The following is a 113911-nucleotide window of genomic DNA, read 5'->3' on the forward strand; positions in this document are numbered from 1 at the left end:
CTCGGCTCCCGAGGGCCTGCACGGTGCCGAGATCACCCTCCCGTACCCCAGTGTGGGCGCGACGGAGCAGGTGCTGCTGACGGCGGTGCGCGCCGACGGCGTCACCGAACTCCACAACGCGGCGATCGAGCCGGAGATCATGGATCTCATCGCGGTGCTGCAGAAGATGGGCGCGATCATCTCCTACGAGCCCAATCGCGTCATCTTCATCGAGGGCGTGCCGCATCTGCGCGGGTACGACCATCGCAGCATCTTCGACCGCAACGAGGCCGCATCCTGGGCGAGCGCGGCTCTCGCGACCGACGGCGAGATCTTCGTCGAAGGCGCACGCCAGCAGGAGATGCTGACGTTCCTGAACGTCTACCGCAAGGCCGGCGGCTGGTTCGACATCCACGAGGACGGGATCCTCTTCCGCCGGGGCGGGCCGCTCAAGCCCGTCGTCGTCGAGACCGACGTGCACCCCGGCTTCATGACCGACTGGCAGCAGCCGCTCACCGTGGCGCTCACCCAGGCGGAGGGCGAGTCGATCGTTCACGAGACCGTGTACGAGAACCGCATGGGCTTCACCGACGCGCTCGTGAAGATGGGCGCCGACATCGTCGTGCACCCGCACGGTCTCGACGGAGGATACCGACGTGTCGCGCGTCGCGAGCTCGAGCAGGCCGCGGTGATCAACGGTCCGACTCCGCTGCACGGCGCCGACATCGTCGTCCCCGACCTGCGCGGCGGATACAGCCACGTCATCGCCGCTCTGACGGCCTCGGGGGAGTCGATCGTCTCCGGCGTCGAGATTCTCAGCCGTGGCTACGAGAAGTTCCTGGACAAGCTCGAGGCGCTCGGCGCCGACTTCGACGTCATCGGGTGACCCCTGTGGCTGCCTGGTCCTCGGAGAAGCGCCGCCCGAGCCTGTTCTGGCCGCTCGCGGTGATCGTCATACCCCTCGTCGGTCTCCTGGCGAAGGTCGAGATCCGTGGCAAGACGAAGCTGCCCCGTGAGGGCGCCTTCGTGCTCGCGCCGAACCACTATTCCGAGCTCGATCCCGTTCTCGTCGCCGTCGCCGTCTGGCGGCTGGGCCGTGCGCCGCGGTTCATGGCGAAGGAGAGCCTGTTCCGCGTCCCGGTGGTCGGTTGGATCCTGCGCAAGACCGGCATGGTGCCCGTCGCGCGGGCGACGTCGGCCGCGGCGGCGAAGCAGACGATGGAGCAGTCGCGCGACCTCGTCGAACGCGGCCGTGGCGTGATCGTGTACCCGGAGGGCACGCTCACCCGCGACCCCGAGATGTGGCCGATGCGGGGCAAGTCCGGCGCCGTCCGGCTCGCCCTCGCGGGCGGCATCCCGTTGATTCCCATGGCGCAGTGGGGTACCCAGGAGATCATGGGACGCTACTCGAAGAAGATCTCGTTCTGGCCGCTGCGCAAGCGCGTACAGGTCGCGATCGGCGACCCGGTCGACCTCTCCGATCTCGCCGGACGCGGATCCGAGCCGGCCGTCCTCACCGAGGCCACTGCGCGGGTCATGAACGCCATCACCGCGCTCCTGGAGGACATCCGCCAGGAGAAGGCGCCCGCAGAGCGCTGGAACCCTCGGATCACGGCCAGAAGGAGACGGGTCGCTTCGATGCGTAAGAACGCTGCGCAGACCGGGCCCCGCGTCGCCGTCGTCGGCGCGGGCAGCTGGGGCACCACTTTCGGCAAGCTCCTCGCCGACGGCGGAGCCCAGGTGACGATGTGGGCCCGACGCCCCGAGCTCGCCCAGGAGATCTCCGAGGCCAAGCGCAACTCGCAGTATCTTCCCGGCATCAACCTGCCGCGGGGATGACCGCCACGCACGAGCTCGCGACCGCCCTCGACGGCGCGGAGCACGTCTTCCTGTCGGTTCCGAGCCAGTCGCTGCGCGAGAACCTCAAGGCCGTGAGGCCCCTCCTGCAGCGCACCGACGCGCCGATCGTGAGCCTCATGAAGGGCGTCGAGCGCAGCACCGGCCTGCGCATGAGCCAGGTCATCGAGCAGGAGATGCGCTGCGATCCCGAGCGGATCGCCGTGGCATCGGGCCCCAACCTCGCCCTCGAGATCGCGCGCGAGCAGCCGACCGCCGCCGTGATCTCATCGCGGAGCCAGGAGACGGCGGATGCCGTGGCCCGCATCGCCCGCAATCGTTACTTCCGCAGCTTCGTGAACACCGATGTGATCGGCACCGAGTTCGGCGGCGTCCTGAAGAACCTCATCGCGGTGGCGATCGGCATCGTCGACGGCGTCGGTTACGGCGAGAACACGAAGGCGTCGATCATCACCCGCGGGCTCGTGGAGATGACGGACTTCGCGGTCGCTCAGGGAGCCCAGCCCGAGACGCTGCAAGGGCTCGCCGGCCTCGGCGACCTCATCGCGACGTGCCAGTCACCTCTGAGCCGGAACAACACCGCAGGACGACTGCTCGGCCAGGGCTTCAGCTATCAGGACGTCATAAAACAGATGAACCAGACTGCGGAGGGCCTTGCTTCTGTCGCCCCGATCCTGCAGCTGGCGCACGAGGCGGATGTGCACATGCCCATCGTGGAGCAGGTGAAGATGGTCCTGGACGGAACCATGGACCCGCGTGACATCGCCCCGCACCTGACCACCGACGACGACACCCGCAGGGGAGAGGACGAACAATGGACAAGGCGACGGTGGTGGTGCTCTTCGGCGGGCGTTCCAGCGAGCACTCGATCAGCTCCGCAACGGCGGGCGGAGTGCTGCAGGCGATTGACCGCGAGCGCTACGACGTCGTCCCGGTCGGGATCACGCGGGAAGGGGCCTTCGTCCTCGAAGAGGACTCTCCCGAGAAGTTCGCGCTCGACGCCGCGAACATGCCCGAGGTCGTCGACAACGGCACGCGCATCGTCTGGCCCGAGCCTGCCGGCGATCGCCGTCTGCGCGTGAAGGCGCCGGACGGCGAGATCGCGGTGATCGGCGAGATCGACGCCGTGCTGCCGATCCTGCACGGACCTCATGGTGAGGACGGCACGATCCAGGGCTTCTTCGACACGATCGAGGTCCCCTACGCGGGGGCGGCGTGCTGGACTCGGCGCTCTGCATGGACAAGCACTTCATGAAGGTCGCGCTGCAGGCCGAGGGGATCCAGGTCGCGCCCTGGGTGACGGTGCGGGCCGCGCAGTGGGAGTCGGATGCGGCATCCGTCCGCTCTTCTGCAGAAGCAGTCGGTCTGCCCGTCTTCGTCAAGCCCGCACGCGCGGGCTCGAGCGTGGGCGTGTCGAAGGTGGCGGCCTGGGACGAGCTCGACGAGGCGATGAGGATCGCTCTTGCCGAGGATGACAAGGTCCTCATCGAGGCGCAGGTCACGGGCCGCGAGATCGAGGTGGCGATCCTCGAGGGCGCCGATGGTCCGCGCGCCTCGCTGCCGGGCGAGATCGTGCTCAGCGATCGGGACTTCTACGACTTCGAGGGCAAGTACCTCGGCGGCGACGGCGTGGACGTCGTCTGCCCGGCCGACCTCACCGCGGAGCAGGTCGCCGCGGTGCAGCAGGTCGGCCTCCGTGCCTTCGAGGCGGTCGAGTGCCGCGGCCTCGCCCGCGTGGACATGTTCCTGACGGATGCCGGACTCGTCGTCAACGAGCTCAACACCATGCCCGGGTTCACCCCGATCTCGATGTTCCCGAAGTGCTGGATCGCCTCGGGCCTGAGCTACGGCGACCTCATCACCGAGCTGATCGACGCAGCCTTTCGCCGCTGAGGCCTACTCCGGCAGCTCGTCGGGGGAGATGCAGCGGCTCGTGGCCGGGATGTGGGTGACGATCGGGCCGAGCGCCTTGAGCGCCTCGTTCGAGCTGATGCCCACCTCGGGTGTCGTGTTCACGTAGATCTCCACGGCGGGCTGGCGCCCGTAGCTGGTCATCCGCAGGTAGGGCGTGTCTTCGGCGTCGACAAGCCAGTCGACGCCTTCGAGTGACACGCACTGGAACTCGGCGGTCGGTGCGGGGGCGTCCAGCCCGCACGTCAGGGCCACCGCGACGGGATCGCCCCAGGCGCCGGTGGCCTGTGCATCGGTCCATTGCCGGTCGAGGTGGCCGACCGCGTTCGGCAGGCGTACCGTGACCTCGGCGCACAACGGGTCGTTGGCGTTCTTGGCCGGCTCCATCGACACCGTTCCGGTGCAGGCGCTGAGGGCCAGTGCCCCGTCAGCAGAAGGCACACGAGTCCGAGACGGCGAAGAGCGGGCATGCATCCAGGCTACCGTTGGTCGTATGCCACAGATGCCCGACGACCCCGCGATCGGTGAGCTGCGCGAGTCGCAGATCCTGCGCGCGATCCTCGCCCGCACGCCTGTCGCCTCGCACACGATCCTCGGCCCGGGCGACGATGCGGCCGTGATCGCGGCTCCCTCGGGCACGGTCGTCGCCACGACCGACACGCTCGTCGACGGCCCCGATTTCCGCCTGGCCTGGTCGAGCGGATTCGACCTCGGCTGGAAGGCCGCGGCGGTGAACCTCGCCGACATCGCGGCCATGGGTGCCCGGCCCACGGCGCTGCTGGTCGCACTCGCCGTTCCGCACGCGACGAAGCTGTCGTTCGTGGAGCAGCTCGCCGACGGACTCCGCGAGGCGTGCGCGGCGCTGGCGCCGGGGTGCGCCGTCGTCGGAGGGACCTCACGGCATCCGATGTCCTCACCGTGGCGGTGACGGCCCTGGGCGACCTCGAGGGCCGCGAGGCGGTGACCCGGTCCGGGGCGCGTCCCGGCGATGTCGTGGCGGTGGCCGGCGAGCTCGGACTCGCCGCGCACGGTCTCGCGGTGCTGTTCGGACGGTTCCATCCCGAAGGAGCGGCGGTGCCGATCGAACCCGCGCAGCTGGCGGAGGGTGAACGCGCCGCGCTGCACGCCCAACTGCGCCCGCAACCGCCGATCGGCCTCGGCGTCGTGGCCGCCACCTCAGGAGCCACGGCGATGATGGACGTCTCCGACGGGCTCGCCCTCGACGCCGGGCGCATGGCCGACGCCTCGGAGGTGACGTTCGCCTTCGACGGTGCCGCGCTCGGTGCGGATCGGGAGCGCGCACTGGGCGGCGGGGAGGATCACGCGCTGCTCGCGACTTTCCCCGAGGGCATGCTGCCGCCCGGATTCCGTGCCATCGGGCGCGTACAGGAGCGCGGAGTGGATGCCGTCCTCTGCGACGGTGCGCCGGTGGCTCCCACCGGCTGGGACCCCTACCGCGACTGGGAGGCCTCGTCGCGCTGAGCGGGCTCCGCCCACCACAGCCCGGTGTCGCCGTAGGAGCGCTCGCGCACGAGCGTCAGACCTGCCGCGGCGAAGTCCGGCGGTGTGGCGCGGCGGGCGCGCTCGACGACGATGAGGGCTCCGGGTGCGAGCAGCGGGGCGAGGGCGACGAGATCGGCGGTCATCGCCTCGTCGTCGAGATCATAGGGCGGGTCGCTGAAGACGAGATCGAAGGGACCGGTGGCGCGCGTCAGGAAGGCGTGGACGGCGCGTTCGTGCACGCGGGCGTCCGCGGCTCCGCCGAGGGCCTTGGCGACGCGGGCGATGTTGCGGCGCACGACGGCCGCCGCGGGTCGGGACCGCTCTACGAGGTCCACGCTGTGCGCGCCCCGGCTGAGGGCTTCGAGGCCGAGAGCGCCCGATCCGGCGTACAGATCGAGCACGCGGGCGCCGGTGAGGGCCTCGGCCGACTCCAGGGCTCCGAACAGTGACTCGCGCACGCGGTCGCTCGTGGGCGGGTTCCGGCATCCGGAACCTCGAGGCGAATCCCGCGTGCACTGCCGGCGATGATCCTGGTCACCCGTTCACGATAGCCTCCGGCGGCGCCTGCCGGCGGATGCGAGGTGCTGAGCGGGACGGCGAGTCGAGTGTCGTCCCCAGTGCCTAGACTTCTTGCATGTCGCTCTCTCTCGACTCGCAGCTCGATGACGCCCTTGGGAAGAAGACGGCTGATGCGCTCACGCGTGCGTTCGGAATGGCGACGGTCGGCGATCTGCTGACGCACTACCCTCGTCGCTATGCCTCTCTCGGGGAGCTCACGCCGATCCTCGATCTGCCGATCGGCGAGACGGTCACGATCGTGGCAGAGGTGCTGGGGACCCGGATGCGGCGGATGCGCAATCGGCCCGGCGCGATGCTCGAGGTCGTGATCGGTGACGGCATCGGCCAGATGACGCTGACGTTCTTCGGCAAGCACCAGGGCGCACTCGAGTGGCGCGAGAAAGAGCTCTGGCCCGGACGTCGTGGGGTCTTCTCGGGCAAAGTGAGCGAGTACCGCGACTCGCTGCAGTTCGCCCATCCGCAGTACGAACTGCTCGACGACGAGCTCGAAGCGCGTCAGCGCGCCGACGAACGGGTGCAGAGGCCCATCCCGATCTATCCGGCGACCTCGACGATCGCGAGTTGGCAGGTGCAGAAGATCGTCGGGCAGGTGCTCGACGACCTCGACGCCGTGCCCGATCCTCTGCCGGCGAATCTGCGCCAGGAGGAACGGCTGCTCGATGCGCGCACCGCTCTCGAGCATGTGCATCGTCCGCCGACGCACTCGGCGATCGACCCTGCCGTGCGCACACTGCGCATGCATGAGGCGCTCGTCCTCCAGACCGCGCTGTTGCAGCAGCGGGAATTCGTGCGGGCGATGTCGGCGATTCCGCGACCTGCGGCGCCGGGCGGTCTGCTGCAGCGGTTCGACGCGGCGCTGCCCTATGAGCTGACGCCCGATCAGCGCACGGTCGGCGTGAACATCGCCGCCGATCTCACGGCCGCCTGGCCGATGAACCGTCTCGTCCAGGGCGAGGTGGGCTCGGGCAAGACGCTCGTCGCGTTGCGCGCGATGCTGCAGGTGGCCGAATCCGGCGGACAGGCAGCGCTTATCGCGCCGACCGAGGTGCTCGCCTCGCAGCATCTGCGCTCGATCACCCGCACGCTCGGTCCCGACCTGGCCGCCGAGCTCATGCCGACGCTGCTGACGGGGCAGCTCTCCGCGCCCGTGCGTCGTAAGGCGGCGCTGCGGGTGGCCTCGGGCCAGTCGCTCATCGTGATCGGCACGCACGCCCTGCTCAGCGAGAAGACGACCTTCGCCGATCTCGCCCTCGTCGTCGTCGACGAGCAGCATCGTTTCGGCGTCGAGCAGCGGGAGGCGCTGCGCGCCAAGGGCACGAGCCCGCACGCGCTCGTGCTCACGGCGACGCCCATCCCGCGGACCGTGGCGATGACGGTGTTCGGCGATCTCGACACATCCACGATCCGTACGCTTCCGAGCGGACGCGCGGGCATCCAGACCTTCGTCGCGCCGCTCGCGGAGCACCCCGGGTGGTTCTCCCGCGTGTGGGAACGTGCGGCGGAGGAGATCGCGCAGGGCCGGCAGGTCTTCGCCGTGTGCGCCGCGATCGACACGGAGAAGAAGACCGCGGAACCGGATGCCGCCCCGCTCCCGCCGGCAGCACGCCGAAGTGGGGCGTGATCCAGTTGAAGGAGGCGCTCTCCACGCATCCGCGCATCAAGGACGTGCGCACGGCAGTGCTGCACGGGCAGCTGCCCGCCGACGAGAAGGACGCGATCATGCAGTCTTTCGCGCGCGGCGAGATCGACCTCCTGATCGCCACGACGGTGATCGAGGTCGGCGTCGACGTGCCGAACGCGTCGACGATGATCATCCTCGACGCCGACCGCTTCGGCGTCTCGCAGCTGCATCAGCTCCGGGGGCGTGTGGGGCGAGGGTCCTTTCCCGGTCTGTGCCTGCTCGTGACCGAGGCGCAGGCGGGGACGCCCGCCCGCGAGCGCGTGGAGGCGGTTGCGTCGACGACCGACGGCTTCGCCCTCGCTGAGGTCGACCTCGAGCTGCGCGGTGAAGGCGATGTGCTCGGCGACGCCCAGGCGGGGGCTCGTTCCTCCCTCAAGCTGCTGCGTGTCGCCAAGGACGCCGAACTGATCACCCGGGCGCGCACGCTCGCCGCGCACATCCTGGAGCGCGACCCCGCGTTGAGTGATCATCCACAGTTGCGTGAGGCGTTGGAACGCCAGGTTACGGCCGCCGATCGCGCGGCGCTGGCGAAGAACTAGGCTGAAGGCATGAGCAATCGGATCGCGGTCGTCCCCGGCTCCTTCGACCCGCCCACCCTCGGTCACCTCGACGTCATCCGGCGAGCGGCGTCTCTGTACGACGAGCTGCATGTGCTCGTGGTGCACAATCCCGGCAAAGAGGCGATGCTGCCGATCTCGGACCGGATGAACCTGCTCGAGCAGTCGATCAAGGAAGACGGCATGCCCGGGAACATCATCGTCGGCTCCTGGAGCGTCGGTCTGCTCGTCGACTACGCGCGCGACGTCAACGCGGGTGTCCTCGTCAAGGGCATCCGCTCGCAGGTTGATGTCGCGTACGAGACGCCGATGGCGATCGTGAACCGGCATCTGGCCGAGATCGAGACCGTGTTCCTGCTGCCCGATCCGGCGCACGCGCTCGTGTCGAGCTCGCTCGTGCGTCAGGTCGCCGGTCTCGGCGGCGACGTCTCTCCCTTCGTGCCCCGCTCGGTCGCCGCCTTCCTCGACACCGGCGCCCGCGGCATCTAGTCAGGCGCTCCTCCGTCCGCGAACCCCTCGGGCGAGACGGTTTCCTGCGTGCACCCTCCTCCGGTCGTCGAGCGAACCCGCATGCTCGCAATGACCGGACGAAGAACCTGAATCGCAGGAGGCGACCCGGCGGATCGGTCGGCACAAGGCCGCCTTCGAGGTGAGGGCCGGTACCATAGCGGGGTGAGAACCCGCAGCAACGGCCCGTTCGCCCTCCCCGTCCGCGACATCGTCCGCAAGCCGGGGAGATGCGTGAGCATGATCTCTCCGTCACCCTCACCGAGCGATGGGGGAGGGAATAGTCTCAGTGGAAGCAGACGCGGAGGTCGACATCGCCGTGCGTCTGGAGTCTGTGCACGAGGGCATTCTCGCCTCAGGAACCGCGGATACCCGGTACGACGGAGTATGCGGTCGGTGCCTCGCAGACGTCTCTGAGCCCATCGAAGTCGAGTTTCAGGAGCTTTTCGCCTATCCTGGAGAAGAAGAAACTGACTTCGAGGTTCAAGACGACCACGTGGATCTTGAAACTCTGGTCAGGGATGCGGTTGTGTTATCGCTTCCATTTCAACCGGTGTGTCAGCCGGATTGCCCCGGTCTCGACCCGGAAACAGGCAAGCGGCGGACCATGAGCACCGAAGCGGAGAACCCCGCTCCCATCGATCCTCGATGGAGTGCGCTCCGCGAGATCGCAGACCAAGACCAAGGGGCGCGGCCGAAGGCCGTGCCGCCGAGAACACAGAAGAGAGCTAGTCATGGCAGGTAACCCTCCGAAGCGCAAGGTTTCCCGTTCGAACACCCGCTCGCGCCGCGCGCAGTGGAAGGCGGAGGCCCCCGCACTGGTGAAGACGGTCGAGAACGGCAAGGTCGTCTACAGCCGTCCGCACCAGGCGAAGGTCGTCACCGACTCGCAGGGCACCGAGCTTTTCCTCGAGTACAAGGGCCGCAAGGTCGCCGACGTCTGATCGCGAGATCACGTTGCACACGGGGGCGTGGGCGACGGTACGGCGGCGCTTGTCCGGCGGCTCCAGGTCGACATCGATCCGGAACTGCTTCGGCTTGCTCTGACGCATCGTTCGTTCGCATACGAGCACGGCGGGGTTCCGCACAATGAGCGGCTGGAGTTCTTGGGGGACTCCATACTCGGGCAGGCGGTGACCGTGCTGCTCTATGAGACGTACCCGGAGCTCGATGAGGGCGAACTCGCCAAGCGGCGCGCGAGCGTTGTATCGACAGTGGCGCTGGCAGAGGTCGCGCGCACGATCGAGCTTGGCCAGCACCTGCTGCTGGGGCGCGGCGAGGAGCTCACCGGAGGTCGTGACAAGGATTCGATCCTCGCAGACACGATGGAAGCCGTGATCGGTGCGACCTACATGTCCGCAGGTCCGGATGCGGCGACGTCTCTCGTGCTGCGGCTGACCACACCGCTGCTCGCCGACCCCGAACGCTATGGTGCCGCCATGGACCCGAAGACGAGCCTGCAGGAACTCGCGGCGCGTCGCTCGGTCGCACCGCCGGAGTACTCGGTCGAGGCCAGCGGCCCCGATCACGCGCGCACGTTCACGGCGACGGTCGTCGTCGGCCCCGTCACCTCGACCGGGATGGGAACGAGCAAGAAGGCCGCGGAGATGAGCGCGGCGCTCACCGCCTGGCACGAGCTGGGCGGTCGTGCCTGAACTCCCCGAAGTCGAGGTCGTGCGTGCCGGGCTCGCCCCGGCGGTCACCGGAGCGACGGTGCTGGGCGTCCATGTCCTCGACGGCCGCGCACTCCGGCGTCACCGAGGAGATGTCGCGCAGTTCGAAGCGGCGCTGACGGGCCGTCGCATCGAGACGGCCGTACGTCGCGGCAAGTTCCTCTGGCTCCCGCTCGAGGGCGCCGAGGAGTCGCTCGTCGGTCACCTGGGCATGAGCGGGCAGCTCCTGCTGCGCGCGCCCGAGGCTCCGCCCGAGCGACACGAGCGCGTGCGCATCGGCATCGCGCATCCGCAGCACGGTGAGCTCGCGGTCGTCTTCGCCGACCAGCGGACCTTCGGCTCACTCGCCCTCGACTCTCTCGTCCCGACGCCCGACGGCGCTCCGGCGGTCGGGGGTCGAATGCCGCCTCAACGCCCTCACAGGTCGCACACATCGCGCGCGACCCCCTCGATCCGGCGTTCTCCGAGGCACGCTTCCGCGCGCAGCTCGCGAGGAAGCGCTCCGCGATCAAACGCGTGCTGCTCGACCAGACCGTCGTCAGCGGCATCGGCAACATCTACGCCGACGAAGCGCTGTGGGCGGCTCGCCTGCATCCGGAGACCCCGGCGGACACGCTTTCGACGCGCACGGTGAACCGTGTGCTCGCCGAGGTGCGCGCCGTGCTCGAGAAGGCGCTCGTCGAGGGAGGCACGAGCTTCGACGAGCAGTACGTGAACGTCAACGGCGAAGCCGGCTACTTCGCCCACTCGCTCAACGCCTACGGCCGCACAGGTCAGCCGTGCGCGCGCTGCGGCACGCCGATCGTGCGGGTGAGCTTCATGAACCGCAGCTCGCACTTCTGCCCGCGCTGCCAACGGCCTCTTTGACGGCGCCGGCGCCAAGGAGAGTCGTCGTCGAAGACACCGCCGGAGAGGCGAGTCCTCAGGCGAGCACGCGCTTCCACGCCCCCGCGACGGTCAGCGGCGTGAAGCCTATCCGCTCATTCACATCGAGCATCGGGCGATTCTCCTCCGCGTTGAACGTCGTCACGAAGGGTGAGTCCGGAGCCACCTCCCGCCAGCGCAGCAGGTTCGCGCACTTCACGATCATGCCGAGCCGGTGTCCTCGATGCTCGCGCACGACGAGCGTGCCCCACTGCTCGGAGGGCCGCGTGCGGTCCTGCCCGAGCACGAGCTCGCTGTATGCGACGAGCTGGCCGCTCGGAACATGCTCCACCGCGGCGACCGACACCGTCAGCCCGGCATCCGCGTTCCGGCGATCCCGGGTGACGACGCGCTCCGCGTCCCAGTGCTCCTCGGTCCAGACGACGCCGCCGGTCGGCACATCCGTCGACATCCGCGACCTGACGAAGGCGCTGCCCTCACGCCACCGCTCCGGCGTCGGTGCGGTCCACGCGACAACGCGATAGTCGGGGCCGGCCACGGCCAGGTTCTCATCCAGAAGCGTCTGGACGGCGTCCATCGGCGCGGAGAGGTCGAAGGCGCTGTTGCGCTCGACCTGCTCCAGCGTGAATCCGTGATCGCGGAAGAACACCGTGTGCTCGTCGACCGGTACGGTGCCGAAGCCGCTGGCCGGTGACATCCGATCGTGCGGGGTGTCGAGGCGGTGCAGGGTGTACGTCTGCACGTCGCTGCGCTTGTTCCGGCGTGCCTCGTCGAGGAGGGGCTCCAGCAGCGCCTCCTCGACGCCGCGCCCCCGGAACTCCGGAAGCGCGAGCAGGTCGAACTCCAGCTCGGTCGCGCCCTCCTCCTGCGGGATCATGACCTGCAGGGCGCCCGCGGCACGTCCGTTCACACGGGCGAGATATCCGCGGCGATGCTGATAGGTCGTCTCCTGCCAGACGGGCAGTTCCTCGGCCGGGATCCACTTCAGGTGGTCCAGGCCGAGGTCCTGCTCCATGGCGGTGTTGAACACCTCGGCCATCGCGACGAAGTCCGCGGCCTCCGGCGAGTCCAGGGAGTCCGGCGCGATGACCGGCGAGACGGTGACCTCCGTCACACGAGCACCTTCTTCCACGCACCCTCGTACGTGACGGGCTCGAACCCGATCGCCTCGTTGATGTCGAGCATCGGCCGGTTCTCCTCGGCGTTGTAGGTGATGATCTTCGGCGACTGCGGAGCCACCTCGCGCCAGGATCGGATGCCGGCGCATTTGACGAGCATTCCCAGGCGGTGCCCGCGGTGCTCCTTGAGCACGAGCGTGTCCTCCTGGCTCGACACGGCCGTCGGATCGCTCGGCAGCACGAGCTCATTGAAGGCGACGACCGTGCCGCTCTCCTCGTGCACGGCCGCGGTGACCTGCACCGTCTGTCCGCCGTCGAGATAGCGCTTGTCGTGGAGGGCGACACGCGCGGCATCCCAGGTCTCCTCGTCAAACTCCAGCGCTGCCGCCGGTGCGTCCGTCGACATGCGCGACTTCACCCAGGCGTAGCCCTCGACGTGCTCGGGCGGAGTCGGCAGCATCCACTGCACGACGCGGTACCCGGCCGATGCCGCTTCCGCCTCGGCGAGCAGCGCATCGACATGGTCCGTCGGTGCCGTCAGGTCGAAGGCGCTCTTGCGCTCGATCTGCTCCAGTCTGTAACCGTGGCGTAGGTAGAACCGGGCCGCGTGGTCCTCGGGATCTCGCCGTAACCGGTCGGTGCGGCGAGCCGTCGCCCCGGAGCATCCGGATGCGCGGCCCACGACTGCAGCACGGTGCGGCCGTGCTCGCGAGCGGTTCTCTCGACGAGCTCGTAGGCGGTCGTTCCGATGCCCTGGCCGTGGTGCTCCCGCAGGATCTCCACGAGCCAGTAGGCGATCTTGGAGTCACCCTCCAGCGGCAGATCGAGCCCGGCCCGGCCGATGATCTCACCGTCGCGGCGGATCGCCCAGATGAAGCGGATCTCGTTGGGGTCCTCACCGTAGTGGGGCAGAAGCTCGGCGGGCGTGTACGCGCCGTCGTCGTCGCCGTCGATCTCGCGGTAGACGAGATTGCGAACGCGGACCATCTCCAGGAAATCCCCGGCATCCGCCGAGTCGACGGATGTCGGGATGGTCAGCGGGGTGATCGTGATGTCAGTGGTGCGAGTGCTCATGATGGTTCTCCAGATGTGATTCGAGGGCTCAGCGAAGCTGACGCAGGAGCCCGTAAGAGGTCAAGGTCTGTGCGTTGTCGCGGCTGAGCCGCTGCAAGGGGTCGGATGCCGCGGGCCGCGGCACCCGGCGCCGATGACGCACGGCGGAGCGCTTCGGGCGCTGCGCGCGCAACAGCAGCCAGAGGCCGAGTCGCAGCGACAGCCTGTCGGCTGCCGACAGCGGGGCATCGGATGTGGGAAGCGCCACGGTGAGGACGTCGGGTTGACGTTGCTCGGTGGTCGTGGGGTAGTCATGAGAGTAGTTCCTCTGAGAGTGTCGGGCGGGGCCCGAAGACGAAGCATGGCGGAGAGAGGGCAGGCAGGAGCCTGCGGCGAAGGCGCGTGGATACGGCGGTTTTCGCGGGGCGGCGGACAAGGAGAGAGGCCCTCGACGGGCAGACTCGTCCCCTGCGCGACTTAAGCGCCAGCGTGGAACACGAGACCGGAGGAGGCTGCCCGGAAAGCAACGCGCGCGGCAGTGCCTGCGCCAATAGCGTCATGCTGAATCATCATCGGGAACCTCCTTTCTTCGGTTCGGTGCGACGAACCACGCTACGCCTGTCGGCGTGGGCGCGTCAAGTACTTCTTCGATGTTCGCCCCTTACAGGGCGCGCCAGAGCAGCCGTACCGCAGGATTCCGGTAGCGTATGGGCGTGATGCGAGCGCGAGGATCGGTGTGCGGATGCACCTGAAGAGCCTGACGTTGAAGGGCTTCAAGTCGTTCGCTCAGCCCACGAGCTTCGTCTTCGAGCCCGGTGTCACCTGCATCGTGGGGCCCAACGGCTCCGGCAAGTCGAACGTGGTCGACGCCCTCGCCTGGGTCATGGGGAGCAGGGTGCCAAGACGCTCCGCGGCGGCAAGATGGAGGACGTCATCTTCGCCGGCACCTCCACACGCGGACCGCTCGGGCGCGCCGAAGTGCAGTTGACGATCGACAACAGCGACGGCGCCCTGCCGATCGAGTACTCCGAGGTGACGATCAGCCGCACCCTCTTCCGCAACGGCGCGAGCGAGTACGCCATCAACGGCGAGCAGTGCCGTCTGCTGGACGTGCAGGAGCTCCTGAGCGACTCCGGGCTCGGCCGCGAGATGCACGTCATCGTCGGCCAGGGCAGGCTCGACACCGTCCTGCAGGCCTCGCCCGAGGACCGGCGCGGCTTCATCGAGGAGGCCGCCGGCATCCTCAAGCACCGCCGCCGCAAGGAGAAGACGGTCCGCAAGCTCGAGGCGATGGAGACCAACCTCACCCGCCTGAGCGATCTCGCCGGCGAGATCCGGCGCCAGCTCAAGCCGCTCGGGCGCCAGGCCGAGATCGCCCGGGAGGCGCAGACGATCGCCGCCGTGGTGCGGGATGCCAAGGCACGCCTGTTCGCCGACGACGTCGTCGCGCTGCGCACGGCGCTCGCCGACCACACCCGCACGGAGCAGGAGCGGCACACCGAACGCCTCGTGCTCTCGGACCAGGTCGATCTCGCGCGGGCGAAGATGGCCGAGCTCGAGCAGAACCAGAGTTCGATCGCCGTCGACGAGGCGCGCAGCGTGCTCTTCGGCCTCGAACAGGCCCAGGAACGGATGCGGGGACTCTTCACGCTCGCGAACCAGCGCCTCGCGCTGCTCGGAACCGAAGAGGACGACCAGGCTGTCGCCGCGACGACGGTGAGCCAGGCCCAGATCGACGATGCCCGTGCCGAGATCGATGAGATCTCAGCCGGGCTCGGCGATGCGCAGGACGCCGCCCAGGCCGCCACCCGTGCCGTCACACGCGCGCGGGCCGAACTGGACGCGCTCGACATCGACATCGCCGAGCAGAGCGCGCTCGTCTCCGAGCACGACATGCGGGTCACGACGCTGCGCGGCACGGCGGAGGCCGCCGCATCCGCCCTCGCTGCGGTGCGCGGCGCGGTGCTGCGACAGGAGAACGCGCTGGAGGCCGCCGAGCAGCGACGCCGCGAAGCGCGGGAGGCCCTCGACCAGATCGAGGAGGCCGAGGCGCCCTCGGGCACGGTCGCCGAGCACTCGGCCGCCTACGAGAGGGCGCAACGGGCGGCTTCAGAGGCGGAGTCGACGCTGGAGGAGCTGCGGGAGCGCCTGCACGCGACCGAGCGCGAGGCCGATGCGCTGACGGCCAAGGCGGCGGCTCTCGGCAGCGCGCTGGCACTCAGCGGCGGCGCGGCCGAGATCGTGAAGGCGGGTGGCCCGGGCATCCGAGGGCTCGTCGGCGACGCCGTGCAGGTCAAGCCCGGTTTCGAGGCCGCGATCGCGGCGGTGCTCGGTCCTCTCACCGAAGGCGTGCTGGTCGAGACGCTCGACGACGCGTTCACCGTCGCAGCGGATGCGGCTGAGAGTGCGCGCGGTGCCGTCGACATCGTGATCGCCGATGCGCGCCGTGAAGAGACTGCGCCCGCAGAGGTCGCCGGAGCCACCGCCGCGGCCGCGGTCGTCACCGCGCCTCCCGGCATCCAGGGCATCCTCGCGCACGTGCTCATCGCCGACGACCTCGATTCCGCGCGAAAGGCCCGTGCGGCGGCGGAAGCGACGCGCACGACCCCCGTCACGGTCGTGACGCGCGCCGGCGAACTGCTGACCGCCTTTTCCGTGCGCGCCGGGTCCGGGGGAGAGCGCTCGCGCCTGGAGCTCACCGCCGAACGGGATGCCGCCATCGAGCGGCGCGACGAACTGCAGGCGACGGTCGACGGCCTGCGCGCCGAGCTCGCCGATGCGCGGGAACAGGTCGAGACCCGTCGCCGTGAGGCGAAGGAGGCGCTGCGGGCGCTGCGCGAGCACGACGCGGAGCTCGCCGCCTACGCCGAGGCGGTCAACAGGGTGACGGTGCGGCACGAGTCGGCCGTCGCCGAGTGCGAACGACTGGAGTCCGGACTCGCGCAGGCGCAGTCGGCCGTCTCGGATGCCGAGACCGCTGCTGCTGCGGCGAAAGCCGATCTCGACGCCGCCCTGGCCGAACCCCGGCCCGAGCTCGACGCCTCCGCCCGTGACGGACTGCTGGAGGCGCTGGAGAAGGCGCGCGAGGAGGAGGTGCGGGCGCGGCTGGAGATCGAGACCCTGCGCGAGCGGGTCCGGGCCGGCCAGACCCGTGTCGCCGGACTCGAGCGCCAGCGCGAGCAGGAGAAGGAGGCCGCCGTGGAGGCCGCGCGTCGGGCGGTGATCCGGCGGGCGCAGCGGGAGGCGGCATCCGGTGTCGCGGCGGAGCTTCCCCGTGTGCTCGACTCGCTCGGTCGTTCGGTCGCCGAGGCGCAGCTCGCGCTGAGCACCGCGGAGTCCGCACGAGCGGCGCAGAACCAGGAACTCGTGGCGCTGCGCGCCGAGGAGGCGGCGCTGCGGGAGCGTCTTGCCGGGCTCACCGAGAGCGTGCACGGGCTCGAGCTGCAGATCCATGAGAAGAAGCTGCACCTGTCGAGCCTGCTCGAACGGGTGGCGAGCGAGCTCGCCCTCGACGAGGACATCCTCATCGCGGAGTACGGTCCGGATCAGCCCGTGCCGAGCGATGGCAGCGACGACGGGCCGGAGGAGGAGACCGCGGCGGCATCCGAGGGCGTTCCCTACGACCGCCGGGAGCAGGAGAAGCGCCTGCGCGAGGCGGAGCGCAAGCTCACCCAGCTCGGCCGGGTCAATCCGCTCGCCCTGGAGGAGTTCGCCGCGCTCGAGCAGCGCCATGCTTTCCTCACCGAGCAGCTGGCCGACCTGACCCAGACCCGCCAGGACCTGCTGACGATCATCGGCGACCTCGACGAGCGCATGCAGACGATTTTCGCCGCGGCCTTCGAAGACACCAAGGTCGCCTTCGGCGAGGTCTTCCCGATCCTGTTCCCCGGCGGTTCGGGGAGCATCTCGCTCACGAACCCCGATGACATGTTGACGACCGGGATCGAGGTGGCGGTCAGACCGGTCGGCAAGAAGATCGAACGCCTCTCGCTGCTCTCGGGCGGTGAGCGCTCGCTCGCGGCCGTGGCCCTGCTCGTGGCGATCTTCAAGGCGCGTCCGAGCCCGTTCTACATCCTGGACGAGGTCGAGGCGGCGCTCGACGATGCCAACCTCGGCCGGCTCCTCGGCGTCTTCGAGCAGTTGCGGGAGAGCTCGCAGCTGCTGGTCATCACCCACCAGAAGCGCACGATGGAGATCGCCGACGCCCTCTACGGCGTCTCGATGCGCCAGGACGGCGTCTCGGCCGTCGTCGGTCAGCGCGTGAACGAGCGCGCCGCCATCGCGAGCTGACTCTCGAAGCCGGCCAGCACATCGGCGAACTCCGGCAGGTTCTGTGGCCTATGCCCCGCGCTGGCGCTCGTCGACCTGAGCGAGCAGTGCCGTCGCCTCGCGGAGGAACAGATCGTGCGCCTCGAGCTGCGCCCAGTGGCCGCAGTCGGGCACCATCACGAGTCTCGCGCCGGGGGTCTCCTCCGCAGCGCGCCTCGAGCCTTCCGGGTCGACCAGGGGGTCGTCCTCGCCGTGGAACAGCAGGGTGGGAACGGAGATCTCCCGCACCCGGTCGCTGAGGTCGTTGAGCATGCCCCGGCTTCCGATCGTCGCCTGGTTGTAGCGTCCGTACGCCAGCCCGCCCTTCGGATGCCGCGCCTCGCGGGAGAACTCCGGCACGACTTCCGCGGGCAGCGTCGAAGGGTCCTTCACCATCGATCGCAGCACCCTGTCGACGAAGCGATTGGCGAAGCGCGCCAAGGGGAGCAGCAGCCAGTCGGGCATCTGTGCGGCCAGCCACGCGGAGTACTGGGTGGTCCGATTGCGCAGAAGCGGGATGAGGCCGCCCGGTGCGATCAGCACCAGCCCGGCGACGCGCGCCGGATGATCGAGTGCGACGTTCAGGGCGACGTCTCCGCCCATCGAGACGCCGAACACGACGGCCTGATCGATCCCGAGCGCATCCATCGCCTCTACGACCACGGTCGCGAGCTCTCGCGGGCCGCCGACGGGCGGGACATCGATGCTCCCTCCGAACCCGGGAAGGTCGATCGCCCACACCTCGCGGTCACGGCCCAGGGGATCCAGCGCGCGGAACCACGAGATCGCGGAGTTGTCCGAACCGCCGCCGTGCACGAGTACTGCGGGAACACGGTCGCCGCCGTGTCCGGCGTGGAGGACGCGGAGCGGGCCGGTCGGTGTGTCGACCGTGGTCGCTTGAGTCCCGGCGGGGATGAGTGCTGTCACGAGGTGCTCCCGGTGTCGGTCGGCGCCGGATGCGCGGTGTCCTGGCGCATCATGTCCTCCGCGGCGCGCAGGAGGGAGTCGTCGCTGTACAGGCCGTGCGTGAACAGTTCCAGCGTGGGGAGGGTGATGCGCGCGGCGACGGCGGGGGTGAGCCTCTCCTCGCCGAGCGCGCGGGCGAACTGCCGGCGCAGCAGGAGCGGAGCGAGCCCGAACAGCGTGAGGACGAGTGCCGTGCCGTCGGGGTCTGCCTGCGCTCGGATGACACCCGCCGATTCCTGGGCGCGTGTCACGTTCTGCGTGCCGTGCAGGATCCGGTCGAAGATCCGATCCGCGGTCTCGGAATCCTCGGAGAGCATCCGGACGAGGTAGTCGAGGGCCGGCCCGTAGGCATCGGGAGCCCCCAGCGCCGCACGGAGGGACTCGATCGTGAACGCGGCGTCTTCCGTCTGGCCGTCCTCGTTCGTGAACATCGCCGTGACGTGGGCGTCGCAGGCGGCGCGGAGTCCGTTCTTGTCGCCGAAGTGATGCACGATGAGCGCGGGACTGACTCCCGCAGTCTGCGCGATGGCGCGCAAGCTCGCCGCCTCGAAACCGCGCGTTCCGATGAGCTCGATCGCGGCATCACGGATGCGCGCGCGTGTCGTGAGGTCCTCGGGATCCCTGTGTGAACGCATGTTCAATAGACTAAACGCATGTTCAATAGCCGTCAATCGCGGCGTATCGTCGATGGCGGGGCGAGACCGACGTGCACCGCGCCCACCGTAGGCTGGAGGTATGGCGGAGAAGTCCTGGTCCCTCGGTCGCGCACTGCGCGGCATGTTCGTCAAGCCCGAGATCGATGAGACGACCTGGGACGACCTCGAGACGGCGCTGCTGACGGCGGACTTCGGTCCGGACATCACCGAGCGCATCCTCGACGAACTGCACGAGAAGGTCGACCGCTACGCGACCACCGACCCGGCCGATCTGCAGCGGATGCTCCGGGAGACCCTCGAAGAGCACTTCTCGAAGTTCGACACGACTCTGAAGCTCACCGAGCGTCCCGCCGTCGTGCTGGTGGTCGGCGTCAACGGCGTGGGAAAGACGACCACGATCGGCAAGTTCACCAAGTTTCTCCGCGGCTACGGTCGCTCCGTGGTCGTCGGCGCCGCCGACACGTTCCGGGCGGCGGCCGTCGACCAGCTCGCCACCTGGGCGCAGCGGGGGGAGCGGCGATCGTGCGCCCTCAGCAGGAGGGCCAGGACCCGGCATCCGTCGCCTATCAGACCATCGAGTTCGCCCAGCGCGAGGGCATCGAGATCGTCATCGTCGACACCGCCGGACGCCTGCACACCAAGGGCGGTCTCATGGACGAGTTGTCCAAGATCCGCCGCGTCATCGAGAAGCAGGCGCCGATCAGCGAGGTGCTCCTCGTCCTGGATGCGACCACGGGTCAGAACGGCGTCATGCAGGCCGAGGCCTTCCTCGAGCATGCCGGCGTGACCGGGCTCGTCCTCACGAAGCTCGACGGCTCCGCCAAGGGCGGATTCGTGCTGGCGGTGCAGGAGCGCACCGGCATCCCCGTCAAGCTCCTGGGCCAGGGCGAGGGATCGACGACCTCACCGGGTTCACCCCGCACGTCTTCGTTCAGGCCCTCGTCGGCTGAGACAGGACTACCCACGACATGACAAGACTGGTTTCATAGCGATATGGCGATCGAACACGACTACTTCGGGCTCCTCTCGTCGGGGCCGGACGGATCGATCTTCTGGTCGGAGAACGTCGACCTGGGCGATCAGTCGGTCACGGTCGACCTCACCGCGCCCGATCAGGAGGATGTCTCCTCCGACGCGCTCGATATCGCCGCCTCGCTCATCTCGGGCCTCGAGCAGGTCGATGACAGCGCGCGTCGCTCGATGCTCGCCGAAGTGGACGACCGGACCAGCGAGGTCACCGAGTACATCCTCCGGCTGCAGGAGGCGTACGGCGACGGGCTCACCGAGCTTCTCGTCGACGTCAGCGGAGACGATGCCGTCGACGTCATCCGCTCGCTCCGCCTCATGAGCATGACCATCCTCGCCGACGAGCACGGCGGCGCGGATCCCTTCGCGGTGCTCGAGTACGGGCTCGACACCGGCGACGACGATGACGTGCTGCTCGTGAACCTCGGCTCCGACGGCGCGGTCCTCTCGGTCATCAGCGCCGACTGAGCAACCTTCTCGTCGACTCAGCGCGGAGGCCGCGACAGCGGCACCTCCTGATATCGATCCAGCGCCCGCACGACGATGCCGGCCGGCGCCTCGGCGGCTGCGAGCAACCGCTGGGCGTCGGCGTCGGCGGCATCGGTGAGTGCCGTGGCGAGGTAGCCGTGCACCGCCGCGCTCTGCTCGGGCGTGAGCCGGCCGCGGCGTTCCCCGGCACCGTCGGCGTCGAAGACGGCCAGGAGCATGCCGTGCTCTCGCTCCGCGTCGGGTGAGACCGGCGGCTGGAAGTAGGGAAGATCGAGCGCGAGCGCGCCGAATCGGGCGTAGAAGCGCAGGCGTGCCTCGGGATCGCCGTAGATCGGATGCGAGGACTGCACGTCCGGGCGGTCGAACTCCGCCAGCAGCACCTCGACGCCCGCATCCGACGACCAGCGGTCGAGGACGGCGGAGAGCAGGGCGGAGCCGACGCCTCGACCGCGTGTTCCGGGAGCGGCGACGAGATACTGCAGCAGCACGACCGGGGTTGCGATCTCACTGACGGCGAGGCCCAGAACCGCCCCTGACGCATCGCGCGCGACGAGAGCCTCGGCGTCGTGGCCGAACTGCGAGATGAAGTCATCCTCGGGCAGCAGCTCGTTCGGGCGGAAGGAGGGCGCGAGCAGAGTGCGGTGGAGCCGGCGCAGCGCGTCCAGGTCCGAAAGCGGCTCGACGCTGATCACAGCTCGCTCCGGGCGCGGGACGCCCGCCGGCGTCTGCGGGCAGCGGCCCGTCGCCGTCGCAGTCGCAGCGGCGCGATGATCATGACGCCGCCGAGCGCGACGGCGACGAAGAGGATCGCGGCGACGAACCACCAGGTGATGTCTCCGCGCAGCTCGAGGCCGTCCTGGAGGACCTGGACGAGCCCGGAGAGCCCGACGACGGCGAGGATGACGCCGAGCACCTGCGCGAGCCGTTCCGTTCGCCGCTCCCGCTCGGACTGCCGGCTCTCGTGGAGCAGGGCGATTCGGCGATGGCACACCTCCAGCAGCGGCTGCAGCCGGGTCCCGAGCACGTCGCGGACCGAGCGCTCGAACTCGTCCCGCAGGAGGTCGTATCTGTTCGATCGGAGGATGGCGTCCAGATCCGTCCGCAGCGCGGGCGAGGTGACGATCGCCGGGGACTCGACGAAGAGCATGATCGCCTGCTTGGACTGCACGAACGACTGCAGAGCCAGCTCTTCACGCTCGATCACGCGGATGACTTCGCCGAGATTCGCCAGGGCTTCCTCCTGTGCGCGATCGTCGTGGGCCATGATGGCGATGTCCGTGGCTTGGAGTTCGTCTTCGACGCGCTGGAGCAGCCGAGCGATGAGCTCGGCGTGGGTTCGGACCGTGCTCTGCCAGGCCTGGTACATGCCGTGCATGCTGTGCGTGAACCGCAGGAAGCTCTCGATCTCGCTGAGGGCGTAGTCGGGCGAGCGGAAACTCGCCAGGAGCGTGACGTTGGAGTTCGCGCAGAGCAGCTCGTCGTTGAGGTGGAGGAGATCGAAGCGCTTCACCGACTCGACGTCGTACATCGTCCAGTCGGCCACTCCCGATGCGCCGCCGGGCAGAGGGTGGAGCATCGGCTGGATCCCCCAGAGCTCGATGAGGTGTCGTGCCGATGTCAGGGGTGTGCGTACACCGCCGGAGTCGCGGGATGCTCCCTCGATCGTCACGATGACGCCGAAGGATCCCGCGCGCGCGGAGATCGGGTCGGTGCCGACGGGCGGGGCCTTCTGCTTCGTCTCGTTTCGAGACATGTCGATGCGGACCTGATGGAGGATCTTGCGAAGGTCGTCGAGGACTTCGTCGACGACATCCGCGAGCCGACTGATCCTCGCGTCGTCGTCGGATCGGGGATGCAGGTGCAGGGCCTCCGGGATCTCGGTCAGATCGCCGAAGACGGGAGTGGCGAGGTTGATCGTCTGGGCGACTTCGTACGCGGCGGCATCCTCCAGGTCGATCTCGAACACGATCGCATGGTTGCCGAGCTCCGAGAACTGGATGCTCGTGCGGATGATCTCCTCGGTGGGATCATCGCCGATGCCGGCGAGCGTGAGGTCCTCCAGCTGCACCGTCGAACCCCGGAATCCCCGACCCAGGCTGTCCGAACCCTGCCAGACGTCACTCAGTGCGAGGCTCTGAAGCACCTTGTGGATCTTGAGCGGACCCAGCCGCCCCTGCTGCGCGTGTCGCAGTGCGAGTCGGGCACGCAGGGCCGTCAGTTCTTCTATGCCGTCGTGTCTGCGCGGATGCAGGATGCCGAAGCCGTACACGATCAGCACACGTCCTTCGTCGACATGCACCCAGTCCCCGTGGACCGCCGCGTTGACGGTCTGCAGCGATGCGAGGTGCCCGCGCAGTTCGCTGGCATCCACCGCCCGGAAATCCGCCTCGTCGATCTGCGCCTCGATCCGGGCCAACGCCGCCGAGGCGTCGTCGCTGTCGCGTGAGAGCAGCGCATGGGCGGCTGTTGCGATCTCGTGGATCGCCCCGTAGTACCGATGCTCGCCCTTGGTCTCGGCGATGAGGGCATCGCGGCCGGGGTGCGCGGCGAGCTTCGCGGCCGCCCGCCGGATCTTCTCGATGGACGACGTCGCCCGCGCGCTGACGGTGATCACAGCCCGGAGGCGGCCCGTGAGCAGGGCTGCTTCAACATCGAACTCGCTCTGCATGAAGTCCAGCAACCGCCACGCGACGGCTTCCGCGTCGTCCTTCGCCTGGTCGGCGGCGGCGGAGACCGCGACGCCGACGGCCGAGCGGATCAGAGTGTGGTCCCAGCTCAGCGCCCACGCCTCGTTCACGAGATTGCGCAGGTACAGCGCGAGAACGACGCCGCCGAAGGGGATGGCCGCCGCGGCACGCACCGCCGGGGGAGCAGCTCATCGAGGACCTGTGCGGGATCCTCGTCCACGTCCTCCTCGTCGGTCATCGCCGCCTTCCACCAGTCCATCGTCAGGACGTCGCGGATCCTCTCCTGCTGCTCGGCGGTGAGTGCGACGGGTTCCCCTCGAAGTCGCTGCGCCTCCAGTTCGGCGGAGAGCCACTGGCGGGCGGCGTCCGCATCTTCGTCCGCGTACGCGAACGCATCTGCGGGCGGCGCGGGTCGTTCGACGATCTCCCCCATGGTGCTCCCGTCCGCACGGGTGCCCGTGCTGACTCCGATTGTGCACGAATCGGGATCGCACGGCTACGGCCGGGCGGTCAGACGGCCTGCGCGAAGCCCAGCTCGGCGCTCTCGGCGATGTGCGACAGGTGCTCCGGGATCGGGCGCCCCTTCGAGACCATCGACTGCGCCCAGAGCCGCCCCGCGCGGTAGGACGAGCGCACGAGGGGGCCGGCGAGGACCCCGAGGAAGCCGATCCGCTCGGCCTCCTCCTTGAACCCGACGAACTCGTCGGGCTTGACCCATCGGGCCACGGGCAGATGCCGTGGCGAGGGGCGCAGGTACTGCGTGATCGTGATGATGTCGCATCCGGCGTCGTGGAGGTCCTGGAGCGCCTGAACAACCTCCTCGGGCTCCTCGCCCATCCCGAGGATGAGATTCGACTTGGTGATGAGGCCCGCCGTGCGTGCCTGCGTGAGCACGTCGAGGGAGCGCTCGTAGCGGAAGGCGGGACGGATGCGCTTGAAGATGCGAGGGACGGTCTCCACGTTGTGCGCGAACACCTCCGGACGCGCGTCGAACACCGCGCCGAGCTGCTCGGGGTCGCCGTTGAAGTCCGTCGCGAGCAGCTCCACGCCCGTGTTCGGATTCATCGCATGGATCTGTCGCACGGTCTCCGCGTTCAGCCAGGCGCCGCCGTCGGGCAGGTCGTCGCGGGCGACGCAGGTGACCGTCGCGTAGCGCAGTCGCATGCGCTTCACGCTCTCGGCGACGCGTCGCGGCTCATCCGTGTCGTAGTCGGCGGGCTTCCCGGTGTCGATCTGGCAGAAGTCGCAGCGCCTCGTGCACTGCGAGCCGCCGATGAGGAACGTGGCCTCGCGGTCCTCCCAGCATTCGAAGATGTTGGGGCAGCCGGCTTCCTGGCAGACGGTGTGGAGATCCTCGGTCTTCACGAGCGACTGAAGGGCGGTGTACTCCGGCCCCATCTTGGCCTTGGTCTTGATCCATTCGGGCTTGCGCTCGATCGGGGTCTGGGCGTTGCGGACCTCGAGGCGGAGGAGCTTGCGGCCTTCGGGCGCGGCACTCATGCGACCGCTCCTGCGTAGGCGGCGGAGAAGGCGGCGGCGGTGGCCTCCGAGACGTCGGCGGGGGAGACGTCGCGGCCGACGACCTCGCTGATCGTGGTGACCCCGGCATCCGCGATCCCGCACGGGATGATGTTCCGGAACGCGGCGAGGGAGTTGTCGCAATTCAGGGCGAAGCCGTGCATCGTGACGCCGCGCTGCACGCGAACGCCGATCGCGGCGATCTTGTCCTCGGAGAGCGGCCTGCGCACCCATACCCCGCTGCGCCCCTCCACGCGGTACCCGTCGACGCCCAGCGGGCGGAGCACGTCGATGAGGACGCCCTCGAGCCGCCGGACGTGCTCGACCACGTCGACGGGCTCGGGGAGACGGACGATCGGATAGCCGACGAGCTGTCCGGGACCGTGCCAGGTGATGCGGCCGCCCCGGTCGACATCGACGACGGGGGTGCCGTCCTGCGGGCGCTCGTGTGAGCGGGTGAGCTTGCCCGCCGTGTACACGGGCTCGTGCTCGAGCAGGATCAGTGTGTCGGGGCGGGTGCCGTCCTGCACCTCCTGATGCACGCTGCGCTGCAGTGCCCAGCCGTCCAGGTAGGGGACGAAGTCGGGGGCCAGGCCCGGAGTGACGATGTCGAGCATGTCTTCCTCCACGGATTATTGGATTGCGTCTAACAATACATCCAGCACGGAGGATCGGATGCCGCGCTACGGTGATTCCATGACCACGGAGCATCGCGCAGGCCGTCCGCGCGCCTCCTCGCGCGAGACGCTCGCGGAGGCGGCGAGCGAGCTGTTCCTCGAACAGGGCTATGAGGCGACCTCCGTCGCCGACATCACGCGGCGCGCGGGCGTCAGTCGATCGAGCTTCTTCAACTACTTCTCTTCGAAGAGCGACGTGGTCTGGTCCGGGATCGACGAGCGCATATCCGTCTTCGAGCACGCTCTGGCCGAGGGCGCGGATGTCGACGCGGCCGTTCGCGCGATCGTCGAGGATTTCGCTCCCGACGCCCTTGCCCTCGCGCTGATGAACGCGGGCGCCATGCACCTGGACGGTGAGCTCGACCGCGACAGTGCGCTCCGGTCGGCGAGGATCGCCCGTGCGGTCGCCTCGAGAGAGGAGTCGCGGGGGCAGGACGCCCTCGCCGCGCAGGTGCGCGGTGCGGCGGTCGGGGCGCGGTTCTCGCAGCGATCCGCGTCTGGGCGCAGGCGGGTCCGGGGACCTCCTCGCTGCGCGCCGTGCTGGATCGCGCGCTGACTATTTTGCGCTAGGGGTGGCAACACGAGTTAACTTTCGTCACACTAGTCCATGCGTGCGCAGAAACGGGACAACATCCGGCGACGAGGACAACGACTCACCGCCATGCTGACGGCCGCCTTCGTTGCCGTCGGGCTGCTCGCCCTGACCGGGCCGGCACCCCAGGCGCAGGCATCGGATCTGCCGAGATCGATCGCCGAAGGCGGCTTCATCATCAGCGACAGCGAGTTCTTCAAGGGGAACTCGATGACCGAGGCGCAGATCCAGACCTTCCTGAACCAGCGTGTGCCCACCTGCGCATCCGGGGCCACGTGCCTGAAGAATTACAAGGAGACTTTCCAGTCGCGGGCGGCCGACCAGTACTGCAAGGCGCTGACCGGTGGCACCAACCTCACCGCCGCGCGCATCATCCACCGGGTGGCTAATGCCTGCGGGATCAACCCCAAGGTGCTCCTGGTGATGCTGCAGAAGGAGCAGTCCCTCGTGACGCTCACCAACCCCTCGCAGCTGCGGTTCGACCGCGCGATGGGCTTCGCCTGCCCGGACTCCGGACCCAACAACTCCGCGAACTGCAACGTCGCCCACTACGGCTTCGCGAACCAGGTGTACCGCGGTGCGCGCCAGATGCAGGTGTACACGAAGAACCCGAACTCGTTCAACTACAAGGCCGGCCAGGTCAACACCATCAAGTGGCATCCCTCCAACGCCTGCGGCACCTCGCGGGTGTTCATCCAGAACCAGGCGACCGCCAACCTGTACATCTACACGCCCTACCGCGCCAATGTGGCCGCCCTGGCCGCCGGCTGGGGCACGGGAGATGCCTGCTCGGCCTACGGCAACCGCAACTTCTACAACTACTACGCCCAGTGGTTCGCCCCCGGCGCATCGAGCTCGACCGGTGCGCCGGCGCAGATCGCGGCGTGCACGCAGCCGCTCTCCGCGGACGTCGCCGCGCGGAGCGTGACGGCCACCGTCACGGCGACGACGCTGAACGTCCGCCGTGCGCCCACGACGCTGTGCAGCCAGAACGTGACGTCGCTGAGCAAGGGGCAGCAGGTGACCGTCACGGGGCAGTACGGGGCCTGGTCCCGGGCGACCCTCGGCGGGAACACCGTCTGGCTGTCGACCGAGCATCTGCAGATGTCGTCGAACCCGGCCCCGGCGGGCACGTCGAACGCCTGCGCCGTGCCGTCGTCGGCGAGCGTGACGGCCGCGGGCGGTCTGTACCTCGTCGACACCGGTTCCCTCAACGGGCGCCGGGCGCCCTCGACGGCGTGCACGACGGGCGTGGTGTCGCTGAGCAGCGGAACCGAGCTCATCAGGGTCGCCACCTACGGCATCTGGTGGAAGGTCGAGCGCGGCGGGAGCACGTACTGGGTCGACAGCCGTTACCTCACGCCGGCGCCGACCGATGTGACCAGCGGTGCGGTGAACCTGCGCTCCGGCCCGTCGAGCTCGCACTCCGTGATCACCCTGCTGCCGAAGGGCACCGCGATCTCGGTGGCCGAGGTCAGCGGATCCTGGCGCAAGGTCGTCGCCGGATCCCGTGTCGGCTGGATCCACAAGGACTACATCAGCGGACCCGGACTGCCGCCGTCGCAGGTGTGCGCGGTTCCGTCCGCCTCCGAGCAGACCGCGGCATCCGGGACGTATCTGGTCAACGTGAACACGCTGAACGGACGTGCTGCTCCGACGACGGACTGCGCGACCGACATCGTGAAGCTGCCGTGGAACACGGCGCTCGAGCGCGTCGCGACCTACGGCACCTGGACTCTCGTCACGAACGGAAGCGAGACCTATTGGGTGTCCAGCTCGCTGCTGCGCGCGGCTCCGACGGATGTGACCACTGGAGCGGTGAACCTGCGTTCGAGCGGTTCGATGGACGGCACCGTGATCACCCTGCTGCCCAAGGGCACCACCGTGGCCGTTCTGGCCGCATCCGGGTCCTGGCGCAACGTGACCTCGGGACCCCTCGAAGGCTGGGTGCACCGCGACTACATCACCGGGCGGCCCTTCCCGCGGCGTGCGCCGAGCCGACCGCGTCGATGCAGAGTTCGGCGTCCGGCGCGTTCCACGTGAGTGCGGCGTCGGCCCCCGCCCGTACGGCTCCGTCGACCGGCTGCTCCGAGCCCACGGTCTCGCTGGCCCAGGGCACGGCCGTCGAGCGCGTCGCCACCTGGAAGGAGTGGACGAGGGTGAAGGTCGCCGACGGCACCCGATGGGTCCTCACCTCCCAGCTCAAGACAGCACCGACCGATGTGACCGTCAGCGGGGTCAACCTGCGCGCGGGCGCCTCGACGTCGACCTCGATCATCACCCTGCTGCCCAAGGGCACACGGGTCTCCCTGATGGAGACGCGGGGCTCCTGGCAGAAGGTGATGGCCAGCAGTCGCGTCGGCTGGGTGCACAAGGACTATCTGAGCGCGACGGCGCCGAAGCCGCCGGCGCCGATCACCCAGGTGACCACCGGCGCCGTGAACCTGCGCTCGGGCGCCTCCTCCTCGAGTTCCGTCATCACGCTGCTGGCCAAGGGGGCGTCCGTCACCGTGACCGACTCCCAGGGATCGTGGCGAAAGGTCACGGCGGGCTCTCGTGTCGGCTGGGTGCACAGCGACTACCTGGGCACCTCGTCCTCGGCGCCGAAGCCCCCGCGGGATCGTCCCAGGTGACGACCGGTGCGGTCAACATGCGCTCGAGTGCGTCGACGTCGGGCTCGGTCATCACCCTGCTGGCGAAGGGCACCTCCGTGCGGGTGGGCGAGTCGAGCGGGTCGTGGCGGAAGGTCACCGCCGGATCGCGGACCGGCTGGGTGCACAGCGACTATCTGAGTGGCGCCCTGACCTCTCGGGTGACGACGGGCGCGGTCAACATGCGCTCGGGCCCGTCGACGTCGAACGCCGTCGTCACGCTGATCGCGAAGGGGACGACCGTGTCGGTCGCCGGGTCGCAGGGCTCCTGGCGGAAGGTGTACGTGGGCACGCGCGACGGTTGGGTGCACAACGATTACCTGAAGTAGCCTTTGGTGGGCGCAACCGAAGCCGGAGCGGCCACGTAGAATCGAAGGCACCATGGCGACTTTTGGAACCCTCTCCGACCGGCTGACAGAGACCTTCCGCAACCTCCGCACGAAGGGCAAGCTCACCGCTGCCGACGTCGACGGCACCGTCCGCGAGATCCGACGAGCCCTGCTCGACGCGGATGTCGCGCTGGCGGTCGTCAAGGACTTCACCGCGCGCGTGCGCGAACGCGCCCTCGGCGACGAGGTCAACAAGGCGCTCAACCCCGCCCAGCAGGTCGTGCAGATCGTCAATGACGAACTCGTCGGCATCCTCGGCGGCGAGCAGCGCCGACTCGAGTTCGCGAAGACCCCGCCGACCGTGATCATGCTGGCCGGTCTCCAGGGCTCCGGAAAGACCACCTTCGCGGGCAAGCTCGCCAGGTCGCTGCAGGCCGATGGGCACACCCCGCTCCTGGTCGCCGCCGACCTCCAGCGCCCGAACGCGGTGAACCAGCTGCAGGTCGTCGCCGAGCAGGCGGGGGCCACCATCTTCGCGCCCGAGCCGGGCAACGGCGTCGGCGACCCGGTGCGGGTCTCCCGCGACGGCGTCGAGCACGCTCGCCGGCATCAGCACGACGTGGTCATCATCGACACCGCCGGTCGTCTCGGCGTCGACGAAGAGCTCATGAAGCAGGCCTCCGACATCCGCAAGGCGGTCGACCCCGACGAGGTGCTCTTCGTCATCGACGCGATGATCGGTCAGGACGCGGTCAACACCGCCAAGGCGTTCCAGGAGGGTGTCGACTTCACCGGTGTCGTGCTCTCCAAGCTCGACGGCGACGCCCGAGGCGGTGCCGCGCTGTCGGTGGCCTCTGTCACCGGCCGTCCCATCATCTTCGCCTCCACGGGCGAGCGCCTCGAGGATCTCGAGCCTTTCCATCCCGACCGCATGGCCAGCCGCATCCTCGACCTCGGTGACGTACTCACCCTGATCGAGCAGGCGCAGCAGGCCTTCGACGAGGAAGAGGCGGCCAAGGTCGCCGAGAAGCTCGCGAGCGAGCAGTTCACCCTCGAAGACTTCCTCGAGCAGCTTCAGCAGATGAAGAAGATGGGCTCGATGAAGAAGATGCTCGGGATGCTGCCCGGCGCCGGCCAGATGAAGCAGCAGCTCGAGAACTTCGACGACCGCGAGATCGACCGCACCGAGGCGATCATCCGCTCCATGACGCCTGGAGAGCGCCGCAACCCGAAGATCCTCAACGGCTCCCGCCGCCTGCGCATCGCCCGCGGCTCGGGCATGACCGTCACCGACGTCAACCAGCTCGTGGCGCGCTTCGACCAGGCGGCGAAGATGATGAAGACCGTCGCGCGCGGCGGCACCCCCAACATCCCGGGCATGGGGCCGGTTCCCGGCATGGGTCGCCCCGGCGCCTCCTCCAAGCGCGGTAAGAAGGGCAAGGCCAAGGGCGGATCGCGCTCGGGCAACCCGGCCAAGCGCGCAGCCGAGAACGCCGGGCTCGCGGCCCCTTCGACAGGGACCGGGAGCGGATTCGGGCTCGGCACCGGTGGTCAGCAGACCCCGAGCGCGGAGGAACTCGCCGAGATCCAGAAGCTCTTCGGCAAGGGCTGATCCGTCGGTCTCAGTTGTTGCGGGTCTGCGTCGCAGAGAGTCGCATCTTCTGAGACTCTGGAGGATCGTCGGTCTCAGAAACGGCGGGCTGGTTGTGCAGAAGGCCGCATCTTCTGAGACCTGCCCTTGGTGTTCAGGCGCGGACGGATGCCGCGGACTCCACGCCATGCGCTTCGCGCAGCAGGGTGAGGCAGCCGTCGATCTCCTTCTCGGTCCGCTCGGCGTTCCAGTCGAGCAGCGGTGCGAGTGCCTGGGCGATGAGACGGACGGAGTCGGCATCGGCGGCGCCGGTGAAGGCGAGGCTCGTGCGCCGGAAGACGACATCCGTCACGTGCCGCACGTATTCGTGCGCGACCATCCAGGCCAGCTCGCGCGTGGAGAGCGTGTCGCCCAGGAGCGGGGCGTCCTTCCCCTTGCGGAGGAAGCCGGCCACGTCCGCGGCGCGGGTGCCGTAGCGGGTGAACAGCACGCGACCGCGCTCGTCGTCTCCGACGTTCTGCGCCAGCCACTGGATGCGACGCCGGGGCGTGCGCGGGTAGGCCTTGCCGCCGCCGATGCGCACGCCCTTCGTCTGCACTCGCCGCTGCGTGCCGAGTTCGGTCAGGACCCGGTCGGCGAGCGACTCGCCGAGGGCGCGGAAGGTCGTCCACTTGCCGCCGACGAGGCTCAGCACGGGGGCCTGACCGGGGTCTCGCGGCGCTCGATCCGGTAGTCGCGGGAGATGAACCCCGGCGCGGTGTCGTCGGCGTGCGGGAGAGGACGGAGGCCAGCGTAGCGATAGACGATCTGCTCGCGCTCCACGGCGATGGACGGGAAGACGTGCGCGATGAGATCGAAGAAGTAGTCGACCTCGGCCTCGGTGCAGCGTGCCGGCTCTGCCGGGTCGGCGGGGATGTCGGTCGTGCCGACGAGCACGCGACCCTTGAGTGGATAGATGAGAACGATCCGTCCGTCGGAGTGCTCGAAGAAGATCTCGCGCCCGCCGGTGGCCTCCAGGAGCTCGGGATGGTCGAGCACGATGTGCGAGCCCTTGGTGCCGCCCATGAACGACGTGTCATCGCCGAGCGCCTCGTTCGTCAGATCCGTCCACGGGCCGGAGGCGTTGACGACGACATCCGCGTCGATCGTGAACTCCTCGTCGCTCTCGTGATCGCGCAGGAGCACGCCGGCCGGGCTCAGACCGATCGCCTCGACGTAGTTGAGGGCATGTGCGCCGGGATGGGCCAGGGCCCCGTCACGCAGCACGTCCAGCGCGAGGCGCTCGGGATCGTGGATCGACGCGTCGTAGTAGGTGGCCGTGTACTTCACATGCGGATCGAGCTTCGGCAGCGCCGCCAGCGACTTCTTGCGACCGTCGAAGCTGTGTCGCGGCACGATCCCGCCGTCGCGGGAGAACGTGTCGTAGAGGACGAGTCCGACCTTGATGAGGAAAGCGCCGCGCTCGCGCGGCTTGCCCTTGCCGTGAGTGAGGAAGCGCAGGGGAGCGGTGAAGAGGCCGGAGAAGGTCGAGTAGATCGGTATCGTCGTCTGCAGCGGCTTGACGTAGTGCGGGGCGATCTTCAGCAACCCGTTGCGCTCTTGCACCGACTCCTTCACGAGCCGGAACTCGCCGTTCTCCAGATAGCGGATGCCGCCGTGGATCATGTGGCTCGACGCCGCGCTCGCGCCCGAGGCGAAGTCGCCGCGCTCGACCAGCAGCACGTCCACACCCTGCATCGCGAGATCGCGGAAGGTCGCTATCCCGTTGATGCCGCCGCCGATGATGAGGACCCGGGTGCGGCCCCGTTTCCGGGCGGCGCGAACGCCCTCCCGCGGTGTGGCCGGATCGGCGGTCGCACTCATGAGGTTCCTCCCTGACTTCCAGCGTAATCGCCCGCAGCGGCACCGGTCTCCTAGGCTGGCGGGAGACGTCGAAGTCCCGCCAGGAGAGTGATACATGCACATCGTCGCCATCGATCAGGGCACCACGAGCACGCGAGCCATGGTGTTCGACCCGGCGGGCCGGCCGGTGGCCACCGGCCAGCGCGAGCACGAGCAGATCTTCCCGCAGCCGGGGTGGGTCGAGCACGATGCGAACGAGATCTGGGAGAACACCCGGGAGGTGCTGACCTCCGCGCTCGATCAGGCAGGGCTGGCGGCATCCGACATCGCAGGCTTGGGCATCACCAACCAGCGTGAGACCGCGATCGTGTGGGACAGGGCGACCGGCGAACCCGTGCACAACGCACTCGTCTGGCAGGACACCCGCACCCAGCCGCTCATCGACAGGCTCGCGGCCGACGGCGGTGCCGGGCGATTCGCAGAGAAGACCGGACTCCCGCTGGCGACCTACTTCTCGGCGTCGAAGATCGCCTGGATCCTCGATCACGTCGACGGCGCCCGCGAGCGCGCCGAACGTGGCGAGCTTCTCTTCGGCACGGCCGACACCTGGGTGTTGTGGAACCTCACCGGCGGGCCCGACGGCGGCGTGCACGCCACGGACGTCACCAACGCGAGTCGCACACTGCTGATGGACCTGCGCACGCTCGACTGGGACGACGAGCTGCTGGAGGCCTTCGGCGTGCCGCGCGCGATGCTGCCCGAGATCCGCTCCTCCTCCGAGATCTTCGGGGAGGCGAAGGCGGGAACGGCGGTCGACGGCGTGCCGATCGCGGCGATCCTCGGCGACCAGCAGGCGGCGACCTTCGGCCAGGCGGCCTTCGAGCATGGCGAGTCGAAGAACACCTACGGCACGGGCAACTTCCTCATCGTCAACACGGGGGAGGAGATCGTCCGCTCTGAGAACGGCCTGATCACGACCGTGGCGTACAAGCTCGGATCGGATGCCGCGCGCTACGCGTTGGAGGGCTCGATCGCCGTGACCGGGTCGCTCGTGCAGTGGCTGCGCGACAATCTCGGGATCATCTCGCGCTCACCGGAGGTGGAGGAGCTCGCACTCACCGTCGAGGACAACGGCGGCGTGTACATCGTGCCGGCCTTCTCGGGCCTGTTCGCGCCCTATTGGCGCCCCGATGCACGCGGGGCGATCCTGGGGCTCACCCGCTTCGCGAACAAGGGGCATATCGCCCGCGCTGCTCTCGAGGCCAGTGCGTTCCAGACCAGGGAGGTCATCGACGCGGTGATCGCCGACAGCGGTGCGGCGCTCGGTGAGCTGCGTGTGGACGGCGGCATGGTGGCCAACGCGACGCTTCTGCAGTTCCAGGCCGATGTGCTGGGCGTTCCGGTCGTGCGGCCCGCCGTGATCGAGACGACAGCGCTCGGCGCCGCCTACGCCGCGGGGCTCGCGGTGGGCGTCTGGGCGGATCTCGACGAACTGCGCGCAATGTGGTCTGAGGACGTGCGCTACGAGCCGCGGATCGACGAGGACGAGCGCGAACGCCTCGTGGCGAAGTGGCGCAAGGCCGTCACTCGCACCTTCGACTGGGTCGACGAGGACTGAGTCACCCCACCGACGAGGCCGGCCCCAGCCGGAACTCGCGGATGAGGTGCTGCACGACCGCGCGCAGGTCGCCGCCTGCGGCATCCGCGACGGAGAGCTGGCGCGCGTAGCCGGCGCCGCCCGTGAGGATCGATCGGATGCCGGTGAACTCCCGCTCGCAGCGCAGATCCTCCGCGATCGGGGCGAGCTCCTCCACCAGGTCGGCGATGTGCTCTCTCACCCCGCGTTGCGTTCCGTCGGCATGGGCGATCACTCGGGCGTCGAGTCCGTAGCGCGCCGCCCGCCACTTGTTCTCGCGGTGGAACCAGGGCGGCATGGTCGGGGGTGTGCGCCCCTCGTCGATCATGCGCGAGAAGTGCTCGACGAGGACCTGCACGAGCGCGGCGACCGAGGCGAGCTCCGGGAGCGTGGAGAGACCGTCGCAGGCGCGCACCTCGATCGTGCCCCAGCGCGGCGCGGGGCGGATGTCCCACCGCACCTCGGTGGCGTCGGCCATGACGCCGGTGCGCACCATGTCGTCGAGATAGGCCTCGAACTCGTCCCAGGTGTGCAGGGGCCAGGGGAGCCCGGCGGTGGGCAGCTGCTGGAACACCAGCGCTCGGTTGGAGGCGTATCCGGTGCGCTCACCCGCCCAGAACGGGCTCGACGCGGCCAGGGCCTGAAGATGGGGGAGATAACCGGTCAGCGCCGCGATGATCGGCAGCACCTTGTCGCGGTCCTCGACGCCGACATGCACGTGGATGCCCCAGATCATCATGTTGCGTCCCCACCACTGGGTGCGCTCGACGAGGGTGTGGTAGCGGGTCTTGTCGGTGACCTCCTGATCGAACCACTGGGCGAAGGGTGGCTTCCGGCCGAGAGCAGGGCGATCCCTGCCGGGTCCGTCGCCGCGCGCACCTCGGTGATCGCCTGCGCGATGTCCTCGACGGCGTGTCCCACCGTCTCGCCGACGCCGCTGGTCACCTCGATCGTGTTGGTGAGGAGCTCGCCGGTCACCGTGTGGCGCTCATCGGCGCTGGCCTCCTCCAGCGCGTGGAGCAGTTCCGGGGCACGGCCGACCAGGTCGCCGGTCTTCGGGTCGGCGAGCATGACCTCCCATTCCAGGCCCACGGTCGAGCGGGCGGAGGGCGCGAAATCCAGCGTCACGAGCACAGTCTGACATGCACACCCACCCGGTCGCGACATCCGTGTCCTTGCGTTTCGCGCAGCCGCGGTGAATCTGGCAGAATAGAGGGTCGGACGGATCACTCGACCCTCTATCCAGTGTTCCGCTCCTCCTCAGAGCTTCCGCCGGGTGTGCACCCCACTCTCCAGGCGATCGGTTCATCGTTCCTTTCCACACATTCAGGAGAATCGTGGCTGTCAAGATTCGTCTCAAGCGCCTGGGCAAGATCCGCGCGCCTTACTACCGCATCGTCGTCGCCGACTCGCGCACCAAGCGCGACGGTCGTGTCATCGAAGAGATCGGCAAGTACCACCCCACCGAGGAGCCGTCGTTCATCGAGGTGAACTCCGAGCGCGCGCAGTACTGGCTGAGCGTCGGCGCACAGCCGACCGAGCAGGTCCTCGCGATCCTCAAGCTCACCGGCGACTGGGGCACCTTCAAGGGTGACAAGGACGCCAAGAGCACCGTCAAGGTCGCCGAGCCCAAGGCGCCGTTCGAGATCGACTCGAGCAAGAAGTCTGTCGTCAAGCCCAAGGCGGAGAAGCCCGCCGAGCCGGTTGCTGAGCCTGTCGAAGCACCCGTCGCCGAGGCCGCTCCGACGGAGGCCGCTGAGGCCCCGCCGCCGACGCCGAATAATCGCTGTGCTTGCCGCTGCGCTCGAGCACATCGTCAAGGGGATCGTCGATCATCCCGACGAGGTGCGCATCGATGAGTCCACGTCGCCGCGAGGCGACCTTCTGGAGGTGCATGTGCACCCCGACGACCGTGGACGAGTGATCGGGCGCGGCGGCCGCACCGCGAAGGCACTGCGCACGCTCATCTCGGCGCTGGCCGATGGGCGTCGCGTCCGCGTCGACGTCGCGGACGACTGAGGTGGTCGGACCCGAACGCGGCCGCAGCAAGAATCAGCTGCGCGTCGGCCGCCTCGTCAAGGCGCACGGGCTCAAGGGCGCCCTCAAGCTCGAGCTGTACACCGACAACCCCGCCGGCAGGTTCGTCCCCGGTGCGGAGTTCACCCTGCAGGTGCCGGAGGCCTCTCCGTGGCACGGCAAGACCGTCACGGTCCGCGAGTATCGCGTGATGAACGGCAACCCCGTGGTCTTCTTCGACGACATCGATGACCGGACCGCCGCAGAGAGCCTCGTCCGGGCGATCCTCTGGATCGACCAGAACGACGATGAGACCGAGGACAACGCCTGGTTCGATCACCAGCTGGTCGGGCTCGACGTCGTGCGCGACGACGCCGTGATCGGCAAGGTCGTGCGCGTGGATCACCTGCCGGCTCAGGACCTCCTCATCGTGAAGGTCGCCGGCGACGAGATCATGGTCCCCTTCGTCGAGGCGATCGTACCGACCGTCGACGTGGCTGCGGGTCGCGTCATCATCACGCCCCCTCCGGGTCTCTTCGAAGAGTCGTCGGATGCGGAGGAGCCCACAGCCTCCGAGTGAGGCTGTTACGGTGTCCCCGTGCGCATAGACGTCGTCTCGATCTTCCCGTCGTACTTCGACGGCCTGACGCTGTCGCTGCTCGGCAAGGCGCAGAGCGCCGGCATCCTCGACCTGCGTGTCCGCGATCTGCGCGACTGGACCTTCGATCGTCACCGGACCGTCGACGACACCCCGTACGGCGGCGGCGCAGGCATGGTCATGAAGCCGGAGCCGTGGGGGCTCGCCCTGGACGAACTGGCGGCCGGTTCCCCGCGTCCGACGATCATCTTCCCCTCGCCCGCGGGTGAGCCGTTCACGCAGGCCGCGGCGCGTGACCTCGCCACTCGCAAGCACCTCGTGTTCGGCTGCGGTCGCTACGAGGGCATCGACGAGCGCGTCTTCGAGTACGCGCAGACCTTGGGCGAGGTGCGCCTGGTGAGTCTCGGCGACTACGTGCTCAACGGAGGAGAGGTCGCCGCGATGGCGATGATCGAGGCGATCGGTCGCCTCATCCCCGGGGTCGTCGGCAACCCCGAGAGTCTCGTCGAGGAGTCCCACGAGGACGGGCTGCTCGAGTATCCCTCGTACACCAAGCCCGCGCTCTGGCGCGAGCGCTCCGTCCCCGACATCCTGCTCAGCGGCAATCACGGTGCGATCGCGACGTGGCGTCGGGAGCAGCAGATCGAGCGCACGCGCGCACGTCGTCCCGACCTGCTGCACGGCGACTAGAGACGCCCTCGCAGGGGTGTCCTGACGCTACGCGGATTCCAGGATCCGTTGCGTGGAGGTGACCTCCGCGAAGCCGCCGGACTGCAGGTTGATCGCCGTCGCGCGCATCAGGTCCTCGGCCGCGAGCGTGACCTCCGTTCCGTCGGGCAGGACGGACGTCAGATCGAACGTGCGGGTCGCATCCAGAGCCACGGTGACGTCGTAGCCCAAGTTGCCGCCCATGCGCGCGGTCGTCTCCACGCACATATTGGTCTGGATGCCGCACAGCACGATCTCGCGGATGCCGCGCTCGGAGAGCCACGCGTGCAGATCCGGGTGCCCGTAGAACGCCGAGTTCACCGACTTCGTGACGAGGAGGTCCGCGTCCTCCGGGTCGAGGAACGACTTGAGTCGGTTGCCGTCCGAACCGGCCCGCAGCGGAGAACCGGGTGAGATCGAGTCATGCCGCACCAGCACGATCGGGCCCTCTTCCCCGTGGCGCCAGTGATCGACCAGCGTGGCGATCCGCTCCTCGGCCTCGAGGTTGGTCGTGCGTCCCCACGCGGGGTCGTCGAATCCCTGTTGCACGTCGATGACGATGAGTGCCTGCATCCGTCCATTCCATCGCTCGGAGGAGGGGATGTCGAGAGGCGCGGGTGCCACGAAGGCGCGGATTCGTGCCAGAGGCTCAGCCGAGACCGGTCGTCGCGATCCAGAACCAGCCCACCCAGGTCACCACGGCGATCGCCGGGGGCAGCACCGTCAGCAGCAGGCGACCGCGACGCAGCCGTGCTCCGGCGGCGTCGATGAATCCGGGTTCCTCGCTGCGGTCGTCACGGTAGCCGGTGCTCTGATGCTCCGTGCGCCGGCCCAGGGTGCCCGCGAGCCGTTCGGCGAAGTCGAGCACCGCGGGGTCCGCCATGTCGAACGGCGCCCGCGCGATCACGAACAGCCAGTCGTCGACGATCTCGATGTCGAAGCCGGCGGCCTCGTCGATCATGAGGGCCATCACGTCGGGAGTGATCACGTAGAGCGCGTCGGTCTCGTACTCCTTGGGGCAGTACAGACGGAACCAGCGATCGAAATCACCCTCGAGGGAGAGCCGCTGATCCGGGCGGAAGGGGATCGGGTAGGCGCGGGCCCTCTTCTGGCGTGCGGCGGACTCGAGATACATGTGCGGCAGTCGGCGGTCGATGCCGATCCCGATGAAGCCGTACTCCTCGCGCCCCGAGGCGCGCTGGGTCGTCTGACCGACGTAGTTCGCGACCTCGATGTACATCGGCTCGTGCACGTGCAGCGAGTTCTCGACCCAGTTGCGGCCGGACCGGGCGAACAGCGTCGCCGGGAAGGAGCGCGGATCGATCTCGAGGTTGTAGTGCCAGCCGCGGGCCAGAGCAAGTTCGGCGGCGGCCCGACGCTGGCGCCACCGTCGGCCATGGCTCCAGAAGGCGGCGATCGCTCCGCCGAGGAAGAACGCGCCGAGAACGCTCGCTGCGACGGCGACCAGCATCCCGCGGGTGCGTTCTGCGGCATCCGATTCGCCCATTGCCGTCGTCGCCGCGAACCACGCGATCATCGCGGAGAGCGCGATCATGATCGTCATGAGGGTGACGAAGGGCACCGCTTTCAGATCGGTCTTGCGGATCGTCGGGGCGTTGCGCAGGGTGGTGCGCCGGAAGTCCTTGAGGTCGTCGAGGCCGCTCATGGTCCTCTAGGCTAACGACTCCCGCGCGAGAGAACGGTCAATCGACGCCGAGGAAGGAGCGATCGGTCAGAACGATCGGTCCGTCGTCGGTGATCGCGATCGTGTGCTCCGAATGCGAGCCGCGCGATCCGTCCGCGCTGCGCAGGGTCCACCCGTCGGGATCGGTGATCAGCTCGTCGGTCGTGGCGAGAAGCCAGGGCTCGAGGGCGACGACGAGCCCCGATCGCAGCGGGAAGCCCCGGCCGGCGCGCCCGTCGTTGGGATGTGGGGATCGCCGTGCATGATGCGCCCGACACCGTGGCCGCCGAAGTCGGTGTTGATGGTGTAACCCTCGCCGTGCGAGACCGCGGCGATGGATGCCGAGATGTCGCCGATGCGGTTTCCGACCGTCGCCGCATCGATGGCCGCGGCAAGGGCTCGCTGCGTGGTGTCGATGAGGCGCAGATCCTCGTCTCGCGGCGTGCCGACGACGAAGGAGAGCGCCGAGTCGGCGACCCACCCGTCGATCGACACCGCGAAGTCCAAGGAGACCAGATCGCCGTCGCGGAGCGTGTAGTCGTGGGGAGCCCGTGCAGCACCGCGTCATTGACCGAGGTGCAGATGACCTTGCCGAAAGGGCTCGCGCCGAAGGAGGGGTGATAGTCGATGTAGCAGGACTCCGCCCCGGCCTTGCGGATCAGCTCGTGGGCGCGCTTGTCGATCGTGAGCAGGTTCGTGCCCACCTTGGTCTCGTCGCGCAGCGTCGCCAGCGTCTCGGCCACGAAGCGTCCGGCCGGGCGCATGGCCTCGATCTCGGCGGGCGTGCGCAGTTCGATCATTCGAAGGGTTCCTCTCGTCGCCTCCATTCTCGCAGAGCACGGACGAGGTTCCGCCCGATGGTGCCGGATCACAGCCGCGCGGCGTACGATCGCAGTATGTGGCTTCGACGCGCGTTCTACACCTGGTTGCTTCCTGCGGCGCTCGTGCTGCCGCTGTGGCTGCTGGTCGGCTGGGGCGTGTTCCGTGCGGGCGGCTGGGCGTTCCTCTGGGTGCTCTTCATCGCCCTGCCCTCCGTACTGATCGGTCAGATCGTCTTCGCCCTGCTCGTGCGCGCGCGTCCCTCGGCGCGCTATCAGCGCGCCGTCTCCTGGTGGGACGTCGCCGGCTTCGGCGCCTGGCACGGCCTCACAATCGCCCTCGGCTTCTATCCGCAGGGTTGGTTCGCGCTGCTGCTGACGGCGGCGATCATCGTCGGCATCGGCATGGTCTGGCTGCTGCTCTGGCAGCTGTGGGCGGAGGCGCGCGGCAGCCTCACCGTGGCGACCGTCGGCGGCACCTATCTCTCCGAGGACGTGGGCGCGGCATCCGGCGATGCCTCGGACGCCGACTTCATCGTGATCGAGGAAGCACCGCCGGCGGATCCGCCGCGCGCTGCGCACTGATCGACGCGTTTTGGCGGGTACCGGCATCCGTGGCAGAATAGATGTTTGTGCTGTGACCGGCTCTGCCTCAGGGGAGTCCACGAACGCGCCGCGTCTCGTGCAGCACACACTCCAACGTATTCCTTACACATGCATCCGACCTGCGGCGGGTGCAGAGAGAGACGATCATGCAGATCCTCGACGCCGTCGATGCGGCATCACTCCGTACCGACATCCCCGAGTTCTACCCCGGCGACACCGTCAAGGTGCACGTGAACATCACCGAGGGAAACCGCTCCCGCATCCAGGTCTTCCAGGGCGTCGTGCTCGGTCGCTCCGGTGACGGCGTGCGCGAGACCTTCACCGTGCGCAAGATCAGCTTCCAGGTGGGCGTGGAGCGCACCTTCCCCGTGCACAGCCCGACGATCGACCACATCGAGGTCGTCACCCGCGGTGACGTGCGCCGTGCGAAGCTCTACTACCTGCGCGAGCTCCGCGGCAAGAAGGCCAAGATCAAGGAGAAGCGCGACAACTGACCCGCGCTTTCCCGAGCACCCCAGGACACGAGCGTCCTGGGGTGCTTTTCCATCCGCGGGGTGTGCGACCCTGGTAGTTGCCGCCCTGCGGCCGAACACGCGCAAAGGAAAACGATGAGTGACACCGCCACGCCCGTCGCCCCGGAACCGGCGACGGCCGCGAGCAGCGTCGTCGCGGCCCGTTGCTGTTCCTGCGCGATCTGCTGATCATCCTGGTGATCGCCGGCCTGGTCTCCTTCCTCATGAAGACCTTCGTGGTGCGCTCGTTCTACATCCCCTCAGGGTCGATGGAGAACACACTGCTCATCAACGACCGGATCCTCGTCGACGAGCTCACGCCGCGCTGGAACGACTACTCGCACGGCGAGATCGTCGTGTTCAAGGACCCTGGCGGCTGGCTGCCCGTGCAGCCGCAGCGCCCGGGCGCCCTGCGCTCATCGAGGGCGTCGACTGGTTCTTGACGCTGATCGGACTGTCGACCTCCGACTCGGAGGATCATCTCGTCAAGCGCGTCATCGGACTGCCCGGGGATCACGTCGTGTGCTGCAACGCTCTCGGCCAGATCACGATCAACGGCGCGCCGGTGAACGAGCTGTCGTACCTCAAGCTCCCTGAGGGCGATACGCAGGCTTCGAACATCGCCTTCGACGTGACCGTGCCGAACGACGCGCTGTGGGTGCTCGGAGACAACCGCAACCGCTCGCAGGACTCGCGTTCGCACCAGGAACAGCCCGGTGGCGGGTTCGTGCCCCTGGAGAACGTCGTCGGTCGGGCCTTCCTCATCACGTGGCCCCTCAACCGGATCGGCACGCTCGACAGCCACGACGAGCTGTTCAACGGCGTCCCGGCGGCGGAATGAGCGCAACGCCCACGCTGACGCTCGAGCACACGGTGCTCGCACAGCACCCGATGGTCCTCTCGCTGGACGAGGTCGGCCGGGGCGCGCTCGCGGGACCGGTCGCGGTGGGCGCGGCGCTCATGGATGCCGCGACGGCGAAGAAGGCGATCCCGGAGGGTCTGCGCGACTCGAAGCTCGTGCCCGAGGGCAGGCGCGCCGATCTCGCCGAGCGTGCCGCGGCCTGGGTGCCGGCCTCCGCCGTCGGCTGGGCGACGGCCGCCGAGGTCGACGAGGTCGGCATCATGCGCGCGTTGGGCCTGGCCGCCTCCCGTGCGATCGAAGGGGTGTGCGCGCAGGTATCGGATGCCGCATCCGCCGTCGTCCTGCTCGACGGGAACCACGACTACGTCTCGGCCGTCCACGCCTCGCCGCTTCAGGTGCGGGCCGTCGTCAAGGGCGACCGGGACTGCGCCTCCATCTCCGCGGCGTCGGTGATCGCCAAGGTCGCCCGTGACGAGCACATGCGGGAACTCCACGAGGAGTTCGCCGTCTACGAGTGGCACCGCAACAAGGGGTATGCGAGTGCCGCGCATCGCGAGGCGATCCGCGCGCTCGGGCTGAGCCCGTACCACCGCGCGTCGTGGGCGATCGCGGATGCACCGGCCCTGTTCTGACGGTCGGCACTCGGGGCTCTAGGATAGGGAGCATCATGGACGAGGAAGCTTTCGAGGATTACGACCGCGAGCTCGAGCTCGCGCTCTACCGCGAGTATCGCGACGTCGTTTCGCAGTTCCAGTACGTCGTCGAGACCGAGCGGCGCTTCTACCTCGCGAACGAGGTGAACGTCGTCCGTCACGACACCGAGCACGACTTCTACTTCGAGATCTCGATGAGCGATGTGTGGGTCTGGGACATCTACCGCGCCGATCGTTTCGTGAAGGCGGTTCGGGTGCTGACGTTCAAGGACGTCAACGTGGAGGAACTGCAGCGCCGGGAGTTCGAGCTGCCGCAGGAGCTCTCGCTCGACGGCGAGTGACTCTCCCTCCACAATCGGCGATTCTCCGCTCTTTGTCACGCTGACCGTTGTTGACGGCAGGGGCCCGCCGGATTCATCCGGGAGTCTCGCAAGGCTGTCGTCATGGCAGCGAAAGACGAACTCGGGCGCGCAGGAGAACAACGCGCAGCCGAGCACCTGACGACCCTCGGATATGAGATCCTCGGCCGCAACTGGCGGTGCCCGCAGGGAGAGATCGACATCATCGCCCGTCGCGGACGGGAGCTCGCCGTCGTCGAGGTGAAGACCCGGCGCGCGCTCGGCTTCGGGCATCCCTTCGAGGCGATCGACGCCCGCAAGCGTGAGCGGCTGTGGCGCCTGGCCTACGCCTGGGCGGCCGAGCACCCTGATCTCGCGCGCGGCGGCGAAATACGGCTGCACGCGATCGCGATCGTCGGCGTGCACCCGGAGAAGGGCGCGCTCGAGCATCTGGCGGATCTGCGATGAACACCGCCCGCACCTGGTCGATCGCGCTGTCCGGGCTCGTCGGAGAACGTGTCGAGGTCGAAGCGGACCTCTCCCAGCAGACCCCCGGATTCCAGATCATCGGCCTGCCTGACAAGGCGCTCGGCGAGGCGGTCCAACGCGTGCACAACGCCTGTGCCAACAGCGGCCTGCCGATGCCGCGGCGCCGCATCACGGTCAATCTCTCGCCGGCGAGCCTGCCCAAGAACGGTTCGGGCTTCGACCTCGCGATCGCCGTCGCCGCGCTCGCGACCGACGGGCTGCTGAGTCGCGATTCGATCGCGCGCACGGTGCACCTGGGGGAGTTGGGTCTAGACGGGCGGCTCCGACCGGTTCCGGGCATCCTGCCCGCCGTGTTCGCCGCTGCCCGGGCGGGTGCCGAGCGGGTGATCGTGCCGGCGGCGAATGAGGCCGAGGCGAGGCTCGTCGCCTCGATCGACGTGCGCGCTGCCGTGTGCCTGGCCGAGGTCGCGCAGTGGCACGGCGCCGAGATCGAGGTTCCCGATGTCGAGCCGGTGGGCGCGGAGGGGCGGATGCCGCACGAGCAGGAGACGCGCGAGCTCGCCGACGTCGTCGGCCAGCCCGATGCTGTCGACGCCCTCGTCCTCGCCGCCGCGGGCAACCATCACCTGCTGCTGAGCGGACCACCCGGCGCCGGAAAGACCATGCTCGCCCGGCGCCTGCCGGGAATCCTGCCTCCGCTGGATGACGAGGCCGCACTGGAAGTGGCCTCGGTGCGATCGCTGTCGGGAGAGAGCGTGGTGGCTCTCGATCGCGTGCCACCCCTGGAGGCGCCGCACCACAGCGCCTCGGCGGCGGCGATCGTCGGGGAGGGTCGCGCAGCATCCGCCCCGGCGCGATCGTGCGTGCCCATCGCGGAGTGCTCTTCCTCGACGAGGCGGGTGAGTTCTCCGGCACGGTGCTGGACGCTCTGCGTCAGCCGATCGAGAACGGTGTGATCGAGATCCACCGGGCAGGTGTCAGCGCGCGCTTCCCCGCGCGATTCCAGCTTCTCCTCGCGACGAATCCCTGCCCCTGCGGAAACCACGGCGTCCGCGGCGGCGAATGCCTGTGTCCGCCTTCGCAGATCCGGCGCTATCAGCAGCGCCTCTCCGGCCCCCTCCGCGACCGCGTCGACATCGACTTCCCCGTCACCCGCGTCTCGGCCGCGAGCCTGTCGGCGGGCAGCGGGTCGCTCTCGACCGCCGTCGCGCGAGAGCGGGTGCTCGCCGCGCGTGCGGCGGCGGCCGAACGCCTCGCCGGCACCGGGTGGCGCACCAACTCCGAGGTGGACGGCCAATGGTTGCGACAGGGACCACGGCGTCTCCCGCCGAGCGTGGTCACACCTCTGGAGCGCGCCCTGCAGCGCGGGGCTCTGACCGTGCGCGGCTACGACCGCGTCCTGCGACTGACATGGACGATCGCCGATCTCGAAGGCGCCTCGACGCCGACCGCCGACCATCTCGGTCGGGCCCTCTTCCTCAGACAAGGAGCCGTCGCATGACCGAAGACCTTCTCTCCGACACCCCCTCGCTCGCGCTTGCCGGCCGCCTGCATGCCGATCGTGACCCGCGCGAGGTGCTCGCCCACATCGCGTGGAGCGTGCTGACCGAGCCCGGCGACGTCGTGGGCGGCACTCTGCGTGCGCATCTCGGCGCGGCGGAGGCGATCGAGGTCGCGCTGTCGGATGCCGGCGTCGGCGGGGTCTCCGGACGCGCGCTGCACGAAGCCCGCAAGCGGTGGCGTCCGCGTGCGGATGCGGGACTCCTACGGGAGGCCGCGCGATCGGCGCTTCACGCGCAGGTGGGCGTGCTCCTGCCCGGCGACGCTTCCTGGCCCGATGCTCTCGATGACCTGGGAGAGCATGGGCCGGCGATGCTGTGGGTGCGCGGCGATGCGCGATCTCTGGCGGGGGCAGGGAGTGCCGTGGCTCTCGTGGGTGCCCGTGCTGCGACACCCTACGGCGAGAACATGGCCCGCGAGCTCTCGGGTGATCTCGCCCTCACCGGTCACACGATCGTCTCCGGAGGCGCCTATGGGATCGACGGCGCCGCCCATCGGGCCGCGCTCGGGTCGACGGGGACACCGTGGCCTTCCTCGCCGGCGGTGTCGATCGCGTCTACCCGGCCGGGCACACTCAGCTGCTCTCCGACATCGTCGGGCAGGGCGCGGCCGTGAGCGAGGTGCCGTGCGGTTCGACGCCGACGAAGTGGCGTTTCCTCGCCCGCAACAGGCTCATCGGCGCGCTGGGCGCGGCGACGGTCGTCGTCGAGGCGGGATGGCGCAGCGGCTCGTTGAACACGGCTGGGCACGCGGCGGCGCTGGGGCGCCCTCTGGGCGCCGTCCCCGGGCCCGTGACGTCGGCGGCATCCGCCGGCTGCCACCGGCTGCTGCGCGAGTACGACGCGCGTTGCATCACCGGCGCGGACGATGTGCGCGAGATGCTCGGCGAATCCGATACGACCGTTCCTGAGAGCCCTGCCTTCGATCACGAGCGCACGCGCCTGTGCGATGCGCTGAGCACCCGGACGCCGCGGTCCCCGCACGAGGTCGCCCGTCGATCAGGACTCTCGGTGGAGCGGGTTGAGTCGCTTCTGGGCATGCTCGCGCTGGAGGGGGTCGCCCGGCGTCACGAGGACGGCTGGTGCCATGCGGGGTGAGGCCGTCGAAGGGTCAGCCGATTCGGCGGACCGCGGGCAGGCGATAGCTGCCGTCGATGAAGGGCGGCCGGGGCAGATAGGCGCGGGTGTTGAGGTAGAAGCGGCCGGCGGGGGCGGGAAGCCAGTTCGATGTATCGGCCGGCGGGTCGTGCTGGATGTGGATAGTCAGCGACCCGTCGTCGCCGTAGTCGCCCATCGGAGGGATGTCCAGCCACCCGTCGACCGTCTCGCCGAGGCTGTTGCCCGGGCTTCGATCTCCGTGTGCGCAGCAGCGACGCCCCCTTCGATCGCCGCGGCGACGTCGGGCGGGAATCGTGTGAGATCGAAGTCCCGGTGGGGGCCGACGCCGATCGCGGCCAGATCTCGGAGAATGCCGTCCTCGTGGAGAGCGGGCGTATGGAACGCAAGGAGGACGTTGAGCAGACCCAGCAGATCCGGGGAGCCGTACAGCGCGGGGGTGAAAGGCGGGAAGTCCACAACGGGCGCCGGTGCCGGCGCCTCGGTGCCGAGGTGGGCGCTCAGTGGTGCGAGGACCAGCGCCTCCTGGACCGCGACGACGCCGTCGAGATCCTCAGCGCCGCTGATGGCCGTGCGCGTCGCCAGCGCGACGAAGTCGCTGCGCGACACGATGATCCGGGCGAAGTCACCATCCGGCAGGGGCCCGCAAAAACGCGGGCCCACCAGCAACGCCCGGCATCCCTCCGTCCCCGTCGTCCGAGTCCCCAGGTACGCGAAGTTGTCGGTGCTCATGTCGACGAGCTGCATCGTGAAGTACCTGGAGCCCGTGGGAGGGATGTCGATCACGAGCGGCTCAGTGCGCAGGTCGGCGAAGGCCGTGGAGTAGAGCGTGTCGTTGTTCGCGTTGACGATGAGGTCGTAGTCGGCGTCGAAGAGCTCGCGGCCGTGAAGGAAGCGGTTGAACCCCGAGAACTGCGGCGACTGCGTCGCAATGCTCATGCCGAAGAGCGCCCGGTAGTTCTGGACGATCGCGAAGCCGTAGGTGTACGCGCGACGGGCGAGCGCGCGCCGCGTCCGGTGTCAGCTGATGCCGCGTCATCGTCTCTCCGCTCTGAGGCTCTCGATGCCGTTTGGCGCCATCCTCCCACCGCGAGGGCCGCCGCAGGAAGGGCCGATCGGCTCAGACGAGGCGGTAGCCGACGCCGCGGACGGTCTCGATGCGGTCGGAGCCGATCTTCTGCCGCAGGTAGCCGATGTAGACGTCGGCGACGTTGGATCCGGGGTCGAAGTCGTAGCCCCACACCCGGCTCAGCAGCTGTTCTCGGCTGAGCACCTGACCGGCGTGCCTGATGAGCTCCTCCGCGAGGGCGAACTCCCTGGCCGACAGCTCCACCGCGTGATCGCCCACGCGGGCCTTGCGGCTGCGGATGTCCAGATGCAGATCGCCGTGCGAGAGCTCCGGCGCGGCCGCGGGTTCGTCACGCCGCATCCGGATTCGGATGCGGGCGAGCAGCTCGTCGAAGCGGAAGGGCTTGCCGAGATAGTCGTCGGCGCCGCCCTCGAGCCCGGTGATCGTGTCATGCAGCTCGACGCGCGCCGTCAGCATGATGACCGGCAGTCGGGAACCGGAGCCGCGCAGCTGCTCGAGCACATGGAAACCGTCGAAACCGGGGAGGTTGACGTCGAGGATCATGAGATCGAACTCATCCGTCTGGGCAAGAGCGAGTGCATCCGGACCGGTCGCGGCGACACGCGTGGCGAACCCGGCGGCGCGCAGCCCTTTCTCGATGAATCCGGAGATGCGCGGCTCGTCATCGGCGATGAGGATCGACGGCATGACTCACTCCTCCTTGCTTTCCGCGGGCGTCGGCATCGGGGCAGCGGTGGTCGAGGAGGGATCACGACATCCGCCGGCAGGGCGGTCACCCCTCGCGGCACGCGGATGACGAAGCGTGCGCCACCGCCGGGAGCATCCTCGACGGAGATCCGACCGCCGTGGGCGCGCGCGATCACCTGGGCGATGTTCAGACCGAGACCGCTGCCCGTAGGACCGTCCGCCGTCGTGCCGCGATGGAAGCGCTCGAAGACCAGGGCTTTGTCGGCATCCGGCACTCCGGGTCCGAAGTCACGTACCCAGAGCAGCAGCGACTCGCCGTCGACATCGCTTCCGATCTCCAGCCGGCCACCCCCGTGGGTCACCGCGTTCTGCGCCAGCTGCAGCATCGCCTGCGTGATCCGGGAAGCGTCGAGCGAGGCGACGACATGCGCGGTCGCGCCGCGGACGACCTCGCTGCCGACGATCCCCTCCGCCTTGCGAGTGATCTGCTCGAGGAGGTCGGCGGCATCGATAGGCAGCCGCTGCACCGGCGTCGGTCCGTGCAGCGCGGCGGCCGCGGCGAGGTCCTGTACGAGTCGGTCCATCCGATCCAGCTCGTCGATGGCGAGGAGCTGCGTCTCGCGGGCGTCGTCGGCGTCGGCCGGGTCCATCACCTCCAGGTGCCCGCGCACGATCGTGATCGGCGTCTTGAGTTCGTGCCCGACGTCGCTGAGCAGCGTTCGCTGAGAGTCCAGGGCATCGTCGAGGCGATCGAGCATGTCGTTCATGGTCTCGGAGAGGTCGGCCACGTCGTCATTGCCGACGACCGGCAGTCTTTCGCCGAGCGACTGGCCCGTGATGCGTTCCGCGGTCTCCCGTATCTGACGCAGCGGCCGCAGGAGCCGGGTGGCGACGATCGTCCCGGTCGCGGCGATCACGAGCAGGGTGAGCGCGGAGGCGATGAGGAAGGCGCGCCCGGCCGCGTTGATCTCCGCAAGCTCCGCCCGCACGTCGTAGACCATCACGAAGGTCACCTCGGCGGGGTCGGGGAGCCCTCGATCTGAATGGGGGCGGCCAGATATCGCCAGACGGCGTCGTCGGTGGCGTACGTTCCGATGATGGGCGCGACGGGGGTGCGCTGGTCGAGCTGGCTCTGGACGGCCTGGGCGAACACGCCCTCCCTCTCGAGATCGACGTCCAGCCGCACGCCGGGGCCCGGATGATGCTTCCTTCGGCCATGCCCATGGCTCCGGTGTTGTCGTCGGGGCTCATCCGCTGCACGACGGCGGAGAGCGCGTCAGTGCTGCTGGGCCAGGCGCCCCCGTCGGGATTGCCCTCGACCACCAGGAAGCGCGCGGAATCCAGGTTCGCGCGAAGCCGCACGTCGATCTGCTCGAGGATCCGCTGGCGTTCGACGAGGTAGACCGAGACGCCCACCGCCACCAGTCCGAGGGCGGCGACGAGCGTGATCACCGCGACGATGCGAGTGCGCACCGAGATGGTCAGGCGACGCCGACGCGCGGTATCCGGAGAGCTGGTCACGTCTCCAGTATCGTCGTGCCGTCGCGCGCGGCGCCTCAACCTAAGAGACATCTCATGCCGTGGGGCGGCGCGGCGTGATGCAATCGAGGGATGGAAGGCTCCGAACTGCCCGCAGAGGCGACGCTGCTCGCCGAAGCTCTGGACGTCTCGCCCGCGCAACTCGCGATGCACTCGCGCGAGCCCCTCGGCGACGGCTCGGTCGTCGGCATCGACGTCCGCGCTCCGGGGAGGAGGCGGACCTTCTCTATTTCGTCGACACCTCGGGACTGCGCGTGCGCGTGGAGACGGGGATGCTGCGGGGCACCCCGGAGAGCCCGGAGGCGCGCATCTGGCTGCATCCGGCCGACCCGCATCTTCCGGCGCTGGCGCCGGTGGCCTTCGATCACGCGGCGGAGTCGCTCCTGGCGCGACTCGGCCTGACCGCGCAGGAGGCTCCGGCCTTCGTCGCGTACCGGCCCGGTCGACGGGGCGTTCTGCGGGTGCGGACGGATGCCGGAACGGTCTGGCTGAAGGTCGTGCGTCCCTCCCGCATCGAACGCACGGTCGAGGCGCATGCGGCGCTGGCGGCCGCCGGTGTGCCCGGCCCCGCAGTCCTCGGGTGGTCGGCAGAGGGTCTCATCGTGCTCGAGACGGCCAGCGGAACGCCGGCCACCGACGTCGAGTGGCGGGCGGGGGCGCTGCTCGACGAGGTCGACCGTCTCCGTGCCCGGATCCGTGGGGCATCGCTTCCGCGCCCGGTGCGCGGGGTCGCGGTGCGGCAGGACTGGTACGAGCGGCTCGCGTCCGGACTCCCCGGTGCCGTCGGGTTGAGCGATCGCATCCGCGCGGTCATGCCGGCACCCGATGCCGAGGTCGTCGCGGTGCACGGGGACCTGCATTTCGGTCAGCTCTTTCTCGCGGAGGACGGCACGATCAGCGCGGTCATCGACGCGGACACGGCCGGCACCGGGCTGCCCGCCGAAGACGCCGCGGCGTTCATCGCCCACGCGATCGCCAGCGCGCTGCTCACCTCCCAGCCGAACGACGCGCGCGTCTGGGCCCTCGCCGACGCCGCGCAGACGCGGTGGGACGAGGAGCCGGGGGTGCGGGCGCTGACGGCGACGCACCTCGTCGGTCACGCGATCGGAGCCTCGGACGCCGGCGATCCGGTTCGCGCGCAGACGCTGCTCGGTGTCGCCCGCACCGTGCTGGACGGCGGGCTCCCTCGCAGGGGCGCGTCGTCACGGATTCCTAAGAATGCTCTCATGAACTCTTTGGATTGCTCTTAGCAGCGGCGGAGAGGATGAGAGCATCCCGAACGATCACCAGCACCAGGAGGACGCCATGGACAGGAAGAAGTGGGTCGCGTACGGCATCACCGGTGTCGTGGGTCTCGGTGTGATCGCCGGCGGCGCGACCGCAGCGGCGAGCAGCATGAGCCTGCACACGCAGGACGGCACGGTCGTCCCCGGAGGGGCGATCACGGATCGGAAGTCGGTGATCGACGGCACGAACGTGCAGCTGCGCGACACGGGCTCCTCCATCAGCGTCGTGACCGCGCCGACCACGCAGTCGGCAGTCTCGAAGCAGTCGGCGGTGACAAAGGTCTCGGCGCCGAGCGCCAAGTCGGTCGCCAGCGCCGCCTCCGCTCCCGCGGTCTCGAAGAAGTCCACGGTCTCGACGCCCAAGTCCACCACCACGAAGAGCACGAAGAAGAAGCAGAACAGCGCCTCCTCGTACAGCGCCCCCTCACGTCCGAGCCCGCCCTCCGCCCCCAGCGCCGACTCGGCCGCATCCGCGGGATCCGACTGATCCCCACAGATTGGTACCGCGCAGCGAAGGCCCCGATCCCCTCGGGGCCTTCGTCGTGTTCGCATGGCGCGGAACCGGGTCGGATGCCTAAGAACGCTCTCACCGGCTCTTTGGATTGGCCTTAGCCGCGGCCGGAAGCATGGAGATATTCCCAGTCAAGCAGGAGGACATCATGGACAAGAAGAAGTGGATCGCATACGGCATCACCGGCGTCGTGGGGCTCGGTGTGGTGGCAGGCGGTGCCACCGCGGCGGCGAGCAGCATGGACCTGCGCACGCAGGACGGCACGGTCGTCCCCGGGAGCACGATCACGAACGGCAAGTCGGTGATCGACGGCACCACGGTGCAGCTGCGCGACACGGGCTCGTCGATCAGCGTCGTGACTGCGCCGACCGCGCAGTCGGCGGTGTCGGCGGTGTCGAGGCAGTCGGCGCCGAGCGCCAGGTCGGTCGCCAGCGCGGCCTCGGCTCCTGCCGTGTCGAAGAAGTCGAGCGACAGCTCGAAGAAGGCGACGGCGACGAAGAAGAAGCAGTACAGCGCCCCGTCGTACAGCGCTCCCTCCTACAGCGCGCCCTCGCGCCCGAGCCCGGCCTCCGCTCCGAGCGCCGACTCCCCGGACTCGGTCGCGTCCGCGTGGTCCGACTGACCCGACGGCAGCAGACCGCACCCCGAAGGCCCCGGCACATGTCGGGGCCTTCGGCCTGCCCGGGGAATCCCGGCGAGGCATCCACACGGACGCCGCATCGGGCGAGAAGCTGGTGACATGCGGATCTCGGCGGCGGCAGAGGCGTTCACGACGCACCTGGAGCGGGTGCGCCGGCTCTCGCCCGCCACGGTGCGGGCGTATCGATCGGATCTGCGCGATCTCGCCGACGCTCTCGACGACCCTCGCCTCGATGCCGTCGACCTCGAGGGTCTTCGCACCTGGCTCTGGCGTGCGACGCAGCGCGGGGATGCCAAGGCGACTCTGGCGAGACGGGCGGCCGCGGCGCGGTCCTTCTTCTCCTGGGCGAAGGACGAGGGCATGGTGGGCGCCGATCCCAGCCTCCGGCTGGTGACGCCCAAGCGCGGACGCAGCCTCCCCGCAGTCGTCTCGCGCGATGCGATGAGCGGACTTCTGGACGAGCGGAAGCGGGCGGCATCCGAGGGGGATCCGGTCGCGCTGCGCGACCACGCGGTGCTGGAGCTGCTGTACGGGGCCGGAATGCGCGTCTCCGAGCTGTGCGGCCTCGCGATCGACGACATCGATCTGGATCGGGCGACCGCGCGGGTGATGGGCAAGGGGTCGAAGGAGCGTGTCGTTCCCTTCGGAATTCCCGCCCGGGACGCGGTCGCCGCCTACCTGGTGCGGGCCCGTCCGGCGCTGGCAGCGCGCAGCGAGCTGTCGACCTCGGCGCTGTTCCTGGGGTGCGAGGGGGCGGTCTCGGGTCGAGGGTCGTCTACGACCTGGTCGCCCGTGCGCTCGGCCCGGTCGTCGGCAGTGCGACGGTCGGGCCGCACACTCTTCGGCACACGGCCGCGACGCACCTGCTCGACGGCCAGGCGGATCTGCGTGCGGTCCAGGAGATCCTCGGGCACGCGAGTCTGGGCACGACCCAGATCTACACGCATGTGTCGGCCGAGCGTCTCACCACGACGTACAAGCTCGCCCACCCGCGTGCCTGAGCACCTCAGGGGAGCGGAGCGCAGCAGGGCAGCAGCACCGCGCGGGGCACACCCCCGAACAGGAGCATCGGGTTGATGTAGGCACCGTGCCAGCGCACGCCCAGATGCAGGGCTCCGGATGCCGTGTGCCCGCCGGTCGCGAGCATGCCGACGATCGCGCCCGCCTCGACGGCGTCACCGGGTTCGAGATCGGAGTCGACGGGCTCGAGGGTGGTCACGAGACCGCCGGCGTGCGCGATCGTCAGGAGCGGGCGGTCGACGACGACACCGCGGAAGGCGACCGTGCCGGGCGCGGGGAGCGCACGGGTATGCCGATCGCGGCGGCGACGTCGATGCCCCGATGTCCCGCCGACCAGGCGTGCTCGGGCGCGCGGAACGGCTCGAGCAGGACCCGGGCGCCTTCGACCGGCCAGGTCCACTCGTCGCTCGGCGGCGAGAGAGCGTCGGATGCCGTGGGCGACCGCTCCGCGGCCTGCGAGACGGTCGGCGCCGACGCGAGCAGCAGGCCGCACAGCACCGCACCGGCGAGCAGACGGACGGTCAGAGGCGTGCGCATCTCCGCACTCTCGCAGGTCTCGTTCGCCGGAAGCGTCGCCGGTGCGCGCTCGGGAACAACTTCCGGCATCCGCCCCGCTGTGCAGAAGAGGTCGCGGGCCGGATCCTGTTACACTGGAGGTCGCACCTCGGAAACGGGGTGACTACGCGTGCCCACAGCGACTTCGGTCGTGGCCACGGCACTCCCACCGGTCCCGCTCGGAAGAGCGGGCGGGGGTGTGCGCCGGGCACCAGGATTGCCGGCATCCGCCGGTAGCAAACCGAGTTGGCGCACAGCGCCGAGAAAAGGAGAACGGCCATGGCCGTCGTCACCATTCGCCAGCTGCTCGACAGCGGCGTCCACTTCGGACACCAGACCCGCCGGTGGAACCCGAAGGTCAAGCGCTTCATCCTCACAGAGCGCAGCGGCATCCACATCATCGACCTGCAGCAGTCGCTGGCCTACATCGACCAGGCCTACGACTTCGTCAAGGAGACGGTCGCCCGCGGTGGCACCATCCTCTTCGTCGGCACCAAGAAGCAGGCACAGGAGATCCTCGCCGAGCAGGCCACGCGCGTCGGCCAGCCCTACGTGAATCAGCGCTGGCTGGGCGGGCTCCTGACGAACTTCCAGACGGTCTCGAAGCGTCTGGCTCGCATGAAGGAGCTCGAGGAGCTCGACTACGAGAACCCGGCGGAGAGCGGCTTCACCAAGAAGGAGCTGCTGCTGAAGAAGCGCGAGCTCGACAAGCTGCACAAGTCGCTCGGCGGTATCCGCAACCTGACCAAGACCCCGTCGGCCCTGTGGGTCGTCGACGCCAAGCGTGAGCACCTCGCCATCGACGAGGCCAAGAAGCTGGGCATCCCCGTCATCGGCATCCTCGACACGAACGCCGACCCCGACGACTTCCAGTACCCGATCCCCGGCAACGACGACGCCATCCGCTCGGTGTCGCTGCTGACGCGCATCATCGCCGACGCCGCCGCCGAGGGCCTGCAGCAGAAGCACAACCCCGAGGCCGGCGACGCAGAGCCCCTGGCCGAGTGGGAGCGCGAACTGCTCGAGGGCGGTGCTGAGGCCGCCGCCGAGGCGCCCGCTGAAGCCGCCGCAGAGGTCGCCGAGGCGCCCGTCGAAGCCGCTGAGGCTCCGGCAGAGGAAGCCCCGCAGAGCCGGCCGCCGAGGCCGAGGCTCCCGCAGAGTCCAAGTAACACTGGTCACACACTCGTACACACACCAAGCAAGGAGCCGCCACAACATGGCAAACTTCACCATCGCCGACATCAAGGCGCTGCGTGAGCAGCTCGGGACCGGAATGGTCGACACGAAGAAGGCGCTCGAGGAGGCCGAGGGCGACCTCGAGAAGGCCGTCGAGATCCTGCGCCTGAAGGGTGCGAAGGGCAACGCGAAGCGCGCTGACCGTTCCACCAGCGAGGGCCTCGTCGCCGCTCGTGAGCACGGCGCCGGCGTCACGCTCATCGAGCTCGCCTGCGAGACCGACTTCGTCGCCAAGAACGAGCGCTTCATCGCGCTGGCCGACAAGGTCGCCGACGCGGTCGCCGCGGCATCCGCCGACTCGGTCGAGGCTGCTCTGGCGGCTCCGGCCGGCTCGCAGACCGTCGAGCAGCTCATCTCGGACGAGGCCGCGATCATCGGTGAGAAGATCGAGCTTCGCCGTGCGCGCACCCTGACCGGTGACAACCTCGAGGTCTACCTGCACCGCACCAGCAAGGACCTGCCGCCGCAGATCGGCGTCGTCGTCGCCTACTCGGGTGACGACGCCGAGACCGCGCGCAGCATCGCCCAGCACATCTCGTTCGCCAACCCGTCGTACCTCACCCGTGAGGACGTGCCGGCGGAGGACGTCGAGAAGGAGCGGGAGATCGTCACCGAGATCTCGCGCAACGAGGGCAAGCCCGAGGCTGCGCTGCCGAAGATCGTCGAGGGCCGGGTCACCGCCTTCTTCAAGCAGGTCGCGCTCCTCGAGCAGGACTACGCCAAGGACAGCAAGCTCTCCGTCGCCCAGGTGGCGAAGGACGCCGGTATCACCGTGACGGACTTCGCGCGCTTCAAGGTCGGCGCCTAGCTCGCACGAGGGGGTTCGGATCTCACCGGTCCGAACCCCCTTTTTCATGCCCACGAGGCAGTATCTTGATTCGGGACGAGAGGAACCCACACATGTCTGCACGCACCGGTCGCCGTCGCGTCCTGCTCAAGCTCTCCGGCGAGGCCTTCGGCGGGGGCAGCTCGGGGTGAACCCCGACGTCGTCAGCGAGATCGCCCGCGAGATCGCGGCCGCCGTCGAGCAGGTGGAGATCGCCGTGGTCGTCGGCGGCGGCAACTTCTTCCGCGGGGCCGAGCTCAGCCAGCGCGGCATGGACCGCGGCCGGGCGGACTACATGGGCATGCTGGGCACCGTCATGAACGCCCTCGCCCTGCAGGACTTCCTCGAGCAGGCCGGCGCCCCGACGCGGGTGCAGTCGGCTATCGCGATGACCCAGGTCGCCGAGCCCTACATCCCGCTGCGCGCCGAGCGGCACATGGAGAAGGGACGCGTCGTCGTCTTCGGCGCCGGTGCAGGTCTTCCGTACTTCTCGACCGACACGGTCGCAGCGCAGCGGGCCCTGGAGATCCGGGCGCACGAGGTCCTCGTGGCCAAGAACGGCGTCGACGGCGTCTACGACGCCGATCCTCGCACGGATGCCACGGCCACCCGTTTCGACACCGTCACCTACCGCGATGCGCTGCAGCGCGGGCTCAAGGTCGTGGACTCCACGGCGTTCAGCCTGTGCATGGACAACGCCATGGACATGCGGGTGTTCGGCATGGAGCCGGCCGGCAACATCACCAAGGCGCTGCTGGGCGAGCACATCGGCACCCTGGTCTCGGCCTGAGCCAGGTGTGGGAGCACGGCTCTCCGCACGCTCCCCGATAGACTTGACCCACCCTGACGATTGGAGTCACCGTGATCGCGGATATCCTCGCTGAAACCACCACCCGCATGGCCCGGGCGGTCGAAGCCGCGAAGGAGGACTTCGCGACGGTGCGCAGCGGCCGCGCGAACCCGCAGCTGTTCCAGAAGGTCATGGTCGACTACTACGGGTCCCCGACACCGCTGGCACAGCTCGCCTCGCTCGCGAACCCGGAGGCGCGCATGCTGATCGTCACGCCCTACGACAAGTCGGCGCTGAAGGCCGTCGAGCAGGCGATCCGCGACATGCCGAACCTGGGCGCGAACCCGACGAACGACGGCAACGTCGTGCGGGTGACGATGCCGGAGCTGACCGAGGAGCGCCGCAAGGAGTACGTCAAGCTCGTGCGCTCCAAGGGCGAGGACGCGAAGGTGCAGCTGCGCGGCATCCGACGCAAGTCCAAGGATCAGCTCGACGCGCTCAAAGCCGAGGTCGGCGAGGACGAGGTCGCCCGCGGGGAGAAGGAGCTCGACGCCCTGACCCGCCAGCACGTCGACCAGGTCGACGACGCGCTCAAGCGCAAAGAGGCCGAGCTCCTCGAGGTCTGAGCACCGTGACCGACCCGCATGACGGCGACTCCGACGCCGGCGAACACCCCGATCTGCGAGAGCACTGGCGCAGCAAGCGCGAGGAGCTGCGCGGGGACTTCGAAGAGCTGCGGGGAGAGTTCGGGCAGCATGTCTCGCATGCGCGGGATCAGCTGGAAGAGGCGAACGAGCGCATCAAGGAGCGCACGGGCAGGGATCTGATCGTCGCGATCCTCATCGGCGTGGGCCTGGGGGCCGTGGTGGTCTCCTCCCTCGTCTTCGTCAAGTGGCTCTTCCTCCCGATCGCCCTCGCCATCGTGCTGCTGGGAACCTACGAGCTCTGCCGTGCCCTGCGTGCGGGCGGTCGCCACATCGATACCGTGCCGCAGATCATCGCGGCGGTTCTCCTCGTCCTGACGGCCTACTTCGCGGAGCTCTGGCTCTTCTGGGTGGCGCTCTTCGCCGCCGTCGTGCTCGTGATCGTGTGGCGGATGCTGGCGCAGATGCTCGCTGCAGACGGGCGCACCTACGGCGATGTGCTCTCGGATGTCCTCAGCAGCGCCCTGATCCAGATCTACGTGCCGTTCCTGGCGAGCATGGCAGTGCTCCTCCTGAAGGAGGACGGCGGCGAATGGTGGCTGCTGGGCTTCGTCGTGGTGGTCGTCGCCGCCGACACGGGCGCATACGCGTCGGGGCTCATGTTCGGCAAGCATCCGATGGCGCCGCGGATCAGCCCCAAGAAGACGTGGGAGGGCTTTGCTGGCGCCCTGGTGGTCTCGGGGGTCGCTGCGACGCTGATCGCGGTGTTCATGCTGGGGCTGCCCTGGTGGGCGGGACCGATCTTCGGTGTCGTGATCCTGCTGACGGCGACGCTGGGCGACCTCGCCGAGTCGATGCTCAAGCGTGATCTGGGCATCAAGGACATGAGCTCCTGGCTGCCGGGTCACGGCGGCGTCCTCGACCGGCTCGACAGCATCCTTCCCTCGGCTGCGGCAGCGCTGTGCCTCTACCACCTGCTACCCCTCTGGACGGGCGCCTGATGACGACCGAGATCTTCGCTCATGATGAATCCGATGACGCTGCTCCTGCTAAACCGGAGGTGCGCGAGGCTCCCCTGCGTTTCCGCTGGTGAAGGGTCGCACGCGCGGGTATCACCGCGCGGCCGTGGACGCGTTCCTCGCCGGCGCCCGCGAGAGCTTCGAACGCGATGACGACGCGGTGACCTCGGCGCACATCCGCGAGGCCTCTTTCCCGCTCGGTCGGAACGGCTACGAGATCGAGGCGGTGGATCGCGCACTCGGGCGGCTCGAGGACGCCTTCGCCGGACGCGAGCGCGACCGCGCCATCGCCGCCCGGGGTCGGGAGGAGTGGGTCACCGAGGCCCGGGGACTCGCCCAGGAGGTCCTCGACCACCTCGCCCGGCCGCGCAAGCACCGCTTCGCGCGAACGGGCCTGCTCACCTTCGGCTATCGCGTCGCGGAGGTCGATCACGTGGCTGACCTCATCACGCGTTACCTGCGCGACGGCGAGCCGCTCACTCCCGAGCAGGTGCGTTCCGCGGCCTTCCGCATGCAGCGGCGCGGGTACCGCGAGGAACAGGTGGATGCACTCCTCGACGCCACCGTGGAGGTCATCCTGGCCGTGCGCTGAGCTCGTTCATGCGAGTCTCAGCGAGGCTGGGTAGACTGTCTGCACTGTGTCGATGGGTCAAGAGATCACTCCCGCCGGGATTTCCGAACTCCCGGCGATCAGCGTCCCCGCCGGGCGAACGGCTGCGCCGCGTCGTCCGAGGCGCAGCGCGCTGATGAGCACGCTCGCGCTTCTGGGCGCGGTCGGCCTCACCGCCGCCGTCCTCTCTCCGACGGCGGTCGCGCTGGCAGAGGCTCCCGTCGTGGAGGCGGATGCCGCCGAAGGCGCCTTCAACCTCGTCCTCGCCGATGCGCAGAGCATCACGGTCGATGAGGAGTCCGGCGAGGCCTTCACCCCGGTCGAACGCGGCGCGTTCACCGTGTACGTCACACCCAAGCCGACGCCCACGCCGCAGGCGCAGGCACAGACGGCTGCGGCAGCGGTCAGCGGTCCGCCGCGGTACACCGGCGGCGGCGCTCCGGCGGAGTGGATGGCAGCCGCAGGAATCGCCGAGTCCGATCGCGCCTACGTCGACTACATCGTGCGGCGCGAGAGTGGCTGGAACCCCAACGCGACCAACCGCAGTTCGGGCGCCTGCGGGCTCGTGCAGGTCTACCCTGCTCCAAGCTCGCGAACGCCTACGACCCGGTTGTGAACCTGCGCTGGGCGAACGGCTACGCGAAGGGACGCTACGGCAGCTGGGAGAAGGCCTACGCCTTCTGGGTCCGCAACCACTGGTGGTAAGGGCTCTCCCGACTCTCATGCCTCGTTCACATCGACGCCGGCCGGAACCGTCGCGCGACAACGACTCCTTCGAACGCATGCTCGCGGGCTGGAAGCGCTCGGAGGTGCGTCGCGGTCAGGAGTGGATGGTGCAGCCGGTCACGGGCCAGCAGGCGCAGAAGGAGTACCTCTGCCCCGGATGCGGCCAGGTCATCTCTCCGGGCGTCGCGCACGTCGTCACCTGGCGCGCGGACGGTGTGCTCGGCGATCAGGCCGACCTCGCGGCTCGGCGGCACTGGCACTCGCACTGCTGGAGGATCGGATGACGGTCCAGATCCGCGGGCCGCTCCTGCTGCCGGCCCGCCGGGAGGACATCGAACTGCACACCGCCGACGGGCTGACGCTCGTCGGCGAGCTCGCCCTGCCGGAGGCCTCCGACCCCGTCGCGACGCTCGTGACGCTGCATCCGCTGCCGACGGCGGGCGGATTCATGGACTCGCACATCCTCCGCAAGGCGGCGGCCCGTCTGCCCGCCCTCGCCGATCTGGCGGTGCTCCGTTTCAACACCCGGGGGACGACCTCGGCGCGGGGGACCAGCGAGGGCTCTTTCGAGGGTGGTGTGGGGGAGCGTTTCGACGTCGAGGCGGCGATGGCGTTCGTGCAGGAGCGCGGCCTTCCCCGCCCGTGGCTGGTCGGGTGGTCGTTCGGCACCGAACTGGCGCTGAAGTACGGTCTGGAGCACGACATCGAGGGAGTGATCCTGCTCTCCCCGCCGCTGCATCGGGCGACCGAGGACGAGGTGGCAGCGTGGGCGGAGGATCCGCGCAGTGTGATCTGCCTCATCCCGGAGCACGACGACTACCTCCGTCCCACGGAGGCCACGGAGCGCTTCGCCTCGATCCCCGACGCCCGGCTCATCGCGATCGAGGGCGGGAAGCACCTGTGGGTGGGCGAGAGTCAGACCCGGCGCGTGCTCACCGAGATCGTCGCGGCGATCAACGCCGATGCGCTCCCGCTGCCGACCGAGTGGCCGGTCAGCGCTCGTTCTGCTGCGGAATGATCACCTGACGGTAGATGATCAGCAGGCTCGCGGCGACCGGGATCGCGATGAGCGCCCCGAGCAGCCCGAGCAGCGCACCACCGGACAGCGCGGCGACGACGATGACCGCGCCCGGCACCGAGACGGCCCTGCTCATGATGCGCGGGGAGATGAAGTAGGCCTCGATCTGCATGTAGACGAGATAGTAGATCCCCGCCGCCAGTGCGACGCCGGGCGAGCCGAGCCCGGGGATGAGGCAGACGAGCACGATGAGGGTCGAGCCCGTGAGGGTGCCGACGAGCGGGATGAGGGAGAAGAAGAAGGCGATGACGGCGAGCACGATCGGGAACGGCGCGCCGATGATCGACAGGTAGATCGCGCTCAGCACGCCGTTGATCACGCCGAGACTGAGCTGCCCGAGCACGTAGTAGCCGACCGAATCGGTGATCTGCTCGGCGAGATCGATGAAGCGGTCGCGCTTGGACGCGGGGACGAGCGCGTACACGGCGCGTTTGAGCGAGGGGTGGACGCGGTCAGGTAGATCGTCAGGATGAGGACGATGAAGGCGCCGAAGAGGCCGGTGGCGGCCAGGATCCCGGCGTTGAGGAGGCCGGTGCCGATGGACCCGAGGTTCGCCAGCAGCCAGTCCTGCGCCTCCAGTACGACGCGCTCGGTGTCCAGGCTCGGGAAGAGCTCGCCGAGCCGCTCCTGGACGTCGGTGACCAGGGTGGGGCGGTTGACGAAGCGGGTGATCTGATCGACGAGCTGGGCGACCTGGCCGATGATCAGGGGCAGCACGATCGAGATGATGCCGGCGAAGACGAGCAGGAGTGCGAGGATCGTGACGAGCACGGCCGCCCAGCGCGGCACCTTGCGCCGCTCGAGCCAGCGGATGGCGGGGTCGAGGCCGAGGCTCAGGAAGAGGGCGGTGCCGACGTAGAGCAGGACGGTGGAGAGGCTCTCGATCCCGGTGATGATGAGGATGCCGACGCCGACGCCGAGCGTTGCGACGAGCGCCGTGCGGAAGGGACTGTGGATCTTCATGGCACTCCTCGGGGCTCGCTTCCTCCAGCGTAGCGACGACAGCCCCGGGAGCCGGTGCGCGTCGCCGAGGAGCGGCGGAGACGTGTGCATCCGGGCAACACACAGGACGATTCGCTAGTCTGAAATGTCGAACGGAGATCTGCGGCCGTCTGCCGAGATCACGGAGGAGTTGATTCGTGCGATTCGTGTGGGCCGTGCTGGCCTTCGTGCTTGCCACGCTCTTGATCGGTGCGGGCATCGCCCAGCGCACCGTCTTCATCGGACCCAAGACCCAGCAGACCACGCTGAGCGTCGCGCAGCCCGAGGCGTACACGCTGGTCGACGGTGCCGTGCTGCGCACGCAGGCCGGCGCTCAGACGCTTCTCGTGCGCGGAGAGGGCGAGATCTTCGCCGCCTATGGGCGCACCCCCGACCTGCAGTCCTGGCTCGCCGACGCCTCGTACAACGCGATCACCGTCGATGACGAGGGCGAGATCGTCGTCGAGGCCGTCGCGCCGGTGCTCGTCCCCGAGGCCGAGGAGGCATCGGATGCCGCGGAGGAGTCCGCGGAGCCGGGCAAGCCCGGAAGGGATCCGGCGGGGTCGGATCTGTGGCTCGACGAGTTCACCGACGAGGACGCGCTGATCGCGGACATGCAGCTTCCCGAGGGCATGAGCGTGCTCATCGCGCGTGACGGCGTCGAAGACGCCCCGACCGACATCGCCGTGTCCTGGCCGCTGGACAACTCCACACCGCTGGCCGGTCCGCTCATGGTGGGTGGCGGCCTGCTGATGGCGCTCGGCATCGTCCTGTACATCCTCGCGATCCGGCACCAGCGTCGCGGTCGCGGTCCGAGGCGCAAGGGCCCCGGCCCGCTGCCGCCGACCGAGCCGATCGAGACGGTGGCGATCCCCGCGAGCGAGCGCGCGGCCATTGGTCGCGGCACGACGCAGCGCCGCCGTCTGCGTCTGGCTGTTCCGGCGCTCGGACTGTCCGTCGCGCTCCTGGCCGGCTGTTCCGCCGACTCCTGGCCGCAGTTGACGGAGTCGCCGACCCCGACGCCGACCGAGACCGTCATCGCGCCGGAGAACCAGCAGGCTCCTGCCGTGACCGAGTCGCAGGCGACCCGTATCCTGCAGCGCCTCGCGGCGACGATCGCCGAGGCCGACGAGGAGCGCGATGCCGATCTGCTCGCCACCCGGATGTCGGGCACTCCGCTGGCCGAGCGGAGGACCGACTACCGGCTCCGCGGCAAGATCGACGACCGCGAGGTGCCGGCAGCGATCCCGACCGAGAAGGTCAACATCCTGCTGCCGCAGGCCTACGACGGCTGGCCGCGCACCGTGCTCATCCTGTCGGAGGACACGGCGGCGGAAGACGAGGAATCGTCGAAGCTCGTGATCTTCACGATGGTCCAGGAGAGTCCGTGGGAGCCGTACAAGCTCACCTACTTCGCCGACATGCAGCCGGCCGCCGAGCTTCCGGACCTGGCTCCGGCATGGTTGGGCACCCAGCTGATCCCGCCGGCGTCGCCGTTCCTCTCGGTCGCGCCCGAAGAGGTCGACGCGGCGTTCGCGGACGTCATCGACAAGGGCGAGGACAGTGTTCACTACGATGCCTTCGATGAGGCGGCTCAGGCGCTGGCTGCATCCGTGCAGGAGAGCCGCGAGAGCGTCGTGAAGGCGCTGGCCGATCACGGGGCGGCGAAGACGTCCAAGGTGGCGTTCTCCACGAAGACGACCAAGAGCACACCCGTCTCGCTCGGCACGCTCGACAGCGGCGCGATCGTCGCTGTGGACCTCGTCGACACCGAGAGGGTCACGCCGACATCGTCGGATGCCGTCATCAAGCTCGGCGACAACGCCGAGGCTGAAGCGCTGACGGGTGTCTCCGAAGCATCCAAGGGTGTGGAGACCCGCTACAGCATGCAGCTGTTCTTCTCGGTGCCCAGCCAGGGCTCCACCGAGCCGATCAAGCTTCTCGCAGCACATCAGACCCTTCTCTCCGTGGCGGTGATCAAGTGAACGACATCTCTCCTGCGGCGCTGCGTGGCGCTGTGGACCTGTCCTCTCTGCGCAATCGTCCGGCTGCGGCGGATCCTGCGGCTCCGGCGGGCGGGGGCGCGGCATCCGGTGTCGTCGTCGACGTCACCGACGCGAGCTTCGGCGAGTACCTCGAGCTCTCCCGCCGCGTCCCGGTCGTCGTGGATCTCTGGGCGGAGTGGTGCGGTCCCTGCAAGCAGCTGAGCCCCGTGCTGGAGAAGGTCGTCCGTGAGCTCGGCGGCCGTGTCGTGCTCGCCAAGGTCGACGTCGATGCGAACCCGCAGCTGCAGCAAGCGTTCAATGCGCAGTCGATCCCGATGGTGATCGCGCTCATCGCCGGCCAGCCGGTGCCGATGTTCACCGGAGCGGTCCCTGAAGAGCAGGTGCGGGAGGTCTTCGCGAAGCTGCTGGAGCTGGCGGCTCAGCACGGCGTGACCGGCACCGTCGATGCGGGAGAGTCGGATGCGGCCGCAGAGGTGCCGGAGGAGGCGCCGCTTCCTCCGCTGCACGCCGAGGCCTACGCGGCGATCGAGTCAGGTGACTACGCCCGCGCCGTCGCGGCCTACGAGAAGGCCCTGGCGGAGAACCCTCGTGACGAGGACGCCCGTGCCGGTCTCGGCCAGGTGAAGCTGCTGCTGCGCGTGCAGGGGGCAGACCTGCAGGCGGCGCGTGCTGCGGCGGCGGAGAAGCCCACCGACGTCGAGGCGCAGTTCCTCGTCGCCGATCTCGACATCAGCGGTGGGCATGTCGACGACGCCTTCGGACGGCTGCTCGACCTCTTCGCGGCGCTGCCCGCCGACGAGCGCGCACCCGTGCGCGAGCGGCTCGTGGAGCTGTTCGGCCTCGTCGGCGATGCCGACCCGCGGGTCGCCGCGGCCCGCACCCGCCTCGCCTCCCTGCTCTTTTGACGCGAGACGGGTCAATGCGCGTAGCGCGTTGATGCGGCTCGGGTCAACGTTGAGCAAGGGGGCGCGAAGCGCGCCCGCGTCGAAACGCCCTGGTCCGGGTCGCGGACACGTCACCACGTATGTCGCTCCGCCGGTCGACCGGTAGGCCCGCCACCGGAACAGACCTCACCCCGAGATCGGCGACGGGATGTGCGCCTCCGGCTGATGCCGGAACCACAGCGTCGACAGCGCCGGGACGGTGACGCGCGCGCGGTGGTGGTGATCCCCGTGATCGTGTGCGACGACGATGCCGAGATTGCCGTCGTCGCGTCCGCCGTAGCTTGCGGCATCCGTGTTCAGGATCTCCTCCCACACGCCCGGCAACGGCAGGTCGAGCTCGACGCCGCTGCGCACCGTGTCGGCGAAGTGCGAGACGACCAGCACCGTGCCGCCGTGGCTGTCGCGGCGGACGAAGGCGACGATGTTCGGATCCCAGGCGGGCCCGCCGATACGCGAGAGGGACGTACCGTCGCCGTCGCGCTCCCAGAGCGGAGCCTGTGCCCGGTAGATGCGGTTCAGGTCGCCCACGAGCCTCTCGAGCTGCTGATGGCTGGGCTGCTCGCGCAGGTACCAGTCCAGTTCGCGGGACTCGGCCCACTCGGCCAGCTGCCCGAACTCCTGACCCATGAACAGCAGCTTCTTGCCCGGGTGCCCCCACATGAAGCCGAGGTAGGCGCGCGCGTTGGCGAGCTTGCGATCGTGGTCGCCGGGCATCTTCGACAGGAGGCTGCCCTTGCCGTGCACGACCTCGTCGTGACTGATGGGCAGGACGTAGTTCTCGCTGAACGAGTACACGAACGAGAACGTGATCTCGCCCTCGTGATGCGAGCGGTGGATCGGATCGCGCTGGATGTAGGTGAGGGAGTCGTTCATCCAGCCCATGTTCCACTTGAACCCGAAGCCGAGTCCGGCGTGCTCGGTGCGCTCGGTGACACCGGGGAAGCTCGTGGACTCCTCGGCGATCATCGTCACGCCCGGATGCGTGCGGTAGACGGTCGCGTTGACCTCCTGCAGGAAGCGGATGGCCTCGAGGTTCTCGCGGCCGCCGTGGATGTTGGGCTCCCACTCGCCGGGCTCACGCGAGTAGTCGAGGTAGAGCATGGAGGCGACGGCGTCCACGCGCAGGCCGTCGAAGTGGAACTCTTCGAGCCAGTACAGGGCGTTGGCCACGAGGAATCCGCGCACCTCGGGGCGTCCGTAGTCGAAGATCAGCGTGCCCCAGTCGCGGTGCTCGCCGCGGCGGGGGTCGGGGTGCTCGTAGAGCGGTTCGCCGTCGAAGCGGGCGAGGGCGAACTCGTCGCGCGGGAAGTGCCCGGGCACCCAGTCGAGGATCACGCCGATGCCGGCCTGGTGCAGTCGGTCGACGAGGTAGCGCAGATCGTCCGGTGAGCCGAAGCGCCGCGTGGGGGCGTAGTAGCCGCTGACCTGGTACCCCCATGAGCCGCCGAAGGGGTGCTCGGCCAGCGGCATGAACTCCACATGGGTGAAGCCCGTGGCCGTCACGTGCTCGATGAGGGGGTCGGCGATCTCACGGTAGCCGAGGCCGCCGCGCCACGACCCCAGGTGCAGCTCGTAGATCGACATCGGCTGGGCGTGGGCGCCGGTCGCGGCGCGTTTGGTCATCCATCCGCCGTCGCCCCAGGCGTAGGCGGAACGGGTGACGACGGATGCCGTCTCCGGCGGGGTCTGCGCCTCCTGCGCCATCGGGTCGGCCTTGACGACCCAGCGGCCGCCGCGCGTGAGGATCTCGTACTTGTACCGGGCCCCGAGCCCGACGCCGGGGATGAACAGCTCCCAGACGCCGCTCGCGCCCATGGAGCGCATCGCGTGCCCTTCGCCGTTCCAGTCGTTGTGGTCGCCCACGACGCGCACGGCCTGGGCATTCGGCGCCCAGACGGCGAAGGACGTGCCGGTCTCGCCGCCGACCGCGCGCGGATGCGCGCCCAGCACCCGCCACAGCTGCTCGTGGCGACCCTCGGAGATCAGGTGCAGGTCGAGCTCGCCGATGGTCGGTTCGTGCCGGTAGGGGTCGCCGGCGGTCCACTCGGAGCCTTCGTCGTAGGTGGCGGTGATGCGGTAGACCTTGGGCGGCCCGGGATGGACGGCCTGCCATATGCCGTCGGCGACATGCACGAGCGGGAGCCGCGTCCCATCGGCGAAGGCCGCGGTGACGGTGGCGGCCAGGGGCCTGCGGGCACGGATCGTGGTGATGGTGCGGCCGGCGGCATCCGTCTCCTTGTGCGCACCGAGCAGCACGTGCGGATCATGATGGGCGCCTTCGGCGACCGCTGTCCACGCTCCGTCACCGAGCTGCTCGGCGGCGGGATTCGGAGTGTTCATGATGCCTCCTTCACCCTCAGGATGTGCACCGGCTCGACGAAGGCGTCGAGGCGCACGTAGTTGTGATCGGTCCACGTCCAGGTTTCGCCGGTCACGAGGTCTTCCACTTCGAAGGGGTCTCCGGGCTCGACGCCCCAGACGCGCGTGTCGAGGTGCACGGTGGTCGCGCGGACCGAGTGCGGGTCGACGTTGGCGACCACGAGGATCGTGTCGGGGCGGCCTGTGCCGGTGAAGTCGGCGTCGAGATGCTTGGAGTAGACGAGGATCGCGTCGTCGTCGCTCCAGTGCACGGAGAAGTTGCGCAACTGGCGCAGGGCGGGGTGCTCTCGTCGGATGCGGTTGAGCATCCGCAGGTAGGGGGCGAGCGACTCGCCGCGCTTCTCGGTACCGGCGAAGTCGCGCAGCTTGTACTCGTATTTCTCGTTGTCGATGTTCTCCTCGGAGCCGGGCCGGGCGATGTTCTCGAACAGCTCGTACCCCGCGTACACGCCGTAGGTCGGCGCCGCTGTGGCCGCGATGGCCGCACGGATCTTGTAGGCGGCCCGCCCGCCGAACTGCAGGTACTCGGTGAGGATGTCGGGGGTGTTCACGAACAGGTTCGGGCGCAGGAAGTCGGCGGTGTCGTCGGCGAGCCCGGTGAGGAACTCCTCGAGCTCGGCCTTGGTGTTGCGCCAGGTGAAGTAGGTGTAGCTCTGCTGAAAGCCGGCGGCGGCGAGGCCCTGCAGGGGGCGGGGCGGGTGAACGCCTCGGCGAGGAAGACGACGTCGGGGTGCTCGGCGTTCACCTCGGCGATGAGCCACTCCCAGAACTGCAGGGGCTTGGTGTGCGGATTGTCGACGCGGAAGATGCGCACGCCCTGCGCGACCCAGTGCCGCACGATGCGTAGCACCTCGGCGTAGAGGCCGTCGGGGTCGCCGTCGAAGTTGAGGGGGTAGATGTCCTGGTACTTCTTCGGCGGGTTCTCCGCGTAGGCGATCGTGCCGTCGGGCAGGGTCGTGAACCATTCGGGGTGCTCGGTGACCCAGGGGTGGTCGGGCGAGGCCTGGAGGGCGAGATCGAGCGCGACCTCGATGCCCGCCTTCTTCGCGGCCCGCAGGAAGGCACGGAAGTCGGCCAGGGTGCCGAGGTCGGGGTGAACGGCGTCGTGCCCGCCCTCGGCGGCGCCGATAGCCCAGGGGGAGCCGGGATCCTGCGGGCCGGCCTTGAGCGTGTTGTTCGGGCCCTTGCGGTGCGTGCGCCCGATGGGATGGATCGGAGGCAGGTAGAGCACGTCGAAGCCCATGTCGGCGACGGCAGGAAGACGCTTGGTCGCGGTGCGGAAGGTGCCGCTGACGATGGTGCCGTCCTTGCGCTGCTTCGCGCCCTCAGAGCGCGGGAAGAACTCGTACCAGGCGCCGACGCCGGCACGCTCGCGCTCGACGAGGATCGTGAAGTCCGAGGTCTCGCTCTGCAACGACGACAGCGGACGTGCGGCGAAGAGCGCTGCCAGCGCGGGGTCGGATGCCGTAGCGAGGGCGCCGACGGCATCCGCCTTCTTCAGATCCTTGGCGGTGGCGCGCAGGCGCTTGCGCTCGGCGGCGGGCCGGTCTTCCTCTGTCGCCGCCCGCGTGAGCAGTTCGACGCCCAGCGCGGTCATGACCGCGACGTCGACCCCGGCCGCGATCTTGACGGAGGCCGCGTGCGCCCAGGTCGCGAAGTCGTCGGCGAAGGCCTCGAAGCGGTAGCTCCAGCGGCCGGTCTCGTCGAGGGCGATCTGCGCCTCCCAGCGGTCGGTGCCATCGGCCAGGGGCGTGAGGCGGTGCAGGCTTTCGTCTCCCGCGGGGAGGTCAGGCGCAGGTGCGCCCCGATGCGATCATGCCCTCGCGGAATGCGACCACGCGGAAGGGCACGACCTCGCCCGCGAACGCCTTGGGGGCGAAGCCTCCGGGCGCCTGAGGCCGTGGATCGGCGAGCGGGATGCGGCCGGTGCGCGTGCCTGCTCCCTGTTCCGGACGAGACTCTCGCCACGGAATCTGCGTCGGGCTCCGCAGAGCCCCCGATACCTTCTCAGCGCGTGCAGCCACACTCTGAATGTACCGCTCCGGAAGGGCTTGTGGTGGATGATGAGATGCTTGCATCGGATACCCGGCAAATGTCTATGCTGGCGGAACTGAGGGAGCCTGGCGGTGGAGGGGAGCCTGGATTCGATCACATGACTCGCCTCCTCGGGAGGAGGATGACGGGGAGTAGTTCTGGATATGCGAACCTGTTCGAGTTCGATGCGGGATTCGGAGAAGGGCGGTACGGCGGTGGAGGGTAGTGGCAGGCGCGTGCGTCGGGGCCTGGTCGCGATGACCGTTGTTCTGTCGATGGGTCTTCTCGCAGGGTGCGAGCAGATCATCCCGTGGATCGCACCCACGAGACCCAACGAAGGTCCTGTGTCGTTCACCGTGGTTGATGGGTACCTGGCCTTCGTGCCGTGTACAGGGCCGAAAGTGCGGTTCGCTGAGCTAACAGTCGTCATCAGAGAGGAACCGTCGGAGGGCAGAGGCCTGAGAGGGAGAAGGTTCTCGAGTCGGCATTCGTTCCAGGCGGGGCTGGGAAGAGGCATCGATCAGCGATCCGGTGCCGGGGGACGAGCCTATTGTGATCGGTCGGCCAATCCCGGGATTGGAGTTGACGATTTCTCAAGAGGTCCCCATCGCAGACTTCTCCGGTTCGTTGGGAGCGAGCATCGATTTCTCAGATCTCGAAGGTGGTCAAGGCGCTGGCTGGACGGACTACCCGTATTTCGATTTCCGTGAGTTGGCGGAAGGTGAATATCTGTATTCGGATGGTCGTGTGTCGACCGATCCGTGTGGCATGTACCCGCGCGACTGGTAGGGCACGGGTGACACACTCTCGGCGTTGGAGAAGGTGGGTTGGTGGAGGTGTTCTGTTAGGGATTCTTCCGCTCCTCGCGGCATGCTTTCTTGCTAATCCCATCGGCAGAGTCGACGGAATCAGCCATGAGGACGTGGAGGGAGTATGGCGTCTGGAACATCCCGATGCAGAGACAATGACGCTGGTATTCGCCGAGGATGGCACCTTTGTGTTCGCGGACTGGCTCACGCAATTAGGGTGTCCGGTCAGACAGGAAGGACTGACTCTGGACGAATTGGACTGGACTCAAACGTCCGAGATGCGAGGGACTTGGGGGACTTGCTTGGCGGGCAGGGGGTGCCTGTTTGGTCTGATAACTCTTCCGATTGCGTCGGTGATCGTTACTTCCTCATGGAGCGCGATTATCTTTCGAAGGATCTTTACTTGCTCTACTTCATTGACGGCTTCAGCGCCGAGGATCAATACTTGCGTTTCCTAAAGGACTGACCGCAGCCGAGATCATGCGGTTGCATCAGAAAAACGCTTAGCCAGAAAATTCCACTGAACTAGCCAGAAAATTCCACTGAACGAATCCTGCGTTACGTCGACCCCGAGAACGAGTGGTTCACTCCACGCGGAACAGCCTCATCGACGTGCCGGCGATCGGGATGATCTCGCCCGGGGCATGGACGCTCTGCGTCTCCTTCGGGCGCTCGTCGGCGCTCGACCACAGGGCGACGTAGCGGGTGACGCCGGGGCAGTCGGGCGCATCCGGCAGGCGTACGTCGATCGCGCTCTCGGTGCCGTGCACGATCAGCAGGATCCGGTTGGGAGCCCCGCCGTTCTCCGCCGCGGCGAGGTACTGGAGCGTACGGCTCTTGGCGTCGTTCCACTGCTCGATCGACATCTCGGTGCCATCCTGATTGAACCAGTACATGTCGCTCGCGCCGGGGGTGTGCACGCCGAGCCGCGCGTAGTGGGTGGGGCGCAGCGCGGGGTTCTCGCGACGGGCGCGGGTCAGGAGCGCGACGTGGGCGCGCAGGTTCTCCTGCCACTCCTCGTGCTCCCACGACAGCCAGGTGAGCGGCGAGTCGTGGCAGTAGGGGTTGTTGTTGCCGTGCTGGGTGCGGCCGACCTCGTCACCGGCGGTGAGCATCGGAACACCCGCAGACAGCAGGAGCGTTCCGAGAAGGTTGCGCATGGCCTTGCGGCGCGTCGCCTCGATCACCGGATCGTCGGTCGCGCCCTCCACGCCGTGGTTGAAGGCGCGGTTCATGTTGGCGCCGTCGCGGTTGTCCTCGCCGTTCGCCTCATTGTGCTTGACGTCGTACGAGACGAGGTCGCGCAGGGTGAAGCCGTCATGCGCGGTGACGAAGTTCACGCTCGCGAGCGGGCCGCGCTCCTCGGAGAACGTGTTCGACGACCCGGCGAGCCGCGTCGCGAAGCCGCCGATCCCCACCGGCGCCGTCGAGGCGCGGCGCGCATAGTCGATGTCGCTGAGCCAGAAGTTGCGTGCGCGGTCGCGGTAGCGGTCGTTCCACTCGTGCCATCCCTCGCCGAAGCCACCGGTCCGCCAACCGCCGTCGCCGACATCCCAGGGCTCGACGATGCGCTTGACCCCCTCCAGCTGCGGATCGTCCAGGATCGCCCGCAGTAGCGGGTGATCCGGCGTGAACTCGTGCTTCTCGTCGCGCCCGAGTGCGGTGGCCAGGTCGAAGCGGAAACCGTCGACCTGCAGGTCGTTGGCCCAGTAGCGCAGCGAGTCGAGCACGAGGCGGGCGGCGGCCGGCGTCGAGGTGTCGAGGGTGTTGCCGCAGGCCGTGGTGTCGTAGTACTCGCCGTCTTCGCCGTGTCGGTAATAGCGGGCGTTGTCGATCCCGCGCAGGCTCGAGCGCGGGCCACCGATCCCGCCCTCGGCGGTGTGGTTGTAGACGACGTCAAGGATGACCTCGAGGCCCGCTTCGTGCAGGAGCCGGACCATGCCCTGAAACTCGCGGAGGACCGCGCCCGGGCCGTTCTGCTGTGCGGTGCGCGTGGCATAGGGTGCGTGCGGGCTGAAGAAGTTCAGCGTGTTGTAGCCCCAGTAGTTGGGGCGGCCGCGCGCGGCCAACCAGGGCTCGGTCTCGAAGGCCTGTACCGGCAGCAGCTCGATGGCCGTGACGCCGAGCGAGTGATAGTGCTCGATCATCGCCGGATGCGCGAGCCCGGCGTAGGTGCCGTGAAGCGCCGGGGGAACGTCCGGATGCCGCTTCGTGAGCCCTTTCACGTGGCCCTCGTAGATCACCGTGTCGGCGAAGGGCGTGGCGGGCTTGGCCACACCGCCCCAGTCGAAGGTGCTGTCCACGACGACGGAGCGCCACTCGTTGGCGGACTCTCCCGGGATGACGCCGCGGGAGTAAGGCTCCAGCAGATACGTCTTCGGGTCGAAGGAGTTTCCGCCACCCTGCGGGCCCGTGACGCGGATCGCGTAGCGGGCGCCCTCGACGAGGCGGGGTGGGTGACCTCCCAGACGCCGCCGGCAACCGCCGTCAGGGAAGCCGTATCGAGCACCCAGTCGATGTCGGCGTCGTCGAAGAGCACGAGCTCGATCGCTGTCGCATTGCGCGACCACACCCGCAGCGTGCCGCCATCCTCATGCAGACGCACGCCAAGGTCGTCGAGGCGGCTCTCGCCGGGCGGGGTGAACTCCAAGGCCTGAGACATGACGACTAGCCTAAGCGTGCTAGATGACGACCTTATGACGATGCGAGAGAGTTGAGGGATGCGCTTCTATCTCGATCACGCGGCGACGACCCCGCTGCGCCCGGAGGCGCGCGAGGCGTGGCTTGCGGCATCCGATCTCGTGGGCAACGCCTCCTCGACCCACGGCGCGGGCCAGGACGCCCGCCGACTGCTTGAGGAATCGCGAGAGCGCCTGGCCGCCGTGCTGGACTGCGACCCCATCGAGGTGGTCTTCACCTCCGGCGGAACCGAGTCGATCAACACCGCACTGCGCGGACTATGGGCCTCGCGCGACGAAGGGCGCACGGCGATCGTGCTGCCTGACGGCGAGCACCACGCGACCATGGACACCGTCCAGGCGCTGCACGCTGAAGGGGCGGATGTGCTGCCCGTCCCTCTCGACACCGTCGGCCGGATCGACCTCCAGGGATTCGCGGCTGCGATGTCGGATGCCGCCACCGCCCTCGCCACAGCCATGATCGCGAACAACGAGGTCGGTACGCTCAACGACGCCATGGCGCTGTCGTCCGTCGCCGCGGCATCCGGGGTTCCGCTGCACCTCGACGCCGTCGCCGCGCTGGGATATGTGCCGATGTCCTTCCGCGCGCTGAGGGGAGAGGCGTCCGCGGGCACGGGCCTCGTCGCCCTCAGCGTCACCGGGCACAAGGTCGGCGCCCCGGTCGGCGTGGGCGCGCTCGTGGTGGCCCGGACGGCGCGGATGGCGCCGCTTCTCCACGGGGTGCCCAGCAGCGCGGGCTGCGCGCGGGCACGCAGGACGTCGCGGGTGCTGCGGCCTTCGCCGTGGCGGCCGAGCTCGCCGTGGCCGAGCGCGAGACGGAGGCGGCCCGACTGCGGAGCCTGCGGGATCGGCTCGTGCTCGGCATCCGATCCGCCGTGCCGCAGGCGGAGCTTCTCGGCGATCCGGAAGAGAGGCTTCCCGGGAACGCGCACGTTCTCTTCCCCGGGGCCGTGGGGAGAGCCTGCTGTTCCTGCTGGACACGGCCGGGGTGGCCGCCTCGACCGGATCGGCGTGCCAGGCCGGGGTTGCCGAGCCCTCGCACGTGGTCATGGCGATGGGGCGCAGCGAGCGCGATGCCCGCAGCGTCCTGCGATTCACACTCGGCCACACCTCTACGCAGGCCGACGTCGAGGCGGCGATTGCCGCGATCGGCGACGCCTACGCGCGGGCGTCTTCGGCCACTCGTTGACCGTGTGCAGGAGCCGCCAGCCCGTCTGCAGGAGCGTTGGTCAATTCTCGCCTCGACACGCCGCTCTCGGCGCCGTTAGCGCCGAGATGCTCCTGCAGACGGCACGCTCGCTCCTGCAGACGGCCCCGTGACGCGGAAGACTCCCACCGCCGAGTCCGCTCCCAGCCACACGCTCGTACACTGGAATCATGAAGATCCTGGCGGCGATGAGCGGTGGAGTGGACTCCGCCGTCGCTGCCGCGCGCGCGGTCGAGGCCGGCCACGAGGTCGTCGGCGTGCATCTGGCGCTGTCACGCGCGGGCGGGACGCTGCGCACCGGAAGTCGCGGCTGCTGCACGATCGAAGACGCTATGGATGCCCGCCGCGCCGCCGACAAGCTGGGCATCCCGTTCTACGTCTGGGACTTCTCCGAGCGCTTCCGCGACGACGTGATCGCCGACTTCATCGCCGAGTACCAGGCCGGGCGCACCCCCAACCCCTGCATGCGCTGCAACGAGAAGATCAAGTTCGCCGCGCTCCTCGAGCGTGCCCTCGAGCTCGGCTTCGACGCGGTCTGCACGGGGCATTACGCGACGCTCGTCAAGGGCGACGGCGGGCTGGAGCTGCACCGGGCATCGGATGCCGCGAAGGACCAGTCCTACGTGCTCGGCGTCCTCACCGCCGAGCAGCTCGCGCACACCTACTTCCCGCTGGGCGACACCCCCTCCAAGGCGCTCGTGCGCGCCGAGGCGGAAGAGCGCGGACTGAGCGTCGCGCAGAAGCCCGACAGCCACGACATCTGCTTCATCCCCGACGGTGACACCCGCGGCTGGCTCGCCGAGAAGGTCGGCGCCGAGCAGGGCGAGATCCTCGATCGCAGCGGTGCCGTCATCGGCACGCACGAGGGCGCGCACGCCTTCACCGTCGGACAGCGTCGCGGGCTCAAGCTCGGCGTGCCCGCCGACGACGGCAAGCCCCGCTTCGTGCTGGAGGTCCGGCCGGTGTCGAACACCGTCGTCGTCGGCCCGAAGGAGGCCCTGGCGATCGGCGAGATTGCGGGGAGCGGTACTCCTGGGCGGGGCGGCTCCTGCGGCATCCGATTTCTCGTGTCACGTGCAGATTCGCGCCCACGCCGACCCCGTGCCGGCCCACGCCACGGTGACCTCTGATGCCGTGACCGTCGTGCCCGAAGAGCCGCTCGACGGCGTCGCTCCGGGGCAGACCGCTGTGCTCTACCTCGGCACGCGCGTGCTCGGGCAGTTCACGATCGACCGTACGGTCTCGGCGGTGCCGATCGGCGTCTCCTGACCGGACCCGCTGTCGGCGGCATCCCGTATCCTCGGCGGCATGGCCGTCATCCGCCCGCGTCCGCCGGTCGTCACCGCACCCGATCTTCCTGACGACCTCGTACCGGTTGACGCCGCGCGGCACGGGGACTTCCTCGCCGCACGGATCGAGTGCACGGGAGAAACGGATCTCTCCCACTCCTCGCTGGAGCAGTGCCGCGTGGGCGGCACCGCCGCACGTGTCGACCTGTTCGGGGCGACGCTGCTCGACGTGGAGATGACGGAGCTGCGCAGTCCGGTCCTCTCTCTGAGAGATACCACGATCCGCCGGCTCCGGATCATCGGATGCCGCATCGGCACCCTCGACCTCTCGGACGCCCGTGTCGCCGAGCTCGAGATCCGCGCCTCGCGCATCGACTACCTCACGGTCGGCGGCGCCCGGGTCGAGGATGCGCTGATCGCCGGTACCGCGTTCCAGGCTCTCGACCTACCGCAGGCCACGCTCACTCGGATCCGCTTCGACGACTGCCGCGTCGACGAGGTCGACTCCCGGGGGATGAGCGCACAGGATCTCGATCTGCGCGGGTTGGATGCGCTGAGCTACCTCGACGTGAACGCCCTGCGCGGCGCGACGCTCACCACCCGCCAGGTGGAGCTCCTCGCCCCGACCTTCGCGGCATCCGTCGGCATCGACGTCCGCGACAAGCCGTAGACCGCGCTCAGCCGAGCCGCTCGATCGCGGCCATCGCCGCGTTGTGACCGCCGATGCCGCTGACCGCGCCGCCGCGGCGGGCGCCCGAGCCGCAGACGAGCACTCTCGGGAAGGCCGTGGCCACGCCCCAGCGCTGTGCGGGGGTCTCCAGCGGTTCGTCGTCCTCCGCCCAGGGCCAGGAGAGTGTGCCGTGGAAGATGTCGCCGCCGGTCATGCCGAGCGAGTCCTCCAGGTCTGCCGTCGTGCGCGCCTCGATGCAGGGCGTGCCGTCGGATGCCGTGTACAGACAGTCGGCGATGGGCTCGGCGAGAACGGAGTCGAGGGAGCGCCGGGCGGCGGCGAGCAGCTCTTCGCGCGTGACACCGTGCTCGGCGACGAGCCGGTGCGGCACGTGAAGCCCGAACAGGGTGAGGGTCTGCGCGCCCTCGGCCTGCAGGTCGGGGCCGAGGATCGACGGGTCGGTGAGGGAGTGACAGTAGATCTCGGCGGGGAGGGGATCGGGGACCCCGCCGTCTCGCGCGGTCGCATAGGCGGCGTCGAGCTGGGTCAGCGTCTCATTGATGTGGAAGGTGCCGGCGAAGGCGGCGTGCGGGTCGACGCTCTCGTCGCGCAGGCGCGGCAGACGCCGCAGCAGCATGTTCACCTTGAGCTGTGCACCCTCGGGGCGGATGACGCCGTCGTCGATCGAGATGCCTGCGGCATCCGGTGTCTCTTCTCCTCCCGCCGCGAGGAGGGACTGCAGCACGGCGGGGGTGACGCCGCTCAGCACGAGACGGCCGTGCAGACGCTCACCGCTGTCGAGTGCGACCTCGCCGCCGGCGGTGACAGCGGTGACCGTGGCGCCGGTGCGCAGTTCGGCGCCCGCCTCGCGCGCGGCGCGCTCGAGTTCGGCGCTGACCCGTCCCATGCCGCCGACCGGGACATCCCAATCACCGGTGCCGCCGCCGATCACGTGGTAGAGGAAGCAGCGGTTCTGGCGGAGGCTCTCCTCGTCGGCGCTCGCGAAGGTCCCGATCAGGCCATCGGTGAGAAGGATGCCGCGGGCCAGGTCGCTGTCGACCGAAGCGCGGATGATCTCGCCCAGAGGGCGCTCGAACAGCGCGGTGAACAGCTCCTCGTCGCCCAGCAGCTCTCGTACCTGCGCACGGCGCAGGAGGGGCCGGTGACGGTCGGGAAGAGCTTCTGGGCGACGGGGGAGAGGCGTTCGTAGAAGGCGGCGAAGCGCTCGGCCTCGCCCGACTCTCCGGTCGTGCGTGCGAAGCTCGTCGCTGTGCCGACGGCGTCCTCGTTGTCGACGAGGATGCCGCGGCTCGGATCCGCGGGTCGGGAGTGTACGAGGAGTAGCGGCGGCGGCGCAGATCGATCTGCAGGCCGAGGTCGTCGATCACCTGCTGCGGGAGCATGCTGACCAGGTACGAGTAGCGGGAGAGCCGGGCGGCGACGCCGGGCCAGGGCTCTTCCGAGACCGCGGCACCGCCGACGTGGCCCTGCTTCTCGCAGACGGCGACGGTGAGGCCCGCGCGGGCGATGTAGGCGGCGGCGACGAGCGCGTTGTGCCCGCCGCCGATGATCACGACATCGTGGGTGCTCTGCATCCTCCGACGATAGCGGTGATGTCGGTGCCGGCTCGTAGACTCATGCTGTGCTGGAGAACATCTCGTGGGAAGACGCCCGTGCCGAGGCCGATGAGCTGACCACCCGTATCCTCGAGGCCAAAGAGGCCTACTACGGGCGTGACACCTCACTCGTCGACGATGCCACCTACGACGGCTGGATGCGGCGGCTCGAAGAGCTGGAACGGCTGCATCCCGAGCTCGCCGGGCAAGACTCCCCGACGCAGCAGGTGGGGGCCGCCCAGTCGACAGGGCTCGCGACGATCGAGCATGCCGAACGGATGCTGAGCCTCGACAATGTCTTCTCCCTTGACGAGCTGCGCGAGTGGGCCGCCAAGACGGTCGCCGCAGCTGGGCGCGAGGTCGACTGGCTCACCGAGCTCAAGATCGACGGCCTGGCGATCAGCCTGCGCTACGAGAACGGAGTGCTGACCTCGGCGGCCACCCGCGGCGACGGGCGCGTGGGTGAGATCGTGACCGAGAACGCGCTGCGGCTTCCTGAGATCCCCGCGCGCCTCTCCGGCGAAGGGCATCCGCCCATCGTCGAGGTGCGCGGCGAGGTCTTCATCCCGGTCGCCGCCTTCGAACGGCTGAACGCGAAGCAGGCCGAGTTCCGCGAGCGGGCGTTCGATGAGGCCCGGGCGCGGCACGACAGCCGGACGGGGCGGCGAAGCCCTTCGATGAGGAGAAGGCGCGCACCGCCGCGGCCCGGCGCTTCCCCTCCTTCGCGAATCCGCGCAATGCCGCCAGCGGCGGACTCCGCCAGCAGCTCGACAAGAAGAGCGGTCTCGAGCTCGAAGCCGGCCTCGAACGCATCGACTCCCTGGCGCTGTACGTGCACGGCATCGGCGCCTGGGAGAATCCGCCGGTCGCCGCGCAGAGCGAGGTCTACGCCCTGCTCGCCGAGTGGGGACTCCCGACGAGCCCGCACACCAAGGTCTGCCGCGGCATCGACGAGGTGGTCGCGTTCGTCGAGTACTTCGGTGAGCACCGGCACGACATCGAGCACGAGGTCGACGGCATCGTCGTGAAGGTCGACGAGCTCGTGCTGCACGCCGAGCTCGGAATGACCTCCCGCGCGCCGCGGTGGGCGATCGCCTACAAGTACCCGCCCGAAGAGGTGCAGACGACACTGCTCGACATCGTCGTCTCGGTCGGCCGCACCGGTCGGGCCACGCCCTATGCGGTCATGGCACCCGCGCACGTCGCCGGCAGCGTCGTGCGCCAGGCGACCCTGCACAATCAAGACGTGGTGAAGGCCAAGGGCGTGCTCATCGGCGACACCGTCGTGCTGCGCAAGGCGGGCGACGTGATCCCCGAGGTGCTGGGGCCGGTCGTCGAGAAACGTGACGGCACCGAGCGCGAGTTCGTCATGCCCGCACTCTGCCCCGAGTGCGGCACGCCGCTGCGCCCGATGAAGGAGGGCGACATCGACCTCCGGTGCCCGAACGCCCGCTCCTGCCCGCGCAGGTGCGCGGGCGCGTCGAGCACATCGGGTCCCGCGGCGCCCTCGACATCGAGGCGCTGGGCGAGGTCACGGCGGCGGCACTCACGCAGCCGACGGTGCCGGAGATCCCGCCGCTCGTGACCGAGGCCGGTCTCTTCTCGCTCACCCTCGAGGAGATCGTGCCGATCGAGCTGGTCGTGCGCGACGCCGAGACCGGTCTGCCCAAGGAAGACGACGCGGGAGTGGTCAAGATGCGCGCGCCCTTCCGCCGCAATCCGACGGCGGCCGAGCGGAAGTCCGGCCTGGAGGGCCCGCAGCCCTCGGCCCAGGCGCTCACGCTCCTCGCCGAGCTCGAGAAGGCGAAGACCAAGGAGCTGTGGCGGCTGCTCGTCTCGCTCAACATCCGCCACGTGGGACCTGTCGCAGCTCGTGCGCTCGCGCAGTGGTTCGGCTCGCTCGAGGCGATCCGCACGGCCACGCGCGAAGAGCTCGCCGCGGTCGAGGGAGTGGGCGAGATCATCGCCGATTCGGTGCTCGACTGGTTCGACGTCGACTGGCACCGCGAGATCGTCGACAGGTGGTCGGATGCCGGCGTCCAGTGGTCCACACCCGGTCACCCCGGTCCCGGTGCCGCCGTCGCCGAGGGCGGCGTGCTCGAAGGTCTCACCGTCGTCGCCACCGGCACCCTCGAGGGTACACCCGCGAGGGCGCTCAGGAGGCGATCATCCAGGCCGGCGGCAAGGCCGCCTCCAGCGTCTCGAAGAAGACCGACTTCGTCGCGGCGGGTCCCGGAGCGGGCTCCAAGCTCGCGAAGGCCGAGGCTCTCGGCATCCGGATCCTGGATGCCGCGCAGTTCACCGTCCTGGTCACCGAGGGCCGGACGCACTGGACGCGTGATCGCGATCTCAGCGGTCAGGCAGTGGGACGGATCTCGAAGCCGGTGAGGCCGGGCTCCGCCGCGGCATCCGACGTCGTCAGCTCATCGACCCGGGCGTGCGCGGGGCCGGCGGTCATCGCCGCCAGTTGCGCATCGATGGCATCCTCGGGGCCCTGGAGAAGCGCCTCGACGGTACCGTCCCGACGATTGCGCACCCAGCCTGAGACCGCGCGGGCTCTCGCCTCACGGCGAGTGAACCAGCGGTAGCCGACGCCCTGCACCTGGCCGTGCACGATCACTCGAACCGCTCTCATGCACACAATCCTGCCGGAGGCGGAACGTCAGCGCTTGTGACGCGGCTTGCGAGGCTTGTCGGAACCGGGCCTGTCGTCCCCACGGCGCGGGCGATCGTAGGAGGAACCGCGATCCTCGCGGCGCGGCGCGCGGCCGCGATCGGGCTTGATCTCGATGAGACGACCCGAGATGCGGGTGCCCTGGAGCTTGTCGAGCACCACCGCGTCGAGGTTCACGGGGAGCTCGACGATCGAGAAGTCCGGGCGGATCGTGATGGCGCCGAAGTCGTCCCGCCCGAGACCGCCCTCGTTGGCGAGTGCGCCGACGATCTGTCGGGGCTCGACGCGGTGCCGACGCCCGACCTCGATGCGGTAGGGCGCGTAGTCGCCGCGGCCACGACGCTCGGTGCGTGGTCCGCGCTCCGCGCGCTCCTTGGCATCGCGGCGCGGCCGGCCGTCTGCCTCGACGGCCTTCGCGAGCGGGTCGTCGTCGGGGTTCAGCAGCAGCGGCGTCTCGCCCTGGGCGACGACGGCGAGAGCTGCGGCGACGTCTCCCTCGGGCACGTTGTGGTTGCGGACGTAGTGCGCCACGATGTCGCGGAAGGCCTCGATCCGCGCGGTCTCCTCCAGCGCAGCCGTGATCGCATCGTCGAAGCGCGCGAGGCGGGTGACGTTGACGTCTTCCGTGCTCGGCAGCTGCATCTGCGTCGGGGTCTGGCGCGTGGCCTTCTCGATGTGCTTGAGGAGGTAGCGCTCGCGCGGGGTGATGAAGCTGATCGCGTCGCCCGTGCGCCCGGCGCGGCCGGTGCGGCCGATGCGGTGCACGTAGGACTCGGTGTCGGTGGGGATGTCGAAGTTCACCACGTGGGTGATGCGCTCGACGTCGAGACCGCGCGCCGCGACATCCGTGGCGACGAGGATGTCGAGCTTTCCGGCCTTGAGCTGACTCACCGTGCGTTCGCGCTGCACCTGCGTGACGTCGCCGCTGATCGCCGCGGCGGAATAGCCTCGGGCCCGCAGCTTCTCGGCGACGGTCTCGGTCTCGTTCCGTGTGCGGACGAAGACGATCATCCCGTCGAAGATCTCCACCTCGAGGATGCGGGTGAGGGCGTCGATCTTCTGCGCGTAGGAGACGACGAGGTAGCGCTGGGTGATGTTGGTGTTGGTCGTCGTCTTCGAAGCGATCGCGATCTCTTCGGGGTCGCGCAGGTACTGCTGGGCGAGGCGGCGGATCGGTGCCGGCATGGTCGCCGAGAACAGGGCGACCTGCTTGTCCTCGGGAGTCTGCGCGAGGATCTGCTCCACATCCTCGGCGAAGCCCATCTTGAGCATCTCGTCGGCTTCGTCGAGGACGAGGTACTTCAGCTCGGAGAGGTCGAGCGTCCCCTTGGCAAGGTGGTCCATGATGCGCCCGGGTGTGCCGACGACGACGTGCACGCCGCGGCGAAGAGCCGACAGCTGCTGTCCGTAGCCCTGTCCGCCGTAGACGGGCAGCAGGTGCACGCCCTTCATCCGGGCGGAGTACGACTCGAAGGCCTCGGATACCTGCAGGGCGAGCTCTCGCGTGGGGGCGAGCACGAGCGCCTGCGGGGTCTTCTGGGCGATGTCGAGCCGTTCCAGGATCGGAAGCGCGAAGGCGGCCGTCTTGCCGGTGCCCGTCTGCGCCATGCCGACCACGTCGCGACCGCCGAGCAGGGTCGGGATCGTCGCGAGCTGGATGGGGGAGGGCGTCTCGTATCCGAGGTCGCGGACGGCGGCCAGAACAGGGCCGGAGATGCCGAGGTCGTCGAATCGGGTCACGGCGTCGGCGTCGGGCGCCACTTCTTCAGGAGTACTCACCTGCCAACGCTAGCGTGTCGCGGCTGGGTGAACACCCGGCATCCGCAATGTCGTAGATATGTTCTAATGTCGGGGCAACGCGAGAAAGGACGCGAACATGACCACTTCCGATGCATCTCTCCACGCGTGGCTCGATCAGGAAGATCGGCACACGGCGCGAATGATCCGTCAGTACGGGGTGTACATCCAGTCGGTCGGCGGCGACGAACAGAGCCTGTCCCCGCCCTTCGCCTACACCGTCGGTCTCTTCGGCATCGGTCACCCCGAACTGCTTGCGCTGGGTCTCGATCCGCACACCGCGGCGCACCTGCTCAACGACGTCGCCGCGCGCATACGCGATGGCCATGATCTGACACCGGGCGAGGTGCTGACCTTCGACAACTGGTCTCACCGCGTCACCGTGGAGTCGGTGCCCAACCCCGGTCAGATCGCCTTCGCCGCGAACGCCTTCTATCGTCGGCCTGACGAGCACTCCGTCGACCTGTTGCAACTGACCTGTGACGACGTGGACGGCCGGTTCCCCTGGGAAGACGGATATGCGCGTCCGGCGTGGGTCCAACCGCGACCGGGGGAGTTTCGCGCATGAGTCTTCTACAGAGTGCTACGCAGAGCTACACTTGGGGGATGGCAGACGTACCGGTCCGCGAACTGCGCAACGACACCGCCGGAGTCCTGCGGCGCGTCGAGGCGGGCGAAGACATCACGATCACCGTGCACGGACGCGCGGTGGCCCAGCTTGTCAAAGCGTCACCCCGGCAACGGTGGTTCACTCGCGACGAGGTCATCGACGTGATCACGAAACACTCCGCAGATCCCGGGCTGCGTGACGATCTCGACGAGATCGCCGGCGACACCACCGACGATCTGACGCAGACATGGTGAGTCCGGTCGAGTACGGTGTGCTGGACACGTCCGTCGTCATCGCTCGAGAGTCTGGTCGTCCGCTGAATCATGAAGCGATCCCACGGAACGTGACGATCACGGTCATCACCGAGGCGGAGCTTCGTGCGGGTGTGCTTGCTGCTCCCGACAGCTCCACCCGAGCCAGGCGACTCGACACTCTGCAGCGATTGAGCCGTATCGATGCGCTTCCGGCGGACTCGCGCGCTGCTGCCGAGTGGGCACGGCTTCGCGCTCATCTCGTGGAGAAGGGGAGACGCCTGAATGTCAACGACCTCTGGATCGCGGCGATCGCGACAGCGAACGATCTTCCGATCGTCACGCAGGATGCGGTCTTCGAAGCGCTGGAAGATGCGCCCGGAGTGACGGTGATTCGCGTCTAGGCTCCGGTCGTCAGCTCGAGCAGTCGCTCGCGCACCTGGCGACGCAGCACCTTGCCGATGAGCGAGGTCGGCAGCTCGTCGACGACGAAGAGCCGGCGCGGCACCTTGTAGGGGGTCAGGATGCTGCGGGCGAACTCGCGGATCGCCTCGACGTCGACATCCTCGGCGCCGTCGACCACGACCGCGGCGACGACCTCCTCGCCGGAGTGCTCGCTCGGGAGGCCCACGACCGCGGCATCCGATACCGAAGGATGCTGGCGCAGGACAGACTCGACCTCCGTGGGGGCGACATTGAACCCGCCGGTGATGATCAGCTCCTTGATGCGGTCGACGATGCGCACGAAGCCGGCGTCGTCGATCGTGACGATGTCGCCCGTGCGGAACCAGCCGTCCATGAACACGGCCTCGGTCTCCTCGGGCTTGCCATAGTAACCGCCGAACACCTGGGGCCCGCGGACGAGAAGCTCGCCCTCGGCGCCGGGTGCGACATCCGCCGTCGGGTTCTCCGGGTCGACGACGCGGCACTCGGTGCCCGGCAGCGGAAGGCCGACGGTGCCGGGCACGCGGTTCTCGGCGACGGGGTTGGCCATGAGCACGGGAGAGCACTCGCTGAGGCCGTAGCCCTCGACGAGATAGCCGCCCGAGGCCTCCTCGAAGGGCACGACGAGCTCGTGGCGCAGGGCCATCGCACCGGAGATGGCGACCTCGGTGCCCGCGAGCGATACGCCCTTCTCCTTCGCGGCGGCGAGGAGGCGCTCGGCGATCGGCGGCACGAGGGGAAGGAACGTCGCCGGATGCTTCTTCGTGACCTCGAGCACCATGTCGGGATCGAACTTCGGGAAGAGCACGAGGCGCGCGCCCATCGACATCGCGAACGTCAGGCAGAGGGTGAGCCCGTAGGCGTGGAACATGGGCAGCACCGCGTAGACGACGCAGCCCTTGCCGCGCTGGATCGACGGCACCCAGGCCTGGGCCTGTGCGGCGTTGGCGAGGAGGTTCCGGTGGGTGAGCGAGGCGCCCTTCGGCGTCCCCGTCGTGCCGGAGGTGTACTGGATGATCGCGAGATCATCCGTGGCGGGCGTCGGATGCGACGCGGGCAGACGGTCCGCGGAGACGACTGACTCCCAGGAGATCGCGCCGCGCACCTTCGTCGTCAGCGCCTCGCGGGCCTCCCGAGCCTTGGCGACGGGAAGCTTCAGGGCCAGACGCGTCTTCCACGGCATGGCTCCGGTCACATCCACGGAGATGAGATTTGTGACCGCAAGGTCGGTGGGGAACTCCTGCACGGTCTGGACGACCTTGCTCCAGACGATCGCATGCTTCGCCGCGTGGTCCTCGAACTGCTTGCGCAGCTCCCGCGGGGTGTACAGCGGATTGTGCTCGACGACGACGGCACCCAGGCGCAGCACGGCGTAGAAGGCGATGATGTGCTGCGGGCAGTTCGGCAGCACGATCGCGACCGGATCGCCGGCGCGCACGCCGAGGTCGCGCAGGCCCGCGGCGGCGCGGTCGATCGCCTCTTGAAGCTGCGCATAGGTCGTCTCGCGGCCGAAGAACTGCAGGGCCGGAGCCTCCGGGTAGTCGCGGGCGGATGCGGCGACGATGTCGACCAGCGACCCGGTCACCTCGCCGAGATCGGCGGGAACTCCTTCAGCGTAGCTGGCGATCCACGGGCGGGGCGGGTCGTACGAGGTCATGGGTCCAGCCTAAGACCGCACGGCGGTCGATGACGGCAGGTCGAAGGTCAGGGGCGAACTAGACTGGAGCGGTGTCTGAAATCACCCCTGATCTCGTGCGCCATCTCGGCGTGCTCGCGCGTATCCAGCTCAGCGACGACGAGGTGACCCGTCTCACCGGCCAGCTCGACGTGATCGTCGACAACATCGCGAAGGTGTCGGAGGTCGCGACCGCCGACGTCGAGGCGACGAGTCACCCGATCCCGCTGCACAACGTCTTCCGTCCCGATGAGGTCGGTACTCCGCTCACGCCGGAGCAGGCGCTGCAGAACGCACCGGATGCCGCCGACGGCCGCTTCCGCGTCACGGCGATCCTGGGGAGGAGCAGTGAGCGAGATCATCCGCTGGACCGCGGCAGAACTGGCAGGCAAGCTCTCCTCCGGCGAAGTGTCGAGCGTCGAGGCGACGCAGGCACACCTGGACCGCATCGCCGCGGTCGACGGCGACGTGCATGCCTTCCTGCACGTGCACGAGGGCGCGATCGAGGCGGCCGCCGAGATCGATGCACGCCGCGCCGCCGGCGAGGAGCTGGGCGCTCTGGCCGGTGTGCCGCTGGCGATCAAGGACGTCCTGGTCACGACCGACCAGCCCACCACGAGCGGCTCGCGCATCCTCGAGGGCTACCGCTCGCCCTACGACGCGACGGTCGTCGCCCGTTCCCGTGCGGCCGGCCTGGTTCCGCTGGGCAAGACGAACCTCGACGAGTTCGCCATGGGCTCCTCGACCGAGCACTCCGCCTACGGCCCGACGCGCAACCCCTGGGACCTCGACCGGATTCCCGGCGGCTCCGGCGGAGGCTCCGCAGCAGCGGTCGCGGCCTTCGAGGCGCCGATCGCGCTCGGCTCCGACACCGGCGGATCGATCCGCCAGCCCGCGCACGTCACCGGCACCGTCGGCGTGAAGCCGACGTACGGCGGAGTGAGCCGCTACGGGGCGATCGCCCTGGCCTCCAGCCTCGACCAGGTGGGCCCGGTCAGTCGTACGGTGCTCGACTCCGGGCTCCTGCACGACGTCATCGGCGGGCACGACCCCCACGACTCGACCTCGCTCACCGATGCCTGGCCGTCCTTCGCCGAGGCTGCCCGCGAGGGTGCCCGTGGCGATGTCCTCAAGGGTCTCAAGGTCGGCGTCGTCCGCGAGCTGCCGGATTCCGGCTTCCAGACCGGCGTCGCGGCATCCTTCCGCGAGTCACTGGCGCTGCTCGAGGCGCACGGCGCAGAGATCGTCGAGATCGGCGCCCCGCACTTCGAATACGGCGTCGCCGCCTACTACCTGATCCTCCCCGCCGAAGCCTCCAGCAACCTGGCGAAGTTCGACTCGGTGCGTTTCGGCCTGCGGGTCACCCCGAGGGCGGCGCGACCGTCGAGGACGTCATGTCGGCGACCCGCGAGGCCGGCTTCGGGGACGAGGTCAAGCGCCGCATCATCCTCGGCACCTATGCGCTGTCGGCCGGCTACTACGACGCCTACTACGGCAGCGCGCAGAAGGTGCGCACCCTCATCCAGCAGGACTTCGCGAACGCCTTCGCCCAGGTCGACGTCATCGCGACGCCGTCCGCCCCGACGACGGCCTTCAAAATCGGCGAGAAGATCGACGATCCCCTGCAGATGTACCTCAACGACGTCACGACCATCCCGGCGAACCTCGCCGGCGTCCCCGGCATCTCGATCCCCTCGGGGCTCGCCGCCGAAGACGGGCTGCCCGTCGGCATCCAATTCCTCGCTCCCGCCCGTGAGGATGCGCGACTGTACCGCGTCGGCGCGGCGCTGGAAGCGCTGCTGGTGGACTCCTGGGGCGGTCCGATCCTCGACAGGGCGCCGGCCCTTCGACCGGTTGCTGAGCCTGTCGAAGTACGGGGACCGATCGGAAGGAACAGCTGATGGCGAAGCTCATGGACTACGACAAGGCGCTCGAGCTGTTCGAGCCGGTCCTCGGTTTCGAGGTGCACGTCGAGCTGAACACCAGGACGAAGATGTTCTCGGCCGCACCGAACCCGGCCAACGAGGGGTTCCACGGGGCAGAGCCCAACACGCTCGTCGCTCCCGTCGACATGGGTCTTCCCGGCGCGCTGCCGGTCGTGAACGCGACCGCGATCCGCTCCGCGGTCAGCCTCGGCCTCGCCCTCGGCTGCTCGATCGCCGAATCCAGCCGGTTCGCGCGGAAGAACTACTTCTACCCTGACCTCGGCAAGAACTACCAGATCTCCCAGTACGACGAGCCGATCGCCTACGAGGGCTCAGTCGAGGTCGAGCTGGAGGACGGCACGCTCGTGACTATTCCGATCGAGCGCGCGCACATGGAGGAGGACGCCGGAAAGCTCACCCACATGGGCGGCTCGACCGGCCGCATCCAGGGTGCCGAGTACTCGCTCGTCGACTACAACCGCGCCGGCGTGCCGCTCATCGAGATCGTCACCAAGCCGATCTTCGGTGCCGAGCACCGTGCCCCCGAGGTCGCCAAGGCCTACGTCGCGACGATCCGCGACATCGTCCGCGGCCTGGGCATCTCCGAGGCGCGACTCGAGCGCGGCAACCTCCGCTGCGACGCGAACGTCTCGCTCCGCCCCGCGGGCAGGAGAAGCTCGGCACCCGCACCGAGACCAAGAACGTCAATTCGATGCGCTCGGTCGAGCGCGCCGTCCGCTACGAGATCCAGCGCCAGGCGCAGATCCTCGCCGACGGCGGCACGATCACGCAGGAGACCCGGCACTGGCACGAAGACACCGGCACGACGTCGCCGGGTCGTCCGAAGTCGGATGCCGACGATTACCGCTATTTCCCCGAGCCCGACCTTCTTCCGGTCCAGCCCTCGGCCGAGCTGATCGAGGAACTGCGCGCCGCACTTCCGGAGCAGCCCGTCGCGCGCCGCCGCCGACTGAAGGCCGACTGGGGCTTCACCGACCTGGAGTTCCAGGACGTCCGCAACGGGGGCCTGATCGACGTCGTCGAGGCGACGATCGCTGCCGGAGCGGCCCCCGCGGCCGCGCGCAAGTGGTGGACGGGTGAGATCACCCGCGTCGCCAACGCGCAGGAGCGCGATGCCGAAGGGCTCGTGAGCCCGGAGAACGTCGCCGCCCTGCAGAAGCTCATCGACGAGGGCACGCTCACCGACAAGCTCGCCCGACAGGTGCTCGAGGGCGTCATCGCGGGTGAGGGAACCCCGCAGGAGGTCGTGGACGCGCGCGGCCTCGCGGTGGTCTCCGACGACGGCGCGCTCATCTCCGCGATCGACGAGGCCCTGGCCGCCCAGCCCGACGTCATGGAGAAGATCCGTGACGGCAAGGTGCAGGCCGCAGGCGCGATCATCGGCGCGGTGATGAAGGCGATGAAGGGGCAGGCGGATGCCGCGCGCGTGCGCGAGTTGATCCTTGACGCGGCGCGGGGCAATGCGCAGCGTTGACGCGTGACGGGTCAAGGTTGAGCAGTCGCCGTAGGCGACGTGTCGAAGCCTCAGAGCGCGCCGCGCAGTAGCGCGTCATCCGACCGCCGCAGTTGTCGCCGGGCCTTGTCGCGACGCCCGTCGCCAAACCCTGCCGGTCTCAGAAAACGCGGGTCGTCTGGTGCGGATGTCGCGATTTCTGAGACCGGCAGTATCGGCGGTCTCAGAAGATGCGGGTCGCAGACACCGGATGCCGCAACAACTGAGACCGGCGACAATGGATGCATGGGTCGTGGCGATGGTTCGGGGCGTCTCGTCTCGCCCGCGGGCGCGGACGATACGGGCACCCGCATCCTCCACGTCGACATGGACGCGTTCTATGCCGCCGTGGCGGTGCTCGACGACCCCTCACTGAAGGGGCTCCCTCTGATCATCGGCGCGCCCGAGAGCCGTTCGGTCGTCTCCAGCGCCTCCTACGAGGCCCGACGATTCGGGGTGCGCTCGGCGATGCCGGTCGCTCAGGCGCAGCGGCTGTGCCCGCAGGCCGTGTTCGTGCGGCCCGACTTCTCGCGCTATCAGGAGGTATCGCGCCAGGTGATGGAGGTTTTCGAGTCCATCACCCCGCTGGTCGAGCCCTTGTCCATCGACGAGGCCTTCCTGGATGTGCAGGGCGTGCGCCGGCTGTGGGGGAGTCCGGGCGAGGTGGCACGGCTGATCCGCACGCGTGTCGCCGAGGAGGTCGGCATCACCTGCAGCGTGGGCGTGGCGGCGACCAAGCACGTGGCGAAGATGGCCTCGACGCTCGCCAAGCCCGACGGACTGCTGATCGTGCCCGAAGCGCAGACCCTCGCCTTCCTCGGACCTCGCTCGGTGAGGGCGATGTGGGGCGTCGGACCGAAGTCCGCCGAGTCACTGGAAGGACGCGGCATCCGCACGATCGCCGACCTCCGCGAAGCGCCCCTGCACGTTCTGGAGCGAGCGGTGGGGGCGGCAGCGGCCACGCGCCTCGCTGCGCTCTCGCGGGGCCAGGACCCGCGAGACGTCGAGCCGGAACGCGTGGAGAAGAGCGTCGGGCACGAAGAGACCTTCCACACGGATGTCGCGGACCTCGAGTTCCTGCGCTCCGAACTGCTGCGTCTCGCCGACCGTGTCGCCGCCCGGCTCCGCCGCGCGGAGTGGGAAGCCGGCACGGTGGCGATCAAGGTGCGCTTCTCCGACTTCACCACCGTGACCCGGTCTCAGGCGCTGCCGGAGCCGAGCGCCGTGGGGCAGCGCATCGGTGCCGCCGCGCAGACGCTCTTCGCGAGCGTCGATCGACGTGACCCGATCCGCCTCATCGGCGTGCGCGCTGAGAAGCTGCGGGCCGCCGGTGGCGGTGCCCTCGGGCTGTGGGACGACGACGAGGACTGGCGCAAGGTCGAAAGCGCGCTCGACGATGCCCGCGAGCGCTTCGGCGGCGGCACGGTCACGCGGGCGCGCCATCTCGGCCGGGGTGACGGGCGCGGTGCGCCGCAGCATCCGAGGGCGCACGGCGTCGAGTAGGCATCGCCACAGCTCCGTGCGTCGACTACCGTGGAGACATGCCAAACGTTGCAGTGGAACTCGGTGAGAAGAGCGCGGACTTCGGCGTCAAGAGCGCCTACGGCGAGCCGCAGGTCGTCGACGGGGTGATGTTCACTCCTGTGGCGCTGACCGTCTCGGGGTTCGGCGGCGGGCAGGCGGAGGGTGCCGACGGTGGCGGCGGGGCGGCCTCGCCATCCCGCTCGGCGTCTACGTGCACCGCGAGGAAGGGCTCCGCTTCGAGCCCAACTGGGTCACGTTCATCGCCGTCTCGGTGCCGTTCGTGTGTGTCGCGGGCCGTGCGATCGCCCGCATCATCCGTGCCCTCAAGAAGTGACGACGATCCGGTCGCACGCGCTCTCGACGCTGCGGCCGGGCAGGTCACTGCGGCTGTCGCGGCCGTTCTCGCGGCCAACCCGGTGGTCCTCATCGACGGACGCAGCGGTGCCGGCAAGACGAGTCTCGCGCGCCTGGTGGCGACGCGCTGGCCGCTGGCAGGGCGGGTTCAGCTGATCGCGCTCGACTCGATCTATCCGGGCTGGGACGGCCTCGAGGCAGGCGTCGAGACGGCACGGGCGGAGATCCTGAAGCCGCACGGTCGCGGACTCATCGGCACCTGGCAGCGCTGGGACTGGGAACGGGCCGCCCCGGCGGAGAGCCATGCCGTCGATCCGGCGCTGGGAGTGATCCTGGAGGGGTGCGGGGTGCTCACTCCGCAGACCGCGCGTCTGGCCGATGTGCGAGTCTGGGTCGAGTCTCCGGATGCCGCGAGGAAGGCACGCGCGCTCGCGCGCGACGGCGACACGTTCCGTCCGCACTGGGATCGATGGGCGGCGCAGGAGGAGCGGCACATCGAACGTGACGCCCCGCAGCAGCTCGCGGACCTGATCGTCCGAGTGCCCTAGACGCCCGTGCCCTCGTCGTCCTGCGTCGCGGTGATGAGGCCGTCCAGGCGGTACCCGAGCCAGTCGTACACGGCGTACCGGGGATCTTCCGGATCATGGTCGTCATCGGCGTCGATGCCGAGCCGCGACGCCATGACGAGTCGCATGGCCGACAGCGTGCGCAGCCAGGCATCGAGGTCGGCATCCGGGATCACGACGTCCAGCGGCGCAGTGGCGTCGTCCTCGTTCTCCAGGGGAGCGGTGAACGCTTCGAGTGCGGTGCGGACCACCGCCGCGTCGCGTTCTCGGCGATCCAGCAGCTCGGCCTGAGTGCTCTCGGCGAAGGCCGCCGAGGCATCCGGGTCTTCGGGATAGGCATCGGGAACGAGGCGCGATACGGCCGGGTCCTCGGCGGGATGCGACGAGGCGATGAGGCCGCGGAACTCGTCCACGAGGTGGGCCAGGTGCGTGCCCTCGATCCGGGCGAGGGGAGCAGGGTTATGCGATCGGTCATTGCGGTGCCTTTCGAATGGTCGCCCAGAGGCCGTAGTCGTGCATGGCCTGCGCGTGGACTTCCATGGTCTCCCGGGGTCCTGTCGCGACGATGGCGTGGCCTTCGTGGTGCACCTGGAGCATGAGCTGGGTCGCGCGCTCGGCGGTGTATCCGAAGTAGGTGCGGAACACCCGCACGACATAGCTCATGAGGTTGACGGGGTCGTTCCAGACGACCACCTGCCAGGGCTCCATCGGTGCGGCGACGAGGTCGATCTCCTGGTCGACATCCGGAGTGATCATCGGACCGCTCATGCCCACCCCAGCTCATGCAACTGCTCATCGTCGATCCCGTAAAAGTGGGCGATCTCATGGACGAGCGTCGTGTGCACCTCGTCACGCAGTTCGTCTTCGTCTTCGCAGGCGGCCAGATGCGGTTCACGATAGACGATGATTCGATCGGGCAGTTCGCCCATGCCGTAGCCTCCGCGCTCGGTGAGCGCGAGTCCGTCGTAGAGGCCGAACAGGTCGAGAGTACCGTCTTCGGGGCGGTCTTCCACGACGAAGACGACGTTGTCGAGCCCTTCGACCATCTCGTCGGGCAGCCGATCGAGCTCGTCGACGACGAGCTTCTCGAATGCGGCGGTGTCCATCTCCATCACCCCCAGCCTATTGCGGGCGGCGACAGGGGCGCTCAGTGCAGGAAGAGCAGCAGCACGGCCATCGCGAGGAAGAGCACCCCGAAGATCGTGTTGAGCGTGCGCTGCCCGCGGGGCGTGCGCGTGAACTTCTGGAAGGGTCTGGCGGCGGCTGCGAAGAAGAACCACATCACGATGACGTCGACGACGACGACCGTGACGATGAGGATCAGGTACTGGGGCAGAGCTGGCTGATCCAGGCGGATGAACTGCGGGATGAACGCGAGGAAGAAGACGATCGCCTTCGGATTGAGGATGTTCACCCAGAAACCCCGCCGGATCAGCGACCAACGGCTCTCTCGTGGCCGCGGTGTGATCGGATCGGTGTCGGACTCGATCGCATCCGGCCGGCTCACGATCAATCGGATGCCGAGGAACACCAGATACGCGGCACCGGCGTATCGGATGCCGTCGAACAGAAGCGGTGAACGCGAGACGAGCAGTCCGACACCGGCCGCGACGATCGCGACATGCACGATGAGCGCGATCTGCTGCCCGAGCACGCCCCATGCCGAACGCTTCCACCCCTCGCGCAGCGTATTGGACATCGTGTTGATGGCCCCGGCCCCGGGAGTGAAGCTGATGACGACGGAGGCGGTCAGCAGCGAGAGCCAGACAGTCCACGACACCGAGACAGTCTACGGCTCAGTAGCACTGTCAGATGTTGGTACTCACTCATCGAGAAGTGAGTGCGATCTCCAGACCTTGTTGCAGCAGCATGCATTCATATCTATAGGATTGGCGAAACCAGCCGGGCGCCTGCGCTGGGCCGAACTCAGCGTTGAGTAGGAGATCCATAAGATGACTGAAGAAACCTGGCACCCCGCCCGGTTGATCCCGACCTCGGGTATCAGTGGAGCACAGGAGCAAGAACGACGCGCGACGTCGGCACTACTTGCGGTGCTTTCGATCGTGCCCGATTTCGCCCGGTCGCTTCTGCAATCGGTGAAGGCACCCTCAGGAAGGGTTTCCACGTTCATCGAAGTGCCTTTCGTGCTGAACAAGCATGAAGCTCGCCCTGACGGGGTCATACGAGTTGAGCGGGGTTCGCGCAAGTGGACTGCGCTTGTCGAAGTCAAGACCGGGCGTAATGAGCTCTCTGCAGAACAGATCGAGCGTTACTTGGATATTGCTCGTGAGCAGGGGTTCGACTCGGTGATCACGATCAGCAACCAAGTTCAGACGATGCCCGGAAACCACCCGACCACCGTGGACAAGCGAAAGCTCCGTAAGGTCACCTTGTTTCACTGGTCGTGGTCTTATCTGCTTTCGATGGCGATCTTCGAGAAGGAGCATCACGGCGTATCCGATCCGGAACAGGCCTGGATTCTCGGAGAGCTCATCAGGTATCTCGAACATGATCGTTCTGGTGCCATGGAGTTCGAAGACATGGGCAGCGACTGGGTCAAGATTCGGGACGCGATCACAGCGGGTACGTTGCGCCCGGGAGATGAAGGCTCATCGGAAGTAGCAGCTTATTTTCAGGCTCTCTTACGGTATATCTCGCTTCGGCTCGGCCGTCGGCTCGGAACTGAGGTGACACAGGTGCTCAGCCGCGCTGCACGTGAGAATCCCACTGTATACACGCAGCAGCTCGCCACCACACTTGCTCAAGAGGGGCGTATCGGTGGCTCTTTGCGAGTTCCTGACGCGGTCGGAGAGGTTCGGGTCGAGACGGATCTCAGATCCCGTCAGATCACATGCTCGATTGACGTGAGTGCACCGCAGGAAGGACGCCCGACAACACGCGTGAACTGGTTGCTTCGGCAGCTCAAGACGTCCCGTGAAGATCTGAGGATTGAGAGCTTCGTACTTCGCGGGCGCGGGGCCAGCGCGGCCGAGTTGCTTCGCGACGCACGCGAGGATCCGTCTACGCTCGTCCAGGATCGAGAGCGAGAGATCAAGTCGTTCCGTGTCGCACTCACCGTGCCGATGGGGATCAAACGCGGTCGCGGTGCGGGCACCTACGTCGATTCCGTGATCGAGACGGTTGACGTCTTCTATACAGAGGTCGTGCAACGGCTTAAAGAATGGCAGCCTCGCTTGCCCGAACTCCGGGAGCCTCGTCCCTTGCAATCGGATCCGCTGGATTCGACGGATATCTCATCGCAGGACTTTTAGTGAAGGACACTTACGCCTGAGGGCTCAGCAAAGGTGAATCGTAGCGTCCCCGTTGATGGACTGTGAGAAACAGTCAAGGAATGAACTTGGGGTGGCTAACGGGACTTGAACCCGCGACCCCCGCGACCACAACGCGGTGCTCTACCAACTGAGCTATAGCCACCATGTGCCTGCGAGCAGGCAACCAGACGATTCTATTACACCTCGGGAGCGAATTCGGACACAGCGGCCTCGGAGATCTTCCGAGCCTCGTCGCTGGTGGGACCGGGCTCGGGGACGAACACGGCGGAACGGTAGTAGCGCAGCTCACGGATCGACTCGAGGATGTCGGCGAGGGCGCGGTGGCCGCCGTCTTTCGCGGGCGCCTGGAAGAACACGCGGGGTACCAGCGGCGGGCGAGCTCCTTGATGCTGGAGACGTCGACATTGCGGTAGTGGAGGTACTGGTCGATGCTGGGCATGTACTTCGCCAGGAACATCCGGTCGGTGCCGATGGTGTTGCCGGCGAGGGGTGCCTTGCGCTCCTGCGGGACGAACCGCTGGATGTAGGCGAGCGCCTTTGCCTGCGCCTCATCGAGCGGGAGACCCCGGGGATCTCGTCGAGCAGCCCCGAGGTGCGATGCATCTCGGTGACGAACTCACCCATGTGCGCCAGGGCCGCCTCGCTCGGGCGGATGACGACCTGGAAGCCTTCGTCGACCGGATTCAGCTCGAAGTCGGTGATCACGATTGCGATCTCGACGAGCTCATCCACCGAGAGGTCGAGCCCGTCATCTCGCAGTCGATCCAGACGAGACGATCGTTCTCGGATGCAGATGCCATGTTTCCATCCTAGTAATCCGGCTTTCGCGCAGGTGCGGGTAGCCTTATAGGGACGCCTCCTTAGCTCAGCGGAAGAGCGACGGCCTTCTAAGCCGTTGGTCGCAGGTTCGATCCCTGCAGGGGCACTTCTGTTCATCGCGTCTCATCGCCGCAGTGCGGCGACCGCATCGTCGGCGCTCCAGAACTCGCCCACGAGACGGAAAGTGCCCGTCGGCAGGTGCAGGCGCTCGGCTCGATAGCGCACGCCCAGAGGATTGATCGTCAGGCGCAGATGGCCGAGGATGCGGGCGCCGGCCGCCTGCACACGCCAGAGGTCGTCTGCTGCCCGCACGAGCTTCTCGTGCGGGGATGTGAGAGTGGGTGTGGCGAAGTGGACGCCGGGGGAGAGCTGCTGGGTCGTGGTCATGGGTGCTCCTTCCTGATTCGAACATATGACCGACCACCGACATTGCGCCTCGGGGTCCGGTGAGGGCGTAGCGTGGTTCCTGCAGGAACAGGCGACGGAGAGGACCGACCATGAAGACATTCGTGCTGGCAGGCGGCTGCTTCTGGTGCCTCGACGCCGCGTACCGGCCGCTCCGCGGCGTGCAGTCGGTCGTCTCGGGGTACATCGGCGGCACCGTGCCGAATCCGAGCTACGAGCTCGTGTGCACGGGCACGACCGGTCACGCCGAGGCTGTCGCCGTGACCTTCGACCCCGCGGTGATCCCCGAGGACGTCATCCTCGACGCGTTCTTCACGATGCACGACCCGCGTCAGCTGAACCGTCAGGGCAATGACATCGGCACGCAGTACCGCAGCGCGATGTTCCCCGCCGACGACGATCAGCACGCCACGTTCGAGGATGCGATCCAGCGTGCGGAGGACTTCTGGGACGGCGCTCCGGTGACGACGATCGAGCCGTTGACGGAGTTCTACCCCGCCGAGGACTATCACCAGGACTTCTTCGCGAAGAACCCGACCCAGGGCTACTGCCTGGCCGTCGCGGTGCCGAAGGTGAACAAGGTGCGTGCGCGCTTCGCGGAATACCTGTCCTGAGCGGCCCGGCATCCGTTCTCCACAATCGATCGGATGCCGGAAACTGTCCACAGTCGCCCGATTCCCGCCCGTGCCCGCCCGCGGTGCGTAACTCTGGAGCCTCATCGCACCCGTTCGGGTGCCGAGGCAAGGAGAAGCACATGGCAGAGCAGGTCACGATCGTCGGGAACATCGGCAGCGAACCGCACCACATGGTCACCGCGACCGGGTTGAGCATCACGAAGTTCCGCGTCGGCTGCACGCACCGCGCCTACGACAGCGCGAGCGGGCAATGGGTCGACAAGCACACCAACTGGTATCAGGTCTCAACGTTCCGTCAGGTCGCCGACCACGCACACGCGTCGTTGAAGCTGGGGGACAGCGTGATCGTGACCGGCCGGGTCATTCAGCGGCAGTGGGAGGCGAACGGGCGCTCCGGCACGGCCATCGACCTCGAGGCCGACACGGTCGGGCATGACCTGCGCTGGGGCACGAGCACGTGGACGCGTAAGTCGAAGGCGTCGGACTCCCGCGAATCGGATGCCGCGAACGCGCCGAGGAACTCGTCCGCCGGTGATCAGGGCGATCCGGATGACGGACACCAGGCCGGCCGGGTCGCGTCGTCGATCGACGCCGAGGGGTGGAGCATACCGGGACCGGCCGAGGCCGAGACGGCCGCGGTCTGAGATGAGGGATCCGCGCGAGGCACGCACAGGAGCGGGTGTCTAGACTCGGAGCGTGACTTCTCGTTCTGGCGCGGTGCGCCGTGGTCCCGTGTTCGTCGTGGCCGTCGTCGTACTGGGGGCGTTCCTGGCCGGATGCTCGCTCTTCGAGGATCCGGCTCCGCAGCCCACGGTCACCGGCGGCGTACCGACGACGCCGGGTGCCACGCCCACGGAGACCCCTGTCCACGAACTCGTGCCGGACGGCGATGCCGCCGACAACCTGCCGCTGTTCGAGTCGGTCGTGCTGTCTGTCTGGGAGTCGGACGATCGTGCGCGGGGCCGTGCCTACATCGACGCACTGACCGAGGTCGGTTTCGACCGTGACGACATGCAGGTGACCCAGGACCAGACCACGGTGGGCAACGCGGCCGAGAGCATCCAGTTCTCGGTGCGCTGGGGCGAGGCGGAATGCCTCGTCGGGCAGGTCGGTCCCTCGACCGGAGATCCGGTGGTGGCGGTCATGGATCAGCTCGCCGAGGGGCGCTGCCTGGTCGGGGAGACCCGCGCGATCGACTGGTAGCGCGCGGCCGCGGGGCCGCGGGGCGTGGAGAACGCGGTCAGGCCGAGACCGGTAGGCTGGAGAGTCGATTCTCGGCGCTGGCAGAAGGAGCGGTTTCCCGTGGCAGAGTACATCTACTCGATGGTGCGTGCACGCAAGGCGGTGGGCGACAAGCTCATCCTCGACGACGTCACGATGGCGTTCCTCCCGGGCGCGAAGATCGGCATGGTCGGACCGAACGGCGCCGGTAAGTCGACGATCCTGAAGATCATGGCGGGCCTCGACCAGCCGTCCAACGGCGAGGCGAAGCTCAGCCCGGGGTTCTCGGTGGGCATCCTCATGCAGGAGCCGGAGCTCGATGAATCCAAGACGGTGCTGGAGAACATCCAGGAAGGTGTCGCGATCAAGGCCAAGCTCGACCGGTTCAACGAGATCTCGGCGCTGATGGCCGACCCGGATGCCGACTTCGATGCGCTGCTGGCCGAGATGGGCGTACTGCAGGAGGAGATCGACGCGGCCGACGGCTGGGACCTGGACTCCCAGCTCGAGCAGGCCATGGATGCGCTGCGCACGCCCCCGGGCGACGCGGCGATCGCCCCGCTCTCCGGTGGTGAGCGCCGCCGCGTCGCTCTTGCCAAGCTGCTGCTGCAGAAGCCCGATCTGCTGCTGCTCGACGAGCCGACCAACCACCTCGACGCCGAGAGCGTGCTGTGGCTCGAGCAGCACCTGAAGTCGTACAAGGGCGCCGTCATCGCCATCACCCACGACCGCTACTTCCTTGACAACGTCGCCGAGTGGATCGCCGAGGTCGACCGCGGTCGTCTCATCGGCTACGAGGGCAACTACTCCACCTACCTGGAGAAGAAGGCCGAGCGCCTCGACATCCAGGGCAAGAAGGACGCCAAGCTCGCCAAGCGACTCAAGGACGAGCTCGAGTGGGTGCGCAGCAGCGCCAAGGGGCGTCAGACCAAGTCGAAGGCGCGTCTGGCCCGCTACGAGGAGATGGCCGCCGAAGCGGAGCGGACCCGGAAGCTCGACTTCGAGGAGATCCAGATCCCGGCCGGGCCCCGCCTCGGCAGCGTCGTCATCGAGGCGAAGAAGCTGCAGAAGGGCTTCGGCGACCGCACGCTCATCGACGGCCTGAGCTTCAGCCTGCCGCCGAACGGCATCGTCGGCGTCATCGGCCCCAACGGCGTCGGCAAGACCACGCTGTTCAAGACCATTGTCGGTCTCGAGCCGCTCGACGGCGGAGAGCTGAAGATCGGTGAGACGGTCAAGATCAGCTACGTCGACCAGTCCCGTGCGAGCATCGACCCGAACAAGACGCTGTGGGAGGTCGTCTCCGACGGCCTGGACATCATCACCGTCGGCAAGACCGAGATCCCCTCCCGTGCCTACGTCTCCAAGTTCGGCTTCAAGGGCCCGGATCAGCAGAAGAAGGCGGGGATCCTCTCCGGCGGAGAGCGCAACCGCCTGAACCTCGCGCTCACGCTCAAGGAGGGCGGGAACCTGCTGCTGCTCGACGAGCCGACCAACGACCTCGACGTCGAGACGCTGAGCTCGCTGGAGAACGCCCTCCTGGAGTTCCCCGGCTGCGCCGTGGTCATCACGCACGACCGGTGGTTCCTCGACCGCATCGCGACGCACATCCTCGCCTATGAGGGAACCGATGAGGACCCGGCGAAGTGGTACTGGTTCGAGGGCAACTTCGAGGCGTACGAGCAGAACAAGATCGAGCGACTCGGTCCGGATGCCGCAAAGCCCCATCGTTCGACGCACCGCAAGCTGACCCGCGACTGACATGTCACGTCTCCACATCCCGATCCAGCTGCGCTGGGGCGATCTCGACGCGTACAACCACGTCAACAACACCGCCATGCTCAAGCTGCTCGAGGAGGCGCGCGTGCGCGCCGTGTGGCGCAGCGGCGACGGACCGCAGGCCTACCCCACGGCGGTGCTCAGCTCCGGCATCGAGGAGGGCATGCTCACGCTCATGGCCCGGCAGGAGATCGAGTATCTCGCCCCGTGCCGTATCGGCCCGAGCCGCTCGACGTCGAACTGTGGTTCGGGCGCCTGGGCGGGTCGAGCGTCGAGGTGTGCTACGAGGTCTTCAGCCCGCCGGCAACACACCGCGTGTGCTGTATGCACGGTCGTCGGCGACCCTCGTGCTCGTCGACGCCGTCTCCGGCCGACCGATGCGCCTGACCTCCGAGATGCGTGAGGCCTGGGCGCCGTACATCGGCGAGCCGGTGAAGTACGCGCGTCGCTAGGTTGCCTCGGGGACGCGGATCATGATCTCCTGCGTCACGGTCGCGACGAGTATGCCGTCGCGCGTATACATCCTGCCGGTGGCCAGTCCGCGGCCCCCACGGGCGTTCGGCGACTCCTGCACGTAGAGCAGCCATTCGTCGACGCGTGCGAAGCGATGCCACCACATCGCGTGGTCGAGGCTGGCGACCTTCAGCCCGGGGGCGCCCAGTGCACGCCATTGGCGCGGAGCACGGTCTCCTGGATCGTCATGTCGCTCATGTAGGCGAGGGCCGCGCGGTGAAGGCCGGCCCCGTCGGGGAAGGATGCCTTCATCCGCATCCACACGTGCTGCCTGTTCGTGCGCGAGGGGTCGGCAGAGGTCCACAGGGCTGCTCGACATGGCGAACGTCCACGGGGCGGAGCCCGAGGAGCTTGCGGGTTCCTTCGTCGATTCCGGGTGAGGCCTCTTCGTCAGGCGGAAGGGAGTCGGGGTCGGGGATGCCCTCGGGCATGGGGATCACATGCTCCACGCCGGGGTCGCTGTCCTGGAAGGAGGCGATCATCGACCAGATGGGAACGCCGTTCTGATAGGCCTGCGCCCGTCGTGTCGCGAAGGAGCGGCCGTCGTGGATGCGGTCGACCGAGAGCGTGAGTCCCTGCGAGGTGTCGCCGGGACGGAGGAAGTATCCGTGCATCGAATGGAGGATGCGGTCGACGGGCACCGTGCGTTGGGCGGCGATCACGGCCTGTGCGACGACCTGGCCGCCGTAGATGCGTCCGGTGGGCATGAAGTGGGAAATGCCGGTGAAGATGTCTTCCGCGGTGCGGGCGACACTGTCTTCGAGGTCGAGCACGGCCAGCACCTGATCGACCGAGCTGTGCCTCTGTGCGCCCTCAGCCATGGTGCTCCCTTCGCCCGCCCGTACGGTCACCTTGGTAGTTTAGGGGGCGTGTCATCTCGCCTTGTCTTCGCCGATCCTGAGACGGCGCGCGACGTCCTGACATTCGTCGGCCGCGCACGACGGATCACCGAGGACGGAGTGCGATTCCAGGCGGCGAAGGGCGTCATGGTCGTTTCCGCCGCCGCTCTCGCGCCGCAGACCCTGTTCGATCAGACGCCGACGGTGCTCGCGGTGCGCATCGTCCGCGCCGACCCGAGCTGCAGTGCGACATCGTCGTCGACGCGCTCACCGAGACGGAGGAACCGTCCGTACTGGCGCTGCCGGAGACCGGGCTCTCCCCGGCCTGGGCGGGGATCTCGCCCCCGCGCGGAGGATGGGAACCGCGCGGATCGCTGGCGGCATCCGTCATCGCACAGCGGGCCCAGTGGGGGATCTCCGCCGTCGCTCACGGCGCGACACCCGGTGCGGGCGAGGAAGCGGTGCGTGCACTGCGCGCAACCGTCTGGGGCGAACCCGACGACGACCTCAGCGGACTGCCGCGCGGCGTCGCCTTCTCCGCCGACGCCTTCGGCTTCATCTCCGGCGAGGAACAGGCGCAGGTCACGACGTCGGGACGCTGGACGCGCGTCTCCTTCGCCCGCGGTCACGTGCTCAGCCGGGGTCCTGCGGCTGTCGGTCTCACCGAGGTGCGCGAGACCGGCGCGTCGCGCTAACGCGCTGCGGCCCGTCCGGCCTGGCGACCGGAGAACAGGCAGCCGCCGAGGAACGTCCCCTCCAGCGCCCGGTAGCCGTGCACCCCGCCGCCCCGAAGCCGCTCGCCTCGCCGGCCGCGAAGAGGCCGCCGATCGGGGCTCCGTCAGCGCCGAGCACCCGGCCGTCGAGATCCGTCTCGATCCCGCCGAGCGACTTGCGGGTGAGCACATGCAGCTTGACGGCGATGAGCGGACCCGCGCTCGGGTCCTGCAACCGGTGGGGTGCGGCGGTGCGAATCAGCTTGTCGCCCCGGTAACCGCGCATCGAACGCAGCATGCCGATCTGGGCATCCTTCGTGAAGTCGTTCTCGATCTCGCGATCGCGCGCCTCCACCTCCCGACGCACGCGGTCCGTGTCGAGGTGCTCGCCTCCGGGCTTGCGCGCCATCTGTTCGAGCAGCGTCTCCAGGTCGTCCTCGACGACGAAGTCCTCGCCCTCGTCGAGGAACGCCTGCACAGGACCCGTCGGTCCCTTGGCCAGTCGCGACTTGACGAGCAGCGGGAGATCCTTTCCGGTCAGATCGGGGTTCTGCTCGCTCCCGGAGAGCGCGAACTCCTTCTCCACGATCTGCCGGGAGGTGACGAACCACGAGTGGTCGTGCCCGGTCGTCCGCAGATGCGCGAGCGTGCCCAGCGTGTCGAAGCCGGGGAACAGCGGCACGGGCAGACGGGCACCGGTCGCGTCGAGCCAAAGGGACGAAGGACCGGGGAGGATCCGGATGCCGTGGGCCGGCCACACCGGATCCCAGTTCGTGATGCCCTCGACGTAGTGCCACATCCGATCGCCGTTGATGAGGTGCGCGCCGGCCCTCTCGGCGACGCCGTGCATCGACCCGTCGACATAGGCCGGAACTCCGGAGAGCATGTGGGACGGAGGAGTGCCGAGACGGTCGGCGGGCCACGCCTGCCGCACGAGCTCGTGGTTACCGCCGATGCCGCCGGAGGTGATGATGACGGCATCCGCCCTGATCTCGAAGTCGCCGATCCTGTCACGGACGCTCGCCACCCCGCGCGCGGCCTCGCTGGGCGCGAGCACCTCGCCGCGGACACCGGTCACGGCGCCCCCGGTGAGTACGAGCTCGGTCACACGATGGCGGGGCAGCACAGTCAGCGCACCCTCGGCCTCTGCGCGCTCCACGGCCTCTGCGAAGGGCGCGACGATCCCGGGGCCGGTGCCCCAGGTGATGTGGAAGCGGGGCACCGAGTTGCCGGGGCCCAGGGCGCCGTACCCGCCGCGCTCGGCCCATCCGACCACCGGGAAGAACCCCACGCCGCGCTCTCGCAGCCAGGCGCGCTTCTCGCCCGCCGCGAACTGCAGGTAGGCCTCGGCCCACTGCTTCGGCCACGCGTCCTCGTCTCGGTCGAAGCCGGCGTTGCCGAACCAGTCCTGCCGGGCGAGGTCGAGGGAGTCCGTGATGCCCATCCGGCGCTGCTCAGGGGAGTCGATGAAGAAGAGACCGCCGAAGGACCACCATGCCTGCCCGCCGAGATTGGCGCGCGGCTCCTGATCGAGCACGATCACGCTGCGGCCCGCGGCCGCCGCCTCGCTCGCGGCGACGAGTCCCGACAACCCCCATCCGATCACGAGGACGTCGGCGTGCAGTGAGGCGGGGTGTTCGTCATGGTCTCTCCGTCGAATCCTGACTCGTGGGTGGTTCAGCTGTCGGATGCCGGTGGGCTCGCGGGTGTGGCCTCGAAGGTGTTTACCATCGCCAGGGCGGCCCGCTCCAGATAGTCCCAGAGCATCGCCTCGTGCATCGGCGAGAAGCCCACCTCGTCGACGGCCGTGCGCATATGACGGAGCCAGCGGTCCGGGCGTCCGGATTGACGTGGAAGGCGTTGTGCCGCATACGAAGGCGCGGGTGCCCGCGGCGCTCCTGATAGGTGCCGGGGCCGCCCCAGTACTGGACGAGGAAGAGCGTCAGGCGATCGGCGGCGGGCCCGAGATCCTCTTCGGGGTACATCGGACGCAGCACCGGGTCGTCTGCGACCTCCCGGTAGAAGATGCTCACCAGCCGCTCGAAGGTCTCGTGTCCGCCGACCTCCTCGTAGAAGCTCATGACTCGTCCTTCGGGTCGTTCTTGGCATCGTTCTTGGGGTCGCCGAGGGTCGGCGGCGGCTTGCGGTGGTCATCGGCCGGCTTGCGCCTCCAGATGCCGCGGCTCACCGGCGGGACGCCGGTCACCGGGCTCGGGCGCGTGGATGGCGGGTTGGCCCCGCGCACACGGCGGGCGCCCTCGATGCCCTCCGGGACGACCGAGGCCATGCGCGGCACGTCCAGGCCGAGGTCGGACACGGCCCTGCGCAGCCGCATCCGCAGTTCGCGGGCGACGTCGTCCTTCGCGTTCGTGCGCGTGCGGATCACGACGCGGATCATGAGGGTGTCGCCGTCGATGGACTCCAGGCCCACACCTCCGGGGCATCGAGGATGCGGGTGCGCCACTTCGGGTCGCCCGCGAGCGCTTGAGAGGCGTTCAGCAGTGCGCTCTCGACGGCCTCGACATCGGCATCCGCCGGCACGCCGATGTCGATGATCGCCCGCGCCCAGCCCTGCGACATGTTGCCGATCCGGGTGATCTCGCCGTTGCGGACGTACCAGAGGGTCCCGTTGACGTCGCGCACCTGCGTGATGCGCACGCTCACGTACTCGACCATGCCGCTGGCCAGGCCCAGGTCGACGACGTCGCCGATGCCGACCTGATCCTCGGCGACGATGAAGAGGCCGTTGAGGGTGTCTTTGACGATGTTCTGCGCCCCGAAGCCGAGGCCGGCGCCGACGGCGGCGGTCACGAGGGCGAAGGAGCCGAGGAGGTCGGGGAGCACGGCGTTCACGCAGAGGATGAGCGCGATCACCGCGATCACGACATTGGTGATGTTCTGCAGGATCGAGCCGAGCGTGCGAGTGCGCTGCACGAGCCGGATGTCGGCGAGCGGCGAGCGTTCCAGAGCCTGGGTGTCGTCGACGCTCGCCTTCACCTTGGCGGAGTCGACCACGCGGCGCACGATGCGACGGATGACCAGCCGGCACAGCCGCGACAGGAGCCAGGCGGCCGCGATGATGATCGCGACTTTGAGGGCTCTGACGCCGATGTCGCCGAGCACCAGGAGAACCCTGCCCACAGGTCGAGCACGACCTCGACGGGGTCTCCTCTGCGGATGCGAGACTGATCACGATGCGATCCTAGCGACCGCTCCTTGCCAGGGCTGTGCGACTCAGCCCTCGGCGTCGCGGTGCTGTGCGGCCAGCGAGCGCTCGACATCGGCGACGTTCTCGTGAACGAGACGGCGAAGCGCCGCCGGAGCCTCTGCGTTCTGCGCCAGCCAGGCGCGCGTCGCGTCGCGCAGATCCGTGTCGGCGAGCGCCTTCGGGTACAGCCCGACGATCAGGTACTGGGCGATCTGGTAGGTGCGGGCCTCCCAGATGGGCAGCAGCATGTCGAAGTACGCGGGGACGAACTCGGCGAGCACCTCACGGCCGGCGGGGTGGACGAACCCGAGCGCCGCGGAACGCACGATCGTGTTCGGCAGATCGTCGTTGTCGATGAGGGACGCCCAGGCGGCCTTCTTCGCCTCCACGGTCGGGAGCGCGGCGCGCGCCTGCGCGGCGAACTCGCCGCCCTTGGCGGTGTTGTCGGCAGCGAGCGCGGCGTCGATCGCGGCGCCGTCGACCGCGCCGACGGTCGCCAGGCCCACGAGGAGCTGCCACGACAGGTCCGCGTCGATGTCGAGACCTGGCAGAGCGTTCTCGCCGTCGCGGAGTGCGCGCACGGTCTCGGCGTGAGCGGGGGTGACGAGCGCGTTCGCGAAGGCGGTGACGAACTGCAGCTGCGCGTCGCTTCCGGCCTCGGCGTCCTGCGCGAGCGCCCACAGCCCATCGGCGACTCGGCGCCGGGCCTGGTCCCGTCCTTCGGGGCGACATACAGGTTCGCCGCCTGCAGCACCTGCGCGAGAGTCGTGCGAAGGGTGGTCGACTCCGTCTCGCGCCCGATGTTGCCGAGCACGAGGTCGATGTAATCGGATGCCGAAGCCTCGGCATCGCGCGTCTGATCCCAGGCCGCGCCCCAGACGAGGGAGCGGGCGAGCGGGTCGGTGATGTCGGCGAGGTGCGCGATCGCTGTCGCGAGGGACTGCTCGTCGAGACGGATCTTCGCGTAGGCGAGGTCGTTGTCGTTGAGCAGGACGAGGTCGGGACGTTTGCGATCCTTGAGCTCGGGCACCTCGGTGAGGTCGCCGTCGACGTCGACCTCGACATAGTCCGTGCGCACGAGAGCGCCGCCGTCGAGGTTGTAGAACCCGATGCCCAGACGGTGCGGGCGGATGGTGGGGTAGTCGGCGGGAGCGGTCTGCATCACGGCGAAACGGCGGATGCGGCCCTCGGCGTCGGTGTCGACGCTCGGGATGAGCGTGTTGACGCCGGCGGTCTCGAGCCACTTCTTCGACCAGGTGCCGAGCTCGCGGCCGCTGGTCTTCTCCAGCTCGGCGAGCAGGTCAGGCAACTCGGTGTTGCTCCAGGCGTGCTTCGTGAAGTACGCGGAGACGCCCGCGAAGAACTCCTCGATGCCGACCCAGGCGGCCAGCTGCTTGAGGACGGAGCCGCCCTTGGCGTAGGTGATGCCGTCGAAGTTGACCTGCACGTCCTCGAGATCGTTGATCTCGGCGACGACCGGGTGGGTCGAGGGGAGCTGGTCCTGACGGTAGGCCCAGGTCTTCTCCATCGCGTTGAAGGTGGTCCAGGCCTCGGTCCACTCGGTGGCCTCGGCGGTGGCGATGGTCGAGGCCCACTCGGCGAAGGACTCGTTGAGCCAGAGGTCGTTCCACCACTTCATGGTGACGAGGTCGCCGAACCACATGTGGGCGAGCTCGTGGAGGATCGTGACGACGCGGCGCTCCTTGACGGCATCGGTCACCTTCGAGCGGAACACGTAGGTCTCGGTGAAGGTGACGGCGCCGGCGTTCTCCATGGCGCCCGCGTTGAACTCGGGGACGAAGAGCTGGTCGTACTTGGCGAAGGGGTAGGGGACGCCGAACTTGTCCTCGAAGTAGGTGAAGCCCTGGCGGGTCTTCTCGAAGATGTAGTCGGCGTCGAGGTGCTGCCAGAGGCTCTTGCGGCCGTAGACGCCGAGGGGATCGTGCGGCCATCGGCGCTCGTGAGCTCGGAGAAGGTCGACTCGTAGGGTCCGGCGATGATCGCGGTGATGTACGAGGAGATGCGCGGGGTCGGCTCGAAGCCCCAGGTGGCGCGGTCGTCGTGGACGATCGGCTCGGGAGTCGGCGAGTTCGAGACGACCTTCCACGCCGGGGAGCGGTGACGGTGAACTGGAAGGTGGCCTTCAGATCGGGCTGCTCGAAGACGGCGAACACGCGCCGGGAGTCGGGCACCTCGAACTGGGAGTACAGGTAGGCCTCGCCGTCGACGGGGTCGACGAAGCGGTGCAGGCCCTCGCCGGTGTTGGTGTAGAGGCAGTCCGCGTCGACGACGAGCACGTTCTCCTCGGCGAGCCCGTCCAGACGGATGCGCGAGTCGGCGAACACCTCGCCGGGGTTCAGCTGCTCTCCATTGAGCGTGATCTCGCGCACTTCGCGGGCGATGAGGTCGATGAACGTCGAGGATCCCGGGGTCGCGGTGAAGCGGACGACGCTGCGGGAGCCGAAGACCTCGTCACCCTTCGTCAGGTCCAGCGCGATCTCGTACGACTGGGTGTCGACGACCGCCCGGCGCTCCTGTGCTTCGATTCGGGTGAGGTTCTCTCCAGGCACTGCTGTTCTCCCAGGGGTGAGGGGGCATGCCGCACTCTCTCGCGGATGGCGGCGACGGCAACCCTGACAGCCTACGCCAGGATCGCCTCCTGTCGAACGATGGGACAATGGAGAGGTGACTTCAACAGATCAGCTCGTCGTCCTCCATGCCTCCCCGGCCGCCGCGGGCGGTGCCCCCTTCGTGGAGGTGCCCGTCGCCTACGACGCCCTCGTGCTCGCCGGGTTCGGCGGACCCGAGGGGCAGGAGGACGTCATCCCCTTCCTGCGCAATGTGACGCGCGGGCGCGGTATCCCCGATGAGCGCCTCGAGGAGGTGGCGGTCCACTACCGGCACTTCGGCGGCGTCAGCCCCATCAACGACCAGAACCGTGCGCTCAAAGCGGCGCTGGAGGCCGAGATCGCCCGTCGCGGTCTCGATCTTCCCGTCTACTGGGGCAACCGCAACTGGAACCCGTACCTGCACGAGGCCTTCCAGGAGGCGGCGGATGCCGGTCACACGACGCTCCTCGTCCTCGCCACGAGCGCCTACAGCTCCTACTCGAGCGACCGTCAGTACCGCGAGGACATCGCGCACGCCATCGACGAGGCGGGGCTCGCCGGCAGGGTCACCGCCGACAAGGTGCGCCTGTTCTTCGACCACCCCGGCTTCGTCGCGCCGTTCCAGGAAGGGCTGGACGCCGCGGTGACGCAGTTCCTGGGCGAGGGTTTCGCACCGGAGGAGATCCAGGTGCTCTTCACGACCCACAGCATCCCGACCGCGGATGCCGAGCGCTCCGGGCCCCGCGACGTCGACTGGGGCGAGGGCGGCGCCTACGCGGCCCAGCATCTGGCCGTCGCCAAGCACCTCATGCAGACGCTCGGAGGCGCCGTCGAGGGCGGCGGCGGCGTGCCCTGGGAGCTCGTCTACCAGTCGCGCTCGGGTCCGCCCAGCCAGCCCTGGCTGGAGCCGGACATCAACGACGTCATCGAGGAGCTCCCCTCGCGCGGCCGGAAGGCCGTGGTGATCGTCCCGCTCGGCTTCGTGAGCGACCACATGGAGGTCATGTGGGACCTCGACACCGAGGCGACGGATGCCGCGAAGGAGGCAGGTCTGCGCAGCATCCGCACGGCGACGCCCGGCGTGCACCCCGCGTTCGTCACCGGACTCGTCGATCTCGTGCTGGAGCGGCTGGAGGGGACTCCGGTCGCGGAGCGTCCGCATGTGACGCCGTTGGGTCCCTGGCGTGATGTCTGCGCGCCGGGATGCTGCGAGAATGCTCGCCTCGGCTTCAAGCCCGCCGCGGCGGGCATCTCGCCCTGACCCGCTCCTAGGATGGACTCATGCGTATCCACATCGCCACCGACCACGCCGGACTGGAGTTCTCGACCCGCCTGCAGGAGCACCTGACCGCCGCAGGGCACGAGGTGACCGACCACGGCCCCGTGGAGTACGACCCGGTCGACGACTACCCGGCCTTCTGCATCCGCGCCGCGCAGGCCGTCGTCGCCGATCAGGTGGCGGGTGTCGAGGCGTTGGGCGTCGTGTTCGGCGGCTCCGGCAACGGGGAGCAGATCGCGGCGAACAAGGTCGCCGGCATCCGTGCGGCCCTCGTCTGGAACCTCTCGACCGCCGAGCTCGCCCGCGAGCACAACGACGCGAACGTCATCGCGATCGGGGCGCGCCAGCACACCTTCGAGGAGGTGACGAGCTTCATCGACCGCTTCGTCGGCACGCAGTTCCCCGGCGACGAGCGGCATGTCCGCCGCATCCGGCAGATCGCCGACTTCGAGCGCGACGGGACGCTGCTGCCGGACCCGCGGGCGCTCTAATGCCTGAGGGGCACTCCGTCCACCGCATCGCGCGGCAGTTCGAACGCAACTTCATCGGGAAGCCGGTCGCCGCCTCGAGCCCGCAGGGCCGCTTCGCCGAAGGTGCCGCGGAGCTCGACGGTCGTGTGGCGACCAGCGTGCAGGCCGTCGGCAAGCAGATGTTCCTCGAGACCGAGGGCGACCTCTGGCTGCGTGTGCACCTGGGGATGTACGGCGCCTGGGACTTCGCCGGTGCGATCCTCGTCGATCCGACCGTCGCCTCGGCGAACGGCCGGATGGGGCAGACGAATCAGCGCGGCACCGCCCTCGAGGACGCCATCTACGACACCGCCGGTGAGAACTCCCTCTCATCGATCGGCGCCCCGCGGCGCACGCGCGTGCACGTGCGGATGTCCGAGCAGACCACGGGTCTCGCCGATGACGGCGAGCAGTGGCCGCCGCCGGTCGTGGGTCAGGTGCGTCTGCGTCTGCTCACCGATCTCACCTGCGCCGATCTGCGCGGGCCGACCGCCTGTGCGCTGCAGACCCCGGAGGAGATGCTCGCCACCGTCGCGAAGCTCGGGCCCGATCCGCTCGTCGGCGATGTCACCGAGGGTGAGGAGCGGTTCGTGCGGGCCGTCCGCCGCAAGCCCACCCCGATCGCGCTCCTGCTCATGGACCAGTCCGTCGTCGCGGGCATCGGCAACGTCTACCGCGCCGAGATGCTCTACCGGGCACGCCTGAAGCCCCATACGCCCGGGCGCGACGTCCCCGAGGAGCTCGTGCGCGAGCTGTGGCGCGACTGGGTGAAGCTGCTCGCGATCGGCGTGGAGACCGGTCAGATGATGACGATGGACGATCTGGACCCGGACCAGTACCGTGCCGCCATGGCGCACCGCGACGACCGCCATTGGGTCTACCATCGCGCGGGGCTGCCGTGCCGGGTGTGCGGCACCGAGATCGTGCTCGAGGAGATCGGCGCGCGCAAGCTCTACTGGTGCCCGAGGTGCCAGGCATGACCGGCCGCGGCGCACCGATCGGAATGATCCGCGGCATCCGGATCGTCGGAGGGGAACGCGACTTCCTCGCCGAGGACGAACCGGTCGACATCCATCTCGACGGCGGCCTCATCATCGACATCGCACCGACCGGCGCCCTGCCCGCCCGCGGTGAGGTGCTCGACGCCGAGGGCGCCTGGGCGGTGCCCGGCCTCTGGGACAACCACGTCCACACCGTGCAGTGGGCGCTGTCGGCGCAACGTGTGCCGCTGGGCGACGTCACGACCGCGCAGGAGGCCGCCGCGCGGATGTCGGATGCCGCGATCCTGCCCGACGGGCGTCGCGTCGGCTCCGGCTACCGCGACGCGCTGTGGCCGGACGCTCCGACGCTCGCGGTGCTCGACGCCGCCACCGGCGAGGTGCCCACCTATCTCATCAACGCCGACGTGCACAGCGTCTGGTTGAACTCCGCGGCTCTGCGCCGGGAAGGCTACGAGCATGCGGTGGAGGGGTGCTGCGGGAAGGCGAGGCGTTCGAGATCTCGCGTCGCCTGAACGCGGTCGACCCGCGGGCTGCGGACGATGCCGTTCATGCGGCGGCCGAGCAGGCCGCAGCGCGCGGCGTGACCGGTCTCGTGGACTTCGACATGGCGTGGAATGCAGAGGCCTGGGCGCGCCGCGCCGAGAAGGGCTTCGACGCGCATCGCGTCGAGTTCGCGGTCTACCCCGAGTTGCTCGAGCGGGCGATCTCCGAAGGCCTGCGCACCGGCGAGGTGCTCCCGGGAACCGGGGGACTGATCCGCTTCGGGGCGCTCAAGGTCATCACCGACGGCTCCCTGGGGACGCGCACGGCGGCGTGCTCCCATCCTTACCCGGACGATGTCGGCAACACCGGCATGCTCAACGTCTCACCGGAGGAACTCACGGACCTGCTCACTCGGGCGACCGGCGCGGGGATCAGCGCGGCGGTGCACGCGATCGGCGATCGCGCCGTGGCATCCGCTCTCGACGCCTTCGCGCTCACGGGTGCCACCGGCACGATCGAGCATGCGCAGCTCGTGCGGCACGCGGATCTCGCGAGGATGGCGCGACTCGGGCTCGCCGCGAGCGTCCAACCCCAGCACGCGCTCGACGACCGTGACCTCGTCGCGGAGTACTGGGGAGCCAGACGGCGATCGCCTATCCGCAGGAGTCGCTGCGTCGCGTCGGCGTGGAGCTGCGCCTGGGATCGGATGCGCCCGTCGCGCCGCTGGACCCCTGGATGGCGATCGCAGCGGCGGTCGTGCGCACAGACGACGCCCGGGAGCCGTGGGAGCCGCAGGAGCGGCTGTCGGTGGACGATGCGCTGGCCGCGAGCGTGCGATCCGAACTTGGCCCTGGTCAGGCGGCCGACATCGTCGTGTGCGCCGAGAACCCGCGGAGGGCGGATGCCGCGACACTGCGTGCGATGCCCGTGCACGCGACGCTTCTGGCCGGCCGCCTCACGCATCTCGGCCGCTGAGAGGCGGTCACCCCCGGTCGTTGAGCGAGGCCCGGCGCAGCCGAACCGAGACGAAACGCGGGAACCTCCCTCTGCTCGCCGGAGCTCACCACGACCGGTCGTTGAGCGAGGCCCGGCGCAGCCGGACCGAGACGAAACGCGGCGACCGCCCGAAGGCAGCCGCCGCGTTTCCTGTCTGTGGTCGTCTACGCCGCGACGTGCGACACGAGGAACCAGCGGTCCTTCTCCAGGCCCCGCATGATCTCGATCGCGACGTCCTGGCTCGTGAGGTCGACCTCGTCGAGGCCGTCGATCGCGGTGCGGACGTCGGCGAGGATCGCGTCGATGTCGGAGATGACCGCGCGGACGAGGTCGTCCGAGGCGGTGAACCCGGCCGGAACGGCGGTCTTGGCGGCCTTCTCGGCCACGGTGGACACGCGGGCATCGATGGGAAGCCCGAGAGCGACGATGCGCTCTGCAGCGGTGTCGGCGAAGTCGCCGGCGTGCTCGACGAGCGTGTCGAGGAACTCGTGGACGCCGATGAAGTTCGCACCGCGCACATGCCAGTGCGCCTGCTTGCCGTTGACGACGAGTGCCTGCAGCCCCAGGACGACGGGCGAGAGGAACTGGGCAGCGGCAGCGGCGACAGTCGCGTCGCTGGCGGTCGTCGAGATGGTCTGTGTCTTGCTCATTATCGTCTCCTCCGGTGAGGCATATCCCGCCTCTTCGAATACAACGCTACTCAGCCTCAGCCATTCCGCAAGCAAGCTGAGGCTCCGCTTACCGCCGCGATTTCCCGGGGTTTCCGGCCTCTCCGACTAGCCTCGAGAGCATGACGATCTCTGCCGATGCCTCCGTCCTCGCGCTCCCTGGAAGAACCCCTCAGATCGATGACGGCGCCTTCGTCGCGGCCGGTTCTCGCATCATCGGAGACGTCAGGCTCGGACCGGGCGCGAGCACCTGGTACAACGCGGTGCTGCGGGGAGACTCGGCGCCGATCACCATCGGCGCGAACAGCAATCTGCAGGACAACGTGTCGGTGCACGTGGACGTCGGCCATCCCGTCGTCCTCGGCGAGAACGTCTCCGTCGGTCACAACGCGGTCGTGCACGGCTGCACGATCGGCGACGGCTCGCTGATCGGCATGGGTGCCGTGGTCCTCAGTGGAGCGGTGATCGGCGCGGGATGCCTCGTCGCCGGTGGCGCGCTCGTGCTGGGCGGGGAGGAGATTCCCGACGGCTCACTCGTCGCGGGCGTGCCGGCGAAGGTGCGCCGTGCGCTCAGCGACGAGGAGAAGGCGGGCCTGCTCCGCAACGCGGAGATCTACCTCGAGCACGCTCAGACGCACGAGGGCGCTGTCGCGCACGAGTAGTCTTGCTGTGTGCCGGTGCGTGCGCCGGTCACGGGGCGGTGGCCAAGCTGGTCAAGGCAGCGGGCTCATAACCCGACGATCGTGGGTTCAAGTCCCACCCGCCCCACTTCGGTCACAGGGCGCCGGGCCGTGCGAGCGTCCGCGCGGCGATCGCGATTCCGGCCCGTGCGCACTCCGCCGGTGTCAATCCGTCCAGAGCCGCGGCGAGGTAGCCGGCGGCGAAGGCATCGCCGGCCCCGGTCGAGTCGACGACCGCGTCGATGCGGGGACGGGGATCTCGATCGTCCCGCCAGGTGTCACGATCCTCACGGGATCCGCGCCGTCCTTGACGATCAGGACGCCGCCCGCCGCCGACGCCCCCATCTCCCGCAGGAGCGCGGCCTCATCGGCGTTCGCGAAGACGAGATCCGGGCGGATGCCGGCCAGCACCTCGGTGAGGGCCTCGACGCCGAGCTCGCGCATCGCCGACACGCTGGACAGGTCGAGGCTGCGCGGCGTCGTCGGCAGGGCGTCGATCGCCGCTGTGATCGCCTCTCGTGACCGCTCGGGGACGAGCCCGTAGAGCGGCACGTGCAGCCAGGTCGCCGCATCCAGCCAGGAGGCGTCGATCGGGCCGAGCTCCGCCGCGGCACCGCGATCGGTGAGCATCGTGCGCTCTCCGGTCTCGTCGACCAGGATCACGATCGAGCCCGTGCGCCCTTCCTGCTGCACGCGCACATCCACGCCTCCGCGACCCAGTGCGCGCGCGAGCGCGTCCCCTGTGGCATCCGATCCGACCTTCCCGATGAAGCGGGTCGACACGAGAGATGCGGCCGCCGCTGCGACGTTGGCCGCGCTGCCGCCCCGGGTATGGCTGATCTGGGCGGCGTTGTCGGTGCCGCGCTCGATCGTATACGCGCCGATGACGATGACATCGTCGATGAGGTCTCCGATGACGACGAGCATCATTCGCTCAGCGCGACGGCGATGCGGGCCCCGAGCGCGACATTGCCGCGGTAGACCTCGACGTTGACATCGAGACTGCGACCGTCGGTCTCCCGCTGCACGAAGTCGAGCAGGAACGGCGTCGTGTCGTGGCCGGCGATGCCCTCGGCCTCGGCTGCGGCGAGCGCACGCGCGAGCACGTCGTCGTGGATGTCAGCAGGCAGCTCGTGCTCCGGCGCCACGGGGTTGGCGACCAGCAGCGTCGAGGAGATGCCCAGCCCGTCGCGGGCGGCGACGATGCGGGCGACCTCCGCGGGGGAGTCGACCGCGTACTCGATGTCGTGCCCCGAGTCGGCGATGTAGAAGCCGGGGTAGTTGGTGGTGCGGTAGCCGACGACGGCGAGGTTCAGCGTCTCGAGCCGCTCCAGGGTGAGCGGGATGTCGAGGATGGACTTCACGCCCGCGCTCACGACGACCAGCGGCAGCGTCGCGAGCGTCGGCAGGTCGGCGGATTCGTCGAAGGACTCCTGCGCCCCGCGGTGCACCCCGCCGAGACCTCCCGTGGAGAAGACTCGCACACCGGCGCGATGCGCGAGGTAGGCCGTCGCAGCGACGGTCGTGCCGGCGCTGAGTCCTTTGGCCGCGGCGACGGGAAGATCGCGCAGGCTCGCCTTCACAACGCGGTCGTCGTTCGCGAGCTGCGTGATCTCCGCGGCGGTCAGTCCGACGACGGGATGGCCGCCGACGACCCCGATCGTGGCAGGAACAGCGCCCAGCTCGCGCACGCGCTCCTCGGCCTCCAGTGCGACCTCGAGGTTGCGCGGCCGGGGGAGTCCGTGGGTGAAGATCGTCGATTCGAGTGCGAGCACGGGTGTGCCGGCCGTGAGCGCCGCACGCACGT

Annotated in this window: 91 protein-coding genes, 3 tRNA genes and 33 pseudogenes (2 of these 127 only partly in view); 77 read left to right on the forward strand and 50 right to left on the reverse strand. The window is 68.8% G+C overall.

Translation table 11 applies throughout. The features are described 5' to 3' along the window. From murA to KAE78_RS13355, 4 genes and pseudogenes are all read left to right on the forward strand, one after another. Positions 1-865, forward strand: partial view of a UDP-N-acetylglucosamine 1-carboxyvinyltransferase gene (murA, locus tag KAE78_RS13340; protein WP_223171167.1) — the 3' portion only. It extends 500 nt beyond the left edge of the window; 865 of the gene's 1365 nt are visible here — the last part of the coding sequence; the start codon falls outside the window, past its left edge; its stop codon occupies positions 863-865. Next, positions 862-1625, forward strand: a pseudogene (locus KAE78_RS13345) (lysophospholipid acyltransferase family protein). The gene murA and the pseudogene KAE78_RS13345 overlap by 4 nt, the downstream one beginning before the upstream one ends. Further along, positions 1618-2745, forward strand: a pseudogene (locus KAE78_RS13350) (NAD(P)H-dependent glycerol-3-phosphate dehydrogenase). The pseudogenes KAE78_RS13345 and KAE78_RS13350 overlap by 8 nt, the downstream one beginning before the upstream one ends. Further along, positions 2651-3729 (forward strand): annotated as a pseudogene (locus tag KAE78_RS13355) (D-alanine--D-alanine ligase family protein). Before KAE78_RS13350 ends, KAE78_RS13355 begins: the two co-directional pseudogenes overlap by 95 nt. 3 nt (positions 3730-3732) lie before the next feature. Here the strand turns inward: KAE78_RS13355 and KAE78_RS13360 are convergent. Further along, positions 3733-4134 (reverse strand): DUF3515 family protein, encoded by a 402-nt coding sequence (locus tag KAE78_RS13360; RefSeq protein ID WP_223171168.1) that lies wholly within the window; start codon positions 4132-4134, stop codon positions 3733-3735. Positions 4135-4240: 106 nt separating this feature from the next. Here KAE78_RS13360 and thiL point away from each other — a divergent pair. Then, positions 4241-5229, forward strand: a pseudogene (gene thiL, locus KAE78_RS13365) (thiamine-phosphate kinase). Here thiL and rsmD read toward each other — a convergent pair. Then, positions 5199-5788 (reverse strand): annotated as a pseudogene (gene rsmD, locus KAE78_RS13370) (16S rRNA (guanine(966)-N(2))-methyltransferase RsmD). The pseudogenes thiL and rsmD overlap by 31 nt on opposite strands. Positions 5789-5884: 96 nt before the next feature. On the opposite strand from rsmD, the gene KAE78_RS13375 reads away from it, so the two are divergent. The 7 genes and pseudogenes from KAE78_RS13375 (at position 5885) to mutM (ending at position 11114) form a co-directional block, all read left to right on the forward strand. Then, complete coding sequence (locus KAE78_RS13375; protein WP_317451782.1) at positions 5885-7450, forward strand: ATP-dependent DNA helicase RecG; 1566 nt, start codon at positions 5885-5887, stop codon at positions 7448-7450. Beyond that, the gene (locus KAE78_RS18885; RefSeq protein WP_317451783.1) at positions 7447-8049 is read left to right on the forward strand and encodes a helicase-related protein; all 603 of its coding nucleotides are present in this window, start codon (positions 7447-7449) and stop codon (positions 8047-8049) included. Before KAE78_RS13375 ends, KAE78_RS18885 begins: the two co-directional genes overlap by 4 nt. A 9-nt stretch (positions 8050-8058) precedes the next feature. Beyond that, on the forward strand, positions 8059-8556 hold the full coding sequence (coaD, locus tag KAE78_RS13380; protein ID WP_223171169.1) for a pantetheine-phosphate adenylyltransferase: 498 nt from the start codon (positions 8059-8061) through the stop codon (positions 8554-8556). 286 nt (positions 8557-8842) lie between these two features. Further along, a complete protein-coding gene (locus tag KAE78_RS13385; RefSeq protein WP_223171170.1) occupies positions 8843-9319 on the forward strand; it encodes a YceD family protein in 477 nt (158 codons plus the stop codon). Beyond that, the gene (rpmF, locus tag KAE78_RS13390) at positions 9309-9518 is read left to right on the forward strand and encodes a 50S ribosomal protein L32 (protein ID WP_050721097.1); all 210 of its coding nucleotides are present in this window, start codon (positions 9309-9311) and stop codon (positions 9516-9518) included. The genes KAE78_RS13385 and rpmF overlap by 11 nt, the downstream gene beginning before the upstream one ends. A gap of 27 nt (positions 9519-9545) precedes the next feature. Continuing rightward, complete coding sequence (gene rnc, locus KAE78_RS13395; RefSeq protein ID WP_223171171.1) at positions 9546-10229, forward strand: ribonuclease III; 684 nt, start codon at positions 9546-9548, stop codon at positions 10227-10229. Further along, positions 10222-11114, forward strand: a pseudogene (gene mutM / locus KAE78_RS13400) (bifunctional DNA-formamidopyrimidine glycosylase/DNA-(apurinic or apyrimidinic site) lyase). The gene rnc and the pseudogene mutM overlap by 8 nt, the downstream one beginning before the upstream one ends. A gap of 55 nt (positions 11115-11169) precedes the next feature. On the opposite strand, the gene KAE78_RS13405 reads toward mutM, so the two are convergent. The 4 genes from KAE78_RS13405 to KAE78_RS13420 all read right to left on the reverse strand — a co-directional run bounded on the left by KAE78_RS13405 (position 11170) and on the right by KAE78_RS13420 (position 13571). Beyond that, on the reverse strand, positions 11170-12246 hold the full coding sequence (locus KAE78_RS13405) for a GNAT family N-acetyltransferase (RefSeq protein ID WP_223171172.1): 1077 nt from the start codon (positions 12244-12246) through the stop codon (positions 11170-11172). Further along, positions 12243-12710, reverse strand: coding sequence for a hypothetical protein (locus tag KAE78_RS13410; RefSeq protein ID WP_223171173.1), 468 nt, complete (start codon positions 12708-12710; stop codon positions 12243-12245). Before KAE78_RS13410 ends, KAE78_RS13405 begins: the two co-directional genes overlap by 4 nt. Before the next feature lie 77 nt (positions 12711-12787). After that, positions 12788-13324 carry a GNAT family N-acetyltransferase gene (locus KAE78_RS13415; protein WP_223171174.1) on the reverse strand — a complete coding sequence of 179 codons (537 nt, stop codon included), beginning with the start codon at positions 13322-13324 and terminating at the stop codon, positions 12788-12790. A 28-nt stretch (positions 13325-13352) separates the two neighbouring features. Beyond that, positions 13353-13571, reverse strand: coding sequence for a hypothetical protein (locus tag KAE78_RS13420; RefSeq protein ID WP_223171175.1), 219 nt, complete (start codon positions 13569-13571; stop codon positions 13353-13355). 474 nt (positions 13572-14045) lie between these two features. On the opposite strand from KAE78_RS13420, the pseudogene smc reads away from it, so the two are divergent. Next, positions 14046-17593, forward strand: a pseudogene (gene smc, locus KAE78_RS13425) (chromosome segregation protein SMC). 48 nt (positions 17594-17641) lie between these two features. Here the strand turns inward: smc and KAE78_RS13430 are convergent. Both KAE78_RS13430 and KAE78_RS13435 read right to left on the reverse strand, forming a co-directional pair. Continuing rightward, positions 17642-18538 (reverse strand): alpha/beta fold hydrolase, encoded by an 897-nt coding sequence (locus tag KAE78_RS13430; RefSeq protein WP_223171176.1) that lies wholly within the window; start codon positions 18536-18538, stop codon positions 17642-17644. Beyond that, positions 18535-19212: a TetR family transcriptional regulator gene (locus tag KAE78_RS13435; protein ID WP_223171177.1), complete on the reverse strand. Its 678-nt coding sequence runs from the start codon at positions 19210-19212 to the stop codon at positions 18535-18537. The genes KAE78_RS13430 and KAE78_RS13435 overlap by 4 nt, the downstream gene beginning before the upstream one ends. Before the next feature lie 100 nt (positions 19213-19312). On the opposite strand from KAE78_RS13435, the pseudogene ftsY reads away from it, so the two are divergent. Together ftsY and KAE78_RS13445 are read left to right on the forward strand one after the other, a co-directional pair. Next, positions 19313-20183, forward strand: a pseudogene (gene ftsY / locus KAE78_RS13440) (signal recognition particle-docking protein FtsY). Positions 20184-20226: 43 nt separating this feature from the next. After that, positions 20227-20727, forward strand: coding sequence for a DUF2004 domain-containing protein (locus KAE78_RS13445; RefSeq protein ID WP_223171178.1), 501 nt, complete (start codon positions 20227-20229; stop codon positions 20725-20727). 17 nt (positions 20728-20744) lie between these two features. Here KAE78_RS13445 and KAE78_RS13450 read toward each other — a convergent pair whose 3' ends face one another. The 5 genes from KAE78_RS13450 to lipB all read right to left on the reverse strand — a co-directional run bounded on the left by KAE78_RS13450 (position 20745) and on the right by lipB (position 25570). Then, on the reverse strand, positions 20745-21440 hold the full coding sequence (locus tag KAE78_RS13450) for a GNAT family N-acetyltransferase (RefSeq protein ID WP_223171179.1): 696 nt from the start codon (positions 21438-21440) through the stop codon (positions 20745-20747). Then, on the reverse strand, positions 21437-23608 hold the full coding sequence (locus KAE78_RS13455; RefSeq protein WP_223171180.1) for a hypothetical protein: 2172 nt from the start codon (positions 23606-23608) through the stop codon (positions 21437-21439). Before KAE78_RS13455 ends, KAE78_RS13450 begins: the two co-directional genes overlap by 4 nt. Further along, on the reverse strand, positions 23542-23868 hold the full coding sequence (locus KAE78_RS13460) for a hypothetical protein (protein WP_223171181.1): 327 nt from the start codon (positions 23866-23868) through the stop codon (positions 23542-23544). The genes KAE78_RS13455 and KAE78_RS13460 overlap by 67 nt, the downstream gene beginning before the upstream one ends. Before the next feature lie 77 nt (positions 23869-23945). After that, a complete protein-coding gene (gene lipA, locus KAE78_RS13465; protein ID WP_223171182.1) occupies positions 23946-24935 on the reverse strand; it encodes a lipoyl synthase in 990 nt (329 codons plus the stop codon). Next, positions 24932-25570, reverse strand: a complete 639-nt coding sequence (gene lipB / locus KAE78_RS13470; RefSeq protein ID WP_223171183.1) for a lipoyl(octanoyl) transferase LipB — start codon at positions 25568-25570, stop codon at positions 24932-24934. The genes lipA and lipB overlap by 4 nt, the downstream gene beginning before the upstream one ends. Positions 25571-25649: 79 nt before the next feature. Here lipB and KAE78_RS13475 point away from each other — a divergent pair, with 79 nt between their 5' ends. From KAE78_RS13475 to ffh, 5 genes are all read left to right on the forward strand, one after another. Then, the gene (locus KAE78_RS13475) at positions 25650-26186 is read left to right on the forward strand and encodes a TetR/AcrR family transcriptional regulator (protein WP_223171184.1); all 537 of its coding nucleotides are present in this window, start codon (positions 25650-25652) and stop codon (positions 26184-26186) included. A 105-nt stretch (positions 26187-26291) separates the two neighbouring features. Beyond that, positions 26292-28265 (forward strand): SH3 domain-containing protein, encoded by a 1974-nt coding sequence (locus KAE78_RS13480; RefSeq protein ID WP_223171185.1) that lies wholly within the window; start codon positions 26292-26294, stop codon positions 28263-28265. Continuing rightward, positions 28262-28855 carry an SH3 domain-containing protein gene (locus tag KAE78_RS13485; protein ID WP_223171186.1) on the forward strand — a complete coding sequence of 198 codons (594 nt, stop codon included), beginning with the start codon at positions 28262-28264 and terminating at the stop codon, positions 28853-28855. The genes KAE78_RS13480 and KAE78_RS13485 overlap by 4 nt, the downstream gene beginning before the upstream one ends. Then, positions 28852-29202: an SH3 domain-containing protein gene (locus KAE78_RS13490; RefSeq protein ID WP_223171187.1), complete on the forward strand. Its 351-nt coding sequence runs from the start codon at positions 28852-28854 to the stop codon at positions 29200-29202. The genes KAE78_RS13485 and KAE78_RS13490 overlap by 4 nt, the downstream gene beginning before the upstream one ends. Positions 29203-29254: 52 nt before the next feature. After that, a complete protein-coding gene (ffh, locus tag KAE78_RS13495; RefSeq protein WP_223171188.1) occupies positions 29255-30814 on the forward strand; it encodes a signal recognition particle protein in 1560 nt (519 codons plus the stop codon). 133 nt (positions 30815-30947) lie between these two features. Here ffh and KAE78_RS13500 read toward each other — a convergent pair. After that, positions 30948-32656 (reverse strand): annotated as a pseudogene (locus tag KAE78_RS13500) (glycerol-3-phosphate dehydrogenase/oxidase). A gap of 94 nt (positions 32657-32750) precedes the next feature. Between KAE78_RS13500 and glpK the strand changes: the two are divergent. Then, positions 32751-34253 carry a glycerol kinase GlpK gene (gene glpK, locus KAE78_RS13505; protein ID WP_223171189.1) on the forward strand — a complete coding sequence of 501 codons (1503 nt, stop codon included), beginning with the start codon at positions 32751-32753 and terminating at the stop codon, positions 34251-34253. 1 nt (position 34254) lies between these two features. On the opposite strand, the pseudogene KAE78_RS13510 reads toward glpK, so the two are convergent. Then, positions 34255-35399, reverse strand: a pseudogene (locus tag KAE78_RS13510) (glutamate--cysteine ligase). A 209-nt stretch (positions 35400-35608) separates the two neighbouring features. On the opposite strand from KAE78_RS13510, the gene rpsP reads away from it, so the two are divergent. The 4 genes from rpsP to trmD are packed head-to-tail and all read left to right on the forward strand — an operon-like array spanning position 35609 to position 37575. Further along, positions 35609-36130 (forward strand): 30S ribosomal protein S16, encoded by a 522-nt coding sequence (gene rpsP, locus KAE78_RS13515; protein WP_223171190.1) that lies wholly within the window; start codon positions 35609-35611, stop codon positions 36128-36130. Next, positions 36060-36290, forward strand: coding sequence for an RNA-binding protein (locus tag KAE78_RS13520; RefSeq protein ID WP_223171191.1), 231 nt, complete (start codon positions 36060-36062; stop codon positions 36288-36290). The genes rpsP and KAE78_RS13520 overlap by 71 nt, the downstream gene beginning before the upstream one ends. Beyond that, positions 36253-36867 (forward strand): ribosome maturation factor RimM, encoded by a 615-nt coding sequence (rimM, locus tag KAE78_RS13525; protein ID WP_411155953.1) that lies wholly within the window; start codon positions 36253-36255, stop codon positions 36865-36867. The genes KAE78_RS13520 and rimM overlap by 38 nt, the downstream gene beginning before the upstream one ends. An 18-nt stretch (positions 36868-36885) precedes the next feature. Continuing rightward, a complete protein-coding gene (trmD, locus tag KAE78_RS13530; RefSeq protein ID WP_223171193.1) occupies positions 36886-37575 on the forward strand; it encodes a tRNA (guanosine(37)-N1)-methyltransferase TrmD in 690 nt (229 codons plus the stop codon). 27 nt (positions 37576-37602) lie between these two features. On the opposite strand, the gene KAE78_RS13535 is transcribed toward trmD, so the two are convergent. The 3 genes and pseudogenes from KAE78_RS13535 to map form a co-directional block, all read right to left on the reverse strand. Beyond that, positions 37603-38166, reverse strand: coding sequence for a cysteine hydrolase family protein (locus KAE78_RS13535; protein ID WP_223171194.1), 564 nt, complete (start codon positions 38164-38166; stop codon positions 37603-37605). 76 nt (positions 38167-38242) lie between these two features. Continuing rightward, a complete protein-coding gene (locus KAE78_RS13540; protein ID WP_223171195.1) occupies positions 38243-39259 on the reverse strand; it encodes a hypothetical protein in 1017 nt (338 codons plus the stop codon). A gap of 37 nt (positions 39260-39296) precedes the next feature. Beyond that, positions 39297-40077, reverse strand: a pseudogene (gene map, locus KAE78_RS13545) (type I methionyl aminopeptidase). 96 nt (positions 40078-40173) lie between these two features. Between map and KAE78_RS13550 the strand changes: the two are divergent. The 10 genes and pseudogenes from KAE78_RS13550 to KAE78_RS13590 all read left to right on the forward strand — a co-directional run bounded on the left by KAE78_RS13550 (position 40174) and on the right by KAE78_RS13590 (position 46212). Continuing rightward, a complete protein-coding gene (locus KAE78_RS13550) occupies positions 40174-40680 on the forward strand; it encodes an MFS transporter permease (protein ID WP_223171196.1) in 507 nt (168 codons plus the stop codon). A 167-nt stretch (positions 40681-40847) separates the two neighbouring features. Further along, positions 40848-41195, forward strand: coding sequence for a 50S ribosomal protein L19 (gene rplS / locus KAE78_RS13555; RefSeq protein WP_223172496.1), 348 nt, complete (start codon positions 40848-40850; stop codon positions 41193-41195). 182 nt (positions 41196-41377) lie between these two features. Continuing rightward, positions 41378-41656, forward strand: coding sequence for a signal peptidase I (lepB, locus tag KAE78_RS19940; RefSeq protein ID WP_411155954.1), 279 nt, complete (start codon positions 41378-41380; stop codon positions 41654-41656). Next, positions 41653-42054 carry a signal peptidase I gene (lepB, locus tag KAE78_RS13560; RefSeq protein ID WP_411155955.1) on the forward strand — a complete coding sequence of 134 codons (402 nt, stop codon included), beginning with the start codon at positions 41653-41655 and terminating at the stop codon, positions 42052-42054. The genes lepB (KAE78_RS19940) and lepB (KAE78_RS13560) overlap by 4 nt, the downstream gene beginning before the upstream one ends. Next, positions 42051-42707, forward strand: a complete 657-nt coding sequence (locus KAE78_RS13565) for a ribonuclease HII (RefSeq protein WP_223171197.1) — start codon at positions 42051-42053, stop codon at positions 42705-42707. The genes lepB (KAE78_RS13560) and KAE78_RS13565 overlap by 4 nt, the downstream gene beginning before the upstream one ends. 35 nt (positions 42708-42742) lie before the next feature. Beyond that, positions 42743-43069, forward strand: coding sequence for a DUF2469 family protein (locus KAE78_RS13570; protein WP_223171198.1), 327 nt, complete (start codon positions 42743-42745; stop codon positions 43067-43069). Positions 43070-43171: 102 nt separating this feature from the next. Then, the gene (locus KAE78_RS13575; RefSeq protein ID WP_223171199.1) at positions 43172-43534 is read left to right on the forward strand and encodes a YraN family protein; all 363 of its coding nucleotides are present in this window, start codon (positions 43172-43174) and stop codon (positions 43532-43534) included. Further along, a pseudogene (locus tag KAE78_RS13580) lies at positions 43531-45056 on the forward strand (YifB family Mg chelatase-like AAA ATPase). Before KAE78_RS13575 ends, KAE78_RS13580 begins: the two are co-directional and overlap by 4 nt. Then, a pseudogene (locus tag KAE78_RS13585) lies at positions 45053-45909 on the forward strand (DNA-processing protein DprA); the annotation flags it as partial. The pseudogenes KAE78_RS13580 and KAE78_RS13585, both read left to right, overlap by 4 nt. Before the next feature lie 84 nt (positions 45910-45993). Further along, positions 45994-46212 (forward strand): hypothetical protein, encoded by a 219-nt coding sequence (locus KAE78_RS13590; RefSeq protein ID WP_223172497.1) that lies wholly within the window; start codon positions 45994-45996, stop codon positions 46210-46212. A gap of 13 nt (positions 46213-46225) precedes the next feature. On the opposite strand, the gene KAE78_RS13595 is transcribed toward KAE78_RS13590, so the two are convergent. From KAE78_RS13595 to KAE78_RS13615, 5 genes are all read right to left on the reverse strand, one after another. After that, the gene (locus tag KAE78_RS13595) at positions 46226-46408 is read right to left on the reverse strand and encodes a DUF1214 domain-containing protein (protein ID WP_223171200.1); all 183 of its coding nucleotides are present in this window, start codon (positions 46406-46408) and stop codon (positions 46226-46228) included. Then, positions 46378-47169 (reverse strand): DUF1254 domain-containing protein, encoded by a 792-nt coding sequence (locus tag KAE78_RS13600; RefSeq protein WP_223171201.1) that lies wholly within the window; start codon positions 47167-47169, stop codon positions 46378-46380. The genes KAE78_RS13595 and KAE78_RS13600 overlap by 31 nt, the downstream gene beginning before the upstream one ends. Positions 47170-47350: 181 nt before the next feature. Further along, entirely contained in the window at positions 47351-47971 is a 621-nt protein-coding gene (locus KAE78_RS13605) for a response regulator transcription factor (RefSeq protein WP_223172498.1), read from the reverse strand. Then, on the reverse strand, positions 47860-49020 hold the full coding sequence (locus KAE78_RS13610) for a sensor histidine kinase (RefSeq protein WP_223171202.1): 1161 nt from the start codon (positions 49018-49020) through the stop codon (positions 47860-47862). The genes KAE78_RS13605 and KAE78_RS13610 overlap by 112 nt, the downstream gene beginning before the upstream one ends. Then, the gene (locus KAE78_RS13615) at positions 49017-49193 is read right to left on the reverse strand and encodes a hypothetical protein (protein WP_223171203.1); all 177 of its coding nucleotides are present in this window, start codon (positions 49191-49193) and stop codon (positions 49017-49019) included. The genes KAE78_RS13610 and KAE78_RS13615 overlap by 4 nt, the downstream gene beginning before the upstream one ends. 625 nt (positions 49194-49818) lie before the next feature. Between KAE78_RS13615 and KAE78_RS13620 the strand changes: the two genes are divergently transcribed. The 4 genes and pseudogenes from KAE78_RS13620 (at position 49819) to KAE78_RS18890 (ending at position 52984) form a co-directional block, all read left to right on the forward strand. Then, positions 49819-50796: a phosphotransferase gene (locus KAE78_RS13620; RefSeq protein WP_223171204.1), complete on the forward strand. Its 978-nt coding sequence runs from the start codon at positions 49819-49821 to the stop codon at positions 50794-50796. Between the two features lie 55 nt (positions 50797-50851). Next, the gene (locus KAE78_RS13625; RefSeq protein ID WP_223171205.1) at positions 50852-51319 is read left to right on the forward strand and encodes a hypothetical protein; all 468 of its coding nucleotides are present in this window, start codon (positions 50852-50854) and stop codon (positions 51317-51319) included. A gap of 139 nt (positions 51320-51458) precedes the next feature. Beyond that, complete coding sequence (locus tag KAE78_RS13630) at positions 51459-51965, forward strand: hypothetical protein (RefSeq protein WP_223171206.1); 507 nt, start codon at positions 51459-51461, stop codon at positions 51963-51965. Between the two features lie 117 nt (positions 51966-52082). Beyond that, positions 52083-52984 (forward strand): annotated as a pseudogene (locus tag KAE78_RS18890) (tyrosine-type recombinase/integrase). 5 nt (positions 52985-52989) lie between these two features. Here KAE78_RS18890 and KAE78_RS13645 read toward each other — a convergent pair. Next, a complete protein-coding gene (locus KAE78_RS13645) occupies positions 52990-53202 on the reverse strand; it encodes a M23 family metallopeptidase (protein WP_223171207.1) in 213 nt (70 codons plus the stop codon). A 23-nt stretch (positions 53203-53225) separates the two neighbouring features. Beyond that, positions 53226-53609, reverse strand: coding sequence for a hypothetical protein (locus KAE78_RS13650; RefSeq protein WP_223171208.1), 384 nt, complete (start codon positions 53607-53609; stop codon positions 53226-53228). 228 nt (positions 53610-53837) lie between these two features. Here KAE78_RS13650 and rpsB point away from each other — a divergent pair, with 228 nt between their 5' ends. The 9 genes and pseudogenes from rpsB to KAE78_RS13695 all read left to right on the forward strand — a co-directional run bounded on the left by rpsB (position 53838) and on the right by KAE78_RS13695 (position 60427). Next, a complete protein-coding gene (rpsB, locus tag KAE78_RS13655; protein WP_223171209.1) occupies positions 53838-54815 on the forward strand; it encodes a 30S ribosomal protein S2 in 978 nt (325 codons plus the stop codon). Continuing rightward, on the forward strand, positions 54775-55602 hold the full coding sequence (gene tsf, locus KAE78_RS13660; RefSeq protein ID WP_223171210.1) for a translation elongation factor Ts: 828 nt from the start codon (positions 54775-54777) through the stop codon (positions 55600-55602). The genes rpsB and tsf overlap by 41 nt, the downstream gene beginning before the upstream one ends. A gap of 92 nt (positions 55603-55694) precedes the next feature. Beyond that, positions 55695-56410: pseudogene (pyrH, locus tag KAE78_RS13665) on the forward strand (UMP kinase). 71 nt (positions 56411-56481) lie between these two features. Further along, positions 56482-57036 (forward strand): ribosome recycling factor, encoded by a 555-nt coding sequence (gene frr / locus KAE78_RS13670; RefSeq protein WP_223171211.1) that lies wholly within the window; start codon positions 56482-56484, stop codon positions 57034-57036. A 5-nt stretch (positions 57037-57041) separates the two neighbouring features. Then, positions 57042-58055 (forward strand): phosphatidate cytidylyltransferase, encoded by a 1014-nt coding sequence (locus KAE78_RS13675; RefSeq protein ID WP_411155956.1) that lies wholly within the window; start codon positions 57042-57044, stop codon positions 58053-58055. A 124-nt stretch (positions 58056-58179) separates the two neighbouring features. Next, positions 58180-58665: a DivIVA domain-containing protein gene (locus tag KAE78_RS13680; protein ID WP_262927678.1), complete on the forward strand. Its 486-nt coding sequence runs from the start codon at positions 58180-58182 to the stop codon at positions 58663-58665. A 154-nt stretch (positions 58666-58819) separates the two neighbouring features. Continuing rightward, the gene (locus KAE78_RS13685; protein ID WP_223171212.1) at positions 58820-59299 is read left to right on the forward strand and encodes a transglycosylase SLT domain-containing protein; all 480 of its coding nucleotides are present in this window, start codon (positions 58820-58822) and stop codon (positions 59297-59299) included. Between the two features lie 106 nt (positions 59300-59405). Further along, positions 59406-59693 (forward strand): hypothetical protein, encoded by a 288-nt coding sequence (locus KAE78_RS13690; protein ID WP_223171213.1) that lies wholly within the window; start codon positions 59406-59408, stop codon positions 59691-59693. Then, entirely contained in the window at positions 59690-60427 is a 738-nt protein-coding gene (locus KAE78_RS13695; RefSeq protein WP_223171214.1) for an alpha/beta hydrolase, read from the forward strand. Before KAE78_RS13690 ends, KAE78_RS13695 begins: the two co-directional genes overlap by 4 nt. Here KAE78_RS13695 and KAE78_RS13700 read toward each other — a convergent pair. Next, positions 60402-61450: pseudogene (locus KAE78_RS13700) on the reverse strand (AI-2E family transporter). The gene KAE78_RS13695 and the pseudogene KAE78_RS13700 overlap by 26 nt on opposite strands. 176 nt (positions 61451-61626) lie before the next feature. Here KAE78_RS13700 and KAE78_RS13705 point away from each other — a divergent pair. Further along, the gene (locus KAE78_RS13705) at positions 61627-63453 is read left to right on the forward strand and encodes a glycosyl transferase (protein ID WP_223171215.1); all 1827 of its coding nucleotides are present in this window, start codon (positions 61627-61629) and stop codon (positions 63451-63453) included. After that, a complete protein-coding gene (locus tag KAE78_RS13710; protein ID WP_223171216.1) occupies positions 63450-64379 on the forward strand; it encodes a tetratricopeptide repeat protein in 930 nt (309 codons plus the stop codon). The genes KAE78_RS13705 and KAE78_RS13710 overlap by 4 nt, the downstream gene beginning before the upstream one ends. A 165-nt stretch (positions 64380-64544) precedes the next feature. On the opposite strand, the gene glgB is transcribed toward KAE78_RS13710, so the two are convergent. Further along, the gene (gene glgB / locus KAE78_RS13715; protein WP_223171217.1) at positions 64545-66758 is read right to left on the reverse strand and encodes a 1,4-alpha-glucan branching protein GlgB; all 2214 of its coding nucleotides are present in this window, start codon (positions 66756-66758) and stop codon (positions 64545-64547) included. Then, a pseudogene (locus KAE78_RS13720) lies at positions 66755-68821 on the reverse strand (alpha-1,4-glucan--maltose-1-phosphate maltosyltransferase). Before KAE78_RS13720 ends, glgB begins: the two are co-directional and overlap by 4 nt. Positions 68822-69362: 541 nt before the next feature. Between KAE78_RS13720 and KAE78_RS13725 the strand changes: the two are divergent. Then, positions 69363-69620: a hypothetical protein gene (locus KAE78_RS13725; protein WP_223171218.1), complete on the forward strand. Its 258-nt coding sequence runs from the start codon at positions 69363-69365 to the stop codon at positions 69618-69620. Between the two features lie 604 nt (positions 69621-70224). Here the strand turns inward: KAE78_RS13725 and glgX are convergent. After that, a pseudogene (glgX, locus tag KAE78_RS13730) lies at positions 70225-72302 on the reverse strand (glycogen debranching protein GlgX). Between the two features lie 58 nt (positions 72303-72360). Here glgX and KAE78_RS13735 point away from each other — a divergent pair. The 3 genes and pseudogenes from KAE78_RS13735 (at position 72361) to KAE78_RS13745 (ending at position 75505) form a co-directional block, all read left to right on the forward strand. Beyond that, positions 72361-73528 (forward strand): annotated as a pseudogene (locus KAE78_RS13735) (cysteine desulfurase family protein). A gap of 188 nt (positions 73529-73716) precedes the next feature. Next, a pseudogene (gene mnmA / locus KAE78_RS13740) lies at positions 73717-74815 on the forward strand (tRNA 2-thiouridine(34) synthase MnmA). 39 nt (positions 74816-74854) lie between these two features. Next, entirely contained in the window at positions 74855-75505 is a 651-nt protein-coding gene (locus tag KAE78_RS13745) for a pentapeptide repeat-containing protein (RefSeq protein ID WP_223171219.1), read from the forward strand. A 7-nt stretch (positions 75506-75512) separates the two neighbouring features. Here KAE78_RS13745 and KAE78_RS13750 read toward each other — a convergent pair. Then, positions 75513-77100 (reverse strand): annotated as a pseudogene (locus tag KAE78_RS13750) (phytoene desaturase family protein). Positions 77101-77147: 47 nt separating this feature from the next. On the opposite strand from KAE78_RS13750, the pseudogene ligA reads away from it, so the two are divergent. Further along, a pseudogene (ligA, locus tag KAE78_RS13755) lies at positions 77148-79442 on the forward strand (NAD-dependent DNA ligase LigA); the annotation flags it as partial. 35 nt (positions 79443-79477) lie between these two features. Here ligA and KAE78_RS13760 read toward each other — a convergent pair. Both KAE78_RS13760 and KAE78_RS13765 read right to left on the reverse strand, forming a co-directional pair. Beyond that, complete coding sequence (locus tag KAE78_RS13760) at positions 79478-79756, reverse strand: acylphosphatase (RefSeq protein WP_223171220.1); 279 nt, start codon at positions 79754-79756, stop codon at positions 79478-79480. A gap of 27 nt (positions 79757-79783) precedes the next feature. Next, the gene (locus tag KAE78_RS13765) at positions 79784-81574 is read right to left on the reverse strand and encodes a DEAD/DEAH box helicase (protein ID WP_223171221.1); all 1791 of its coding nucleotides are present in this window, start codon (positions 81572-81574) and stop codon (positions 79784-79786) included. A 97-nt stretch (positions 81575-81671) separates the two neighbouring features. On the opposite strand from KAE78_RS13765, the gene KAE78_RS13770 reads away from it, so the two are divergent. From KAE78_RS13770 to KAE78_RS13780, 3 genes are read left to right on the forward strand one after another with little or no spacing between them, the layout of a single operon-like run. Further along, positions 81672-82160, forward strand: coding sequence for a DUF4262 domain-containing protein (locus KAE78_RS13770; protein ID WP_223171222.1), 489 nt, complete (start codon positions 81672-81674; stop codon positions 82158-82160). Between the two features lie 38 nt (positions 82161-82198). Further along, positions 82199-82456 carry a type II toxin-antitoxin system Phd/YefM family antitoxin gene (locus KAE78_RS13775; protein WP_223171223.1) on the forward strand — a complete coding sequence of 86 codons (258 nt, stop codon included), beginning with the start codon at positions 82199-82201 and terminating at the stop codon, positions 82454-82456. Then, a complete protein-coding gene (locus tag KAE78_RS13780; RefSeq protein ID WP_223171224.1) occupies positions 82450-82857 on the forward strand; it encodes a type II toxin-antitoxin system VapC family toxin in 408 nt (135 codons plus the stop codon). Before KAE78_RS13775 ends, KAE78_RS13780 begins: the two co-directional genes overlap by 7 nt. Here the strand turns inward: KAE78_RS13780 and KAE78_RS13785 are convergent. After that, positions 82854-84554: a long-chain-fatty-acid--CoA ligase gene (locus KAE78_RS13785; RefSeq protein ID WP_223171225.1), complete on the reverse strand. Its 1701-nt coding sequence runs from the start codon at positions 84552-84554 to the stop codon at positions 82854-82856. The two genes, KAE78_RS13780 and KAE78_RS13785, sit on opposite strands and share 4 nt — an antisense overlap. A 95-nt stretch (positions 84555-84649) precedes the next feature. On the opposite strand from KAE78_RS13785, the pseudogene gatC reads away from it, so the two are divergent. The 5 genes and pseudogenes from gatC to KAE78_RS13815 form a co-directional block, all read left to right on the forward strand. Then, positions 84650-84898, forward strand: a pseudogene (gene gatC / locus KAE78_RS19945) (Asp-tRNA(Asn)/Glu-tRNA(Gln) amidotransferase subunit GatC); the annotation flags it as partial. Next, positions 84873-86473: pseudogene (gene gatA, locus KAE78_RS13795) on the forward strand (Asp-tRNA(Asn)/Glu-tRNA(Gln) amidotransferase subunit GatA). The pseudogenes gatC and gatA, both read left to right, overlap by 26 nt. Further along, positions 86473-87992: pseudogene (gene gatB, locus KAE78_RS13800) on the forward strand (Asp-tRNA(Asn)/Glu-tRNA(Gln) amidotransferase subunit GatB). The pseudogenes gatA and gatB overlap by 1 nt, the downstream one beginning before the upstream one ends. Before the next feature lie 264 nt (positions 87993-88256). Further along, complete coding sequence (dinB, locus tag KAE78_RS13805; protein ID WP_223171226.1) at positions 88257-89513, forward strand: DNA polymerase IV; 1257 nt, start codon at positions 88257-88259, stop codon at positions 89511-89513. Between the two features lie 38 nt (positions 89514-89551). After that, positions 89552-90436, forward strand: a complete 885-nt coding sequence (locus KAE78_RS13815) for a hypothetical protein (RefSeq protein ID WP_317451784.1) — start codon at positions 89552-89554, stop codon at positions 90434-90436. Here the strand turns inward: KAE78_RS13815 and KAE78_RS13820 are convergent. From KAE78_RS13820 to KAE78_RS13835, 4 genes are read right to left on the reverse strand one after another with little or no spacing between them, the layout of a single operon-like run. Beyond that, positions 90433-90867, reverse strand: coding sequence for a DUF2017 family protein (locus KAE78_RS13820; protein WP_223171227.1), 435 nt, complete (start codon positions 90865-90867; stop codon positions 90433-90435). The two genes, KAE78_RS13815 and KAE78_RS13820, sit on opposite strands and share 4 nt — an antisense overlap. A gap of 58 nt (positions 90868-90925) precedes the next feature. Then, positions 90926-91210, reverse strand: a complete 285-nt coding sequence (gene clpS, locus KAE78_RS13825; protein ID WP_223172502.1) for an ATP-dependent Clp protease adapter ClpS — start codon at positions 91208-91210, stop codon at positions 90926-90928. An 8-nt stretch (positions 91211-91218) separates the two neighbouring features. Continuing rightward, positions 91219-91566, reverse strand: coding sequence for a metallopeptidase family protein (locus KAE78_RS13830; protein ID WP_223171228.1), 348 nt, complete (start codon positions 91564-91566; stop codon positions 91219-91221). Between the two features lie 35 nt (positions 91567-91601). Then, positions 91602-92234: a LysE family translocator gene (locus tag KAE78_RS13835; protein WP_223171229.1), complete on the reverse strand. Its 633-nt coding sequence runs from the start codon at positions 92232-92234 to the stop codon at positions 91602-91604. Positions 92235-92406: 172 nt separating this feature from the next. On the opposite strand from KAE78_RS13835, the gene KAE78_RS13840 reads away from it, so the two are divergent. Beyond that, entirely contained in the window at positions 92407-93726 is a 1320-nt protein-coding gene (locus KAE78_RS13840) for a hypothetical protein (protein WP_223171230.1), read from the forward strand. Positions 93727-93813: 87 nt separating this feature from the next. Here KAE78_RS13840 and KAE78_RS13845 read toward each other — a convergent pair. Next, positions 93814-93889: transfer RNA gene (locus KAE78_RS13845), tRNA-His, on the reverse strand. A 34-nt stretch (positions 93890-93923) separates the two neighbouring features. After that, positions 93924-94547, reverse strand: a pseudogene (gene orn, locus KAE78_RS13850) (oligoribonuclease). A gap of 54 nt (positions 94548-94601) precedes the next feature. On the opposite strand from orn, the gene KAE78_RS13855 reads away from it, so the two are divergent. Then, positions 94602-94672 (forward strand) — tRNA-Arg (locus KAE78_RS13855). Between the two features lie 17 nt (positions 94673-94689). Here KAE78_RS13855 and KAE78_RS13860 read toward each other — a convergent pair. After that, the gene (locus KAE78_RS13860; protein ID WP_223171231.1) at positions 94690-94953 is read right to left on the reverse strand and encodes a hypothetical protein; all 264 of its coding nucleotides are present in this window, start codon (positions 94951-94953) and stop codon (positions 94690-94692) included. A 110-nt stretch (positions 94954-95063) separates the two neighbouring features. Between KAE78_RS13860 and msrA the strand changes: the two genes are divergently transcribed. The 5 genes and pseudogenes from msrA to KAE78_RS13885 all read left to right on the forward strand — a co-directional run bounded on the left by msrA (position 95064) and on the right by KAE78_RS13885 (position 99058). After that, positions 95064-95585, forward strand: coding sequence for a peptide-methionine (S)-S-oxide reductase MsrA (msrA, locus tag KAE78_RS13865; protein ID WP_223171232.1), 522 nt, complete (start codon positions 95064-95066; stop codon positions 95583-95585). A 140-nt stretch (positions 95586-95725) separates the two neighbouring features. Then, on the forward strand, positions 95726-96250 hold the full coding sequence (gene ssb, locus KAE78_RS13870; RefSeq protein WP_223171233.1) for a single-stranded DNA-binding protein: 525 nt from the start codon (positions 95726-95728) through the stop codon (positions 96248-96250). A gap of 52 nt (positions 96251-96302) precedes the next feature. After that, the gene (locus KAE78_RS13875; RefSeq protein WP_223171234.1) at positions 96303-96809 is read left to right on the forward strand and encodes a DUF6993 domain-containing protein; all 507 of its coding nucleotides are present in this window, start codon (positions 96303-96305) and stop codon (positions 96807-96809) included. 99 nt (positions 96810-96908) lie between these two features. Further along, complete coding sequence (ettA, locus tag KAE78_RS13880) at positions 96909-98588, forward strand: energy-dependent translational throttle protein EttA (protein WP_223171235.1); 1680 nt, start codon at positions 96909-96911, stop codon at positions 98586-98588. A gap of 1 nt (position 98589) precedes the next feature. Continuing rightward, a pseudogene (locus tag KAE78_RS13885) lies at positions 98590-99058 on the forward strand (acyl-CoA thioesterase). Here the strand turns inward: KAE78_RS13885 and KAE78_RS13890 are convergent. Continuing rightward, positions 99055-99940, reverse strand: a pseudogene (locus KAE78_RS13890) (acyl-CoA thioesterase). The pseudogenes KAE78_RS13885 and KAE78_RS13890 overlap by 4 nt on opposite strands. 479 nt (positions 99941-100419) lie before the next feature. Here KAE78_RS13890 and KAE78_RS18895 point away from each other — a divergent pair. Beyond that, positions 100420-100653, forward strand: a complete 234-nt coding sequence (locus KAE78_RS18895) for a hypothetical protein (RefSeq protein ID WP_317451785.1) — start codon at positions 100420-100422, stop codon at positions 100651-100653. Here KAE78_RS18895 and KAE78_RS13900 read toward each other — a convergent pair. The 5 genes and pseudogenes from KAE78_RS13900 to pepN form a co-directional block, all read right to left on the reverse strand. Further along, positions 100650-102295 (reverse strand): annotated as a pseudogene (locus KAE78_RS13900) (FAD-binding dehydrogenase). The gene KAE78_RS18895 and the pseudogene KAE78_RS13900 overlap by 4 nt on opposite strands. 53 nt (positions 102296-102348) lie before the next feature. Next, positions 102349-102752: pseudogene (locus KAE78_RS13905) on the reverse strand (globin). Beyond that, positions 102749-103102, reverse strand: coding sequence for a hypothetical protein (locus tag KAE78_RS19950; RefSeq protein WP_411155957.1), 354 nt, complete (start codon positions 103100-103102; stop codon positions 102749-102751). Before KAE78_RS19950 ends, KAE78_RS13905 begins: the two are co-directional and overlap by 4 nt. Then, positions 103066-103812 (reverse strand): mechanosensitive ion channel family protein, encoded by a 747-nt coding sequence (locus KAE78_RS13910; protein ID WP_411155958.1) that lies wholly within the window; start codon positions 103810-103812, stop codon positions 103066-103068. The genes KAE78_RS19950 and KAE78_RS13910 overlap by 37 nt, the downstream gene beginning before the upstream one ends. A gap of 93 nt (positions 103813-103905) precedes the next feature. Beyond that, positions 103906-106449 (reverse strand): annotated as a pseudogene (gene pepN, locus KAE78_RS13915) (aminopeptidase N). 115 nt (positions 106450-106564) lie between these two features. Between pepN and KAE78_RS13920 the strand changes: the two are divergent. The 4 genes and pseudogenes from KAE78_RS13920 (at position 106565) to KAE78_RS13935 (ending at position 110735) form a co-directional block, all read left to right on the forward strand. Then, on the forward strand, positions 106565-107749 hold the full coding sequence (locus tag KAE78_RS13920) for a ferrochelatase (RefSeq protein ID WP_223171236.1): 1185 nt from the start codon (positions 106565-106567) through the stop codon (positions 107747-107749). 20 nt (positions 107750-107769) lie between these two features. After that, positions 107770-108258 (forward strand): ribose-5-phosphate isomerase, encoded by a 489-nt coding sequence (locus KAE78_RS13925; RefSeq protein WP_223171237.1) that lies wholly within the window; start codon positions 107770-107772, stop codon positions 108256-108258. After that, positions 108258-109256 carry an Fpg/Nei family DNA glycosylase gene (locus tag KAE78_RS13930; protein WP_223171238.1) on the forward strand — a complete coding sequence of 333 codons (999 nt, stop codon included), beginning with the start codon at positions 108258-108260 and terminating at the stop codon, positions 109254-109256. The genes KAE78_RS13925 and KAE78_RS13930 overlap by 1 nt, the downstream gene beginning before the upstream one ends. Then, a pseudogene (locus tag KAE78_RS13935) lies at positions 109253-110735 on the forward strand (amidohydrolase family protein). The gene KAE78_RS13930 and the pseudogene KAE78_RS13935 overlap by 4 nt, the downstream one beginning before the upstream one ends. A 185-nt stretch (positions 110736-110920) precedes the next feature. Here the strand turns inward: KAE78_RS13935 and KAE78_RS13940 are convergent. Further along, positions 110921-111406, reverse strand: a complete 486-nt coding sequence (locus tag KAE78_RS13940; RefSeq protein ID WP_223171239.1) for a Dps family protein — start codon at positions 111404-111406, stop codon at positions 110921-110923. Positions 111407-111546: 140 nt separating this feature from the next. On the opposite strand from KAE78_RS13940, the gene KAE78_RS13945 reads away from it, so the two are divergent. Next, positions 111547-112086 carry a gamma carbonic anhydrase family protein gene (locus KAE78_RS13945; protein WP_223171240.1) on the forward strand — a complete coding sequence of 180 codons (540 nt, stop codon included), beginning with the start codon at positions 111547-111549 and terminating at the stop codon, positions 112084-112086. A 32-nt stretch (positions 112087-112118) separates the two neighbouring features. Beyond that, positions 112119-112192, forward strand: a tRNA-Ile gene (locus KAE78_RS13950). A gap of 6 nt (positions 112193-112198) precedes the next feature. On the opposite strand, the gene KAE78_RS19955 is transcribed toward KAE78_RS13950, so the two are convergent. The 3 genes and pseudogenes from KAE78_RS19955 to KAE78_RS13960 all read right to left on the reverse strand — a co-directional run. Next, on the reverse strand, positions 112199-112348 hold the full coding sequence (locus tag KAE78_RS19955; protein ID WP_411156027.1) for a PfkB family carbohydrate kinase: 150 nt from the start codon (positions 112346-112348) through the stop codon (positions 112199-112201). Positions 112349-112413: 65 nt separating this feature from the next. Further along, positions 112414-113034 (reverse strand): annotated as a pseudogene (locus KAE78_RS13955) (carbohydrate kinase family protein); the annotation flags it as partial. Continuing rightward, on the reverse strand, positions 113031-113911 hold the 3' portion of the coding sequence (locus KAE78_RS13960; protein ID WP_223171241.1) for a pseudouridine-5'-phosphate glycosidase. The gene runs 28 nt beyond the window's last position; the window shows 881 of its 909 coding nt (coding positions 29-909); the start codon falls outside the window, past its right edge — the gene reads right to left on this strand; the stop codon is at positions 113031-113033. The pseudogene KAE78_RS13955 and the gene KAE78_RS13960, both read right to left, overlap by 4 nt.

Source organism: Microbacterium sp. NIBRBAC000506063 (assembly GCF_017968845.1).
Classification (GTDB): Bacteria; Actinomycetota; Actinomycetes; order Actinomycetales; family Microbacteriaceae; genus Microbacterium.

Coding starts and splice junctions, on each gene's coding strand:
- lipB (WP_223171183.1), bottom strand. CDS start 25,570: ATGCTCGACATCGTCACTCCGGGCCTGGCCCCCGACTTCGTCCCCTAC.
- KAE78_RS13565 (WP_223171197.1), top strand. CDS start 42,051: ATGAGCGCAACGCCCACGCTGACGCTCGAGCACACGGTGCTCGCACAG.
- KAE78_RS13940 (WP_223171239.1), bottom strand. CDS start 111,406: ATGAGCAAGACACAGACCATCTCGACGACCGCCAGCGACGCGACTGTC.
- KAE78_RS13590 (WP_223172497.1), top strand. CDS start 45,994: ATGCTCGGCGAATCCGATACGACCGTTCCTGAGAGCCCTGCCTTCGAT.
- rpsB (WP_223171209.1), top strand. CDS start 53,838: ATGGCCGTCGTCACCATTCGCCAGCTGCTCGACAGCGGCGTCCACTTC.
- KAE78_RS13415 (WP_223171174.1), bottom strand. CDS start 13,324: ATGAGCACTCGCACCACTGACATCACGATCACCCCGCTGACCATCCCG.
- tsf (WP_223171210.1), top strand. CDS start 54,775: ATGGCAAACTTCACCATCGCCGACATCAAGGCGCTGCGTGAGCAGCTC.
- rimM (WP_411155953.1), top strand. CDS start 36,253: ATGGGCGTCGCGTCCGCGTCGACGTCGCGGACGACTGAGGTGGTCGGA.
- glpK (WP_223171189.1), top strand. CDS start 32,751: ATGCACATCGTCGCCATCGATCAGGGCACCACGAGCACGCGAGCCATG.
- glgB (WP_223171217.1), bottom strand. CDS start 66,758: ATGAACACTCCGAATCCCGCCGCCGAGCAGCTCGGTGACGGAGCGTGG.
- lipA (WP_223171182.1), bottom strand. CDS start 24,935: ATGAGTGCCGCGCCCGAAGGCCGCAAGCTCCTCCGCCTCGAGGTCCGC.
- dinB (WP_223171226.1), top strand. CDS start 88,257: ATGGGTCGTGGCGATGGTTCGGGGCGTCTCGTCTCGCCCGCGGGCGCG.
- KAE78_RS13445 (WP_223171178.1), top strand. CDS start 20,227: ATGGCGATCGAACACGACTACTTCGGGCTCCTCTCGTCGGGGCCGGAC.
- KAE78_RS13650 (WP_223171208.1), bottom strand. CDS start 53,609: ATGCCGGAAGTTGTTCCCGAGCGCGCACCGGCGACGCTTCCGGCGAAC.
- KAE78_RS13760 (WP_223171220.1), bottom strand. CDS start 79,756: ATGAGAGCGGTTCGAGTGATCGTGCACGGCCAGGTGCAGGGCGTCGGC.
- clpS (WP_223172502.1), bottom strand. CDS start 91,210: ATGATCACTCCGGATGTCGACCAGGAGATCGACCTCGTCGCCGCACCG.
- KAE78_RS13745 (WP_223171219.1), top strand. CDS start 74,855: ATGGCCGTCATCCGCCCGCGTCCGCCGGTCGTCACCGCACCCGATCTT.
- KAE78_RS13775 (WP_223171223.1), top strand. CDS start 82,199: ATGGCAGACGTACCGGTCCGCGAACTGCGCAACGACACCGCCGGAGTC.
- KAE78_RS13375 (WP_317451782.1), top strand. CDS start 5,885: ATGTCGCTCTCTCTCGACTCGCAGCTCGATGACGCCCTTGGGAAGAAG.
- KAE78_RS13575 (WP_223171199.1), top strand. CDS start 43,172: ATGGCAGCGAAAGACGAACTCGGGCGCGCAGGAGAACAACGCGCAGCC.
- KAE78_RS13780 (WP_223171224.1), top strand. CDS start 82,450: ATGGTGAGTCCGGTCGAGTACGGTGTGCTGGACACGTCCGTCGTCATC.
- KAE78_RS13925 (WP_223171237.1), top strand. CDS start 107,770: ATGCGTATCCACATCGCCACCGACCACGCCGGACTGGAGTTCTCGACC.
- KAE78_RS13630 (WP_223171206.1), top strand. CDS start 51,459: ATGGAGATATTCCCAGTCAAGCAGGAGGACATCATGGACAAGAAGAAG.
- KAE78_RS13535 (WP_223171194.1), bottom strand. CDS start 38,166: ATGCAGGCACTCATCGTCATCGACGTGCAACAGGGATTCGACGACCCC.
- KAE78_RS13595 (WP_223171200.1), bottom strand. CDS start 46,408: ATGGGCGACTACGGCGACGACGGGTCGCTGACTATCCACATCCAGCAC.
- KAE78_RS13550 (WP_223171196.1), top strand. CDS start 40,174: ATGTGGCTTCGACGCGCGTTCTACACCTGGTTGCTTCCTGCGGCGCTC.
- KAE78_RS13690 (WP_223171213.1), top strand. CDS start 59,406: ATGCCTCGTTCACATCGACGCCGGCCGGAACCGTCGCGCGACAACGAC.
- KAE78_RS13695 (WP_223171214.1), top strand. CDS start 59,690: ATGACGGTCCAGATCCGCGGGCCGCTCCTGCTGCCGGCCCGCCGGGAG.
- KAE78_RS13460 (WP_223171181.1), bottom strand. CDS start 23,868: ATGGGGGAGATCGTCGAACGACCCGCGCCGCCCGCAGATGCGTTCGCG.
- KAE78_RS13945 (WP_223171240.1), top strand. CDS start 111,547: ATGACGATCTCTGCCGATGCCTCCGTCCTCGCGCTCCCTGGAAGAACC.
- KAE78_RS13620 (WP_223171204.1), top strand. CDS start 49,819: ATGCTGCGGGGCACCCCGGAGAGCCCGGAGGCGCGCATCTGGCTGCAT.
- KAE78_RS13540 (WP_223171195.1), bottom strand. CDS start 39,259: ATGAGCGGCCTCGACGACCTCAAGGACTTCCGGCGCACCACCCTGCGC.
- KAE78_RS13785 (WP_223171225.1), bottom strand. CDS start 84,554: ATGACCTCGTACGACCCGCCCCGCCCGTGGATCGCCAGCTACGCTGAA.
- coaD (WP_223171169.1), top strand. CDS start 8,059: ATGAGCAATCGGATCGCGGTCGTCCCCGGCTCCTTCGACCCGCCCACC.
- KAE78_RS13570 (WP_223171198.1), top strand. CDS start 42,743: ATGGACGAGGAAGCTTTCGAGGATTACGACCGCGAGCTCGAGCTCGCG.
- ffh (WP_223171188.1), top strand. CDS start 29,255: ATGGCGACTTTTGGAACCCTCTCCGACCGGCTGACAGAGACCTTCCGC.
- KAE78_RS13475 (WP_223171184.1), top strand. CDS start 25,650: ATGACCACGGAGCATCGCGCAGGCCGTCCGCGCGCCTCCTCGCGCGAG.
- rpmF (WP_050721097.1), top strand. CDS start 9,309: ATGGCAGGTAACCCTCCGAAGCGCAAGGTTTCCCGTTCGAACACCCGC.
- KAE78_RS13830 (WP_223171228.1), bottom strand. CDS start 91,566: ATGGAGATGGACACCGCCGCATTCGAGAAGCTCGTCGTCGACGAGCTC.
- ssb (WP_223171233.1), top strand. CDS start 95,726: ATGGCAGAGCAGGTCACGATCGTCGGGAACATCGGCAGCGAACCGCAC.
- KAE78_RS13410 (WP_223171173.1), bottom strand. CDS start 12,710: ATGCTGCCGACTCCGCCCGAGCACGTCGAGGGCTACGCCTGGGTGAAG.
- KAE78_RS13815 (WP_317451784.1), top strand. CDS start 89,552: ATGCCAAACGTTGCAGTGGAACTCGGTGAGAAGAGCGCGGACTTCGGC.
- msrA (WP_223171232.1), top strand. CDS start 95,064: ATGAAGACATTCGTGCTGGCAGGCGGCTGCTTCTGGTGCCTCGACGCC.
- KAE78_RS13840 (WP_223171230.1), top strand. CDS start 92,407: ATGACTGAAGAAACCTGGCACCCCGCCCGGTTGATCCCGACCTCGGGT.
- KAE78_RS13385 (WP_223171170.1), top strand. CDS start 8,843: ATGGGGGAGGGAATAGTCTCAGTGGAAGCAGACGCGGAGGTCGACATC.
- KAE78_RS13860 (WP_223171231.1), bottom strand. CDS start 94,953: ATGACCACGACCCAGCAGCTCTCCCCCGGCGTCCACTTCGCCACACCC.
- KAE78_RS13360 (WP_223171168.1), bottom strand. CDS start 4,134: ATGGAGCCGGCCAAGAACGCCAACGACCCGTTGTGCGCCGAGGTCACG.
- KAE78_RS13435 (WP_223171177.1), bottom strand. CDS start 19,212: ATGCGTTCACACAGGGATCCCGAGGACCTCACGACACGCGCGCGCATC.
- KAE78_RS13625 (WP_223171205.1), top strand. CDS start 50,852: ATGGACAGGAAGAAGTGGGTCGCGTACGGCATCACCGGTGTCGTGGGT.
- rplS (WP_223172496.1), top strand. CDS start 40,848: ATGCAGATCCTCGACGCCGTCGATGCGGCATCACTCCGTACCGACATC.
- KAE78_RS13600 (WP_223171201.1), bottom strand. CDS start 47,169: ATGAGCATTGCGACGCAGTCGCCGCAGTTCTCGGGGTTCAACCGCTTC.
- KAE78_RS13480 (WP_223171185.1), top strand. CDS start 26,292: ATGCTGACGGCCGCCTTCGTTGCCGTCGGGCTGCTCGCCCTGACCGGG.
- KAE78_RS13685 (WP_223171212.1), top strand. CDS start 58,820: ATGAGCACGCTCGCGCTTCTGGGCGCGGTCGGCCTCACCGCCGCCGTC.
- KAE78_RS13930 (WP_223171238.1), top strand. CDS start 108,258: ATGCCTGAGGGGCACTCCGTCCACCGCATCGCGCGGCAGTTCGAACGC.
- KAE78_RS13770 (WP_223171222.1), top strand. CDS start 81,672: ATGACCACTTCCGATGCATCTCTCCACGCGTGGCTCGATCAGGAAGAT.